This is a genomic window from Pseudomonas bananamidigenes, from assembly GCF_001679645.1.
GTDB classification, from domain to species: Bacteria; Pseudomonadota; Gammaproteobacteria; order Pseudomonadales; family Pseudomonadaceae; genus Aquipseudomonas; species Aquipseudomonas bananamidigenes.
In genome coordinates this window covers 1-111,179 of the sequence record NZ_LRUN01000050.1, presented here as the reverse complement: position 1 = coordinate 111,179, position 111,179 = coordinate 1, and the positions used below count along the sequence as shown (strand labels likewise).

General features: G+C 61.5%; 109 protein-coding genes and 5 pseudogenes (1 of these 114 running past the window's edge). 54 read left to right on the top strand and 60 right to left on the bottom strand.

Annotated elements, in window-relative coordinates; all coding sequences use genetic code 11:
* The 4 genes in view from BBF94_RS18320 to BBF94_RS18305 are tightly spaced (at most 2 nt apart) and all read right to left on the bottom strand, a layout consistent with a single transcriptional unit that may run on beyond the window.
* On the bottom strand, window positions 1–342 hold the 5' portion of the coding sequence (locus BBF94_RS18320; protein WP_065260397.1) for an N-formylglutamate amidohydrolase. The gene continues 411 nt to the left of window position 1, outside the view; only the first 342 of its 753 coding nucleotides appear in the window; it begins with the start codon at window positions 340–342; its stop codon lies off the left edge, out of view.
* Entirely contained in the window at window positions 326–1,657 is a 1,332-nt protein-coding gene (locus BBF94_RS18315; RefSeq protein WP_065260396.1) for a type I glutamate--ammonia ligase, read from the bottom strand. Before BBF94_RS18315 ends, BBF94_RS18320 begins: the two co-directional genes overlap by 17 nt.
* Window positions 1,654–2,298, bottom strand: a complete 645-nt coding sequence (locus BBF94_RS18310) for an isochorismatase family cysteine hydrolase (protein WP_065260395.1) — start codon at window positions 2,296–2,298, stop codon at window positions 1,654–1,656. The genes BBF94_RS18315 and BBF94_RS18310 overlap by 4 nt, the downstream gene beginning before the upstream one ends.
* A gap of 2 nt (window positions 2,299–2,300) precedes the next feature.
* Complete coding sequence (locus BBF94_RS18305; protein ID WP_065260394.1) at window positions 2,301–3,155, bottom strand: MurR/RpiR family transcriptional regulator; 855 nt, start codon at window positions 3,153–3,155, stop codon at window positions 2,301–2,303.
* Window positions 3,156–3,474: 319 nt separating this feature from the next.
* Here BBF94_RS18305 and BBF94_RS18300 point away from each other — a divergent pair, with 319 nt between their 5' ends.
* Window positions 3,475–4,047 (top strand): histidine phosphatase family protein, encoded by a 573-nt coding sequence (locus BBF94_RS18300; protein WP_065260393.1) that lies wholly within the window; start codon window positions 3,475–3,477, stop codon window positions 4,045–4,047.
* A complete protein-coding gene (cobF, locus tag BBF94_RS18295) occupies window positions 4,044–4,799 on the top strand; it encodes a precorrin-6A synthase (deacetylating) (RefSeq protein WP_065260392.1) in 756 nt (251 codons plus the stop codon). The genes BBF94_RS18300 and cobF overlap by 4 nt, the downstream gene beginning before the upstream one ends.
* A 107-nt stretch (window positions 4,800–4,906) precedes the next feature.
* On the opposite strand, the gene ftrA is transcribed toward cobF, so the two are convergent.
* Window positions 4,907–5,881: a transcriptional regulator FtrA gene (ftrA, locus tag BBF94_RS18290; protein WP_065260391.1), complete on the bottom strand. Its 975-nt coding sequence runs from the start codon at window positions 5,879–5,881 to the stop codon at window positions 4,907–4,909.
* Window positions 5,882–5,983: 102 nt separating this feature from the next.
* Here ftrA and BBF94_RS18285 point away from each other — a divergent pair, with 102 nt between their 5' ends.
* The 4 genes from BBF94_RS18285 (at window position 5,984) to BBF94_RS18270 (ending at window position 9,474) form a co-directional block, all read left to right on the top strand.
* On the top strand, window positions 5,984–6,418 hold the full coding sequence (locus tag BBF94_RS18285; protein WP_065260390.1) for a rhodanese-like domain-containing protein: 435 nt from the start codon (window positions 5,984–5,986) through the stop codon (window positions 6,416–6,418).
* Between the two features lie 256 nt (window positions 6,419–6,674).
* Window positions 6,675–7,454 carry an ABC transporter substrate-binding protein gene (locus tag BBF94_RS18280; protein ID WP_065260389.1) on the top strand — a complete coding sequence of 260 codons (780 nt, stop codon included), beginning with the start codon at window positions 6,675–6,677 and terminating at the stop codon, window positions 7,452–7,454.
* A 126-nt stretch (window positions 7,455–7,580) separates the two neighbouring features.
* A complete protein-coding gene (locus tag BBF94_RS18275; RefSeq protein ID WP_065260388.1) occupies window positions 7,581–8,693 on the top strand; it encodes a succinylglutamate desuccinylase/aspartoacylase family protein in 1,113 nt (370 codons plus the stop codon).
* A gap of 64 nt (window positions 8,694–8,757) precedes the next feature.
* Complete coding sequence (locus BBF94_RS18270) at window positions 8,758–9,474, top strand: alpha/beta hydrolase (RefSeq protein ID WP_065260387.1); 717 nt, start codon at window positions 8,758–8,760, stop codon at window positions 9,472–9,474.
* A gap of 3 nt (window positions 9,475–9,477) precedes the next feature.
* Here BBF94_RS18270 and BBF94_RS18265 read toward each other — a convergent pair whose 3' ends face one another.
* Window positions 9,478–10,044: a DcrB/PsbP domain-containing protein gene (locus BBF94_RS18265; protein WP_065260386.1), complete on the bottom strand. Its 567-nt coding sequence runs from the start codon at window positions 10,042–10,044 to the stop codon at window positions 9,478–9,480.
* Window positions 10,045–10,130: 86 nt separating this feature from the next.
* The gene (locus BBF94_RS18260; RefSeq protein ID WP_065260385.1) at window positions 10,131–10,904 is read right to left on the bottom strand and encodes a hypothetical protein; all 774 of its coding nucleotides are present in this window, start codon (window positions 10,902–10,904) and stop codon (window positions 10,131–10,133) included.
* 146 nt (window positions 10,905–11,050) lie between these two features.
* Here BBF94_RS18260 and BBF94_RS18255 point away from each other — a divergent pair, with 146 nt between their 5' ends.
* On the top strand, window positions 11,051–11,590 hold the full coding sequence (locus BBF94_RS18255; protein ID WP_065260384.1) for a chalcone isomerase family protein: 540 nt from the start codon (window positions 11,051–11,053) through the stop codon (window positions 11,588–11,590).
* A gap of 127 nt (window positions 11,591–11,717) precedes the next feature.
* The gene (locus tag BBF94_RS18250) at window positions 11,718–12,986 is read left to right on the top strand and encodes an Nramp family divalent metal transporter (protein WP_404820956.1); all 1,269 of its coding nucleotides are present in this window, start codon (window positions 11,718–11,720) and stop codon (window positions 12,984–12,986) included.
* Between the two features lie 113 nt (window positions 12,987–13,099).
* Here BBF94_RS18250 and BBF94_RS18245 read toward each other — a convergent pair whose 3' ends face one another.
* The 3 genes and pseudogenes from BBF94_RS18245 to BBF94_RS18235 all read right to left on the bottom strand — a co-directional run bounded on the left by BBF94_RS18245 (window position 13,100) and on the right by BBF94_RS18235 (window position 15,680).
* Window positions 13,100–14,281 (bottom strand): acetyl-CoA C-acetyltransferase, encoded by a 1,182-nt coding sequence (locus BBF94_RS18245; protein ID WP_065260382.1) that lies wholly within the window; start codon window positions 14,279–14,281, stop codon window positions 13,100–13,102.
* Window positions 14,282–14,292: 11 nt separating this feature from the next.
* Window positions 14,293–14,958: a CoA transferase subunit B gene (locus BBF94_RS18240; RefSeq protein ID WP_065260381.1), complete on the bottom strand. Its 666-nt coding sequence runs from the start codon at window positions 14,956–14,958 to the stop codon at window positions 14,293–14,295.
* Between the two features lie 24 nt (window positions 14,959–14,982).
* Window positions 14,983–15,680: pseudogene (locus BBF94_RS18235) on the bottom strand (CoA transferase subunit A).
* 274 nt (window positions 15,681–15,954) lie between these two features.
* Between BBF94_RS18235 and BBF94_RS18230 the strand changes: the two are divergent.
* Window positions 15,955–16,833, top strand: coding sequence for a LysR family transcriptional regulator (locus BBF94_RS18230; protein WP_065260380.1), 879 nt, complete (start codon window positions 15,955–15,957; stop codon window positions 16,831–16,833).
* Here BBF94_RS18230 and BBF94_RS18225 read toward each other — a convergent pair.
* Window positions 16,817–17,665: an NAD-dependent protein deacetylase gene (locus tag BBF94_RS18225; protein ID WP_065260379.1), complete on the bottom strand. Its 849-nt coding sequence runs from the start codon at window positions 17,663–17,665 to the stop codon at window positions 16,817–16,819. The two genes, BBF94_RS18230 and BBF94_RS18225, sit on opposite strands and share 17 nt — an antisense overlap.
* A gap of 79 nt (window positions 17,666–17,744) precedes the next feature.
* Window positions 17,745–18,791 carry a class I SAM-dependent methyltransferase gene (locus BBF94_RS18220; RefSeq protein ID WP_065260378.1) on the bottom strand — a complete coding sequence of 349 codons (1,047 nt, stop codon included), beginning with the start codon at window positions 18,789–18,791 and terminating at the stop codon, window positions 17,745–17,747.
* A gap of 297 nt (window positions 18,792–19,088) precedes the next feature.
* Between BBF94_RS18220 and BBF94_RS18215 the strand changes: the two genes are divergently transcribed.
* A complete protein-coding gene (locus BBF94_RS18215) occupies window positions 19,089–19,928 on the top strand; it encodes an HvfB family MNIO-type RiPP peptide maturase (protein ID WP_065260377.1) in 840 nt (279 codons plus the stop codon).
* On the top strand, window positions 19,921–20,670 hold the full coding sequence (locus tag BBF94_RS18210) for an HvfC family RiPP maturation protein (RefSeq protein WP_065260376.1): 750 nt from the start codon (window positions 19,921–19,923) through the stop codon (window positions 20,668–20,670). Before BBF94_RS18215 ends, BBF94_RS18210 begins: the two co-directional genes overlap by 8 nt.
* Before the next feature lie 126 nt (window positions 20,671–20,796).
* Here the strand turns inward: BBF94_RS18210 and BBF94_RS18205 are convergent, their stop codons facing one another.
* Together BBF94_RS18205 and BBF94_RS18200 are read right to left on the bottom strand one after the other, a co-directional pair.
* Window positions 20,797–22,104 (bottom strand): ATP-binding protein, encoded by a 1,308-nt coding sequence (locus BBF94_RS18205; protein ID WP_065260375.1) that lies wholly within the window; start codon window positions 22,102–22,104, stop codon window positions 20,797–20,799.
* On the bottom strand, window positions 22,101–22,841 hold the full coding sequence (locus BBF94_RS18200) for a response regulator (protein ID WP_065260374.1): 741 nt from the start codon (window positions 22,839–22,841) through the stop codon (window positions 22,101–22,103). Before BBF94_RS18200 ends, BBF94_RS18205 begins: the two co-directional genes overlap by 4 nt.
* A 307-nt stretch (window positions 22,842–23,148) precedes the next feature.
* On the opposite strand from BBF94_RS18200, the gene BBF94_RS18195 reads away from it, so the two are divergent.
* The 5 genes from BBF94_RS18195 to BBF94_RS18175 all read left to right on the top strand — a co-directional run bounded on the left by BBF94_RS18195 (window position 23,149) and on the right by BBF94_RS18175 (window position 26,376).
* Entirely contained in the window at window positions 23,149–23,409 is a 261-nt protein-coding gene (locus BBF94_RS18195) for a DUF2790 domain-containing protein (protein WP_065260373.1), read from the top strand.
* A gap of 28 nt (window positions 23,410–23,437) precedes the next feature.
* A complete protein-coding gene (locus tag BBF94_RS18190; RefSeq protein ID WP_065260372.1) occupies window positions 23,438–23,776 on the top strand; it encodes a hypothetical protein in 339 nt (112 codons plus the stop codon).
* Window positions 23,777–23,853: 77 nt separating this feature from the next.
* Entirely contained in the window at window positions 23,854–25,068 is a 1,215-nt protein-coding gene (locus BBF94_RS18185; RefSeq protein ID WP_065260371.1) for a cytochrome c biogenesis protein DipZ, read from the top strand.
* A 217-nt stretch (window positions 25,069–25,285) separates the two neighbouring features.
* Window positions 25,286–25,558, top strand: a complete 273-nt coding sequence (locus tag BBF94_RS18180; protein ID WP_065260370.1) for a DUF4242 domain-containing protein — start codon at window positions 25,286–25,288, stop codon at window positions 25,556–25,558.
* A gap of 5 nt (window positions 25,559–25,563) precedes the next feature.
* On the top strand, window positions 25,564–26,376 hold the full coding sequence (locus tag BBF94_RS18175; RefSeq protein WP_065260369.1) for a class I SAM-dependent methyltransferase: 813 nt from the start codon (window positions 25,564–25,566) through the stop codon (window positions 26,374–26,376).
* Between the two features lie 108 nt (window positions 26,377–26,484).
* Here BBF94_RS18175 and pcsA read toward each other — a convergent pair whose 3' ends face one another.
* Window positions 26,485–27,207, bottom strand: a complete 723-nt coding sequence (pcsA, locus tag BBF94_RS18170) for a phosphatidylcholine synthase (protein WP_065260411.1) — start codon at window positions 27,205–27,207, stop codon at window positions 26,485–26,487.
* Window positions 27,208–27,458: 251 nt separating this feature from the next.
* Here pcsA and BBF94_RS18165 point away from each other — a divergent pair, with 251 nt between their 5' ends.
* Complete coding sequence (locus tag BBF94_RS18165) at window positions 27,459–28,178, top strand: tellurite resistance TerB family protein (RefSeq protein ID WP_065260368.1); 720 nt, start codon at window positions 27,459–27,461, stop codon at window positions 28,176–28,178.
* Window positions 28,179–28,300: 122 nt separating this feature from the next.
* Window positions 28,301–30,865 (top strand): DNA ligase D, encoded by a 2,565-nt coding sequence (ligD, locus tag BBF94_RS18160; protein WP_065260367.1) that lies wholly within the window; start codon window positions 28,301–28,303, stop codon window positions 30,863–30,865.
* Here the strand turns inward: ligD and BBF94_RS18155 are convergent, their stop codons facing one another.
* The gene (locus BBF94_RS18155) at window positions 30,866–31,267 is read right to left on the bottom strand and encodes a hypothetical protein (protein ID WP_065260366.1); all 402 of its coding nucleotides are present in this window, start codon (window positions 31,265–31,267) and stop codon (window positions 30,866–30,868) included. It lies immediately after the preceding gene.
* Window positions 31,268–31,381: 114 nt separating this feature from the next.
* Window positions 31,382–31,696: a DUF2388 domain-containing protein gene (locus BBF94_RS18150; protein ID WP_065260365.1), complete on the bottom strand. Its 315-nt coding sequence runs from the start codon at window positions 31,694–31,696 to the stop codon at window positions 31,382–31,384.
* Between the two features lie 247 nt (window positions 31,697–31,943).
* Here BBF94_RS18150 and BBF94_RS28455 point away from each other — a divergent pair.
* Both BBF94_RS28455 and BBF94_RS28450 read left to right on the top strand, forming a co-directional pair.
* Window positions 31,944–32,702 (top strand): annotated as a pseudogene (locus BBF94_RS28455) (MCP four helix bundle domain-containing protein); the annotation flags it as partial.
* Entirely contained in the window at window positions 32,694–33,557 is an 864-nt protein-coding gene (locus BBF94_RS28450) for a methyl-accepting chemotaxis protein (RefSeq protein WP_404820955.1), read from the top strand. The pseudogene BBF94_RS28455 and the gene BBF94_RS28450, both read left to right, overlap by 9 nt.
* A 42-nt stretch (window positions 33,558–33,599) precedes the next feature.
* Here BBF94_RS28450 and BBF94_RS18140 read toward each other — a convergent pair whose 3' ends face one another.
* The 3 genes and pseudogenes from BBF94_RS18140 to BBF94_RS18130 form a co-directional block, all read right to left on the bottom strand.
* A complete protein-coding gene (locus BBF94_RS18140) occupies window positions 33,600–34,109 on the bottom strand; it encodes a hypothetical protein (RefSeq protein ID WP_065260363.1) in 510 nt (169 codons plus the stop codon).
* On the bottom strand, window positions 34,106–35,341 hold the full coding sequence (locus tag BBF94_RS18135; protein WP_065260362.1) for an ATP-binding protein: 1,236 nt from the start codon (window positions 35,339–35,341) through the stop codon (window positions 34,106–34,108). The genes BBF94_RS18140 and BBF94_RS18135 overlap by 4 nt, the downstream gene beginning before the upstream one ends.
* A gap of 163 nt (window positions 35,342–35,504) precedes the next feature.
* Window positions 35,505–35,929, bottom strand: a pseudogene (locus BBF94_RS18130) (nuclear transport factor 2 family protein).
* 433 nt (window positions 35,930–36,362) lie between these two features.
* Between BBF94_RS18130 and mqo the strand changes: the two are divergent.
* Window positions 36,363–38,012, top strand: coding sequence for a malate dehydrogenase (quinone) (gene mqo / locus BBF94_RS18125; RefSeq protein WP_065260361.1), 1,650 nt, complete (start codon window positions 36,363–36,365; stop codon window positions 38,010–38,012).
* A 67-nt stretch (window positions 38,013–38,079) separates the two neighbouring features.
* Here the strand turns inward: mqo and BBF94_RS18120 are convergent, their stop codons facing one another.
* Complete coding sequence (locus tag BBF94_RS18120) at window positions 38,080–38,508, bottom strand: nuclear transport factor 2 family protein (protein ID WP_065260360.1); 429 nt, start codon at window positions 38,506–38,508, stop codon at window positions 38,080–38,082.
* A 452-nt stretch (window positions 38,509–38,960) separates the two neighbouring features.
* Here BBF94_RS18120 and BBF94_RS18110 point away from each other — a divergent pair, with 452 nt between their 5' ends.
* Together BBF94_RS18110 and BBF94_RS18105 are read left to right on the top strand one after the other, a co-directional pair.
* A complete protein-coding gene (locus BBF94_RS18110; protein WP_065260359.1) occupies window positions 38,961–40,172 on the top strand; it encodes a helix-turn-helix domain-containing protein in 1,212 nt (403 codons plus the stop codon).
* Window positions 40,173–40,204: 32 nt separating this feature from the next.
* A complete protein-coding gene (locus BBF94_RS18105) occupies window positions 40,205–40,837 on the top strand; it encodes a Vgb family protein (RefSeq protein ID WP_065260358.1) in 633 nt (210 codons plus the stop codon).
* A 4-nt stretch (window positions 40,838–40,841) separates the two neighbouring features.
* Here BBF94_RS18105 and BBF94_RS18100 read toward each other — a convergent pair whose 3' ends face one another.
* Window positions 40,842–41,708, bottom strand: a complete 867-nt coding sequence (locus tag BBF94_RS18100; protein ID WP_065260357.1) for a CAP domain-containing protein — start codon at window positions 41,706–41,708, stop codon at window positions 40,842–40,844.
* 139 nt (window positions 41,709–41,847) lie between these two features.
* Window positions 41,848–42,618 (bottom strand): alpha/beta hydrolase, encoded by a 771-nt coding sequence (locus tag BBF94_RS18095; protein WP_065260356.1) that lies wholly within the window; start codon window positions 42,616–42,618, stop codon window positions 41,848–41,850.
* A gap of 102 nt (window positions 42,619–42,720) precedes the next feature.
* Between BBF94_RS18095 and BBF94_RS18090 the strand changes: the two genes are divergently transcribed.
* On the top strand, window positions 42,721–43,665 hold the full coding sequence (locus BBF94_RS18090) for an aldo/keto reductase (RefSeq protein ID WP_176704471.1): 945 nt from the start codon (window positions 42,721–42,723) through the stop codon (window positions 43,663–43,665).
* Between the two features lie 18 nt (window positions 43,666–43,683).
* On the opposite strand, the gene paoC is transcribed toward BBF94_RS18090, so the two are convergent.
* From paoC to paoA, 3 genes are read right to left on the bottom strand one after another with little or no spacing between them, the layout of a single operon-like run.
* A complete protein-coding gene (paoC, locus tag BBF94_RS18085; RefSeq protein ID WP_065260354.1) occupies window positions 43,684–45,882 on the bottom strand; it encodes an aldehyde oxidoreductase molybdenum-binding subunit PaoC in 2,199 nt (732 codons plus the stop codon).
* Window positions 45,879–46,832 (bottom strand): FAD binding domain-containing protein, encoded by a 954-nt coding sequence (locus BBF94_RS18080; protein ID WP_065260353.1) that lies wholly within the window; start codon window positions 46,830–46,832, stop codon window positions 45,879–45,881. The genes paoC and BBF94_RS18080 overlap by 4 nt, the downstream gene beginning before the upstream one ends.
* Window positions 46,829–47,470: an aldehyde dehydrogenase iron-sulfur subunit PaoA gene (gene paoA / locus BBF94_RS18075; protein WP_065260352.1), complete on the bottom strand. Its 642-nt coding sequence runs from the start codon at window positions 47,468–47,470 to the stop codon at window positions 46,829–46,831. Before paoA ends, BBF94_RS18080 begins: the two co-directional genes overlap by 4 nt.
* Window positions 47,471–47,741: 271 nt before the next feature.
* Between paoA and BBF94_RS18070 the strand changes: the two genes are divergently transcribed.
* Window positions 47,742–47,951, top strand: a complete 210-nt coding sequence (locus BBF94_RS18070; protein WP_065260351.1) for a hypothetical protein — start codon at window positions 47,742–47,744, stop codon at window positions 47,949–47,951.
* Between the two features lie 42 nt (window positions 47,952–47,993).
* Here the strand turns inward: BBF94_RS18070 and BBF94_RS18065 are convergent, their stop codons facing one another.
* On the bottom strand, window positions 47,994–48,266 hold the full coding sequence (locus BBF94_RS18065) for a hypothetical protein (protein ID WP_065260350.1): 273 nt from the start codon (window positions 48,264–48,266) through the stop codon (window positions 47,994–47,996).
* Window positions 48,267–48,496: 230 nt separating this feature from the next.
* Between BBF94_RS18065 and BBF94_RS18060 the strand changes: the two genes are divergently transcribed.
* Both BBF94_RS18060 and BBF94_RS18055 read left to right on the top strand, forming a co-directional pair.
* Window positions 48,497–49,561, top strand: coding sequence for a hypothetical protein (locus tag BBF94_RS18060; RefSeq protein WP_065260349.1), 1,065 nt, complete (start codon window positions 48,497–48,499; stop codon window positions 49,559–49,561).
* 18 nt (window positions 49,562–49,579) lie between these two features.
* Entirely contained in the window at window positions 49,580–49,933 is a 354-nt protein-coding gene (locus BBF94_RS18055) for a DUF1428 domain-containing protein (protein WP_065260348.1), read from the top strand.
* Window positions 49,934–49,948: 15 nt separating this feature from the next.
* On the opposite strand, the gene BBF94_RS18050 is transcribed toward BBF94_RS18055, so the two are convergent.
* Complete coding sequence (locus BBF94_RS18050; protein WP_065260347.1) at window positions 49,949–50,143, bottom strand: hypothetical protein; 195 nt, start codon at window positions 50,141–50,143, stop codon at window positions 49,949–49,951.
* A gap of 107 nt (window positions 50,144–50,250) precedes the next feature.
* Between BBF94_RS18050 and thpR the strand changes: the two genes are divergently transcribed.
* The gene (thpR, locus tag BBF94_RS18045; protein WP_065260346.1) at window positions 50,251–50,790 is read left to right on the top strand and encodes an RNA 2',3'-cyclic phosphodiesterase; all 540 of its coding nucleotides are present in this window, start codon (window positions 50,251–50,253) and stop codon (window positions 50,788–50,790) included.
* 240 nt (window positions 50,791–51,030) lie between these two features.
* On the opposite strand, the gene BBF94_RS18040 is transcribed toward thpR, so the two are convergent.
* The 5 genes from BBF94_RS18040 to BBF94_RS18020 form a co-directional block, all read right to left on the bottom strand.
* Window positions 51,031–52,128, bottom strand: coding sequence for a polyamine ABC transporter substrate-binding protein (locus BBF94_RS18040; RefSeq protein ID WP_065260345.1), 1,098 nt, complete (start codon window positions 52,126–52,128; stop codon window positions 51,031–51,033).
* A gap of 157 nt (window positions 52,129–52,285) precedes the next feature.
* Entirely contained in the window at window positions 52,286–53,161 is an 876-nt protein-coding gene (locus BBF94_RS18035; protein WP_065260344.1) for an ABC transporter permease subunit, read from the bottom strand.
* Entirely contained in the window at window positions 53,158–54,039 is an 882-nt protein-coding gene (locus BBF94_RS18030) for an ABC transporter permease subunit (RefSeq protein WP_176704472.1), read from the bottom strand. Before BBF94_RS18030 ends, BBF94_RS18035 begins: the two co-directional genes overlap by 4 nt.
* Window positions 54,040–54,068: 29 nt before the next feature.
* A complete protein-coding gene (locus BBF94_RS18025; protein WP_065260342.1) occupies window positions 54,069–55,211 on the bottom strand; it encodes an ABC transporter ATP-binding protein in 1,143 nt (380 codons plus the stop codon).
* A gap of 375 nt (window positions 55,212–55,586) precedes the next feature.
* Complete coding sequence (locus tag BBF94_RS18020; protein WP_065260341.1) at window positions 55,587–56,348, bottom strand: gamma-glutamyl-gamma-aminobutyrate hydrolase family protein; 762 nt, start codon at window positions 56,346–56,348, stop codon at window positions 55,587–55,589.
* Between the two features lie 282 nt (window positions 56,349–56,630).
* Between BBF94_RS18020 and BBF94_RS18015 the strand changes: the two genes are divergently transcribed.
* The 5 genes from BBF94_RS18015 (at window position 56,631) to BBF94_RS17995 (ending at window position 62,677) form a co-directional block, all read left to right on the top strand.
* Window positions 56,631–58,007, top strand: a complete 1,377-nt coding sequence (locus BBF94_RS18015) for a glutamine synthetase family protein (protein WP_065260340.1) — start codon at window positions 56,631–56,633, stop codon at window positions 58,005–58,007.
* A 252-nt stretch (window positions 58,008–58,259) separates the two neighbouring features.
* The gene (locus tag BBF94_RS18010; RefSeq protein WP_065260339.1) at window positions 58,260–59,750 is read left to right on the top strand and encodes an aldehyde dehydrogenase; all 1,491 of its coding nucleotides are present in this window, start codon (window positions 58,260–58,262) and stop codon (window positions 59,748–59,750) included.
* Between the two features lie 52 nt (window positions 59,751–59,802).
* Entirely contained in the window at window positions 59,803–61,086 is a 1,284-nt protein-coding gene (locus BBF94_RS18005; protein WP_065260338.1) for an NAD(P)/FAD-dependent oxidoreductase, read from the top strand.
* 359 nt (window positions 61,087–61,445) lie between these two features.
* A complete protein-coding gene (locus BBF94_RS18000; RefSeq protein ID WP_065260337.1) occupies window positions 61,446–61,994 on the top strand; it encodes a cupin domain-containing protein in 549 nt (182 codons plus the stop codon).
* Window positions 61,995–62,263: 269 nt separating this feature from the next.
* On the top strand, window positions 62,264–62,677 hold the full coding sequence (locus BBF94_RS17995) for a hypothetical protein (RefSeq protein WP_065260336.1): 414 nt from the start codon (window positions 62,264–62,266) through the stop codon (window positions 62,675–62,677).
* Between the two features lie 69 nt (window positions 62,678–62,746).
* Here the strand turns inward: BBF94_RS17995 and BBF94_RS17990 are convergent, their stop codons facing one another.
* Window positions 62,747–63,178 carry a hypothetical protein gene (locus BBF94_RS17990; protein WP_065260335.1) on the bottom strand — a complete coding sequence of 144 codons (432 nt, stop codon included), beginning with the start codon at window positions 63,176–63,178 and terminating at the stop codon, window positions 62,747–62,749.
* A 161-nt stretch (window positions 63,179–63,339) separates the two neighbouring features.
* Between BBF94_RS17990 and BBF94_RS17985 the strand changes: the two genes are divergently transcribed.
* The 4 genes from BBF94_RS17985 to BBF94_RS17970 all read left to right on the top strand — a co-directional run bounded on the left by BBF94_RS17985 (window position 63,340) and on the right by BBF94_RS17970 (window position 66,249).
* Complete coding sequence (locus BBF94_RS17985; RefSeq protein WP_065260334.1) at window positions 63,340–63,729, top strand: hypothetical protein; 390 nt, start codon at window positions 63,340–63,342, stop codon at window positions 63,727–63,729.
* 15 nt (window positions 63,730–63,744) lie between these two features.
* Window positions 63,745–64,167 (top strand): HD domain-containing protein, encoded by a 423-nt coding sequence (locus BBF94_RS17980; RefSeq protein ID WP_065260333.1) that lies wholly within the window; start codon window positions 63,745–63,747, stop codon window positions 64,165–64,167.
* A 28-nt stretch (window positions 64,168–64,195) separates the two neighbouring features.
* Window positions 64,196–65,215 (top strand): AbrB family transcriptional regulator, encoded by a 1,020-nt coding sequence (locus BBF94_RS17975; RefSeq protein WP_065260332.1) that lies wholly within the window; start codon window positions 64,196–64,198, stop codon window positions 65,213–65,215.
* A gap of 248 nt (window positions 65,216–65,463) precedes the next feature.
* On the top strand, window positions 65,464–66,249 hold the full coding sequence (locus BBF94_RS17970) for a DeoR/GlpR family DNA-binding transcription regulator (protein WP_065260331.1): 786 nt from the start codon (window positions 65,464–65,466) through the stop codon (window positions 66,247–66,249).
* A gap of 51 nt (window positions 66,250–66,300) precedes the next feature.
* On the opposite strand, the gene BBF94_RS17965 is transcribed toward BBF94_RS17970, so the two are convergent.
* The 7 genes and pseudogenes from BBF94_RS17965 to BBF94_RS17935 form a co-directional block, all read right to left on the bottom strand.
* Complete coding sequence (locus BBF94_RS17965) at window positions 66,301–67,584, bottom strand: NAD(P)/FAD-dependent oxidoreductase (protein ID WP_065260330.1); 1,284 nt, start codon at window positions 67,582–67,584, stop codon at window positions 66,301–66,303.
* 144 nt (window positions 67,585–67,728) lie between these two features.
* Window positions 67,729–69,092, bottom strand: a pseudogene (locus tag BBF94_RS17960) (glutamine synthetase family protein).
* Window positions 69,093–69,593: 501 nt separating this feature from the next.
* The gene (moaE, locus tag BBF94_RS17955) at window positions 69,594–70,055 is read right to left on the bottom strand and encodes a molybdopterin synthase catalytic subunit MoaE (protein WP_065260329.1); all 462 of its coding nucleotides are present in this window, start codon (window positions 70,053–70,055) and stop codon (window positions 69,594–69,596) included.
* 3 nt (window positions 70,056–70,058) lie between these two features.
* Window positions 70,059–70,310 carry a MoaD/ThiS family protein gene (locus tag BBF94_RS17950; RefSeq protein ID WP_065260328.1) on the bottom strand — a complete coding sequence of 84 codons (252 nt, stop codon included), beginning with the start codon at window positions 70,308–70,310 and terminating at the stop codon, window positions 70,059–70,061.
* On the bottom strand, window positions 70,307–70,792 hold the full coding sequence (gene moaC, locus BBF94_RS17945; RefSeq protein WP_065260327.1) for a cyclic pyranopterin monophosphate synthase MoaC: 486 nt from the start codon (window positions 70,790–70,792) through the stop codon (window positions 70,307–70,309). The genes BBF94_RS17950 and moaC overlap by 4 nt, the downstream gene beginning before the upstream one ends.
* A complete protein-coding gene (gene fdhD / locus BBF94_RS17940; RefSeq protein WP_065260326.1) occupies window positions 70,789–71,631 on the bottom strand; it encodes a formate dehydrogenase accessory sulfurtransferase FdhD in 843 nt (280 codons plus the stop codon). The genes moaC and fdhD overlap by 4 nt, the downstream gene beginning before the upstream one ends.
* Window positions 71,632–71,868: 237 nt before the next feature.
* Entirely contained in the window at window positions 71,869–72,768 is a 900-nt protein-coding gene (locus BBF94_RS17935) for a LysR family transcriptional regulator (RefSeq protein ID WP_065260325.1), read from the bottom strand.
* A gap of 298 nt (window positions 72,769–73,066) precedes the next feature.
* On the opposite strand from BBF94_RS17935, the gene moaB reads away from it, so the two are divergent.
* Window positions 73,067–73,606 carry a molybdenum cofactor biosynthesis protein B gene (gene moaB / locus BBF94_RS17930; RefSeq protein WP_065260324.1) on the top strand — a complete coding sequence of 180 codons (540 nt, stop codon included), beginning with the start codon at window positions 73,067–73,069 and terminating at the stop codon, window positions 73,604–73,606.
* Window positions 73,603–74,808 (top strand): molybdopterin molybdotransferase MoeA, encoded by a 1,206-nt coding sequence (locus BBF94_RS17925; protein ID WP_065260323.1) that lies wholly within the window; start codon window positions 73,603–73,605, stop codon window positions 74,806–74,808. Before moaB ends, BBF94_RS17925 begins: the two co-directional genes overlap by 4 nt.
* 6 nt (window positions 74,809–74,814) lie before the next feature.
* On the opposite strand, the gene BBF94_RS17920 is transcribed toward BBF94_RS17925, so the two are convergent.
* Together BBF94_RS17920 and BBF94_RS17915 are read right to left on the bottom strand one after the other, a co-directional pair.
* Complete coding sequence (locus BBF94_RS17920) at window positions 74,815–75,612, bottom strand: MipA/OmpV family protein (protein ID WP_065260322.1); 798 nt, start codon at window positions 75,610–75,612, stop codon at window positions 74,815–74,817.
* A gap of 100 nt (window positions 75,613–75,712) precedes the next feature.
* On the bottom strand, window positions 75,713–76,201 hold the full coding sequence (locus BBF94_RS17915) for a GFA family protein (RefSeq protein WP_065260321.1): 489 nt from the start codon (window positions 76,199–76,201) through the stop codon (window positions 75,713–75,715).
* A gap of 234 nt (window positions 76,202–76,435) precedes the next feature.
* On the opposite strand from BBF94_RS17915, the gene BBF94_RS17910 reads away from it, so the two are divergent.
* The 3 genes from BBF94_RS17910 to BBF94_RS17900 all read left to right on the top strand — a co-directional run bounded on the left by BBF94_RS17910 (window position 76,436) and on the right by BBF94_RS17900 (window position 79,635).
* Window positions 76,436–77,320, top strand: a complete 885-nt coding sequence (locus tag BBF94_RS17910) for a LysR substrate-binding domain-containing protein (protein WP_065260320.1) — start codon at window positions 76,436–76,438, stop codon at window positions 77,318–77,320.
* Between the two features lie 99 nt (window positions 77,321–77,419).
* The gene (gene aguA / locus BBF94_RS17905) at window positions 77,420–78,535 is read left to right on the top strand and encodes an agmatine deiminase (RefSeq protein WP_065260319.1); all 1,116 of its coding nucleotides are present in this window, start codon (window positions 77,420–77,422) and stop codon (window positions 78,533–78,535) included.
* 2 nt (window positions 78,536–78,537) lie between these two features.
* Window positions 78,538–79,635, top strand: a complete 1,098-nt coding sequence (locus tag BBF94_RS17900) for an extracellular solute-binding protein (protein ID WP_065260318.1) — start codon at window positions 78,538–78,540, stop codon at window positions 79,633–79,635.
* Window positions 79,636–79,740: 105 nt separating this feature from the next.
* Here BBF94_RS17900 and BBF94_RS17895 read toward each other — a convergent pair whose 3' ends face one another.
* Both BBF94_RS17895 and BBF94_RS17890 read right to left on the bottom strand, forming a co-directional pair.
* On the bottom strand, window positions 79,741–80,358 hold the full coding sequence (locus tag BBF94_RS17895) for a DNA-3-methyladenine glycosylase family protein (RefSeq protein ID WP_065260317.1): 618 nt from the start codon (window positions 80,356–80,358) through the stop codon (window positions 79,741–79,743).
* Between the two features lie 16 nt (window positions 80,359–80,374).
* Entirely contained in the window at window positions 80,375–81,457 is a 1,083-nt protein-coding gene (locus tag BBF94_RS17890) for a bifunctional transcriptional activator/DNA repair enzyme AdaA (protein WP_065260316.1), read from the bottom strand.
* 109 nt (window positions 81,458–81,566) lie between these two features.
* Between BBF94_RS17890 and BBF94_RS17885 the strand changes: the two are divergent.
* Window positions 81,567–81,979 (top strand): annotated as a pseudogene (locus BBF94_RS17885) (VOC family protein).
* On the opposite strand, the gene BBF94_RS17880 reads toward BBF94_RS17885, so the two are convergent.
* Window positions 81,976–82,596, bottom strand: a complete 621-nt coding sequence (locus BBF94_RS17880) for a LysE family translocator (RefSeq protein ID WP_065260315.1) — start codon at window positions 82,594–82,596, stop codon at window positions 81,976–81,978. The pseudogene BBF94_RS17885 and the gene BBF94_RS17880 sit on opposite strands and share 4 nt — an antisense overlap.
* 259 nt (window positions 82,597–82,855) lie before the next feature.
* Here BBF94_RS17880 and BBF94_RS17875 point away from each other — a divergent pair, with 259 nt between their 5' ends.
* The gene (locus BBF94_RS17875) at window positions 82,856–83,461 is read left to right on the top strand and encodes a biliverdin-producing heme oxygenase (protein ID WP_065260314.1); all 606 of its coding nucleotides are present in this window, start codon (window positions 82,856–82,858) and stop codon (window positions 83,459–83,461) included.
* Window positions 83,458–85,695, top strand: a complete 2,238-nt coding sequence (locus BBF94_RS17870) for an ATP-binding protein (RefSeq protein ID WP_065260313.1) — start codon at window positions 83,458–83,460, stop codon at window positions 85,693–85,695. The genes BBF94_RS17875 and BBF94_RS17870 overlap by 4 nt, the downstream gene beginning before the upstream one ends.
* On the opposite strand, the gene BBF94_RS17865 is transcribed toward BBF94_RS17870, so the two are convergent.
* Window positions 85,673–86,458: a type 1 glutamine amidotransferase domain-containing protein gene (locus BBF94_RS17865; protein WP_065260312.1), complete on the bottom strand. Its 786-nt coding sequence runs from the start codon at window positions 86,456–86,458 to the stop codon at window positions 85,673–85,675. The two genes, BBF94_RS17870 and BBF94_RS17865, sit on opposite strands and share 23 nt — an antisense overlap.
* Before the next feature lie 140 nt (window positions 86,459–86,598).
* Between BBF94_RS17865 and BBF94_RS17860 the strand changes: the two genes are divergently transcribed.
* The 3 genes from BBF94_RS17860 (at window position 86,599) to BBF94_RS17850 (ending at window position 90,191) form a co-directional block, all read left to right on the top strand.
* Entirely contained in the window at window positions 86,599–87,186 is a 588-nt protein-coding gene (locus BBF94_RS17860; RefSeq protein ID WP_065260311.1) for a LysE family translocator, read from the top strand.
* Window positions 87,187–87,543: 357 nt separating this feature from the next.
* Complete coding sequence (locus tag BBF94_RS17855) at window positions 87,544–87,915, top strand: DUF6124 family protein (RefSeq protein ID WP_065260310.1); 372 nt, start codon at window positions 87,544–87,546, stop codon at window positions 87,913–87,915.
* A gap of 290 nt (window positions 87,916–88,205) precedes the next feature.
* The gene (locus BBF94_RS17850; RefSeq protein ID WP_065260309.1) at window positions 88,206–90,191 is read left to right on the top strand and encodes a hypothetical protein; all 1,986 of its coding nucleotides are present in this window, start codon (window positions 88,206–88,208) and stop codon (window positions 90,189–90,191) included.
* 103 nt (window positions 90,192–90,294) lie between these two features.
* Here the strand turns inward: BBF94_RS17850 and BBF94_RS17845 are convergent, their stop codons facing one another.
* The 4 genes from BBF94_RS17845 to BBF94_RS17830 form a co-directional block, all read right to left on the bottom strand.
* Window positions 90,295–91,128, bottom strand: a complete 834-nt coding sequence (locus BBF94_RS17845) for a helix-turn-helix transcriptional regulator (RefSeq protein ID WP_065260308.1) — start codon at window positions 91,126–91,128, stop codon at window positions 90,295–90,297.
* A gap of 35 nt (window positions 91,129–91,163) precedes the next feature.
* On the bottom strand, window positions 91,164–91,667 hold the full coding sequence (locus BBF94_RS17840) for a VOC family protein (protein ID WP_065260307.1): 504 nt from the start codon (window positions 91,665–91,667) through the stop codon (window positions 91,164–91,166).
* 80 nt (window positions 91,668–91,747) lie between these two features.
* Complete coding sequence (locus BBF94_RS17835) at window positions 91,748–92,443, bottom strand: class I SAM-dependent methyltransferase (protein WP_065260306.1); 696 nt, start codon at window positions 92,441–92,443, stop codon at window positions 91,748–91,750.
* Window positions 92,444–92,481: 38 nt separating this feature from the next.
* Complete coding sequence (locus BBF94_RS17830) at window positions 92,482–93,630, bottom strand: GGDEF domain-containing protein (RefSeq protein ID WP_065260305.1); 1,149 nt, start codon at window positions 93,628–93,630, stop codon at window positions 92,482–92,484.
* Window positions 93,631–93,740: 110 nt separating this feature from the next.
* Between BBF94_RS17830 and BBF94_RS17825 the strand changes: the two genes are divergently transcribed.
* Window positions 93,741–94,133, top strand: coding sequence for a GFA family protein (locus tag BBF94_RS17825; RefSeq protein WP_065260304.1), 393 nt, complete (start codon window positions 93,741–93,743; stop codon window positions 94,131–94,133).
* 36 nt (window positions 94,134–94,169) lie between these two features.
* Here the strand turns inward: BBF94_RS17825 and BBF94_RS17820 are convergent, their stop codons facing one another.
* Window positions 94,170–95,000, bottom strand: coding sequence for an alpha/beta fold hydrolase (locus BBF94_RS17820; RefSeq protein WP_065260303.1), 831 nt, complete (start codon window positions 94,998–95,000; stop codon window positions 94,170–94,172).
* Window positions 95,001–95,224: 224 nt separating this feature from the next.
* Here BBF94_RS17820 and BBF94_RS17815 point away from each other — a divergent pair, with 224 nt between their 5' ends.
* The 5 genes from BBF94_RS17815 to BBF94_RS17795 all read left to right on the top strand — a co-directional run bounded on the left by BBF94_RS17815 (window position 95,225) and on the right by BBF94_RS17795 (window position 100,498).
* A complete protein-coding gene (locus BBF94_RS17815) occupies window positions 95,225–96,124 on the top strand; it encodes an acetoacetate decarboxylase family protein (RefSeq protein WP_065260302.1) in 900 nt (299 codons plus the stop codon).
* Between the two features lie 128 nt (window positions 96,125–96,252).
* Window positions 96,253–96,708 (top strand): (2Fe-2S)-binding protein, encoded by a 456-nt coding sequence (locus BBF94_RS17810; protein WP_065260301.1) that lies wholly within the window; start codon window positions 96,253–96,255, stop codon window positions 96,706–96,708.
* A gap of 17 nt (window positions 96,709–96,725) precedes the next feature.
* A complete protein-coding gene (locus BBF94_RS17805) occupies window positions 96,726–98,888 on the top strand; it encodes a xanthine dehydrogenase family protein molybdopterin-binding subunit (RefSeq protein WP_065260300.1) in 2,163 nt (720 codons plus the stop codon).
* A 1-nt stretch (window position 98,889) separates the two neighbouring features.
* Window positions 98,890–99,468, top strand: a complete 579-nt coding sequence (locus BBF94_RS17800) for a hypothetical protein (RefSeq protein WP_065260299.1) — start codon at window positions 98,890–98,892, stop codon at window positions 99,466–99,468.
* 61 nt (window positions 99,469–99,529) lie between these two features.
* A complete protein-coding gene (locus BBF94_RS17795; RefSeq protein WP_065260298.1) occupies window positions 99,530–100,498 on the top strand; it encodes a sensor domain-containing diguanylate cyclase in 969 nt (322 codons plus the stop codon).
* A gap of 89 nt (window positions 100,499–100,587) precedes the next feature.
* Here BBF94_RS17795 and fabI read toward each other — a convergent pair whose 3' ends face one another.
* The 8 genes from fabI to gloB form a co-directional block, all read right to left on the bottom strand.
* Window positions 100,588–101,382 (bottom strand): enoyl-ACP reductase FabI, encoded by a 795-nt coding sequence (gene fabI, locus BBF94_RS17790; RefSeq protein ID WP_065260297.1) that lies wholly within the window; start codon window positions 101,380–101,382, stop codon window positions 100,588–100,590.
* A gap of 19 nt (window positions 101,383–101,401) precedes the next feature.
* On the bottom strand, window positions 101,402–103,012 hold the full coding sequence (locus BBF94_RS17785; protein WP_065260296.1) for an ABC transporter ATP-binding protein: 1,611 nt from the start codon (window positions 103,010–103,012) through the stop codon (window positions 101,402–101,404).
* Between the two features lies 1 nt (window position 103,013).
* A complete protein-coding gene (locus BBF94_RS17780; protein ID WP_065260295.1) occupies window positions 103,014–104,033 on the bottom strand; it encodes an ABC transporter permease in 1,020 nt (339 codons plus the stop codon).
* 1 nt (window position 104,034) lies between these two features.
* Entirely contained in the window at window positions 104,035–105,108 is a 1,074-nt protein-coding gene (locus tag BBF94_RS17775; RefSeq protein ID WP_065260294.1) for a microcin C ABC transporter permease YejB, read from the bottom strand.
* Between the two features lie 4 nt (window positions 105,109–105,112).
* The gene (locus tag BBF94_RS17770; protein WP_065260293.1) at window positions 105,113–106,954 is read right to left on the bottom strand and encodes an extracellular solute-binding protein; all 1,842 of its coding nucleotides are present in this window, start codon (window positions 106,952–106,954) and stop codon (window positions 105,113–105,115) included.
* Entirely contained in the window at window positions 106,951–108,783 is a 1,833-nt protein-coding gene (locus BBF94_RS17765; RefSeq protein WP_065260292.1) for an extracellular solute-binding protein, read from the bottom strand. Before BBF94_RS17765 ends, BBF94_RS17770 begins: the two co-directional genes overlap by 4 nt.
* Before the next feature lie 165 nt (window positions 108,784–108,948).
* Complete coding sequence (locus tag BBF94_RS17760) at window positions 108,949–110,415, bottom strand: transglycosylase SLT domain-containing protein (protein WP_065260291.1); 1,467 nt, start codon at window positions 110,413–110,415, stop codon at window positions 108,949–108,951.
* 99 nt (window positions 110,416–110,514) lie between these two features.
* Window positions 110,515–111,179 (bottom strand): hydroxyacylglutathione hydrolase (gene gloB / locus BBF94_RS17755; RefSeq protein WP_065260290.1); only part of this gene is annotated, 665 nt, incomplete at its 5' end.

Below are 111,179 nucleotides of genomic sequence, written 5' to 3'. Positions count from 1 at the left end.
GCGATTGCCGGGCACCTGATAGATCTCGCTCTGCGCCGGAATGCTGTCCGGGGCATGGCGGGGCCGGTTGAGATCGATCAGCAACCGGGAATAGTTGGCGCTCAGCAGCGTGGCGCCGATCTCTTCCGACAGTCGCTCGGCCAGCTCCAGCGCACCGATGTCCCAGGCGATGTGTTCACGCGCCGCCGCGTCATCCAGACCCAGGTTGTTCAGGGCGTCGGGGATGTAGCGGCTGGCGTGCTCGCACACCAGAATCAGCGGGTGCGTCGAATCTTCGCGGATCAGGTTGTAGACCGGTCGGGTGTACAACCCAAGCTCGGTGGATTCAGTACAGGCGTGCATAGTGCTCACACAGGTCAGCGGGCGAGAGCTGTTCCGTCAGCGCCAGTTCCTCGGTTTTAAGGGCGAAATAGGTGTCGAGCAACGGTGCCGGCAGCGCTGCCGTCAGCGCTTCGCTGTGACGCAGGCAATCCAGCGCCTGAGCCAGTGAGGCGGGCAGGGCAACGATGCCCCGGGCCGCCCGTTGTTCCTGGTTGAGTGAATCGGGGATTTCATCGGTGATCGCGTTCAGCGCCAGACGCTGTTCGATGCCCAGACGCCCGGCGATCAGCAGCGCGGCCATCGCCAGGTGCGGCGAGGCGGTGGCGTCCATGGCGCGGAACTCCAGGTTGTATTGCCTGGCGACGGGTTTGTTGCCCAGGCTCACGGTCGGGCAGATGCGCAGCGCCGCTTCGCGGTTCTGCTGGCCCAGGCAGGCGTAGGACGCGCTCCAGTGGTGCGGCTGCAAGCGCTCGTAGGACACCGGCGTCGGCGCAGTGAACGCACACAGCGCCGGCAAATAATGCAGCACGCCTGCCGCCCAGTGCTGGCCGAGGGTCGACAGGCCGTTGCTGGTGCCGGCGTCATAGAGCATCGGCTGGCCCGCGAGGTCCAGCAGGCTGACGTGCAGGTGTACACCGTTGCACACCGCATCGGCGGCGGTCTTGGGCGCGAAGCTCAGGTCAAGGCCCATTTGCCGGGCGATCTCGCGAGTGATCTCGCGCACGTTCACTGCACGATCCGCCGCCGCCACGCCGAGGGTCGGGCGGCAGGTGATTTCGTATTGATGCTTGCCGTATTCGGGCAGGAACATTTCCGGCTCGACACCGCCGGCGCGCAGGGCGCTGAGCAGCCAGCCGCCGAACTCCGCGCCCTGGCGCTGGGACTCCAGCGAAAAGGCCAGGTGTTCGGCGAAGCCGGCGTGCAGGTTGAATTCGTGTTCGAACGCGGCGTTGACCTGCAAGCCGAGCTGATCGCGATAACGCTCGACCTCATCGCTCAGCAGGGTGCGCGGGCAGGCGCCCCACGGGCGTCCGTCGGTCTCGCGGATGTCGCCGTGGATGAAATCCAGCGCCGGGGCGGCGGCGTCCGGGCCGTTGCCGACGGTGACGCGGCTGGCCAGGTCGGGAATCAGCCGCAGATCGCCGTAAGCGCCCCATGGGTTGGTCGAGGCAATGATGTCCTGCGGGGTCAGTGCGCTGTTGGCCGGCACCCAGCCGCAACCGGCCGCCTGATAGTGTTCCAGTTCATCGCTGGGAAACGAGCGGCCACGGGTGATGCCGATCAGATCGGTGGTGACGATGGTGGTCATCGGCAGTGGCGACAGGCGCTCGCTCATGGCGTCATCTCCCGCAGACGAACGAGCACGGTGTCGGTGTCGGTGATCCAGCAGTAGCCCTTGATCGCGTTCAGGCAGGCGTCATGGCGTGCTTCGGTGTAGGTCGCGCAGGCGTCCGCCACCAGCGTCACCAGATAGCCCCGGTCGGCGGCGTCGCGCACGGCCATGTCCACGCACTGGTCGGTGACGATGCCGGCGATGATCAGGTGACGGGTTTGCAGATTGCGCAGCACGTAGTCGATGTTGGTCGAGTTGAAGACCCCGGAAGAGGTCTTGGGCAGCACGATTTCATTTTCTGTCGGAGTCAGTTCAGCGATGACCTGTGCCTGCGGGCTGCCCTTGGGCAGGTGCATGTCCGACAGTTTGTGATCCAGCGAGCGGTCACGACCATCGGCGGTCAGGCTTTCGATCAGGGTGTGCAGTACGTTCTGCCGTGCATCGCGGAAGGCGTTGAGCAGGCGCACCTGATTGGGCACCACCCGCGAGCGTGTGCGATGGAGGAAGTAAGCGGCGTCCGGGCCTTCGAGGTGCGGGTCGAACTGCGGCTCGAGCCAGGCACGCTGCATGTCCACCAGCAACAGCGCGGTGTGATCGGTGACAAACGGCAGGTCCCGTGGCGAGCGATGGGGAAGGCTGAACATCCTTATTTATCCTCCAGCAAATGGGTGTCGAAGTCGTTGCGCAAGGCATCGATGCCTTCCAGGCGGTCCGCCAGGTCCGGGCTGCGCAGGGTCAGGCAGGCGATCAGCGCTTCGACCTGGGCCAGCGCCGGGACCATGGTGTCGAATGGCGACGCCGACTCCACCGGGGCGCTGATGATCATGTCGGCCAGTTCCCGCAGTGGCGAGGCGTAGATGTCGGTGAACAACACGACCCGCGCATTGTTGTGCTTCGCCGCCGTGGCCACGCGCAGGGCCTGGGTCTGGTAGCGGCGATAGTCGAACACCAGCACCACGTCCTGACGTTGCAGGTCGAACAGGCGATCGGGCAGTTGCGCGTTGTCTTCCAGGGCAAAACAACCGGGGCGCAGCAGTCGCAAGTGATTGAGCAGGTAGGTGGCCATCAGGCTGCTGAAGCGCCCGCCGAAGCAGTAGACCTGGTGACGGGTGTCCAGCAGCCATTGCGACAGGATCCGCACGTCTTCGGGTTGAGTCAGAGCCTGGGTTTCCGCCAGCAGGCTGTGGCTGTGGGCCAGATAGTGGCTCCAGGCATCGTCCCGGTTCAGGTTCGAACGGGGTTGCAGCAGCGTGCGTGGCGATCGCAGGCGATGGTCCATGTCGCTGAGCAGGGCGTCCTGAAACTCGGCATAACCGCCAAAGCCGAGTTTTTTGACCAGACGCACGATGGTCGGATCGCTGACACCGGCGTGCTCTGCCAGACGCGCCATCGGGCCAAGCCCGTTGCGCGGGTACTGATCGAGCAAGGCCCGGACGACTTTGCGCTCTGACGGCGTAAGGTCCAGGCCGGGATCGGTAATCAGGTCTCTGAGAGGGGGCATCCGGGCTCCTGCTGGATGGGGGGTGTTGAATTCGCTTCACAATCCGTTAAAACAGTATTTATGTAACTGACGTTACATGTCTAGTGAATTTTCCGCGGCGTCGGTGAAGCCCCAAAATGGGGCGAAATGCCCGTGTAGCAAGGGCTACATGGATATCCATGGGTCTTGTAGTCCATTGCCCATTGTTGTGTCAGAAATTACCGCTTTGTTATGAGGGAGCGATTTCGGGGCTGTCACCAAGGAGCCCGGTTTACGGCACAATTACGACTCTGTCGGCGCTTTGCCGGATGTTTTTTACTTTCTGACCGAGTGACTCAGCGTGCAAGCCACCCGTTTGACCTTGATTTGCCACGCCAGAACCGTCTCACAAAAATTGGCGCGCTTTCCTACGGACGAGCCCGTTGAAAAAAGGGTCGTTGCATCTGACTCCCTGGCCACCCGGTTCGAGTTACCGCGTCGTTTGATCTGCGGTCCGGAACTGCGCACGCGCCAGACCGCCGCATGGTTCGGTGCAGACGCGCAGGTTGATGAAGCCTTGCGCGATTGCGACTGGGGCCGTTGGCAGGGGCAGGCGATCAAGGACCTGCAGCGAGATGAACCGCAAGCCTTGCAAGCCTGGCTCGAAGACCCCGGCGTGGCGCTACCCGGCGGTGAGTCGGTGGTCCAGCTCTGTGAGCGGGTGGCCATGTGGCTGGCGGCCCTGCAAACCACGCCCGGTCATGTGGTGGCCGTGACCCATCCGTTCGTTATCCGGGCAGCGCTGATGCAGGTCCTGCAGGGCGAGGCGTTCAACCGGATCGATGTCGAGCCGATGGCGGCCGTCGAGTTGCGTTTCTTCGGGCGCTGGCGACTACGCTTGCCCGGCATCGACCTTGAAGGAGACTGCTCATGAAGCGATTGCTGGTGATCGGCATAGGCGCCGGCAACCCCGACTACATCACGATGCAGGCCGTGAACGCGTTGAATCAGGTGGACGTGTTTTTCCTCATGGACAAGGGCCGGAGCAAGGAAAAGTTGATCGACCTGCGTCGCGAAATCTGCGAACGCTACATCACCGATCGTACCTACCGCTTCGCCGAAGCCCGCAGTCCGGAGCGGGAGCGCGGGGACGTGGATTACGGGGTCAGCGTTGATGATTTGAACCGGGCCAGGCAGCAAACCTTCGAACACCTGATCAATGACGAATTGTCTGACGGTCAGTGCGGTGGTTTTCTGGTGTGGGGCGATCCGGCGCTTTACGACAGCACTATTCGTATCCTGCAGGCGATTCTGGCCTCGGGGCGATGTGCGTTCGAGTTCGACGTGATCCCCGGTATCACCAGCGTTCAGGCCCTGGCGGCGCAACACAAGGTGCCGTTGAACAGCATCGGTCGCTCGATTGAAATCACCACCGGTCGACGTCTGGCGGCGGGGCAGGTGAGCGATACCGACAGCCTGGTGGTGATGCTCGACGCCGAAGATTCCTACCATCGGGTGGCTGATCAGGAGACAGAGATCTACTGGGGGGCCTACCTCGGCACGCCGGATGAAATCCTCATCAGCGGCAAGCTCAAGGATGTCGCCGATGACATCGAGCGGGTGCGCAAGGCGGCACGGGCCGGGCACGGCTGGATCATGGACACCTATTTGTTGCGCAAGCCTTGAGTCACATGTTGTCTGAAATGGCCCATTCGCGAGCAAGCTCGCTCCCACAGAAGTAGGTGGTTATCTGTGGGAGCGAGCTTGCTCGCGAAGAGGGCTGTGAGGTCAACTCATGAAGTGGATCTGATCTCACGCCCAAAGCGTTCGCGATACACCGAGGGCGGCACGCCGACCACGCTGCGAAACGCCACGCGAAAGCTCTCCACCGAACGATAGCCACAGCGCTGGGCGATCTGTTCGGTGTTCTGCGGTGTGCTTTCCAGCAACTCCCGGGCCCGGGCCAGGCGTTCGTGTTGCAGCCAGGCTTTGGGCGACTGACCGCTGGCCTGGGTGAACTTGCGCAGGAAGGTGCGTTCGCTCATCGCCGCCTCGCTGGCCAGATCGCGCACTTCCAGTGGTTCATGCAGGCGCTCGCGGGCCCACTGCATTACACGCGACAGATCGCTGCGCGGCGTCGGGCTGACCGGTGTCGGAATGAACTGCGCCTGACCGCCGGTGCGTTGCGGCGACATCACCAGCCGACGCGCCACTGAATTGGCGACCTGAGTACCGAAGTCCCGCGCCACCAGATGCAGGCAGGCGTCGATCCCCGCCGCGCTGCCGGCCGAAGTGATCAACTGACCTGAATCGACATAAAGCACATCCGGATCGACATCGATGGCCGGGAAGCGCTCGGCCAGCTCCGCGGTGTAGCGCCAATGGGTGGTGGCGCCGTGTCCGTCGAGAAGTCCGCTGGCCGCCAGCACAAAGACGCCGGAACAGATCGACAGCAGCCGGGCACCGCGCGAGTGCGCATCACGCAATGCTTCGAGCAATGCTTGCGGGACCGGCGCGTTGCGGTCACGCCAGCCGGGAATGATGATGGTGCGCGCCTGTGCCAACAGTTCCAGACCGCCATCGGCCAAAACCTGAATCCCGCCCATGGCGCGCATCGGGCCCTGATCGACGGCGGCGATGCAGTGCGTGTACCACGGGAATTCGAATTCCGGTCGGGCCAGGCCGAAGATCTCCACGGCGATGCCGAACTCGAACGTACAGAGGCCGTCGTAGGCCAGGATCGCGACCAATCCAGGTGAATCAGGCATTTGGCGGAAAGTTCCCGGTGAGTGTCTTGTGCGCCACTTTAGCGGCAAGCGACGGCTCGATAAAGTCTGTTCATCCCTTCACAGACGTAGGAGCAACACAACATGCCCAGCCTGGTTCGCCAAATTCCTGCAGCCCCGTCGGCCATTGCCCTGATGCACTTCAGCAACCGTCTGACCTTCGAGACCGACTGTTCCGACGTCTTCAGCAGCCAGGAGGCCGGCGAGGTCGACTTCGTGCTGGTGGACGTGCGCGGGCCGCTGGCCTTCGAGCGCGGTCATGTACCGGGTGCGATCAATATTCCGGGGCGCCTGATGACGGCCGAAGCGCTGGCGGACTACCCGGGCTCCACGCTGTTCGTGGTCTACTGCGCCGGGCCACACTGCAATGGTGCGAACAAGGCTGCGGTGAAACTGGCGGCGCTGGGTTACCCGGTCAAGGAGATGATCGGCGGGGTGACCGGCTGGCTCGATGAGGGTTTCGAATTGAGTGTCCCGGCAACCCGCAGCGTGACGCCTGCGATTGCCTGCGATTGCTGATAACCCGTCGAGTTGCCGCTCTCGGCGGCAACTTTTAATGGCTTTGTCCTACAGCCCTTGCACCGCTCTGGCGCACACTTTTCCTGCGCGACGACAATCGCCGATTTTCTGTAAGTATTTGTCGCTTAAACACAATTTGCCCCGTGCGCGGCGCCATAGACTGCCGGCCACTTCGGTTTCTTTGCGCTCACCAGCCCGAGACCGGACCTGACAATCGAAAGCTGCCAATAAAAGCCTCCGCACACGGGAGTAATAAATGAAAAAGCTGGTTATGTTCGGTGCCCTGGCACTGTCGATGTTGTCCCTGACCGCCGTGGCCGAAGACGCCAAACCGATCCGTATCGGTATCGAAGCCGGTTACCCGCCATTCTCGATGAAAACCCCTGACGGCAAACTGGCCGGTTTCGACGTGGACATCGGCGACGCGCTGTGTGAGCAGATGAAAGTCAAATGCACCTGGGTCGAGCAAGAATTCGACGGTCTGATCCCGGCGCTGAAAGTGAAGAAGATCGACGCGATCCTGTCCTCGATGACCATCACTGACGATCGCAAGAAAAACGTCGATTTCACCATCAAGTACTACCACACCCCGGCGCGCTTCGTGATGAAGCAAGGCTCCGGCGTGAAAGACCCGCTGGTCGAGCTCAAGGGCAAGAAAGTCGGCGTGTTGCGCGCCAGTACCCACGACCGCTACGCCACCGAAGTGCTGGTACCGGCCGGGATCGAACTGGTGCGTTACGGCTCGCAGCAGGAAGCCAACCTGGACATGGTGTCCGGTCGTATCGACGCGATGCTGGCCGACTCGGTCAACCTGAGCGACGGCTTCCTGAAAACCGACGCCGGCAAAGGCTTCGAATTCGTCGGCCCGACCTACGAAGACGCCAAGTACTTCGGCGGCGGCGCCGGTATTGCCGTGCGTAAAGGCGATACCGAGCTGGCGGAGAAATTCAACACCGCCATCAATGAAATCCGCGCCAACGGCAAGTACAAGCAAGTGCAGGACAAGTACTTCGACTTTGACGTGTACGGCCATTAATACGCCTTGGAAAAAGTGGCCCCGTTGATGCGGTGGCCACTTTTTTTTCGCCTGTGATTTATCCTGTCAGCACATTTTCAATGCAGTCACTGTGCAGCAGCGACTGCAGAATTTCCGGAGTTCCCCATGCAACGCATCGATCATGTTCTGCCCTGGAGCCACTTGGGCAGCGAGCGCTCTCTCAGCGTCTTTCGTTATGGCACCGGCCCGCGCAAGGTCTACATTCAGGCCAGCCTGCACGCCGATGAGTTGCCGGGCATGCGCACCGCGTGGGAACTGAAACAGCGCCTGAGTGAACTGGAACAGCAAGGCCGGCTGCAAGGTGTGATCGAACTGGTGCCGGTGGCCAATCCCATCGGTCTCGACCAGCACCTGCAAGGCAGTCACATGGGCCGTTTCGAACTGGCGAGCGGCAAGAACTTCAACCGCTCCTTCGTCGAACTCAGCGCCCCGGTGGCCGCGCGCGTCGGCGATCAGTTGGGCAGCGATGCCGAGGCCAACATCGCCCTTATCCGCCAGACCATGGGCCAGGTGCTCGACGACCTGCCGGCCCCGACCTCGCAACTGGAAGCGCTGCATCGTCTGTTGCTGCGCCATGCCTGCGACGCCGACATCACGCTGGACCTGCACTGCGATTTCGAGGCGGCGATTCACCTTTACGCGCTGCCGCAACACTGGCCGCAATGGCAATCCCTGGCCGCTCGCCTGAAAGCCGGCGTGGCGCTGTTGTGTGAAGACTCTGGCGGCAGTTCGTTCGACGAGTCGTGCTCCACGCCCTGGTTGCGTCTGGCACGGCTGTTTCCGAGCGCGGCGATTCCCCCCGCCAACCTCGCCACCACGCTGGAGCTGGGTAGCATGGGCGATACCCGGGTCGAACAGGCACAGGCCAATTGCGAAGCGATCCTGGGCTTTCTGGCAGAGCAGGGCTTCATCAGCGGCGAATGGCCGCAAGCGCTGCAAGCGTGCTGCGAGGGCATGCCGTTCGAAGGCACCGAATACCTGTTCGCCCCGCACCACGGTGTGGTCAGCTTTCTGCGCGACGCCGGTGAATGGGTCGAGCGCGGTGATCCCCTGTTTGAAGTGGTCGATCCGTTGAAGGATCGCGTCACCACCGTGTGCGCCGGCACCAGCGGCGTGCTCTTCGCCATCGACCGTGGGCGTTACACCCAGCCGGGCATCTGGCAGGCGAAAGTGGCGGGGCGCGAGCCGATCAGGGCGGGCAAGCTGATCAACGACTGACCCCTTCGGCCGAACCACAGTGTTAGGCTCTGCCCCGAACCCTGCACTGTGTGAAGGAAGGCTTATGTTGAAAGTGTTTGCGCTGCTGACGCTGCTCGCGTCCACCGCCGTTCAGGCTCAGACCTCGCTGCAGAACGATCTGCCGCTCAACTACCTGGCCCAGGTTCACCCGGACGCCGAACAGCGTCCGCTGGTGATTTTCCTGCATGGCTATGGCAGCAACGAAGCCGACCTGATCGGCATGAAATTTCAATTGCCCGCGCAATACAACTACCTGTCGGTACAGGCGCCGATGGCGTTGGGCGAAGGACGATTCCAGTGGTTTCGCAAGAAGGGCGAAGGAGCCTACAACGGCGAGACCGATGATCTGAAGGCTGCCAGCCAGAAGCTGCGAGCCTTTGTCACCGCCGCCGCGCAGAAATATCACGCCCGACCGGACAAGGTGTACCTGATCGGTTTCAGCCAGGGCGCCATGATGACCTACGAAGTGGGGTTGCGGCAGCCGGCAGCGGTGGGTGGCATTGCGGCGTTGAGCGGGCGGGTGTTGCCGGTGCTCAGGAATGAGTTGGAGTCAGCGCAGCAGCATCCGCCGCTGGCAATCTTCATCGGCCATGGCACGGCGGATGACCGGGTGCCTTACAGTGGCGCCACGTCGGCCAAAACGCTGCTGGAGAAGCTGGATTACACACCGGAATTTCATGCCTATCCCGGCGTCGGCCACAGCATCAGTGCGGCCGAGCTTCGGGATTTGAACGGCTGGTTGCAGCGACTCAATCCGTGACGATCATTTTTCGCTGAGGATGGCTTTCACCAGCGCGTCGTGACCGCTCTTGTCGCTGGCCCGGGAAATCACCTGAACCAGCGCCATGCGGGTGCCGGAGCCGGCCATCAGCGTGGTGTTGAGCGTCTGGCCACCGCCCTGGGTTGCGGTGCTGTCCACCTGACGCAGTCCCAGGCCATTGCTTTTGCGGGTCAGGCTCTTCTCGCTGAGCTTGTTGAAGTCCGGCAGTGCCTTGCGCTGGCCTTCGATGAAGTCGGAGACGGTGCTGTCGAGAAATGCACTGTCGTTGTCCTTGACGTTGTTGCCTTCTGGAATCTGGTTCTCGGCGGTGATGACCACGGTTTTGCTGGTCTGGTTGGTGTACATCGTGCCCTTGGCACCGGTCGGGCCAGCCGGCAGCGGGTCACCGACGAAGCCCTTGGGCAGGACAAAACTGAACTTGCCGTCGAGCATCGAGACTTTCTCGGTGACAGCCTTCTCTTTGGCCTTGGCCGCCTGGGCACCGACGGCGCCGAAACCGGCCACCGCCGCCAGCAGCAGGACGACGGCTTTCTTGCTAAGCAATGACATTCGAATCTCCGAGGGATGGTCGCGCTTGGGCGGCGATCATCCCACGGAGCACACCCGGCACTCCAGAGCGGTTTGTCCGGGCGGATTCAATGGGCCGACGGTGTCGGTGCCGGTCTGGCCAGCAACTGCCGGGTGACCCCGAGCATCGCCACCGAAACGGCCACCGCCACGACGAAGCCGCCATAACCCATACTTGGCACCGTCAGGGCCAACACCAGGCAAAACGCCGAAAACGAATACATCCCCGTGGCCGTCGCCCGCAACAGCGCGGCGGTGAATGCCGGCCCGCGCGTCTGCTGGGAAAACACCGCCATCACGCTGCCCAGCACCGGGAACACCGCGAGCAATCCGCTCCAGCGCTCGCCGACCGTGCTGGCCAGCATCGTCACTACCAGCGTCAACGCCGCGCCGGCAATCATCCGCCAGACCAGTTTGTCCGACTTCGGCGCCGGCCCGCTGGTCACCGGTTGTACCTTGGGAAACAGATTGGGCGCTGCAAGGAGGGCGGTCGCAGCGGCGACGACGGAGAAGGGCAGCGACGCCGGAATCAGCGACAGGATCAGCGCCAACACGGCCCAGACCGAAAGAGAAACCACCAGCGCCAAGGGCCAGTTCGCCCGCTGCGCCACCTGCGCATAAGTGACGCAAAACGCGATCATCGCAAACATGGCCGACAGCGCCGCGACCGCCGATTGCGCGGCAAACGCCGGGCCTTGTTCGATGGCGAGGAAAAAAAGGATCGGCCCGACCACCACCGGCAACCCCGAAAGCCACCCGGCCACACTGGGACCCCAACGTTTGCCCGCCAGGGAAATCAGCAAAAGAAAACCGGGGATCAGCAGCAGTTTGAGGATCAGCACGCGGGTGACTCCGTGGGTGAGAGACGGCCACGGTAGCATTGCCGGTGATGGATTGCTGTAAATGCATGCAATAAATGTATACAAAGTGCCGGGAAGGATCGCCGACTATGCTCTGGTAATCAGGGTTTACCGGAGTCGATGCCGCGATGAGCAGAACACCGAAGGTGTTGCGTGGATGCTGCGGAGTCGGCTTGTGGGCATTGTTGCTGACACCGACCTGGGCCAGTTGGCAGGACGCTGTGCCCGGCGCGCAGATCATCGGCACCGGTGACTTCAGCGTGTTCGGTTTCGACATATATAACGCCCGGTTGTGGAGTGCCGCACGACCATTGGCCGATGGTCAGCCTTTCGCCCTGGAATTGATCTACCGGCGCAACGTGTCCCGCGATGATCTGGTCAAGGCCAGCGTCGACGAAATCAAACGCCTGGCCGGTTCGTCCATCAGCCCTGCGCAATTGGCGGTGTGGCAAGCGCAGATGCAGCAATCGTTCGTCGACGTCCAGGCCGGCACGCGGATTACCGGTGTGTATCTGCCGGGGCAGGGCGCACGCTTCTTTGTCGGCCAACAATTGCAACATGAGATCGACGATCCTCTGTTCGCCCAGGCGTTTTTCAATATCTGGCTGGACCCACGCACGCGCAGTCCCGAATTGCGCCGGCAATTGCTCGGCACTGCCAGACCCTGAGCGCAGCACATCGGCGCTTGGGTGCGCCGACTGAAACGTCTAAGCTGCGCCTTTCGACTTGTTTCTGGATGTGTGCGTGAAATTCAGCCTGCCCAAAATCGCCACTGCGCCGTTCTGCCCGCCGGAAGTGGCCGGCAGCGTCTCGGTTGATCCGAATGCCTCGTTTTTCAAACGCGTTCTGCGTTTTGCCGGCCCCGGTCTGTTGGTGTCCATCGGCTACATGGACCCGGGCAACTGGGCGACGGCCATCGAGGCTGGTTCGCACTTTGGTTACAGCCTGTTGTTCGTGGTGCTGCTCGCGAGCCTGGCGGGAATGGCTGTGCAATGCCTGTGTTCGCGGTTGGGCATCGCCACCGGACGCGATCTGGCGCAACTGTCCCGCGAACGCTACAGCACCGCGACGGCGCGGCTGCAATGGGTGCTGGCGGAAATCTCGATCATTGCCACCGACCTTGCAGAAGTGCTGGGCTGCGCGCTGGCATTTCACTTGTTGCTCGGTTGTTCTCTGAGCTTCGGCATTGCCCTGACCGCATTCGACACCTTGCTGGTGCTGGCCCTGCAAAACCGCGGTTTCCGGCGACTGGAAGCAATCATGCTGGTGTTGGTCGCGACCATTGGCGTGTGCTTCTTCGTTGAGCTGCTGCTGATCAAACCGTACTGGCCGGACGTCGCCCAAGGCTTCAAACCGTCGCTGTCGGCCATCAGTGATGCGGCGCCGCTGTACCTGGCCATCGGCATCCTCGGCGCCACCGTCATGCCGCACAACTTGTACCTGCACACGTCGATCGTACAGACGCGGCTGATCGGCCAGGATCTGGCCAGCAAGCAGGACGCAGTAAAACTGGCGCGCATTGACACCATCGGCTCGTTGGCGCTGGCGTTGCTGGTCAACGCGGCGATCCTGATTCTCGCGGCGGCAGCCTTCCATCAAACCGGCCATTCCGATGTGGTGGACATTCAGGACGCCTACCACTTGCTCGACCCGCTGGTGGGCGGCGCGCTGGCCAGTGTGCTGTTCGGCGTGGCGCTGCTGGCGTCGGGGCAGAGTTCGACCTTCACCGGCACCATCGCCGGCCAGGTGATCATGGAAGGCTATCTGAACCTGCGCATTCCCTGCTGGCAGCGACGCCTGATCACCCGGGGGCTGGCGCTGATCCCGGCGTTCATCGGCGTGTGGCTGATGGGCGATGGTGCGGTGGGCAAATTGCTGGTGCTGAGCCAGGTGGTGTTGAGCCTGCAATTGCCGTTTGCGCTGTATCCGCTGATTCGCATGACCAACGACAAACAGCTGATGGGGCCGTTTGTGAATCGATTGCCGACAAGGATTCTGGCGTGGGGCCTGTTTGGGGTGATCAGCGGTGCCAATGCCTGGCTGATTCTGCAACTGGCGGCGTGATTTTCCGCACGACGGGCAAAAAAACACCCGGTGCGACGTGAGTCGTACCGGGCTTGTTGCCAACGGGCAATGGATGTCGTGGATCCGCCGCCCGCTGTTGAACGCCTTTGTGCTTAAGCGCGTTCCAGCGCCAGAGCCACGCCCTGACCGCCGCCGATGCACAGGGTCGCCAGACCCTTTTTCGCATCACGCTTGATCATTTCGTGCAGCAGGGTCACCAGTACCCGGCAGCCCGATGCACCGATCGGGTGACCGAGGGCGATGGCGCCGCCGTTGACGTTGACCTTGTCCAGATCCCATTGCAGGTCTTTGGCTACTGCCAGGGATTGTGCGGCGAAGGCTTCGTTGGCTTCGATCAGGTCGAGCTGGCCGATGTTCCAGCCGGCCTTGTCCAGGCAGCGACGAGTGGCCGACACCGGGCCGATGCCCATGATCGCCGGGTCCACGCCCGCGTTGGCATAGGCGGCGATTTTCGCCAGCACCGGCAGGCCAAGGGCCTTGGCTTTTTCCGCGCTCATCAGAATGACCGCCGCCGCGCCGTCGTTCAGCGACGAAGCGTTGCCGGCAGTGACGCTGCCGTCCTTCTTGAACGCCGGGCGCAGTTTGGCCAAGGATTCGGCGGTGGTGTCGCCCCGTGGCTGCTCGTCGACCTTGAACGCCACCGGGTCGCCTTTGCGCTGCGGAATCAGGATCGGGGTGATTTCATCGACAAAGCGCCCGGCCTCGATGGCGGCAGCGGCTTTCTGCTGCGACGCGGCAGCGAAGGCGTCCTGCTGCTCGCGGCTGATCTGGTATTTCTCGACCAGATTTTCGGCGGTGATGCCCATGTGGTAATCGTTGAACGCATCCCACAGACCATCGCTGATCATGGTGTCGACGATTTGCGCATGACCCATACGCAAACCGGTGCGCGCGCCCGGCATCACATAGTTGGCCAGGCTCATGTTTTCCTGGCCGCCGGCGATGATCACGTCGGCGTCGCCGCAACGGATCGCCTGGGCGCCGAGGTGCAGGGCCTTGAGGCCCGAGCCGCAGACCTTGTTCAGGGTCATGGCCGGCACGGCGTGGGGCAGGCCGGCCTTGATCGCCGCCTGGCGCGCCGGGTTCTGGCCGGCGCCGGCGGTCAGAACCTGGCCCATGATCACTTCATCGACCTGGGCACCGTCCAGACCGGTCTGCTCCAGCAACTGACGGATGACCGCCGCGCCCAGATCCACGGCGGAAACGGTGGCCAGCGATCCCTGGAAACTGCCGATCGCGGTGCGCGTGGCGGCAACAATGACGACGTCTTGCATTTTCGAATTCCTCACTCGGCAGCGAACTGCATTTCCGGTACGTGATCCGGGACGACAAGTTTACCAGCGGTTTTGGCGACGATTTCCTCGACGCTGACGCCAGGTGCGCGTTCCTTGAGGACAAAAGCGCCATTTTCGATTTCCAGGTACGCAAGGTCGGTCAGGACGCGCTTGATGCAACCGGCGCCGGTCAGCGGCAGGCTGCACTGGCTCAGCAACTTGGACTCGCCGTCCTTGGACGCGTGGGTCATGATGACGATGATGTTGTCGGCGCCGGCCACCAGGTCCATCGCGCCGCCCATGCCCTTGACCAGTTTGCCCGGTATCATCCACGAGGCGATGTTGCCTTGTACGTCCACTTCGAAGGCGCCCAGCACGGTCAGATCGACGTGACCGCCACGGATCATCGCGAAGGATTCGGCAGAGTTGAAGATCGATGCGCCGATGCGCGCGGTCACGGTCTGTTTGCCGGCGTTGATCATGTCGGCGTCGATGGTGTCTTCGGTCGGGAACGGGCCCATGCCGAGCAGGCCGTTTTCCGATTGCAGCATGACTTCCATGCCTTCGGGGATGTAGTTGGCGACCAGGGTCGGAATGCCGATGCCCAGGTTCACGTAGAAGCCGTCCTGCATTTCGCGGGCGACGCGTTGAGCCATTTGTTCGCGGGTAAGTGCCATGTTCTTGTTCTCCGTCAGCCTGGATTATTTGCGGATGGTGCGTTGTTCGATGCGTTTTTCGAACGTGCCGCAAATGACCCGGTCGACGTAGATGCCGGGGGTGTGGATCTGCGACGGATCCAGTTCGCCGGGTTCGACGATTTCTTCGACTTCGACCACGGTGATCTTGCCGGCAGTGGCGGCCAGCGGGTTGAAGTTCTGCGCGGTGTGGCGGTAGATGACGTTGCCGAAGTGGTCGGCTTTCCAGCCTTTGACGATGGCGAAGTCGCCGGTGATGGATTCTTCCATCAGGTATTTGCGACCGTGGAACTCACGCACTTCCTTGCCTTCGGCGACCGGCGTGCCGACGCCGGTGGCGGTGAAGAAGGCCGGGATGCCGGCGCCGCCTGCGCGCATTTTTTCGGCGAGGGTGCCTTGCGGGGTCAGAACGACTTCGATGTCGCCCTTGAGCAGTTGCTCTTCGAACAGCTTGTTTTCGCCGACGTAGGAGCGACCACCTTGCGGATCTGGCGGTCGGTCAGCAGCACGCCGAGACCGAAGCCATCGACGCCGCAGTTGTTGGAAACGACGGTGAGGTCGCGGGTGCCCTTGCGTTTGATCTCGGCGATCAGGTTCTCCGGAATGCCGCACAGGCCGAAGCCCCCGGCGATCACGGTCATGCCGTCTTCAAGGCCCGCCATGGCTTCCTCGTAGGAATACACGCGTTTGTCGAAACCTGCCATATGCACCTCTTTTATTGTTTGTCGGGCGGCTGGCTAGCCGAATGACTGGAGTGTCTCGCTGCTGGATATATTTGTTAAGTTGATTTTTAAGGTGGATTGATTGATAAATCTCAATAGTCGGCCTCGTTGATCGTTCCCATGCTCCGCGTGGGAATGCCTCCGGGGACGCTCCGCGTCCCAGTGACGCGGAGCGTCACGGGCTGCGTTACCCCGCAGACGGTTCGACGCCTCGACTTGGGAACGATCAAAACTCTGATACGGAAGCATAGCGTTCATGACCATCAAGCAGATCCGCGCCTTTCTCGCCGTGGCCCAGAGCCTGAGTTTTGCCGTGGCCTGCGAGCGCCTGCACCTGTCGCAATCGGCGCTGAGCCTGACCATCAAGGCGCTGGAGGAGGGACTGGGCGGGCGCCTGTTCAGCCGCAACACGCGCAACGTGGCGCTGACGCCGGAAGGCGAATCGCTGCTGCCCCTGGCCCGGCGCCTGATTGCCGATTGGGACAACGCCGAAGATGAAATGCGCCAGCGCTTCAGCCTGCAACGCGGGCGAGTCACGCTGGCGGCAATGCCGTCGTTCGCCGGCAACCTGCTGCCGCCGATCCTCAAGACTTTCCGTGCGCGCTACCCGAACGTCAACGTCACGGTCAACGACGTGATCAACGAGCAGGTACTGGAAATGGTCCGTGATCGCCAGGTCGAACTCGGCGTGGCGTTCGAGCCGTTGCAGAACACCTCGTTGACCTTCACACCGCTTTACCGGGATCGCTTCGTCGCCGTGGTGCCCCGGGATTCACCGTTGGCCCGGCGTACCGATGTCGACTGGCCGACCTTGCTCGAAGAACCCTTCATCACTCTGCAGCGACCTTCGACAGTGCGGGTGATGCTTGAGGAACACTTGCACGCCCGAGGGATGGAATTGCCGGTGGAGTTTGAAAGCCATCAACTGGCGACCGTCGGGCGGATGGTGGCCAGCGGACTGGGTGTCAGCGCGGTGCCGGCCCTGTGCGCGGAGCAGATGCGCGAGCTGGGAGCGCACTGCCTGACCCTGCATGAGCCCGTGGTGGAGCGGGCGATTGGCGTGTTGACTGATTCCGGGAATGAATTGTCGACGGCGGCGCAGGCGCTTTTTGACATTCTCAAGGCTGGGCACTGAGGCGTTGAGCCAATGACGGCAGAATGTGTTCGCAGGACGCCTCGATCTTCAAATCCAGCAGATCATCCGCCCGGGTCTTGCCCAGATTGATCGCGATCAACGGCTTGCCCCGATCCGCAATCACCCGGCACAGGCGAAACGCCGAATACGCCATCAGCGACGAGCCGACCACCAGCATTCCCCCCGCATTCTCCACTGCCGCCATGGCACGTGCCGCTGTTGGTTGGGCCACGTTCTCGCCAAAAAACACCACATCCGGCTTCATCCGTTCGCTTTCACAATACGGACAGTGCGGCACCTGGAAACGTGCCTCGAAAGCCCGATCGAGCAGGGTGTCGCCGTCCGGCGCCTGCACCGCATCGACGCCCGCCAGATACGGATTCTGCGTTTCCATCACGCGCTGGATCGAATCCCGCTCGCTGCGCCGGCCACAATCCAGGCACAGCACCCGGTGCAGGCTGCCGTGCAGCTCGATGACATCGTGACTGCCGGCCTGATCGTGCAAGGTATCCACGTTCTGGGTGATCAATCCACCGATACGGCCCTGGCTTTGCAGGCTGGCCAGTGCCTCGTGGGCCGCATTCGGTTGAGCCTGGCGTACACGTGGCCAGCCGAGCATGGCCCGGGCCCAGTAGCGACGGCGCGACTCGGGCGCCGACAGAAACTCCTGATACATCATCGGCTGACGCCCCCGGCGCACGCCGTTGGTGTCGCGGTAGTCGGGGATGCCCGACGCCGTGCTGATGCCGGCGCCGGTCAGCACCACGAAATCGCCGTCGGCCATGATCCGTTGCAGATAATCGAGATATTCGTCAGAAGGGTGGTCGAGCATGTTCGGTGTTCCGCAGGCTGCGAGTGCCTTGCAGGTTAGCACCGCCGGGCGCCTCTTGCGGGGCGCCCGGTGCCGACATTTATTTGCGTGCCTCCAGAATCAGGTTGAACGGCGTCTGTGTCGCCCGCCGGAACTGCTTGAACCCGGCCTCATTGAACACCTTGCGCAAGCGCAGCTCACCGGCCTGTGCCCCGAGCCCCAGACCCACTTCCTGGGACAGCGAGTTCGGCGTGCAGATGAACGTCGATGCCGCATAGAACAGGCGCCCGACCGGGTTGATGTTGTCGTCCAGGGTGTCGTTGGCAAACGGCTCCACCAACAGCACGGTGCCGTCGTCTTTCAGGCAATCGTAGGCATGCCGTGCTGCGCCGACCGGGTCGCCCATGTCGTGCAGGCAGTCGAAGTAGCAGATCAAGTCATAGTCATCGCCAGGAAAGCTTTTCGCCGTGCCCTGAAAAAACTTCGCCCGGCTGCTGACGCCGCCTTCTTCGGCGCGTTGGGTGGCGACACTTACCGAGGGCGCGTGATAGTCGAAACCGACGAAACGCGAGTTGGGATAGGCCTGGGCCATGATCACCGTGGAGGCGCCATGACCGCAGCCGACATCGGCGACCTTGGCGCCGTCTTCGAGTTTGGCCACCACGCCGTCCAGCGCCGGCAGCCATTCTGCAATCAAATGCCCTTTGTAGCCGGGGCGGAAGAACCGCTCGGTGCCGGTGAACATGCACGGATGGTGATCGCCCCAGGGCAAGGCACCATTGCCGCGCATGGCTTTGACCAGTTTGTCCTTGTCGTGGAAAAACGACGCCACCACACCGAGCCCGCCGGCCACGTAGACCGGCGATTCGTCCTTGGCCAGGGCCATGGCCTGTTCTTCCGGCAAACGGAATTTGCCGTCCAGGTGTTCCATGTAGCCGGACGCCGCATGGGCGCTGAGCCATTCGCGCACCAGGCGGGTGTTGCAGGCGGTTTTTTCGGCGAGGGTTTCCGGGGAGATCGGCTGGCTGTCGGCCATGGCCTTATACAAGCCAAGTTCTTCACCGACGATGACATTGGCCAGCATCGCTGCGCCGCCCATGTCGTTGACCAGTTTGCCCATGAACTCGTTGAGTCTGGCCTCGTCCATGTCATGTGCTCCTGTCAGGGATCACAGTCCGGTGATGATGAGGGTCGAGGCATTCACCACCGGGCGGTGGTCGTGGAAACGGGCAGGGCGCCGATGGCGTCTGCGGCCCCCTCGACTGGGTACTGATTGAGTCTAGTCGGTGTTGGGCGGCTCTTTGTATCTGCATGTATCAAAAGTGGCCGGGGATACACAGCCCTGCAAATGCCAGGGCGGGGGAACACAGCCGTGATACAGCGTGCGCATTCACTGGTCCTCTGGTCGCCACTGTCGGCGGCTCATTTACAGAGGTCTTGCCCCATGCAGATTCCCCACCCCACCTTGCAGGCCAGCGTCGGGCTCGGCCTGCGTCGCGGCCTGATGAAGGATCTAAAAGCCGCCCGCACCGGCGATTTCGACTTCCTCGAAGTCGCACCGGAAAACTGGATCGGCGTTGGCGGTGCCCACGGTGCCGCGCTGCGTGAACTGGCCGAGCGTTACCCGCTGTCCTGTCACGGCCTGTCGCTTTCGCTTGGCGGATCGGCGCCGCTGGACGTCGATTTCCTTCGGGAAGTCCGGGTGTTTCTCGATCATTACAACGTGCCGCTGTACAGCGAACACTTGAGCTATTGCAGCGATGACGGTCACCTATACGATCTGCTGCCATTACCGTTCACCGAAGAGGCGGTGCACCACGTGGCTGCGCGGATCCGGCAAGCCCAGGACATCCTCGGTCGGCGACTGGCAGTGGAAAACGTTTCCTATTACGCCGCCCCCCGGCAGGACATGGACGAGGTGGCCTTTACCAACGCCGTGCTGCGCGAGGCTGATTGCGACTTGTTGCTGGATGTCAACAACGTCTACGTCAACTCGATCAACCACGGGTTCGACCCGCAGACGTTTCTGGCCGGGATCGAACCGGGCCGGGTGGTCGGGATGCACGTGGCGGGACATTTCGACGAGTCCGACACACTGAAAATCGACACCCACGGCGCGTCTGTGAAACCGGTGGTCTGGTCGTTGCTGGCAGATGCCTATTCGCGATTTGGTGCCCAGCCGACATTGCTTGAACGCGATTTCAACTTCCCGGCCTTCTCCGAGCTGGTGGCGGAGTTGCAGACCATTCGCCGCTTGCAGATTCAGGGAGGTCAGCGTGGATAACCTTGAGCAGCAACAACGGGCCCTGACGCGCTACCTGCGCGACCCCGAAAACCAGACGCCCCCGGCCGACATGAATGCGGCACGGGTCAATGTCTATCGCGATCTGGTGTTCAACAATGTCTCGCAACTTCTGGGCGGGACCTTTCCGGTGCTGATCCGGATCATCGGTCAGGAGCGCTGGTGCACATTGATTCGCGGCTTTCTGCGGGACTACCGCGCGCAGACGCCGAAATTCGGTGAGATCGCCGAAGAGTTTGTCGGTTACCTCGCCTCGGAGCCCGCAGCGTTGAGCGCCGGCGAGTGGCCGGCGTTTCTGGTGGAACTGGCGCATTACGAATGGGTGGAAATGGTGTTGCAGCAGTCCGACGCCGAACCACTGCCACAAAGTGATCCCGCGTTGTTGCTGGAGCGGCCATTGCAGGTTTCGGCGCTGGCCTGGCCATTGGCGTATACGTGGCCGGTACAAATTCTCAGCCCTGAATATCAGCCGCCTACGCCACCGGCCCAGCCAACCTTGTTGCTGGTGCGGCGTGCGGCGGATTTCAGTGTGAAGTTTTCCGAGCTGAGCCCGTTGGCGTGGCGGTTGCTGCAGCGGGTTGGGGAGCTACCGCTGCTGAGCGGTCATGAGCAACTGGAGGGTTTGGCGATGGAGGCGGGTTTGCCGGGAACTGCGTCGTTCATGGACAGCGGACTGGTGTTGTTGCAGCAGATGCATGCAGACGGTGTGATCGGAATCAACTGATCCCACAAACACCGCAAGTCCTGTGGGAGCGAGCCTGCTCGCGAAGAGGCCGGTACAGTCAATAGATTCATCGACTGAACGGACGCCTTCGCGGGCAAGCCCGCTCCCACAGTTTTTGTGTTTGGTTCAGGTGTGCAGAGGCAACTTGAGTTCAGCACACAACCCGCCCCCTTCACGGTTGCTCAGATTCAGCGACCCCCCCAGCGCCATCGCCAGTTGCTGGGCAATCGCCAGCCCCAGCCCGGTTCCGCCGGTACTGCGGTTGCGCGAGTTTTCCACGCGGTAGAACGGCTCCATCACCTGGGCCAGTTCTTCTTCGGCGATGCCCGGTCCGCGATCCATGACCTTGATCGAAAGGCCGGTCTTCTCTCGCTGGATCAGCAGCTCTGCGGCACCGGCAAATTTCAGCGCATTGTCGGTCAGGTTCACAAGCACCCGGCGCAGGGCGTGGGGGCGGGTGTCGATGACCGCTTCGCTCTTGCCGCTCAACTGCACTTGCTTGCCCATGTCCTGATAGTCGAACACCAGACTGTCGAGGAACGAATCGAGGTTGGTGCGCCGGCTTTCTTCGGTCGCGCCATGGATGCTGCGGGCGTAGGCCACGCCTTCTCGCACCAGATGCTCCATCTCGCCGAGGTCGTTCCACAGTTTGTCCTTTTCCGCCGAATCGTCCATGAACTCCGCGCGCAGCTTCATTCGGGTGATCGGGGTTTGCAGGTCATGGGAGATGGCCGCCAGCAACTGCATGCGCTCCTTCAGGTACGCGGCGATGCGCGCCTGCATGGTGTTGAACGCACGGGCGGCGTAGACCACTTCGTTCGGACCCTGTTCATCCAGATTGATCGGATGGGCGTTGGGGTCGAGGGTTTCCACCGCATTGGCCAGCCGGGTCAGCGGGCGGATGGCGATACGCACCGCCAGCCAGGTACAGGCAATCATCAGCGCCAGTTGCCCGAGCAGCACCACCGGTAGCCAGGGTGACAGCGGCACCATCGACGGTCGTACATCGATGGTCACCGGGCTGCCGTCGCTCAGGCGCAGATGGCCCTGAAAGTGCTTTTTCGGCCCGGGAATGTCGGTGAAGGTCAGCGGATAGTTTTCGCCGATGGCGTCGGTGATCGAGGTGACCGCAATCGGCACTTCGCCCGCATTGATCGGCGTACCCGGTTCGCCTTCGCCCAGCAGGTAGCCGTAGTTGGGCCGGGCCAGGCGTTCGAGCCATTGCGGGCGCTCGGCTGCGGGCAGGCGGTCGAGGATCGCGATCGAGGTCGACACGTCGGTTTCCAGGTTGCCCAGCATGGTGTTCTTCGCGCTTTCATAGCGCTCGTAATACTGAGCACCGAATGAAAGCGCCTGGGCGAGGATCAGGCCGATCAGGAAAATCAGCGACAGCCGCGAGGCGAGGGTGCGCGGCCAGTGCAGCGCGATCTTCATGCCGGGGCTCCGAGGATTTCCACCGGCAGCGAAAACACGTAACCCTCGCTGCGCACGGTCTTGATGTAGGCCGGTTCGCGGGCGTCATCGAGCAGTCGCTGGCGCAGCCGGCTGACCAGCAGGTCGATGGAGCGGTCGAACAGATCGGCGTCGCGGCCCTGGGTCAGGTTGAGCAACTGATCGCGGCTCAACACCCGCTGCGGATGATCGAGGAATACCCGCAACAGGCGGTATTCCGCACCGCTCAGGGCGACCATGGTGCCATCGCTGTCCAGCAGGTGCCGGGCCGAAGTGTCGAGCTGCCAGCGACCGAAGGCCAGCAAGCGGCCGCTTTCGGTGACCACCAGATTGGGCGGCAGCATTCGCGTGCGGCGCAGCACGGCATTGATCCGTGCCAGCAGTTCGCGGGCGGCGAAGGGTTTGGTCAGGTAATCGTCGGCGCCCATTTCCAGGCCGATGATGCGATCGGTCTCATCGTTGCGTGCGGTGAGCATCAAGACCGGCGTGGCCTTGTGTTTACCGGCGCGCAATTCGCGGCACAGCAGCAGGCCGTCATCGCCGGGCATCATGATGTCGAGCACGATCAGGTCGACGGTGTTGGCTTCCAGAAAACTGCGCATCTGCCGGCCATCGGCGACCACGGTGGTGCGCAGGCCATTCTTTTTCAGGTAGTTGCCAACCAGTTCGCGAATCTCGCGGTCGTCATCGACGATGAGAATGTGATCGACATGATCCATGGAGCCAAACCTCTATCAAGTGGGGGAATGTCTCGCAGTCTATAGAGCCCGTACCGGCTCGCCTGCCTGCCTTTGTATTGCAGTGTATCTGCCGCGATGGCTGATACATGTGGACGCAAAATCACGATTTTTTCCGGGTTTTGTATCGCTGTGTATCCCCCGGCGGGCGAGATACGTAGCGATTTATACCGGCCGTTTTCCGACACAGACGGGATACCTCGCGAGCTTTAAATGAGCTCCATCGAGGCACACCACAGCGCCTCGGCTCAAACAACCGACTACACATTGAAGCCTTGAGGAAAACGCCATGACTCACAAATCCGCAATCGCCGCCTGCCTGTTTGCCGCTCTGAACATCTGCACCCTGTCGGCCCGCGCCGAAGCAGCTGCCCCGCAAACCTACACCTACGGCACGCATCTGGATATCCAGAAAGTGATCTCGATGAAAGAAGACAAATCGATGACCTGCGGCATCGTCGACGCCCGCATGACCTATCTCGATTCGGCCGGTCAGACCCGCGTGCTTGATTACAGCAAATTCGCCGACGGCTGCAACAACGAAAACTGATTGCCACTTCTATCAAAGGACTCTCGCCATGATCAACGTAACTCGCTTTCTGACGGCTGTTGCTTTCTCCTTCGCCGGCGTCGCCGCCCATGCCAACGCCGCCGTCGAACAGAACACCTGTGGCAGCAGCACTTGCTTTCAACTGGCCCCGGTGGCCAAGCCGGGCCACGATGGCCTGATAGCCTCCGACGGCTCCAGCCGTACGCCGCAAGGACAAATGGTGGCTGCCGATGGTGCCAGCCACACGCCACAAGGGCAGATGGTCGCGGCAGACGGCTCAAGCCATACACCGCAAGGCCAGATGGTTGCCGAAAATGGCGCCAGCCGGACCCCGCAGAGCCAATGGCTGGACAGCCAGACGGCTTGAACCGCAAAGGTGTCTGCCGGTGAACGGCAGACACCTCTTTGATCGGCAGACCGCCCACATTTCAAAAGGTGAACCCCATGTTCCTCATCGCTTTCCTGGGCGGTCTGTTGACTGTCCTCAGTCCCTGCATCCTGCCGGTGGTGCCGTTTCTGTTTGCCGGCGCCGACCGCTCGCGTTCCTCGATCCTGCTGACCCTCGGCGGCATGGCCCTGACCTTCGCCCTGATCTCCAGTCTCGCCGTGGTCAGCAGCGAGTGGGTGATTCAGGCCAACAATACTGGCCGTCATGTCGCGCTGATTGTGATGGTGCTGTTTGCGCTGTCGCTGATCTCCGCCCGTATCGGTGACTGGCTGGCACGTCCGTTCGTGTTGCTCGGCAATCGCCTGGGCCCGGACACCCGCAAGAAGGCCGGCCCCATGGCTCCGGTCATGATCGGCGTGGCCACCGGTCTGTTGTGGGCGCCCTGCGCCGGGCCGATTCTCGGGGTGATCCTCACCGGTGCAATGTTGCAGGGCGCCAGCGCCCAGACCAGTCTGCTGTTGCTGGCTTACGGCGCGGGCAGTGCGCTGTCGCTCGGGACGCTCATTTTTGCCGGTCGCGGCCTGGTCAACCGGTTGAAACCGTCGATTCCTTTCACCGGCTGGTTCCGCCGTGGCGCAGGTGTCGCCGTGCTGGCGGCGGCAGTGGTGATTTCCACCGGGGCCGATCGGACCCTGCTGGCCGGCACATCGTCCGAAGGCGTCGCCAGTGTCGAGAAAAACGTGCTGGAAAACGCGCCGAAAGTGATCGACTACTTCATCAGCAAAGTGCGGGCGGACTCGACTTCGGACGAGCAGGGTAAAGGCGCGATGCCGTCGCTGGCCGGCGCGGTGCAATGGCTGAACTCACCGGAGCTGAACGCCGAATCCCTGCGCGGCAAAGTGGTGCTGGTGGACTTCTGGACCTACGACTGCATCAACTGCCAGCACACGCTGCCCTATGTGAAAGCGTGGGAAAAGAAATACGGCAAGGACGGCTTCGTGGTGATTGGCGTCCACACCCCGGAATACGGCTACGAGCGCATCATCGACAACGTCAAGGATCAGGTGAAGAAGCTCGGCATTACCTATCCGGTGGCCATCGACAACAACTACGCGATCTGGCGTAACTTCGACAACCAGTACTGGCCGGCGCATTACCTGATCGATGCCAAGGGGCAAGTGCGCTACACCCACTTCGGCGAGGGGCGCTACGACGCTCAGGAGCAGATGATTCAGCAGTTGCTGAAGGAGGCCAAGGCACCTTCTGCGTGAACCTGATCGATGACGGCCCGGCGACGAATGTCCCGGGCCTTTTTCGTTTGCCGGGAATCTGTTTCGAGTGCTTTACAAAATCCCGCCACTCATCGGCGAAGTCCCGGTTTACGGGGCTCTCCAGACGATTGGCAGGGACGGCGCACAGTCTCGGGACGATAGTGAAAGGGCAGGGCCGTATCCGCCCTGTCACTGATAAAAAGAAAGCGAGGTTGCCATGCCGAAATTCGTGATTGAACGCGAGATTCCAGGAGCCGGAAACCTTTCGGAGCAAGAACTCAAGGCGGTATCGCAAACGTCCTGTCAGGTGTTGCGCGAACTCGGACCACAGGTGCAGTGGCTGCAGAGTTACGTCACCGCCGACAAGATCTACTGCGTGTACATCGCCCCTGATGAGGAGCAGGTGCGCGAGCACGCGCGGCTGGGCGGGTTTCCGGCCAACAGCGTATCCCGGGTGATGAGCGTCATCGACCCGACGACCGCCGAGTGACGCCCATGAGCACCCCCATCGATCTCAATGCCCTCAAGGAACGCCAGAAGGTCGCCTGGGCCAGCGGCGACTACGCGGTGATCGGCACCACCTTGCAGATTGTCGGTGAGAACCTCGCCGAAGCCTGCGATTTGCGCTGCGATGAAGAAGTGCTGGACGTGGCGGCCGGCAATGGCAATGCCACGCTGGCGGCGGCGCGTCGGGGTTGTCGGGTGTTGTCCACCGATTATGTCGCGGCGCTGCTGGAGCGCGGTCAGGACCGGGCGCGGGCCGAACATCTGGACGTGACCTTCCAGGTGGCCGACGCCGAAGCGCTGCCGTTCGACGACGCCAGTTTCGATGCGGTGCTGTCGACCTTCGGTGTGATGTTCGCCCCGGATCAGGCCAGGGCGGCGCAGGAACTGGCCAGGGTCTGTCGCCCCGGCGGGCGGATCGGGCTGGCCAACTGGACACCGGAAGGTTTCGTCGGCCAGATGTTCAAGACCCTTGGCCGCCACCTGCCGCCGCCACCCGGTGCGCAGCCGCCGTCGAACTGGGGCGCGCAAGCGTGGCTGCATTCGCAGTTCGATGATCGCCAGTTCCGGTTACAGGTGACTCGCCGCCACTTCAATTTTCGTTATCGCTCGGCGGCACACTTCATTGACATTTTTCGCCACTGGTACGGACCGGTGCACAAGGCGTTCGCCGTGTTGCCACCGGAAACCGGGCAGGCACTGGAAAGGGATCTGACGCAACTGATCGACGGGCTGAACCGGGCTGGGCCGGAGTCGATGGTGGTGCCGAGCGAGTATCTGGAGGTAGTAATAACCAAGCGTTGAGCGCAAACCCCTGTGGGAGCGAGCTTGCTCGCGAATGCAGACTGACATTCAACATGTTTGTTGACTGACACACAGCATTCGCGAGAAAGCTCGCTCCCACAGGTTTTTCTATTTCAGATGGGCACCGTCAAACCATTCAAGCGCCGTGCGCCAGAAGCAGATGCCGAGGAAATAAGCCGATGCCAGCAGCCACAAGCCCATCACCAGCGGGTTGATCACCGGGTGATTGAGCACCAGCGACAGGCTGCATAACAGCCAGATTGCCGTCACCGCAATATTGATCGGCATGAAGCGGCGCACGCGAAACGGGTGCAGGAATTTCATCCGGGTCACGGTCAGCAGTGCCAGACCGATCACGGTCAGGAAGGTGATCCACGGACCGGGTTCGATGATGTACAGACACAGCGCGACCACGTTCCACGCAGCAGGGAAACCGACGAAGTAGTTGTCCTTGCTCTTCATGTTGACGTTACAGAAGCAGAACAGCGACGACACCAGAATCAGCGACACGGTCAGCAAAAGGGTGTAGTCGGGCAGGGGAATGTAGCGATAGATGAACAGCGCCGGAATGAACACGTAGGTCAGGTAATCGATCACCAGATCGAGGATCGAGCCGTCGAAACTTGGCAACACCGATTGCACGTTGACCTTGCGCGCCAGCGCCCCGTCGAGGCCGTCGACGATCAGCGCCACGCCCAACCACATCAGGCAGTGGGTCGCCTGGTTTTCCAGCAGGGCGAGTGTGGCGAGGAAGGCGGTGACCACGCCGGTCGCGGTGAAACCATGGGCGCCCCAGGCCTTGAGCCTGGCGATGTGAACGGTCGATATCACGGAGGCGGTCTCCAGAAAGTGAAGCAGGCCGGGAACCAGCAACAGGCATGCGGCCAACCGGGTCGGGTTGCAGCTATCGACCGGCCGGGCCGGGATAAGGTTCACCCACTCATGAATGTTAGCTGGCAACGGGATTTTTTCGACGCACAAATCGCCTGCCCGCCCCGGTGTCGGCCAAACGGTGCTGGCACAAGCCGCAGGCGGGTCTATCGTTGCCTGACGCTGTTATGCCTTTGCTTGAGGATGACGTCATGAACACCAGTGATCTGCTCGAACAACTGCTGCGAGGCCGGGCCTCGGCGGGACAACAAAGTGGCGCCTCGGCCGGCGACGGTCCGGGCGGGCTCGGCGGTCTGCTGGGCGGGCTGCTCGGTGGCGGTGGCAGCAGCGGTGGTGGTGCGCCTGCCGGCGGACTGGGTGGCTTGCTCGGTGGCTTGCTCGGCGGCGCAGGACTGGGCGGTGGTACGCAAGGTCGTTCCGGGGGGACCAACTACGCGGCACTGGCTTCGCTGGGGATGATGGCGTTCCAGGCTTACCAGGCCTGGCAACGCAATCAGGCGTCAGCGACCCCGCAACAGACACCGCAGACTGCGGACCTGCTGGCCGGTCCGCAAGTCGAGGAACACAGCCATGCGGTGTTGCGCGCATTGATTGCGGCGGCCAAGGCCGATGGACGAATCGACGAGACGGAAAAACGCTTGATCGGCAGTGAAATCGGCCGCCACACCGATGACCCGAATCTTCAGCAATGGCTGGACGCCGAAGTCGCCAAACCTCTCGATGCCCGCGAAGTTGCGCAGGCGGCGAACAGCGATCCGGCCGTGGCTGCCGAAATGTATATCGCCAGTGTGATGCTGGTGGACGATCAGCAGGACGCCGAACGCAATTACCTGGATGAGCTGGCAGCGGCGCTGCAGATCGATCCCGAATTACAGGTGCATCTGGAGCAGCAGGCCAAAGGTACAGCGTGAAATGGGTCATCACCCGGGCCCCGGACGTTTCCATCCGTCCGGGGCTTTTTTACACCGATTGAATTTTTCCGTGCCGGCGTCGCTCTTCTGCATAACAGCAGCCGATTGCAGCCGGAGCCGCCATGAACAGGAACCTCGACGACTACAACCGCATGCGCGACTTCTCGGCAACCTCGGAGCCGGCAGCGGTCAAGCGTCGGGGCCGGAAGGCCGGGACCGACCACGCGTTACAGTTCTGCATTCAGAAGCACGATGCCTCGCACCTGCATTACGACTTTCGCCTGGAGCTCGACGGTGCGCTCAAAAGCTGGGCGGTGCCCAAAGGCCCGTCGCTCGATCCCAAGGTCAAGCGTCTGGCGATCCACGTCGAAGACCATCCGCTGGATTACGCCACTTTCGAAGGCAACATTCCCGAAGGGCACTACGGCGCAGGGGATGTGATCGTCTGGGATCGCGGCGTGTGGATTCCGCTGGAGGATCCGCAAAAGGCCTACGCCGGGGGCAAGCTCAAGTTCGAGTTGCAGGGTGAAAAACTCGCAGGCGTGTGGAATCTGGTTCGTACCCATATGCCGGGCAAGAAGGAACAGTGGTTCCTGATCAAACATCAGGACGGCGCCGCCCGGTCGCAAGACGAATACGACGTACTGGACGCCGAACCGGACAGCGTGCTCAGCGAGCGCACGCTGGTCGACAAACCGAAGCTCGACGCTAGGCAAGTCAAACCGCTGAAGCCGGCACCGCGCAAGTCCGCGTCGGGCAAGCTTGTCGGCGCGCACAAGGCACGGCTCCCCGCACTGTTGAAGCCACAACTGGCCACGCTGGTAGACAGTGCGCCCCAAGGGGAATGGAGCTACGAAATCAAGTTCGATGGCTACCGGATCATGGCGCGCATCGATCGTGAGAAGGTGCAGTTGTTCACCCGTAACGGCCATGACTGGACGCATAAACTGCCGGAACATGCCCGGGCGCTCGCCGCCCTGGGACTGGAGTCGGCATGGCTTGACGGTGAAGTGGTGGTCGCCAACGAAAACGGCGTCCCGGATTTTCAGGCGCTGCAGAACGCCTTCGACGCCAACCGCAGTGCCGACATCCTTTATTACCTGTTCGACCTGCCTTACCTCAACGGCGTCGACCTGCGCGAAGTTCCGGTGCAAGAGCGCCGGGCTGCGCTGGCCACGGTATTGAAGGCGCACGAGCAGCCGTTGCTGCGTTTCTCCGAAGCCTTCGACGAAACCCCGCAGGCGTTGCTCAACAGCGCCTGCCAGATGCAGATGGAAGGCCTGATCGGCAAACGTCTCGGCTCACCCTATGTGTCCCGGCGCAGCAGTGACTGGATCAAGCTCAAGTGCAAGCATCGCCAGGAGTTCGTGATCGTTGGCTACACCGATCCGAGAGGGGCGCGCAGTGCCTTTGGTGCGCTGCTGCTCGGCCTGCATGACCGCGACAGCGGCGAGCTGCGTTATGCCGGCAAGGTCGGCACCGGCTTCAATGAGGTCACCCTGAAAACACTGCTGGCCCGGCTCAAGCCGTTGCGGGCAAAAAAGACTGCACTGGCCAACCCGCCCACTGGTTTCGAGGCCAAGGGAGTGCACTGGCTCAAGCCGCAGCTGCTGGCGGAGGTGGCGTTTGCCGAAATGACCCGGGAAGGTTCGGTTCGCCATGCCGTGTTCCATGGTCTGCGCGACGACAAACCGGCGGCGCAAATTACCGAGGAGCGAGCAAAGCCAATGACAACTTCAGCCACCAGGACCTCCGCGAAAAAACCTGCGACCACCGCCAGGGCAGCGTCGCAAACCGGACTGGTCAGCGGCAAGGTCAGAATCACCCACCCGGACCGGGTGATCGACGCCACCAGCGGCACCACCAAGCTGCAACTGGCCGAGTATTACGCCAGCGTCGCCGACTGGATTCTGCCGCAGCTCAAGGATCGGCCCGTGGCGCTGGTGCGGGCGCCGGATGGCATCGCCGGCGAACTGTTCTTCCAGAAAAACGCCGAACACCTGGCGATCCCCGGTATCCGCACCCTGGACAAGCATGTCACCGGGCAACCGGTGATGTTGATCAACAACGCCGAAGCGCTGATCGGCGCGGTGCAGATGAGCACCGTCGAACTGCACACCTGGAATGCCACCACGGTAGACCTGGAGAAACCCGACCGCTTCGTTCTCGACCTCGACCCGGATCCGGCGCTGCCGTGGAAGAGCATGGTGGAAGCCACAGCGCTGACCTTGAGCGTGCTGGACGAACTGGGTCTCAAGGCTTTTCTCAAGACCAGCGGCGGCAAGGGCATTCACTTGGTGGTGCCGTTGACCCGCAAGCATGGCTGGGACGAAGTGAAGGATTTCAGCCATGCCATCGTCAGCCATATGGCCCGCTTGCTGCCCGAGCGATTCTCGGCGGTGTCGGGGCCGAAAAATCGCGTGGGACGGATTTTCATCGATTACCTGCGCAACGGTCTGGGCGCCACGACCATTTGCGCCTACGCCGCCCGTACCCGGGAAGGGCTGCCGGTCTCGGTGCCGCTGTTTCGGGAGGAAGTCGGCGAAATCAAGGGCGCTGATCACTGGAATGTGCGCAATGTTCATGAGCGGCTGGCGGATGTCGGCGACGAGCCCTGGGCCGACATGACGAAAACCCGTCAGAGCATCACTGTCGAGATGCGCAAACGGGTTGGTATGAAAAAATGATCAGGCATCACGCAACAAGTCGTGGGCGTTGAGCAGTTCGAAGGCGATTTCCGGGTGCTTTTCCAGGCCTCGGCGAATGGCGGCCGGGATCGCCTGGCGAGTCTTGCGGCACATGCCCGGCAGTTCGTCGATTTCGATGGCGATGCCGCGCATGGTTCGTACTTCATTGAAGCCTGGAGCGATGTCCAGGCGAATTCCCAACTGCTCGAACATCCGTTGTTGCAGGCGTTCGAGATCGGCCAGGCTTTGCAGGTTTTCCAGACGCTCGAGCAGACGCTTTTCCTCCTGGCGCGTCAGCAACAGGATGCGCAGATCCGCGCCGGGCATTTCCAGCAACGGATCACGCCCGCAGATGCAGGCGCCGGGCGGGCAGGGGGAGCGGATCGGGGCGGAAATCGTCATGGCCTCCATCATAGAGGCCGTTCGACGATTTTGCCCATGGTCGCCCGGCTGCCGTCCATCGGCAGAGCGCGGAGGTGGCAAATCCGTCCGCCACCGTCGTCGAGCATGGGGCTGTTACTGCGACAGGCCTTCGTAATGGGCCAGGATCGCATTGGCCAGCTCTTCGTCACTGGCGTTCAGTCCCGGGTTGGCCTGACGAACCTGTTGCAGCGCCGACTCCAGGTACGCGCCACGGATCGCTCCGCCGCTGGCGACAAACGCGGACAGGTCGTCACGGGCCGGAATCACCATTTTGTGATCCTTGAAGGTGGAATACAGCGATGCGGAAACACCTGCCGAAGTAGCGACATCTCCCGCATCCACGCGGGCGAAGGCCGAGCCGAATGGCAGGCAGAGCACAAGAGACGAAACAAGTAATAAACGACGCATGACGGTGTTCCTCCAGCAGCGTAAAGCGAAAAGGAATTACCACATAATGTGAGAGGTGCCTCATGGCTCGGGAGTTCCATGCGCTGGAACAAGTTCTCGGGGCTGTAAACCGATAACTGCCGCACAGTATTCTTTTTTACCGGATGTGACGACACACGTTGCGACGCTCTAACCCGGCGGGTTCGCGGAAATAGGCTTAACTGAAGCTTTGAAAGCGCTGTGCGGCGCGACCAGGGAGGAAATCACCGTGTCGATCAAACTGCGTTTGGTGTTGCTGATTGCGACCAGTCTGCTGACGGCGCTGATCGTGAGTCTGGTCAGTTATGTCGGTAATCAGCGGATGGCGTCGGCGGTCAGTGACAACGCGGTCAGCATGAGCGCACTGCGCAATCACATGGAAGCCGACATGATGCATGACGCCCTGCGTGCCGACGTCTATTCGGCCATGCTGGTGGGGCTGGGCAAAGGCGCCGGCACGGCGGACGAGGTGCGCCGCTCCGTCGAAGAGCATGCCGCGCATTTTCGCGAAGTCCTCGGCGAAAACCTCAAACTGCCTCTGGACGCCTCGATCCGTACGGCGCTGGAACATATCCGGCCGAGTCTCGATACTTACATCAACGCCGGCGAGCGGATTGTCGGGCTGGCGCTGGACAACCCGGACACGGCGCAGCAGGAACTCGGTACGTTCAGTGCCGCGTTCAGCCAGCTCGAAGAACAGATGGCCTCCTTGAGCGAACTGATCGAAAGCAATACCCGGCAGACCAGCCAGGGCACCGAAGCCGCGATCCGCAATGCCAACATGGCCCTTGGCATTGTGCTGATCGCCAGCCTGTTGCTGCTGGCGGTTCAGGGGCGCTGGGTGATCCTGAGCATCACCGGTCCGTTGAAAACCGCCAGCCGCATTGCCGAAAGCATCGCCCATGGCAACCTCGGCGAGCCCATCGCCGAGCCATCGGGCAAGGACGAGGCCAGCGCGCTGATCCGTACGCTGGCAACCATGCAGCGGGATCTGCGCGAGATGATCGACGTGGTACGGCGCAATGCCCACGGCGTCAGTGGCATGAGCGAGCAACTGAGCCACGGTTGCCATCGGGTGGCCGACAGCAGCCAGCAGCAAAGCGCCGCGGCAGGCACCATGGCCGCCGCCGCGAGCCAGATGACCGCCAGCATCGAAGAAATCACCCGGCATGCCGAGCGGGCCCTGAGCATGGCCAGTCAGGCCGAGGCGCTGGCCAAGAATGGCGGGCAGGTCATTCATCAGGTGGTCAGCGACATGGATGACATCGCCCGTTCCGCCCAGCAGTCGGCGCAGGTGATTCGCACCCTGGATCATGAGTCCGAGGGCATTTTCAACATCATCCAGGTGATCAAGAGCATCGCCGACCAGACCAACCTGCTGGCGCTCAACGCGGCCATCGAAGCCGCACGGGCGGGGGAGCAGGGCAGAGGGTTTGCGGTGGTCGCCGACGAGGTGCGCAGCCTGGCTGCCCGTACCAGCGCCTCCACTCAGGAAATCGCCGCGATGGTCGCCCGCATCCAGAACAGCACCCGCGAAGCGGTCAGCAGCATGGAGGCGGGCGTGGCCCAGGTCGACAAAGGCATGGCCGTCACCGCCGATGTCGAGCGCGCCATCCGTGAAATCCTCGATGCCACCCTCAACACCACACAACTGGTCAACGACATCACCCGCACCATCGGTGAGCAAAGTCAGGCCAGCAACGAAATCGCCCATCAGGTGGAAATGATCGCCGGCATGTCGGAAGGCAACAGCAAGGTGATCGGCGAAACGGCGAATACGACGGATGAACTGTCCAGTCTGGCGGGGCGGCTGGCGCAGTCGGTGGATCGGTTTCGGTTGTGAGGGGAATACAGTTTTTTGTTCAAGGTGGGCTCAGTAAGCGGATCACTGATCCGCTTTTCGCCGCACGTTGATAGTAGCCTCAACCTTTAGTCTGAAATTGTACCTTGAGTTGAAACGATTCTTGGCGTTGAGTTCTGGTTTAACGAAGGGGGACTTTTTGTTGCAGACGTAGGCGATTTTTGGGTGGTAGTTAGCCAGGAATTGCTCGCCGTGTGCATCAATCAAAAATTGAATTGTCGACTCCAACTGTTTGATCCCTTGTCCTTGCCAGCCCCCTCCATCTCGGTCTTTCAACTCAACGAGGTACAGCGCGTCATCAGTCCTCAGCATGCAGTCACATCGATCCCGACCTTTTTCTTCACCGTCTTTGATCACGCATTTGTCAATCGCGGTAAATACAATCGACTTTTGAAGGGGATTCAATACCGAGGCTATCCATTCTTTCCGGTTTCCTGTGTCGATATAAGCCACTGGAAACTCTTGATCGTCACGTAGCCAAAATTCGGCATCAGTAAACGGACCTGTCTGACAGCGGATATCAAGAAAATTCATCCTTTCAGCTCATCCTCGATATCAAGGAGCGCATCAAATAAATCATTGCCTTCTTGCAAGGATCTGTTCAGAAAATTGTCATCGGAAGGAATGCCATCAACCATTGGCAGCTTCTTGATAGATCCGGTTTTTTCGTCGGCTTGGTAAATCGCCAACTCATTGATGTCCACTAGCGCATGCAAGGGGATAACCGCTGCGAGTTTAGGGAGCAGCTCCTTACCGCGTTTTTCCTTGAGAATGTTGTCCTGCAGGTGTTTGCCTTGTACGGCAATCGTCAGGTAATTCACCACATACGGGCTATGAGTTGTCATCACCAGGCGGTTGTTCTGTCCGTGATTAAATTGCAAGAGGCTCTGCAAAACACTCCATTGCGACTGTGGGTACAGATTCTGCTCGGGCTCTTCGACGATATTGATAAACGCTGATTTGTTGAATCTGGAAGACAATGTGGAGAGCGCGATACGTCTTTGCTCTTCAGTCAGCGAATCAATGGAAAAGATCTGTTTAACCTCTTTTCTGAACCGATCCAGTTCATCAGCACTCATGGTCTCTTGTCGCTCTTCGCTGCGTTCTTGAACCGCGTTGGACAGGTAGTGGCTCACCAGATGCAATGGCACGGCAGACTGAAAACCACTGGAAGCGTCTGCCAGCCTGAGTTTGTAGTTTGATTCACGAATATTGAGGATATCGTTCAGTTTGTCATATTCGAGTTCTGCCTGATTGATAGGCAGCAGCAGAGCGCCTTTCATATTGGCTTTGGCTGCATCGAATTCGGTCAGGAATTCCTTGAGGGAATCCGAGGACAGTTTCAGCTCGCGAGGGTGCCTGACATAGGAAATGAAATTGCGCTCGGCAGGTACGTACATGATCTGAGGCAGATGGTAGCTACCACCTTTTGATTCAGAGATATGCAACTGTCCCCGCAGAAAATGGATCGAGTAGGCCTCGCCCTCGTATTCGATCTCTGTTGCATCAGTGAGGTAGTGCTCCAGCCTGTGATAAGTCAAAAAAGGCTTGATGAACTTGTTCTTTCTCTCGAACCATTTTTTTTCGTAATCACCCCGAACCAACGCCTTTTCGATCCAAGAAAAGGTCGAGTAGAGCTTGGCCAGTGTACTTTTGCCGGAGCCCTGGTTGCCCACGAATACGGTCACGCGTTTGAACTCTATCCAGTCGTCGTTCTTCACACCATCGCGGATAGGGCCAAAATGCTTGACGCGTAGTCGGGTCATTGATCACTCCATAAGGACGAGCTTTTGCGGTATAGCTGTGCAGCATATCAGGGCGGGGAATAAACGGGAGTGTCAAATCGGAACGAAAAGTACAGATACGGACAGGTTTTTTTGAAAACATAAAGGCTCTGGCGAAGCAATGGCCAGAGCCTTTATGTTTTCATCAGAACTTGTAAGCCTGTCGCCCAACCAGCAGCCACTTGCCATCCTGCTTCTGCCAGATCTGGAAGTTCTCGATTTCGGTTGTTACGATCTCGATCCCTTTGATGGCCTGCCCGAAAAATGGTGGCGAACCAGCGCGGTGTCACCGGCAAGGGTGATGGTCTGTTTCTGCATTTCCAGTGTATTGAATGCGCTCTTGCCGCTTTCGATATCGGCAATGAAATCCTTTTTGTCCTGAATCTTGCCGCTGGAATGGCCGTAGGTGAGGTTGTCAGCAGTCAGGGCGTTCAGTGCGGCAATATCCTTGTGCAGCATCGCCTGGGTAAGGTGGTCAACTGCCTGGGCGACCTCTTGCTCCGCCGGCGCAGCGGCGACATAACCACTGAAGAGGCAGAACAGACCGAGCAGCATTTTGGTTTTGTTCATGGTTTTTCCTTTTTGTTGTAGATCATCGAAGTGGCTGAATGATTTATCAGTCGTCGTACAACCTGGCGGGATTGTTGCCGCGGTTGAAAGTGCCTCTGGAGCCCATCGAAAACTATCCGGTCGCGAACAGACGCGCGGGTTTGCCCTGACGTGATATTCTTCGCGCCACTTGGTTTGACCCCATTCAGTCTGGCGCGCTTTTCGGCGGGCCGACCGAACCCCTGTCGCTCAAGTAGCTGAAGCCAATAATGATAAAAAGTCAGTTCAGAAGGGACATATAACTGAGGTCGACGCAGCCTGTCGGCCTTGTGTGCCCACCCGTCAAAATTGAAGTGTGCCGGACTCCGCGATGCTGGCCTGAGTGTCGCGAGAACAGGGGAACGCATACGCACAACAGCGGCGGGCGGAAGACGTTTTATCATAGGTGCAACAGATGTTTAAAAAAGTGAACACAGCCCTGCTGGGGCTGGCTTTGGCGATGGGGATGTCGTCCGCCAATGCCGAAGAAGCAAAGAAAGTCGACGTCCTGCTGATCGGCGGCGGCATCATGAGCACCACCCTGGGTGTGTGGATCAATGAGCTGGAGCCGAGCTGGTCGATGGAAATGGTCGAGCGCCTCGACGGCGTCGCCCTGGAAAGCTCCAACGGCTGGAACAACGCCGGTACCGGTCACTCCGCCCTGGCCGAGCTGAACTACACCCCGGAAGACGATAAAGGCAACGTCACGATCCCGAAAGCCGTCGAGATCAACGAAGCGTTCCAGGTCTCCCGTCAGTTCTGGGCCTGGCAGGTTCAGCAAGGCGTTCTGAAGAACCCTCGCTCGTTCATCAACACCACGCCGCACATGAGCTTCGTGTGGGGCGATGACAACATCAAGTTCCTGAAAAAGCGCTACGAAGCCCTGCAGGCGAGCCCGCTGTTCGCCGGCATGCAGTACTCCGAAGACCCGGAAGTGATCAAGAAGTGGGTCCCGCTGATGATGGAAGGGCGTGACCCGAACCAGAAGATTGCGGCCACCTGGAGCCCGCTGGGCACCGACATGAACTTCGGCGAAATCACCCGCCAGTTCGCCGGTTACCTGCAGACCAAGCCTAACTTCGACCTGAAACTGTCGAGCGAAGTACAGGACATCACCAAGAACGCCGACGGCACCTGGCGTGTCAGCTACAAGAACCTGAAAGACGGCACCAAGACCGAAACCGACGCCAAGTTCGTGTTCATCGGCGCCGGCGGCGGTGCCCTGCACCTGCTGCAGAAGTCCGGTATCGAAGAAGCCAGGGAATACGCCGGCTTCCCGGTAGGCGGCTCGTTCCTGGTGACCGATAACCCGGCCATCGCCGAGCAGCACCTGGCCAAGGCCTACGGTAAAGCATCGGTCGGCGCACCGCCGATGTCCGTTCCGCACCTGGACACCCGTGTTCTGGACGGCAAGCGCGTCATCCTGTTTGGCCCGTTCGCGACCTTCAGCACCAAGTTCCTGAAGGAAGGTTCGTACCTGGACCTGCTGACCAGCACCACCACCCACAACATCTGGCCCATGACCAAGGTCGGCATCAAGGAATACCCGCTGGTCGAGTACCTGGCCGGTCAACTGATGCTGTCGGATGAAGACCGCCTGAACGCGCTGAAGGAATACTTCCCGAACGCGAAAGCCGAAGACTGGCGCCTGTGGCAAGCCGGCCAGCGCGTGCAGATCATCAAGCGTGATGAAGCCGCTGGCGGCGTGCTGAAACTGGGCACCGAAATCGTTGCTTCGAAAGACGGCTCCATCGCCGGTCTGCTGGGCGCATCCCCAGGCGCATCGACCGCTGCACCGATCATGCTGAGCGTGCTGCAGAAAGTCTTCAAGGACAAGGTCGCTACCCCTGAGTGGCAAGCCAAGCTGCACCAGATCGTTCCAAGCTACGGCACCCAGCTGAACAACGATCCAGCCAAAGTGGCCGAAGAGTGGGCCTACACCGCCAAAATCCTGCAACTGCCAACTCCACCGGTGATTGGCCAGGCTGCACCTGCGGCGGCACCTGCTTCGGCTGAAAAGCCACAGGCTCCGAAAGAAAGCGCTGCACGTGACATGGCGCTGTAATTCAGACGCCTGACACACTAAGCCCACTGAACCGATAACGGTCAGTGGGCTTTTTTGTGCCCGGAGTTCAGGCCTTGGCGTTGGCCAGATAAGCCCCAAGCCGCCGCCCCATCTCTTCCCCCAACGCCTGCAACCCGCTCAACGGCCGCACCATCACCTCGAACTCGACGATCTTGCCCTGTTCATCGAAGCGGATCATGTCGATGCCTTTCAGCTCTCTGGTCCCGACCTTGGCGCTGAATTCCAGCACCACGTTCAAGCCGTCCGCCGTCGCCAGTTCACGGTGGTATTTGAAGTCTTCGAATACGTTGGACACGGTGTTGAGGATCATCGAGACCACTGGCGCGCCGGGGTAAGGCGTGTGGGCCATCGGCGAGCGGAACACGGCTTGCGGATCGAGCAGGTCGGGCAGGGCCTTCAGGTTGCCGGTACGGATCATGTCGTGCCAGCGGTTCAGGGATTCGGCGGCGTTGGGATGCAGGTTCAGTTCGGACATGGTTTCACTCCTGTATTTTTGTTGTTCTTGGCCTGGCGCCAATGACTCTAGATCAAAGCGGCGCAAGGGAAACCAACCGTACCGATCTGAATATCGCAACATGCACGGGTCAGATCCATCTGATCCGCTTTTTCCTGTTGAATCTGCATCTGTAACCGTCTCAGCCAGGCGCCCAGAATAGCCCTGCGGTTCGGCCACACAGCACGCGCTTCATTCCGAAGCGCCCGGTGCGCCGGACATTCAGTATTCAGGAGGCCTGTATGGCTAAGATGGCGATTTTCCTCGGCGGCTTTCTCGTGTTGACCATTATGATCGGTGTTCTGGCCACGATTTCACCGGTCTGAGCCATTCCGTGCCAGTCGGTCTTGCGCGGGCCGTGACTGGTATCTGCGCAGAATCTGGTCTAAACCGGGGTATCCCTTCACTGGAGTACCCACCGTGGCGCCTATGTCATGGACTCGCTGATCAACGCCGCAGGCCACGCCCTGGCGGTGGGTGATCCGTTGGCGGCGCTGAATTTCGTGGCCCTGCGCGAAGATCCGCCCGCCCTGGCTCTGCGCGGAATCGCCATGGCCCAGCTCGGCGACATGGCGCGGGCCAAGGCCTTGCTGCAACGGGCGGTAAAAGCGTTCGGTGCCAACGAGCCGTTGTCCCGGGTGCGCTGCGTGGTGGCCGAGGCAGAAGTGGCGCTGGCGGCGCGGGATCTGGGCTGGCCGGTGAAGGCGCTGGAAGCAGCGCAGCAGACACTGCACGATCACGGCGACCGGCTCAATGCAGCGCACGCGCGCTATCTGCAGATCCGTCGGTTGCTGTTGATCGGGCAGTTGAATGAGGCTGATGCGCTGCTCGATGAACAGGATTCTGCGCCCTGGCCCCCGGCCTTGCGCGCCGCCCATGAACTGATGTCAGCCGGGATTGCGCTGCGGCGAGTGCAGGCGCACAAGGCGCAAGCGGCGCTGGAGCGTGCGCAACGGGCGGCGCAGCTGGCCGACATTCCGGCGCTGCTGGCGGAGATCGAACACGCCCGGCAAACCCTCGACGCTCCCGCCGCCCGATTGCGCATTGCCGGTGACGTGAAAACGGTGACGCTCGCACAGGTCGAAGCCTTGTTTGCGTCTGCGACGCTGGTGGTGGATGCCTGTCGCTACAGCGTGCGCGGCGCCGGCATGACGGTGGCGCTGGCTACACGACCGGTGCTGTTCAATCTGCTGCAACTGCTCGCTGAAGCCTGGCCGGGGGATGTTCCCCGAGAGACGCTGATCGCCAAGGCCTTTCGTTTGAAACTGGATGATGAATCCCACCGCGTCCGATTGCGGGTCGAGATCGGACGGCTGCGCGCCGCACTTAAGCCGTTGGCCGGAATCACGGCGACGTCCCGTGGCTATGCGCTGGTCGCGCAAGACGTGGCGCTGCTGACATTGCCGCTCGAAGACAGACACGCCGCACTGTTGGCCCTGCTCGCCGACGGCGAGGCGTGGTCGAGTTCGGCGCTGGCGCTGGCCTTGGGCGGCAGTCAGCGTCAGGTACAACGGGCGCTGGAAACGTTGGCCGGGCAAGACAAGGTCCAGGCGTTCGGTGTCGGCCGGGCACGACGCTGGCTGACGCCGCCGGTGCCGGGTTTCGCGACGATCTTGTTACTCCCGGTGTCGTTGGGCAATGGCTAGGCTGGACTCACCCACTCAACGAGGTAGTCAGCATGAAACAGGCAAACGCAGAAATCCTTCGGGAATACGGCCCGTTTGAAGGCATCCATGGCGTCCATGGTGTGACCTTCGACGGCCAGCAGGTCTGGTTCGCCAGCGACGGCCAGCTCAATGCACTGGACCCGGCCAGCGGCGAAACGGTGCGCACGATCAAGGTCGGCGCCGATGGTGGCACGGCGTTCGATGGCAAGCATCTGTATCAGATTGCCGACCGCCGTATCCTCAAGATCGATCCGGCCTCCGGCAAGGTGCTCCATACCATCGCGGCGCCCGGCGGTGGAGGCGATTCGGGCATGGCCTGGGCGGAGGGCACGTTGTGGGTCGGGCAGTATCGCGAGCGCAAGATCCATCAGATCGACCCGGAAACCGGCAAGATCCTTCGCACGCTGGAGTCGAACCGCTTTGTCACCGGCGTGACCTGGGTCGACGGTGCGCTGTGGCACGGGACGTGGGAGGGCGACGAGAGCGAGATCCGGCGCATCGATCCGGGCAACGGCGAAGTGCTCGAAAGCCTTGCGTTGCCGGTCGGCATCGGTGTCTCGGGACTGGAAGCCGATGGCGGTGAGCGTTTCTACTGTGGCGGTGGGAACACCAGCAGTGTGAAGGCGGTGCGCCGGCCCAAGTGAAACCTCACGGCGCGCCGAACAGCATCGTCCAGTACACGCCGTTGTCACTGCGGGCGTCACTGGCAAAACCGGCGCCGACCTGGGTGAACATCGGGTTCATCAGGTTGGCGCAATGCCCGGGGCTGGCGAGCCAGCCGGCCATTGCACTGCTCGGCGAACTTTGCCCGGCGGCGATGTTCTCGCCGATCTGCCGGCCACGGTAGCCGGCGGCGCGGGCCCGGTCGGCCGGCATATCGCCGTCCGGGTCCTGATGGGCGAAATAGTTGCCGTAGGCCATGGCCTTGCTGTGGCCCTGGGCAGCGGCGCCGAGGGAAGGGTTCCAGCTCAAGGGCCGGGCAGCGGCGAAACGCTGGCGTCCGCACAGGCGCGGCCGGGCGCGGGCAGCGTTGACTTGTGCCAGCAGGGCCTTGCCGACACTGCGGTTGTCGCCCATGTGACTGTCAATGACTGGCCGCGCCAGTACTACCTGCCATTCGTTGCGGGCGCGGCTGATGCCGATGTCGGCGTACTGCGCATCGACCAGTGCGCTGCAATGTTCGTCCTGCAACTGATCGAACGCCTCTTCGGCATCCTCGGCCCCGACAATGCGGATGCTGCGCACGGCCACCGCCGAATAACCGGAAGCCTTCAACTGCTCGCGCAATCCACCGCCGTAGCCATAGCCGATGGGCAACGCAATATTCTGTTTGAGCGCCAGGGGTGCCAGACGTTGTGCCGCACGCCGGTCACAGCGTTGCGGATGGGCGCGCAGGTCATTGATGGCGGCCGCCAGTTGGCGTTCCGCGCCGGCATGGGCAGAGGAGGCGAGCAAAGGAGAGAGGATCAACAGGCACAGCGAAACGAAGCGAGACGAACGAACGGCGTGGCGCATGGGACGCAAGACTCTGAAAAAAGACAGCGCTGACAGGGAGTTAACCGCGAATGCGCGCGGGTAGGACTGGCCTTTTTGTGCTTGGTTCACGAAGAGGCGGGGGCTTTCGCCGGCTGCCGACGAAGTGCACAAATGCCGTTCAGCGATTCAGCATTTCCTTCATCGATTGCAGGTATTGCGGCCGCTCGGAAATCGAGTTGTGCGCCGAATCCTTCACGGCTTCGAGCGTCGCCACACCGTCGGGAAAGCTGTGCAGCAGGCGCTCCGTGCTGGCCCGGGGGACGACCTCGTCATCGCTCGCTGCCAACAGCAGCGTCGGCACACGGATGTGCGCCGCATATCTGCCCGACTCGAAACGCTCCTTCAGCAGCCACTTCACCGGCACCCACGGGTAATGCTCGACGGCGAGTTCTACAAGGCCGTTGAACGGCGTGACCAGAACCAGCCGCGTCACCGGTCGTTGGCTGGCCAGCCGTACCGCAACGCCGGAGCCCAGGCTGCGCCCGATCAGGGCGACCTGCGGATGCCTGGCAAACACCTGATCGAACAACGCGAGGGCATCCCGGGCAATCGCTTCTTCGGATGGGGAACCGCCACTGCCACCGAAGCCGCGATAATGCAGCAGGTAGATCGCGTAGTCGGGAAACGCCTCGGCAAAGGCCGGCAGATTGCGCGAGACGTCCTCGGCATTGCCACCGAAATAGATCAACGCCCGCGCCCCTGAATGCTCGCGGACACTGACGCGAATGTCTGCATCGGGCATTGTCAGGGTCATCCGCGATTGCGCCGAATCCACTGAGCCCGCCTGCGGAAAATAGATCAGCGAGCGCTGGAACACGAACAGCGCTGCACACAGGATCAGGTACAGCGCCAGCAGCAAAGCGACGAGTGACATCAGGATTCTGGACATTCGACTAACTTTAACGGGACGTGAAGGTTCGCCCATGCAGTGTAGTTGAGCCTTCCCTGGCGACCGCCGCCGCACACAAGGTGCAACAACAGAGAGGCGAGCATGAGCCACACTGAGGGTTGTTCACGTCGCCGTCTGCTCAAACTGGCAGCCGGTGTTACCGCACTTATCACCGTTGACCGGGCGTTGGCTGCCGCCACGTCGTCGAGTGCCCCCGGAGGCCTGAGCATGCAGACCCGCGCCATCCCTTCCAGCTCCGAGCTGCTGCCTGTGGTAGGGCTGGGCACCTATCGCGGCTTCGACGTCGCGCCGGGCGAGCCGGCCTATAGACAATTGCCGGCGGTACTCGACGAGTTGTTCAGAAAGGGCGGCACGCTGATCGACAGTTCACCGATGTATGGCCGCGCCGAAGAAACCACCGGCGAGCTGCTGTCGATTCACGAACCGCGTTCACCGGCGTTTCTGGCGACCAAGGTGTGGACCCGCGGGCGCGAGGAGGGCATCGCGCAGATGGAAAACTCCTTTCGCCTGCTGCGTACCGAGCGTATCGACCTGATGCAGATCCACAATCTGCTGGACTGGCAGACTCACCTGCCGACCCTGCGTGAATGGAAGGAGCAGAGTCGCATCCGCTACATCGGCATCACCCATTACACGCCCTCGGCCTATGACGAAGTGGAAGCGGTGCTGAAGGCCGAACCGTTCGACTTCCTGCAGATCAACTACGCCCTGGACGACCGTGGCGTGGAAAAACGCATTCTGCCGTTGTGCCGCGAACGGGGTGTGGCGGTGATCTGCAACCGGCCGTTTGGCGGTGGCGGGCTGCTGGCCCGGCTCAAGGGTAAACCGTTGCCGGGCTGGGTGTCGGACGTGCAGGTCAACAGCTGGCCGCAACTGGCGCTGAAGTTTTTGTTGTCGAACACGGCAGTGACTTGCGTGATCCCCGGCACCGGCAACCCGCGTTACATGGCCGACAATGCCGGCGCCGGGTTCGGGCCGATGCTGACCGATGCACAGCGCCAGCAATTGATTGCACTGGTCGGGTAATTTCCATCGCGAGCGGATTCAGATCATCGGTGGCAGCGAGTCCAGAATTTTGTCCAGGGTAATCGGATACTCCCGCACTCGTGCCCCGGTGGCGTTGTAGATGGCATTCGCCACCGCCGCACTGACCCCGCAGATGCCCAGTTCGCCCACGCCCTTGGCCTTCATCGGCGAAGAAATCGGGTCGGTTTCATCGAGGAAGATCACCTCCTGATGCGGGATGTCGGCATGCACCGGCACTTCGTAACCGGCCAGATCGTGATTGACGAAAAAGCCCAGGCGTTTGTCCACCGCCAGCTCTTCCATCAGTGCTGCACCGACCCCCATGGTCATGGCACCGATCACCTGGCTGCGGGCGGTTTTCGGGTTGAGGATCCGCCCCGCAGAGCAGACCGCGAGCATGCGCCGCACGCGCACTTCCCCGGTAAAGGCATCGACCGCGACTTCGACGAAATGCGCACCGAAGGTCGACTGCTGATACTGCTTGGCGAGGTCGGCGAACTCGATGCTGTCCTCGGCTTCGATCGCGCCGTTTTGCGCGGCATTACGCAATGGCACCTGTCGGCTGCCGAGCTGCACGTGACCCTCGGCGAACACCGCTTCGCCTTCGGTCATGCCCAGTTTCTTCGTCACCGCTTCGCGCAGTTTCATGCACGCAGCGTAGACCCCTGCAGTCGAGCAATTGGCGCCGAACTGACCGCCGGAGCCGGACGACACCGGAAAATTCGAATCCCCCAGATGCACTGTCACGTCCGCCAGTTCCACGCCCATCATTTCGGCTGCGGTCTGCGCGATGATCGTGTAGCTGCCGGTGCCGATATCGGTCATGTCGGTTTCCACTGTGATCTTGCCGTCACGCTCCAGCCGCACCTTGGCGCCGGATTTCACCAGCAGGTTATTGCGAATCGCTGCCGCCACGCCCATGCCGATCAGCCAGCGACCTTCGCGACGGGTGCCGGGTGTTGCGTTGCGCTTGTCCCAGCCGAAGTGTTCGGCGCCGGTTTGCAGGCATTCGATCAGGCGTCGTCGGGAGAACGGTCGCTCGGTTTTCACCGGATCGACCTGGGTGTCGTTGAGGATGCGGAACTGGATCGGGTCGAGTTTGAGCTTTTCCGCCATCTCGTCCATGGCGATTTCCAGCACCATCAGGCCGGGGGCTTCGCCGGGGGCGCGCATGGCATTGCCTTCCGGCAGGTCCAGCGGCGCGAGACGCATGCTCACCAGACGATTTTCCCCGGCGTAGAGCAACTGGCTCGGTTGCGCGGCCAGTTCGACCTTGCCCTCGGCCAGGTTGCCCGACCAGCCTTCGTGGGCGATGGCGGTGAGTTTGCCGTCCGTCGTGGCCCCCAAACGAATACGCTGGAGGGTGGCCGGGCGGTGCGTGGTGTTGTTGGCCATCTGTGGACGGGCGAGGGCGACCTTCACCGGGCGGCTGGCCAGACGTGCGCCGAGGGCGGCCAGGATCGCGTCGGCGCGGATGAACAGCTTGCCGCCGAAACCGCCGCCAATATAGGGCGAAATCAACCGCACCTTGTCTTTGGGCAGGCCCAGTGTGGCGGCGATGTCACCGACGCTCCAGGCGATCATCTGGTTCGAGGTCCACAGGGTCAGATGATCGCCTTGCCAGGCGGCGAGGGTTGCGTGGGGCTCCATCATGGCGTGGGACTGGTCCGGGGTGCTGTAGGTCTGGTCGAACTGCACCGCAGCGGCGGCGAAGGCCGTGTCGAAGTCGCCGTGCCTCACGTCCGGCAACTCGTCCTTCGGCTCTACGCCTTGATCGCGCACGGCGGCCAGATCGAACCGGCCTTTGTCGACGCTGTACTCGACATGGACCAACTGCGCCGCAGCGCGGGCCTGTTCGAAGGTTTCGGCAACCACCAGCGCCACGGCCTGGTGATAATGCTGCACCTCGGGGCCGGCCAGCAGATGCGCGGCGTTGTACTTGCCCTTGCCGAGCTTGCCGGCATTGGCCGCCGTGACGATGGCCAGCACGCCGGGTGCGGCGCGAGCCTGATCCAGGTCCATGCGCGTGATGCGGCCCTTGGCGATGGCGGAGCCGACCATGAAACCGTAGGCCTGATGCTGCGCGGCTTCATGCTGCTCGTAAGCGTAGGGCGCCTGGCCGCAGGTTTTCAGCGGGCCTTCGATGCGGTCGGTGGGCTGGCCGATGACCTTCAATCGGTCAATGGGGTTGGTGGTGGCGGGTGTGTCGAATTTCATGCTTCGTCCCTCGCTTGGGCCAGCACCGAGGCGAGCGTGCGCTCCACCAGCGTTACCTTGAACCGGTTGTCAGGGGTGGGGGTGGCACCGTCGAGCAGGCGCGCACTGACGGCTTTCGCGCCCTGCGGCAACAGCGTTTCGGCGGCTTCTACCCGCCAGGGTTTCGGCGCGATGCCACCGACGGCGACGCGGCCGCTGCCATCCTTTTGCAGGATCAGACCGACGGACACCAACGCGAAGGCATAGGACGAGCGATCCCGCACCTTGTGATAAATGTGAGTGCCGCCAATCGGCGCGGGCAGGGTGACGCCGGTGATCAATTCGCCGGGCGTGAGCGCGGTTTCGATATGCGGCGTACTGCCGGGCAACGAATGAAAATCGGCCATGGCGATGCGCCGGGTGTTGCCATCGGGGTTGAGGGTTTCGATCTGCGCATCCAGCGCCCGCAGGGCAATCGCCATGTCGCTCGGGTGCGTGGCAATGCACGCGTCGCTGACGCCGATGATGCCCAGTTGCCGAGTGACGCCACCCATCGCCGCGCAGCCACTGCCGGGAGTGCGTTTGTTGCAGGCCTGATTAGTGTCGTAGAAGTACGGGCAACGGGTGCGTTGCAACAGGTTGCCGGCGGTGGTTGCCATGTTGCGCAACTGCCCCGAGGCCCCGGCCAGCAAGGCCCGGGAGAGCAGGGCGTAGTCCTTGCGTACACGCGGGTCGGCGGCCAGGTCGGTGTTGCGCACCAGCGCGCCGATGCGCAGACCGCCCTCGGGGGTGGCCTCGGTCTGGTCGAGGCCCAAGTGATTGATGTCGATCAACTGCTGCGGCGTTTCGATGCCGAGCTTCATCAAGTCCAGCAGGTTGGTGCCGCCGGCGATGAACCGCGTACCTTGTGCTAGCGCCGCTTGCGCAGCGGCGGCGGGAGAGTCGGCTCGACTGTAATTGAACGCTCTCATGCCGAGACCTCCGCGACTTCGCTGATGGCTTCGATGATGTTGGAGTACGCACCACAACGGCAGATGTTGCCGCTCATGCGTTCCTGCAACTCGCTGGTGATCAGTTGCGGCGGCTCGGTCAGGCTGGGGCTGGCGTGACTGGGTATGCCGTCGCGAATTTCCTTGAGCGCCGCCACCGCCGAGCAGATTTGCCCGGGCGTGCAATAGCCGCATTGATAACCATCATGTTTGATGAACGCGGCCTGCATCGGATGCAGCCGGTCCGGCAAGCCGAGGCCTTCGACGGTGGTGACTTTGGCGCCGTCCTGCATCACGGCCAGGGTCAGGCAGGAATTGATTCGCCGGCCATCGACGATCACCGTGCAGGCGCCGCACTGGCCGTGGTCGCAGCCCTTTTTGCTGCCGGTCAGGTGCAGGTGTTCGCGCAGGGCGTCGAGCAATGTGGTGCGGTTATCGACTTCAAGGGCCTGGGGTTTGCCGTTGACCTCAAACGTTACGTTGGCCATGGCCGGTTGCTCCAGATGGGCCGCATAGGCCTTGAGACTGATGAAGGGTGGCAACGCAAACGCGGTGGCGGTCACGGCGCCGAGAATCAGAAACCGGCGTCGGGACAGCCCCGAGGGCGGATGATCGTTCATGGCTGGTAGTCCTCTGATCAGGTCGGGCGGGCGACAAATGACCCGCGCGTGAACGCCGGCGTGGTGGCCAGTCTTGGTCTGTTCTAGGAGTGACCGCAGGGGGGAGGAAAAGGTTTTGTCGGATTTTGGCCCCGGCGCCAGGCTTGAAAACGGGGCGATCAACGGTCATGGACCGTCAGTGAATCATCGGCGTTTTCCTCGGTCGAAGTCGCGGCTGCGCACCGCGCTGACCATTTCCGTCGTCAAGACCCAGGTTTTAGGGAAATTCCGAATGATGCGTGCAACAACCCTGCTGCTGACTGTTTCCGCTGCCGTTTTGCTCGGCGGCTGTGTGGCGGACTTTGATGATGACTATCGCCATGGCCGGCATTACGACCGCGATCATGGCCGTTACTACGATCATGACCGGCGTTGGGATGATCGCGACTATGACCGTCGCGACGGGCGTCGCTATCATCGTGGTGATAACGACGACCAGTAATGAGCAAAAAGGGGCGCTCCCGCACGGGAACGCCCTTTGGCATTAAAAATGAGCGTTCGCCCGGACGCTGGATCGCGCAGGCACGGAGGCCTCGATGTCCAGCAAATGGGTGGCGAGTATGTCGCTCAGAAAGCGGAACTGATCGTTGAGGCCCACCACTTCATTGCTGAAATGATTGCTCGCGGCGGGCATCAGCAGATCTTCGAAATCTTCGTTGAACACCAAGGCCTGTGTCTTCAGCGACACCGGATGCTGGTCGTAATAGTTGTTGCCGAAGACCGGGAAGCTCACGGCGAGGGTGACGGTATGACTCATGATGTGAACTCCTCGTGGTGTGTGTCTCGGATGGGTGAATCCTGCGCCGGACGCGTCTGATGCGGAAGGCAATCGTCGTAATGGTGATCATCGACGTCAGTGATGGTTGGAACAAAAGCTGAAATCCCGCGCCCGGATCGAGGATCGATACAACCGGACAAACGGCTGAAACCCACACCTATACTCAAGTCGTTACCTCCAGATCTGACCCACCAAAGGACACCGCCACCGTGAACCTGCGTGCGCTGATCGTCGCCGCACTGATGTTGCTGGCCGGTTGCGCAACCACGGCGCGGGGCCCGGCGAGCGCGCCGGCGGTGGTGGTATCGCCGGCCACCTGGCAGCAGATCGACCGGGACATCGTTGCAGCGTCCCGGCAGTCCACCGAGCAGGTCAAGGCTTTCGCCCGTGGTTCGATGGAACATTGGCGCATTCGGGTCTACGAGCAAACTGAAGAAAAATTCATCCCGTGGTTCAGCAGCTACTGGACCCAGGAATGGCTGTCGATGAAGGTCAGCTGGTACACCCTCAGCGCCGGTGGCGAGCAGGATGCCTCTTCAAAACGTCTGGCCGCGTATTTGCTGGAGCAATATCAGGAGCGGGTGCTGGCGCCGGTGGCGCTGGAGATTGACCCGGACGCGATCCTCGCCCAATCCACCGCGTTCTACGCGCAACTGATGGCACAGCAGATGCCGGTCATCGCCCAGCGCTATGGCGTGCCTGTCGCCCAGCTCAACGGCCACTTGCAGAAAATCCCCGCCATTGCCCTCGGCCCGCCGCCGGCCCGGGATGCCTCGCTGTACCAGGTGCTCAGCACCGAGCCGCTGAACACCTTGCCGGCCTATGCCGCGTTGATCGACAAGATCCACACCGAAGGCGGAGCCAGGGGCATCGCTTCGACCGATGCCGGCATGGCTCCGGTGGCCAGGCGTGCCAGCCAGCGCATGGAAGCGGAAATGGCCCCCCGTGGGGCCGCCAGTGCAGTGGCAGCAGCGGCAGGCAAGCTTGTCGGCGGGCTGATTTCGGCGGGCGTGGCAGGCATCCGCGCCATCCTTCAGGCCAATGATCGCCCGGACAGCGAAGCGCTGATCCGCAGCAGCCTGGGCAACACGTTCGACAAGAGCTGGCTGAAACTGCTGCAGAACCCGACGACCGGTGTGATGGCCGGCACGCTGCACATGGCGGCGCAGGTGGAGGGAAGTCTGGGCAGGTCGGACGAACCGTCGGTCGGATCGGGTGCAACACCCGTCGAATGGCACCCGCCCGAGTCGACTATCCAGCAGATGGATCCCTAAACCCGCAGGAGAACGACCATGGCTTACATCGATGTTTTTGTCGCACCCATCCCGAATGCCAATCGCGACCAGTACAGGAAACACTGCGAAATCGCCGCCAAGCTGTTCAAGGAGTACGGCGCACTGGAGGTGGTTCAAGGCTGGGGTGATGACGTGCCGGACGGCAAGGTCACCTCATTTCCGATGGCCGTGAAACTCAAGGACGGAGAAACCGTGTCGGCCGGCTGGCTGGTCTGGCCGGACAAGGCCACCCGCGACGCCGGCATGGGCAAAATGATGGAAGACCCGCGCATGCAACCGGACGTCAATCCGATGCCGTTCGATGGGCAGCGAATGATCTTCGGCGGCTTCAAGGACATTCTCGAGTCTTGATGCAGCGCTGCCGGATCACTCCGCCGACGGGGTGATCCGGCAGCCTTTTCGATTGCGGATCTGCTCGTCCGTCGGCCGCTCGCGGACAAATTCGAAACGCGGTTCTCCCTCGCTGTAATGCACCAGCCAGCCCCATTCCAGTTCCTTCTCATCCTGTCCGGGATTCGGTGGCCGGGCCCACCAGGGTTCTTTGCTGAGGACCTCGCGCATGGCGTTCTCCAATTGACGGCAATCGTTGAACTATAAACCCCAGGCCGAGAGTCGCCAGAAACGGGCGTGTAGAATCCAGAGATCTCGACGAACGAAGGAGCGTGGCCATGACGGACGAAACACGCGAGGATCAACCGTTCAAGCGGCTGTTCTTCGCCCTCGACTGCCCACCGGCACAACGCAAGGCGATTGCCCAGTGGCGCAGCGAGCTGGGCTTGCGTACCGGCAAACCGGTGCCGGCGGACAATTTTCACCTGACGCTGCTGTTTCTCGGCGCGGTGCCGTTGGCACAGATTGGTGAAGTCTGTGAGGCAGCGTCCAAAGTGAGTACTCCGGGCGAGGTGCTGAGGATTTCGCTGGATCGCTTGCAGGTGTGGCGGCGTGCCGGGGTGTTGTCGTTGGCGCCGGAGCAGGCACCGGCAGGCTTGTTGCGGCTGGTTTACGGACTGGAGCAGGCGATGTTGCCGTTCGGGTTTGAAGAGGCGACGCGAGAGTATCGTCCGCACCTGACACTGGTCCGGGACTATCGGGCGCCGGAGCCGGAATCCGCCACGCCACCGGAGTTCTTCCTGCGGGCTGAACGCTTTGCGCTGTTCGAATCCCACAAGGGCCGTTATCGAATTGTTCAGGATTGGCCGCTGACCTGAGCTCACAAAAAAAGGCGCCCGAGGGCGCCTGAATCACCTGAACCGAGGGAGGCCAGGTGAGGCCGTTCAGAGCGAGGGTGCAGCGGTGGTAAGGCGCTGCGTGAACGGAAAACATAGATTTCGGTGGGGCATGCTGACCTTGTGGGAGCGAGCTTGCTCGCGAAGTCGGTCTTCCAGTAAAGGATATGTTGACTGACATACCCTCTTCGCGAGCAAGCTCGCTCCCACAGGTTTATCCAGTTACTTGCCGAGTTTCACGCGAGTCCAGCCCCGGGTCATGATCCGTTGCGTGGCAATCGGTTGATCTGGCACCGCATACAGCGTGGCCATCACTTCCTGCGACGGGTACGAGCCCGGATCGTTGCGGATCGCTTCGTCCACCAGCGGCGTCGCTGCCGCGTTGGCATTGCTGTAGCCGTTGCTGTTGGTGATCTCGGCGATGATGTCCGGCCGCATCAGGAAGTCCATGAACAGGTAAGCGTTCTCGACGTTCGCCGCATCGCGCGGGATGGCGACCATGTCGTAGAAACTGCCGGCACCTTCCTTGGGAATGCTGTAGTCGATCACCACCTTGTTGCCCGATTCCACTGCGCGGGCCTTGGCCTGCAATACGTCACCGGAATAACCGACCGCCACGCAGATGTTGCCGTTGGCCAGATCCGAGATGTACTTCGAAGAGTGGAAGTACGCCACGTTCGGGCGAATCTTCATGAACAGCGCCTCGGCTTCCTTGATGTGCGCGGTGTCCTTGTCGTTCACCGGATAGCCCAGGTAGTGCAGGGCCGCCGGGATCATTTCGGTCGGCGAGTCGAGGAAACTGATGCCGCAAGCCTTGAGCTTCTCGGCGTTCTCCGGTTTGAACAGCAGGTCCCAGGAGTTGGTCGGCGCATTCTGGCCGAGCACTTCCCTGACTTTGGCCGGGTTGAACCCGATGCCGATCGAGCCCCACATGTACGGGAACGCATGGGCGTTGCCCGGATCACTGGCAGAGGCGTTTTTCAGCAGCACCGGGTTGAGATTCTTCCAGTTCGGCAGTTTCGATTTGTCCAGGGTCTGGTAGACCCCGGCCTTGATCTGCTTGGCCAGGAAACTGTTGGACGGCACCACGATGTCGTAGCCGGACTTGCCCGCGAGCAAACGCGCTTCGAGGGTTTCGTTGCTGTCGAACACATCGTAGGTCACGCGGATGCCGGTCTCGTCCTCGAACTTCTTGACGGTGTCCGGGGCGATGTAGTCCGACCAGTTGTAAACGCGCAGCACCTTGTCGTTGGCCTGGACGCCCGTGGCGATTGCGCCCATTAAGGACAGTGTCAGCAGAGTCCTGCCAAACATTTTCATCGGTACAACTCCATTCTTTTTATTCAAAACATTGGTGCACGTAAAACCCTGTGGCGAGGGAGCTTGCTCCCGCTTGAGTGCGCAGCACTCACAAGTTTCCGGGGCTGCTGCGCAGCCCGGCGGGAGCAAGCTCCCTCGCCACAAAAGCGGTAACTCTTCAAGCAGTGGCGGCGCGTTGCGGTTGCTGCCACGATTCGTTGGCGGTCTGATCCATCGCTTCCTGAATCGCACGCTTGCGGTTGGCTTCTGCCTTGCGACCGAAGTACCAGACCAGGAAGGTCACCAGCGACACCGCCAGCAGAATCAGGCTGGCCACGGCGTTGATCTCGGGCTTCACGCCCAGACGAACGGCCGAGAACACTTCCATCGGCAGAGTCGTCGAACCGGGGCCGGAGACGAAGCTCGCCAGCACCAGATCGTCCAGCGACAGAGCGAACGACATCATGCCGCCCGCTGCCAGCGACGGCGCGATCATCGGGATGGTGATCAGGAAAAACACCTTGAACGGTTTTGCGCCCAGATCCATCGCCGCTTCTTCGATCGACAGGTCCAGTTCACGCAGGCGGGCGGAGACTACCACCGCCACATAAGCGGCACAAAACGTGGTGTGGGCGATCCAGATCGTGACGATGCCACGCTCCTGCGGCCAGCCGATCAATTGCGCCATGGCCACGAACAGCAGCAACAGCGACAGACCGGTGATCACCTCGGGCATAACGAGCGGCGCGGTCACCAGGCCGCCGAACAGCGTACGGCCCTTGAAGCGCGTGACGCGGGTCAGCACGAACGCGGCGAGGGTGCCCAGTGCCACTGCCGCGACGGCGGTGTAGCAGGCGATCTCCAGCGAGCGCACCACCGAGCCCATCAGTTGTGTGTTGTCGAGCAGACCGACGTACCACTTCACCGACCAGCCGCCCCAGACCGTCACCAGTTTCGAGGCGTTGAACGAATAGATCACCAGAATCAGCATCGGCAGGTAGATGAACAGCAGGCCGAAGATCAGCATGAACTTTGAAAATCCGAAGCGTTTCATCCCCGTCCCTCCATCTCTTTGGCCTGGCTGCGGTTGAACAGCAGGATCGGCACAATCAGGATCAACAGCATCACCACCGCCAGGGCGGACGCCACCGGCCAGTCGCGGTTATTGAAGAACTCTTGCCACAGCACGCGACCGATCATCAGGGTCTCCGGGCCGCCCAGCAGTTCCGGAATCACGAACTCGCCCACCACCGGAATGAACACCAGCATGCAGCCGGCGATGATGCCGTTCTTGGCCAGCGGCACGGTGATTTTCCAGAAGTTGTTGAAGTTGCTCGAACCCAGATCCTGCGCGGCTTCCAGCAGGCTGCCATCATGCTTCACCAGGTTGGCGTAGAGCGGCAGCACCATGAACGGCAGATACGCGTAGACCACGCCGATATACACGGCGGTGTTGGTGTTGAGGATCTCGATCGGGTGATCGGTGAGCCCGGTCCACATCAGGAACGCGTTGAGCAGACCGTTGTTGCTGAGGATGCCCATCCACGCATACACGCGGATCAGGATCGCGGTCCAGGTCGGCATCATGATCAACAGCAGCAGGACGTTCTGCGCTTCCTTGCTGGCCTTGGTGATCGCGTAAGCCATCGGAAAGCCGATCACCAGGCACATCAGCGTGCTCAGTGCCGCGACCTTCAGCGAACCGAGGTAGGCCGACAGGTACAGCTCGTCTTCGCCGAGCATGGTGTAGTTGCCGAGGTTCAGGAACAGCTGAAATTTCTGTTCGGCGTAGGTGTAGATCTCCGAGTACGGCGGGATCGACAGCGCGGCTTCCGAGAAACTGATCTTCATCACCAGAAAGAACGGCAGCATGAAGAACAGGAACAGCCAGATGAACGGGATGCCGATGACGAACTTTCGCCCGCTGGGCACCAGACGCAGGCATTGCTGATTGAAGGTTCTCATGAGCGCAGTACCACGCCGCTGTCGTCTTCCCACCAGACGTAGACCTTGTCGTCCCAGGTCGGACGCGCGCCACGGCGTTCGGCGTTGGCCATGAACGACTGGACGATCTTGCCGCTCGGCAACTCGACGTAGAACACCGAGTGGCCGCCGAGGTAGGCGATGTCATGCACCTTGCCTTCGGACCAGTTGTAGCGGGTCTCGGGCTTGAGGGTGCTGACCAGCATTTTTTCCGGGCGGATCGCGTAGGTGATGGATTTGTCCTGCACCGAGGTGCTGACGCCATGACCGACGTAGATCTTTTGCTGCAGGTCCGGGCTGTGAATGATCGCGTGACCTTCGAGGTCCTCGACCACGGTGCCGTCGAAGGCGTTCACGTTGCCGATGAATTCGCAGACCATGCGGTTGACCGGCGCCTCGTAAATGTCGACCGGGCTGCCGACCTGAGCGATCCAGCCCAGGTGCATGATCGCGATGCGCTCGGCCATGGTCATGGCTTCTTCCTGATCGTGGGTCACCATCACGCAGGTCACGCCGACGCGCTCGATGATCTCCACCAGCTCAAGCTGCATCTGCGAGCGCAGCTTTTTATCCAGCGCGCCCATCGGTTCGTCGAGCAGCAACAGCTTCGGACGCTTGGCCAGGGAGCGGGCGAGGGCCACGCGCTGACGCTGACCACCGGACAGTTGATGCGGGCGGCGTTTGGCGTATTGGGTCATGTGTACCAGACGCAGCATCTCTTCGACGCGGGCATCGATTTCGCTGGCCGGCAAACGGTCCTGCTTGAGGCCGAAGGCGATGTTCTGCGCCACCGTCATGTGCGGGAACAGGGCGTAGGACTGGAACATCATGTTGATCGGGCGCTCGTACGGCGGCATGTCGGTGATGTCGACACCGTCGAGCAGAATGCGTCCTTCAGTCGGCCGTTCGAAACCGGCGAGCATGCGCAGCAGGGTCGATTTGCCCGAGCCGGAGCCGCCGAGCAGGGCGAAAATCTCGCCCTGATGGATCTCCAGGGACACATCGTCCACCGCAGTGGTTTCGTCGAACTTCTTGGTGACTCGATCGACTTTCACCAGAACCTTTTTCGGTTGCTGATGACCTTCAAGAGCCTTCCTGTAAGTGCTGGAGGCGTTTGCCATGTGAAACTCCCAACAGGTTTCAGTCGCCGGGCCAACGCGGCCTGGCTTAAGAGTGGATTGCAGAGCTGTGCGAGATGTCCGTCAGTTATGGCGCAGAACCTGTGGGAGCGAGCCTGCTCGCGAAAGCGGAGTGTCAGTCGACATCGTTGTTTGCTGATACACCGCTTTCGCGAGCAGGCTCGCTCCCACAAGGGGAATGCGTTTACCTGGCTGGCATTGCCCGCACCGATCCGGCTTGGTCGGCGCCGCCGTCCTGGCTGCCTGGGTAGTACTTGTTGTTATTACGGTTTGTTGTTTTCACGGATGACGGATGCGCAAGCGCGCAGCCGCCGACCCCGCGGGGGCAGTAAATGGTTTTGCAATCGTTGGGTGGCGTCAGCGCAGGTTGCGTCGCGCCGCACGCTGGCGGCAGGCCTCGCCGAACGCCTGGAAAATCCGCAGGTAGTTCGGGTTGTCCAGCACCTGCCATTCCGGGTGCCATTGCACGCCGAGGGCGAAGGTCGGGCTGTGCTCCACCGAGACCGCCTCGATCAGGCCGTCCGGCGCCACGGCTTCGGCGCGCAGGCCGGGAGCGAGGCGGTCGATGCCCTGACTGTGAATCGAGTTGACCTGGAATTCGTCCGGCAGCTCCAGCGCTTCGAATACGCCGCCCGGCAGTACCGACACAGCGTGGGCCGGGGCGTATTGCACGGCGACATCCGGGCTGTCGGCCTCGCGGTGATCGAGCATGCCCGGCAGTTCATGCACCTTCTGGTGCAGGCTGCCGCCGAACGCCACGTTCATTTCCTGGAAACCCCGGCAAATGCCGAGTACCGGAACGCCCGCCGCGATGGCTGCACGCAATAGAGGAAGGGTAGTGGCATCCCGCGCCGGATCGTGATCCGTACCGGGAGCGCTGGCCGGGCCCTGATAGTGGAAAGGCTCCACATTGGACGGCGAGCCGGTCAGCAGCAGACCGTCGAGCTGACCCAGCAGGTCGTCGATTTCAGTCAGTTTGCCAAGGGAAGGAATGACGACAGGCAACCCCAGCGCCGCAACGCTGACAGCGCGAACGTACTTGTCGCCGCTGATGTGATAGGGGTGCAGGCCAATCTGTTTGACGCACGCAGTAACGCCGATCAATGGCTTGAATGCCATTTTTATTCACCTCGAAGTTTGACACTTGAACGAGCTTTTCCGGAGCTTAGCCTCGTTGATTTTAATTAACAACTCCCATGTAAAAAATTCTAAACGCCGTTCATCAAATCGTCATCAAGGCCGGGGCTCTGGCGCCTGCTTTGGCACGAGAGTGTTAAAAAAAGCCTGAAAAATAAACGCTGAACGGCCCTGTGTTCGCTATTGACTTCACTTTGCCGTTCGGGTTGACTGGCTCCGCGAAACAGCAGTGAACATAATAATTAACAGCTAAATAGGTGCATCATGTCGGTCCCTCTGCGTGCCGTTCAACTCAACGAAGCAAACGCATTCCTTAAGAAACATCCTGAGGTTTTGTACGTCGACCTTCTGATTGCAGACATGAACGGTGTGGTGCGCGGCAAGCGCATCGAGCGCACCAGTCTTCACAAGGTTTACGAGAAAGGCATCAACCTGCCGGCCTCGCTCTTTGCCCTCGACATCAACGGCTCCACGGTGGAAAGCACCGGCCTGGGCCTGGACATCGGCGACGCCGACCGCATCTGCTACCCGATCCCCGGCACCCTGAGCATCGAACCCTGGCAGAAGCGCCCGACCGCTCAACTGCTGATGACCATGCACGAACTGGAAGGCGAGCCGTTCTTCGCCGACCCGCGTGAAGTGCTGGCCAACGTGGTGCGCAAATTCGACGAACTGGGCCTGACCATCTGCGCCGCGTTCGAACTCGAGTTCTACCTGATCGACCAGGACAACGTGAACGGCCGTCCGCAATCGCCGCGTTCACCGGTGTCGGGCAAGCGTCCGGTGTCGACCCAGGTTTACCTGATCGATGACCTCGACGAATACGTCGACTGCCTGCAGGACATCCTCGAAGGCGCGAAAGAGCAGGGCATTCCGGCTGACGCCATCGTCAAGGAAAGCGCCCCGGCGCAGTTCGAAGTCAACCTGCACCACGTGTCCGACCCGATCAAGGCCTGCGAATACGCGATCCTGCTCAAGCGTCTGGTGAAAAACATCGCCTACGACCACGAGATGGACACCACCTTCATGGCCAAGCCGTATCCGGGCCAGGCGGGCAACGGTCTGCACGTACACATTTCGATTCTGGACAAGGAAGGCAACAACATCTTCGCCAGTGAGGATCCCGAGCAGAACGTCGCGCTGCGTCACGCGATCGGCGGTGTGCTGGAGACCCTGCCGGCGCAAATGGCTTTCCTGTGCCCCAACGTCAACTCCTACCGTCGTTTCGGTGCGCAGTTCTATGTGCCGAATTCGCCGAGCTGGGGCATCGACAACCGCACCGTGGCCGTGCGCGTACCGACCGGTTCGCCGGATGCCGTGCGCATCGAGCACCGCGTGGCCGGTGCCGACGCCAACCCGTACCTGCTGATGGCATCGGTGCTGGCGGGCGTGCATCACGGCCTGACCAACAAGATCGAGCCGCCGGCCCCGACCGAAGGCAACTCTTACGAACAGAACGAGCAGAGCCTGCCGAACAACCTGCGTGACGCCCTGCGTGTGCTGGACGACAGCGAAGTCATGGCGAAATACATCGACCCGATGTACATCGACGTCTTCGTCGCGTGCAAGGAAAGCGAGCTGGCGGAGTTCGAAAATTCGATCTCTGACCTTGAGTACAACTGGTATCTGCATACGGTGTGAGGCCTTCAAAAGCCCCTCACCCTAACCCTCTCCCGAAGGGAGAGGGGACTGACCGAGTTGTCTCGGGATTTCCGGCGACCTGACCGATCCAGTCGATTATGGATTCGGCAAAGATTTTTCAGGTCGGCGGAGCTCTCCAGCATCCCCCGGTCGGTCCCCTCTCCCCCCGGGAGAGGGCTAGGGTGAGGGCAGCCCTCTCAAGCCGAACACAGACCCTGACACCCCCAAATTCCCCCGCGTCGAGCCACCCCCATGACCATGACCCGCAACGACTGGGAACAACGCTTCCAGTCCCTGACCATTGAATCCCGCGCCTTCATCAACGGCGAATACCGCCCGGCCATCAGCGGCGCCACCTTCGAGTGCCTGAGCCCCGTCGACGGCCGTTTCCTGGCCTCCGTGGCCAGCACCGATGAAGCCGATGCCAACCTCGCCGTCGAAGTCGCGCGCCAGTCCTTCAATTCCGGCGTGTGGGCCAACAAGGCCCCGGCCGAGCGCAAGCGCATCCTGATCCGCTTTGCCGACCTGATCCTGCAACACCAGGAAGAACTGGCGCTGCTCGAAACCCTCGACATGGGCAAACCGATCAGCGATTCGATGAGCATCGACATCCCGGCGACCGCCAACGCGATCCGCTGGAGCGCCGAGGCCATCGACAAGATCTACGACGAAGTCGCCGCCACCCCGCACGATCAGCTCGGTCTGGTGACCCGCGAGCCGTCCGGCGTGGTCGCGGCCATCGTGCCGTGGAACTTCCCGCTGATCATGGCCAGCTGGAAATTCGCCCCGGCGCTGGCGGCAGGCAACTCGTTCATCCTCAAGCCTTCGGAAAAATCCCCGTTGACCGCGATCCGCATCGCGCAACTGGCGCTGGATGCCGGCATTCCGAAAGGCGTGTTCAACGTCCTGCCAGGCTTCGGTCATACCGTCGGCAAGGCGTTGGCGCTGCACATGGACGTCGACGTGCTGGCCTTCACCGGCTCCACGGCAATTGCCAAGCAACTGATGATTTATGCCGGCCAAAGCAACATGAAACGCGTCTGGCTCGAAGCCGGGGGCAAGAGCCCGAACGTGGTGTTCGCCGATGCACCGGACTTGCGCGCGGCAGCACAAGCGGCGGCTGGCGCCATTGCATTCAACCAGGGTGAAGTCTGCACCGCCGGCTCGCGCCTGCTGGTGGAGCGCTCGATTCGCGAGCAATTCATCCCGCTGCTGGTGGAAGCACTGCAAGCTTGGAAGCCGGGCCACGCCCTCGATCCGGCAACCAATGTCGGCGCCGTGGTCGATCAGCGTCAACTGGACAACGTGCTGCGCTACATCAGCATTGGCCGGGAGCAGGGCGCCGAACTGATCGCCGGTGGCCGACGCGCCCTCGAAGAGACCGGTGGCACCTACGTCGAGCCGACGATTTTCGACGGCGTGACCAATGCCATGACCATCGCCAAGGAAGAAATCTTCGGCCCCGTGCTGTCGCTGATCACCTTCGACACTGTCGAGGAAGCGCTGCAGATCGCCAACGACAGTATCTTCGGCCTCGCCGCCGGGGTCTGGACCAGCAACCTGAGCAAGGCCCACACCTTCGCCCGTGGCCTGCGCGCCGGCAGCGTGTGGGTCAACCAGTACGACGGCGGCGACATGACCGCGCCGTTCGGTGGTTTCAAACAGTCGGGCAACGGGCGCGACAAATCGCTGCACGCGTTCGACAAGTACACCGAGCTGAAAGCGACCTGGATCAAGCTCTGACTCTTTTACAACGGTGGCCGCCTGCAACCGGCGGCCTTCGGAGAATAAAAAAATGAAGCAACAACACGTGAACAGCTACTACGCCGCCACCCGCAACGAAGTGATCGATTTCCCGGTCCTCGAAGAGTCGGTGGAGTGCGACGTCTGCATCATCGGCGCCGGCTACACCGGCCTGTCCTCGGCGCTGTTCCTGAGCGAAGCCGGCTATAAAGTGACGGTGCTGGAAGCGGCGAAAGTCGGCTACGGCGCCAGCGGTCGCAATGGCGGTCAACTGGTCAACTCCTACAGCCGCGATGTCGACGTGATCGAAGAGCGCTACGGCGACAAGACCGCCGAAATCCTCGGCAGCATGATCTTCGAAGGCGCCGACATCATCCGTTCGCGCATCAAGGAATACGACATCAAGTGCGACTACCGCCCGGGCGGTATCTTCGCCGCGATGAACAAGAAACAGCTCAATGGTCTGGCCGAGCAGAAACGCAACTGGGAGCGGTACGGCAACCGTAATCTGAAGCTGCTCGACGCGGCGGACATCCGTCGCGAAGTCGGTTCCGACGCCTATGTCGGCGGGCTGCTGGACATGCAGGGCGGCCACATTCACCCGCTGAACCTGGCCCTCGGTGAGGCCGCGGCCATCGTGCGTCTGGGTGGCAAGATCTACGAGCAATCCGCTGCGGTGGAAATCAAGTACGGTGAGCCGAACGTCGTGCGCACCGCCAAAGGCCAGGTCCGCGCCAAGTACCTGCTGATCGCCGGCAACGCCTACCTGCCGCAAGGCCTCGATAACCGCGTGACCGCCAAGAGCATGCCGTGCGGCTCGCAGATCTGCGTCACCGAACCGCTGACCGAAAAGCAGGCCCGCAGCCTGATCACCAATAACTACTGCGTCGAAGATTGCAACTACCTGCTCGACTACTACCGTCTGACCGCCGACAACCGTCTGCTTTACGGCGGCGGTGTGGTGTATGGCGCCCGTGAACCGGACGACATCGAAACCCTGATCCGTCCGAAAATGCTCAAGACCTTCCCGCAGCTCAAGGACGTGAAAATCGACTACCGCTGGACCGGCAACTTCCTGCTGACCATGTCGCGCATGCCGCAATTCGGCCGTATCGAGAAAAATGCCTACTACATGCAGGGCTACAGCGGCCACGGCGTCACCTGTTCGCACCTGGCCGGCAAACTGATCTCGGAAATGATCCGCGGCGACGCCGAACGCTTCGATGCTTTCGCCTCGCTTCCGCACATGCCGATGATCGGCGGTCGCACGTTCTCCGCGCCGCTGACCGCCCTTGGCGCGGTGTATTACTCGCTGCGTGACCGTTTCGGCATCTGATTTACCTCCCCGGCGGTGGCCCCGCACAGGCGCCGCCGGTTTTTTACTTGGCAAGCAACACCACAAACCCTGTGGGAGCGAGCTTGCTCGCGAAAGCGGTCTATCAGCAAAAGGGATGTTGAATGTGCCGCCCAATCGCGAGCAAGCTCGCTCCCACAGGTCTTGTGCCTGACCCGCAATTACCAGCAGCAGGCTCTTTTCACCCACCGTCCATCGAACCTGCTGAGCAACACCGACAAACGTGATTTAATAGCCGCCTTTCACGGTTCCGGGACACGGGAGCAACGTGATCCGCGCGCCTTGCGCGGCACCCGCCACCCACCCCCATTACCCTTAAGTCGTTCTCACATAAGGCTGTCATGGATACGGGTTCTCGACTCAAACTAGTACGCGAAAGCTACAAACTCTCCCAGCGCGAGCTGGCCCGGCGTAGCGGCGTGACCAATGCCACCATCTCCCTGATCGAACAGAATCGTGTCAGTCCTTCCGTCAGCTCCCTGAAAAAGCTGCTCGAAGGCATTCCGATGTCCCTGGCCGACTTCTTCACCTTCGACCAGCCGCCGCGCGAACACCAATACGTCTTCCGCGCCAACGAACAACCCGACCTCGGCCGCCACGGCCTGCGCCTGCTGCTCATCGGCGCCTCGGTGCCCAGCCGCCAGATGCGCCTGCTGCGCGAGCAATACGCGCCGGGCGCGAGCTCCGGGGAAGAGCCGATTGTTCACACCGAGGGTGAGGAGTGCGGACTGGTGACCCGTGGCACGGTCGAGTTGACGGTGGACGGGCAGGTGAGCGTGTTGAGTGCGGGGGACGGGTATTACTTTCCGACGACGCTGCCGCACAAGTTCCGGAATATCGGGGCGGATGAGGCGGAAATTATCAGTGCGAATACGCCGGCGAATTTTTGATTCGGATAATTCGTCAACGCAAAATGCGATGCCCAGTAGAAACCGCAGAGATGCGGTTTCTCTTTTTCATATGCAGGCCTGCTTCGCAGTCCAGCGGGAGCAAGCTCCCTCGCCACGGGTACAAGGCTTTCAGATCGCGAAACTCGGTACTTCACTCGTCTCGGAACTTTCCTCAAAACTGATGTCAATTTGATGGCGTGTCGCGACGCCCATTTTGAACGAGTCAACCAGTGCCAGGCTGTTTCCCGGCAAGCCCAAGGAAGTGTGAGATGAAACTGATTCTTGCGATGTTGTTGCTGTTCAGCGGTTACGTTTGCGCCAGTTGTTCCAGCATCAGTGATCACGACAAGCGCAGTTATTGTGAGGCCACGCAGGAAGGCAGCAGTTGTTCTTCCATCGGCGACCATGACATGCGTTCAGCCTGTGAAGCGGAGAAAGGCAGTTCCTGCTCAAGCATCGGCGATCATGACCAGCGCGCCTATTGCGAGGCCAGAAAAGGCAGCAGTTGTTCGTCCATCGGTGATCACGACATGCGTGCAGCCTGCGAAGCGGAGAAAGGCAGTTCCTGTTCAAGCATCGGCGATCACGACCAGCGCGCCTTTTGTGAGGCGAAGAAGGGCAGCAGTTGTTCGTCCATCGGCGATCATGACCTGCGCAACCAGTGCGAAGCCATGAAACGCTGAATCCACGCGCAATTCAGAGCAGAAAGGGACACCCGTCGGTGTCCCTTTTTCATGGGCGCATAATCGCCGTTATTTCGCCTTCCAATGCCCACCCCCGTTCTCACAATCGATCCGCGCCTGCGCCAGATGCTCCATGTCGTAGTAATACGTGGTCACTTGCGCGCTGTCCGGGATGTTCAGGGCTTTGGCGTTGTTGTCCTTGCTGGTGGAGTGCGGGTTCGCCAGGGATTCCTGTGTGAGGGTGGCGATACACGACGCCTGATAATGGTCGGCGCAGTGTTTGACCCTGGTTTTGCTGCTGTTGAGCATGTCCTTGCTTTCGTTGCTGCATGACCAGTCGATCGCGTTGACCGGCATGCCTTCGTATTCGTAGCAGCTGTGCGTCTCCACGGCGGGCACCGAGGGGCTGGAGGAGCGGGTCCTGACGTCGCAGCCCTCGGCCATGACGCACGTGGGAATGACGCCGAAAGTGGCGATCAGGAGCAACAGTCGGATGTTCATCGCGGAACTCTCCCATGGCGCCTTATTTGATCGTGAGTGGGGGCGCTTATGGTTTCGAGATTGGGCGGGTACGGGAGGTTCCATCAGGATTTTGATTTGCGCGGCGTGTACAGAGTGAGAAACAATCGAACGTACTTAGCGCCCAAGGATTGGAACCGCCCATGATTCAGATCGGTCACCGCAACAACGCCCCCACGCCGCAGCACAAGACCCATGACATCTACATCTTCAGCATCGACCTGTCCCGACCGGCGACGCCGTTCTGTTTCGAGCAATCGATTGGCGGCGGGCATGTCGAGCAGGGTGGTGCGCGGTGGCTGGCGCTGGATGAGCTGGATGGCTGGCCCGGTGAATGGCGTGAGCATTTGAAGAAGGCCAATTGCCCCTGGGTGGCCGAGTTGCTGGATGCGCACCCGGGCAAAAGACAGGAGGAGCTGGTTTCGCTGATTCTTCAGCGCTATGCAGACCCTGCGCAGCCAACCGGGCGTTTGCAGGCGATCGGGCGCTGGTTCAAGCGTCATTTTTATATTGGCGGCCGGTATGGCGTCTGACCCGAGGAAACGCCCATGACTCAGACTCTGGAACGCGCCATCGCCATTGCCGCCACGGCCCACGCCGGGCAGATGGACAAGGGCGGGGCGCCGTACATTTTGCATCCGCTGAAAGTCATGCTGCGCATGAGCAGCCTGGAAGAACGCATCGTCGCGGTGCTGCACGATGTGGTCGAGGATTGCGGCATCAGCCTTGAAGATTTGCGCAAGGAAGGTTTCAGCGAAGAGGTGCTGTCCGCCATCGAATCGGTGACCAAATTGCCCGGCGAGTCCTACGAGGATTTCGTCGAGCGTGCGGCGCAGAACCCCATCGGCAGGGTGGTGAAACTGGCGGATCTGGAAGAGAACAGCGACCTGTCGCGGATCGCCTCGCCAAGTTGGGAGGATCTGGAGCGGATCGAAAAGTATCGGCGGGCGATCGGACGGTTGCGCGCCTGACGTCATTTGAATAGCCAGGAAGGCGACCATGAAATCCATTCTGTGTCTGTTGATCGCTGCCGGATTCGGCGCGCTGTTGCAGTTCGAAGGCGTGCCCCACGGCTTGCTGCTGGGCTCGATCCTTGTCACCGCGCTTGCGGCCACTCGATTCGGCTTCGCGCCCAGGACTCCTTATGGCCTGGGTTACATCCAGGTCACCCTGGGCATCGCCACCGGGCTGATGTTCGAAGCCTGGGACAGTGCGACCGTCTCGACAATGTTGCCAAGCCTCGGCGTGTTGCTGCTGTGCCTGGCGCTGCAAGTGATGTTGTCGGCCTGGTGGCTGGCGCGCGGAGCCGGATGGAACCGCACGGATGCGTTGCTGGCGGTGTATCCCGGGGCGCTGGCGGCGGTGTTCGATTTACTGGAATCGCATCAGGCGTCGAGCAAGGTCATCATCGTGCATCTGATGCGTTTGCTGCTGATCACGGTGCTGGTGAGTCTGCTGATTCCCGGTCAGGCAACGGTCGCGGTGGCCGATGTCGATCCGCTGTCCACGGGCATGGCGTTGACCGTATTCGGGCTGATCCTGTTGAGTGTGATCGTCGGGCGTTTGCTGCTGGCCATAGGCGTGCCGGCGCCGTTCATGTTGACGGCGATTATCCTGACCGCCGTGTTCCTGAAGTCGGGATGGCTGCACGGTTTTCACATGCCGGACTGGAGCCTCGATCTGGCGGCCGTGATTCTCGGGGCGCGCATCGGCTCACGTTTCCAGGGCCTCGGTCTTGCGGAGCTGGCACGGCATGGGCGAGCGGCGCTGGTGTCGGTGGGGTTGATGATTCTGGTCGCGGCGGGATTCGCCGAAGTGGCGGCGCGATTGCTGGGCAGTGATGCGTTGTCGCTGTGGCTGGCCTACATGCCGGGTGCAATCGAAACCATTGCCATCGTGGCATTCGGTGGCGGGTTGAACGTGGTGTTTATCCTCACTCACCATCTGGTGCGGATGGTGGTGTTGCACTTTACGCCGGCGTTGCTGGTGCAGTTACGCAGAGCCCCCAAGCCAGACTGAATCACGCATGCCCCAACGCAATCGCGAACGACACGACGATCATGCAAGCAAACGCAAAATTCAGATTCATGAGCTGTTCATCCTGAGCCTTGTTGAAGTGGTGCCATTGTGAACAGGCTGAAAGCAAAGAAAAAATTCGGCTTCATGATTTCAAAGATCGAAACAATTGATACCTGCCGGTTTGTGTTTGGCAAAGGCTTTGGTTAGGCTCGCCAAACCTGCAACTACAAGCACAAACAGGCAAAACCATGCACGATCATTCCGCTTCCGAGCTGCCCTCCCTGCGTCGGCAGAAAATCCTGCTGATCCTCGAACGAGACGGCAAGGTCATGGCCTCCGAGTTGAGCCAGCATTTTTCGGTGTCCGAAGACACTATTCGCCGGGATCTGGCGGAACTGGACAATGCCGGGCTGGTGCAGCGGGTGCACGGCGGGGCGCTGCCGCGGCCGAAGGACACTGGCAAGGATTACTTCACGCGGATCAGTGAGACCGACGAGGTGAAAACCAGCCTCGCGCAGCTCGCGGCCGCAAGGGTGAAAGACGGGCAGATCGTGTTGTTCGATTCCGGCACCACCACATTGCAGATCGCCCGTTCGTTGCCCCCGGAGATCTCGATCACCGCCGTGACCACGTCACCGATGACGGCGATCACCCTGGCCGAATACAAGGGGATCAAGGTGATTCTGGCGGGCGGGCAACTGAATCTGGCGACGATGTCGGTCAGTGGCCACGAAACGGTACGACTGCTGCAAAGCATCAAGGCTGACGTGTTGTTTACCGGGGTGTGCGCGATTCATCCGGAGGTGGGGCTGAGTTCGCTGTATTTCGATGAAGTGCCGGTGAAACAGGCGTTGTTCGACAGTGCGGCGCAGGTGATTGCCGTGACCACGGCGGACAAGCTGGGGGCGGTGGAGCCGTTTGTGGTGGCGCCGTGCAGCCGGGTGCATACGTTGATTACCGAGCGGCATCTGGCATCGGGGAGTGCCGAGGATTATCGGCGGTTGGGGATTGAGGTTGAACAGTTGCAGGACTGACGTTTTGCAGCGAGTCGAAAGGCCCCACCGCAAGCGATGGGGCCCGTTCAATCAGCGCAACTTTTCCAGCATCTGGTAGTACCACATCCCCGCCGCCAGCATCGGATTCCCCAGCAGATCCCCCATCGGCACGCGAATGTGCGAGCACGCGGCAAACGTGTCGAACTGCTGCATCTGCCCGGTGATCGCCCGGCTCATGATTTCACCCATGATGTGGGTCGTGGCGATGCCGTGGCCGGAGTAGCCCTGGCAATACCAGACGTTGTCCGAGAGCTTGCCCAGTTGCGGGATGCGGTTGATGACGATGCCCATCGCACAGCTCCATTGGTAGTCGATCTTCACCCCTTTGAGCGCCGGGAAGGTCTGTTCGATGCACGGGCGCAGTTCGCCGGCGATGTCCCTTGAGTCCTTGCCGCTGTAGTTGGCGCCGCCGCCGAACAACAGGCGACCGTCGGCGGTGAGGCGGTAGTAGTCGAGGACGAAACGGCAGTCGTAAACGGCCAGGTCTTCGGGGTTGATCTGCCGGGCCAGCGCCCCCAGCGGCTCGGTGGTGACGATGCCGCCCATGGCCGGGAAGATCTTGCCCTTGAGCTGGCCCGGTTCGAGTCTGTGATAGACATCGCCGGCGAGCAGCACCTGATTGGCGTCGATCCGGCCATGGGCCGTGCGAACGCCCGGGCTATCGCCGTGGATGATCTCCAGCACTTCGCTGTTTTCGAAGATCAGCGCGCCAAGGCTTTCTGCCGCCCGCGCCTCGCCGATGCACAGGTTGAGCGGGTGCAGATGCATGTTGCGGGTATTCTTGATTGCGCCGTGATAGAGGTCGCTTTGCAGCAGATCGCGCACCTGGCTGCGGTCCAGCAGGCTGACGTCATCACCCATCCCGCGTCGCACGGCCTCTTCGTAATCGCTGCGCAAACCGGCCATATGGCTCGGCTTGTAGGCGGCGTGCAGGTGCCCGTGCTTGAGGTCGCACTCGATGCCGTATTTCTCGACGCGCTGCTTGATGATTTCGTGGCCGCGCCAGCGCAAGTGCCAGATGAAGTCGTCGACGTCGTCGCCCAATGTGTTGCGCATCTGTTTGCGCATTGCGCCGTCGCCGGACAGGCTGCCGGTGACCTGGCCGCCATTGCGCCCGGTGGCGCCCCAGCCGATCTTGTGGCTTTCGACGATGGCGACTTTCAGGCCTTTTTCCGCCAGTTCCACGGCGGTGGCGACCCCGGTGAAGCCGCCGCCGATGATTACCACATCGACCTTGTGCCGGCCTTGCAGCGTCGGGTAGTCGGTGTCGCGGTTGAGGGTGGCGGTGTAATAGGAATTGCTGCGTTCAGTCATGTCAGTGTCCAGATTCGGGAGTCGGTGCACGGACCCTGTGGGAGCGAGCTTGCTCGCGAAAAGCGTTGTGTCAGTCACCTGAAATGTTGAATGTGACGACGCTTTCGCGAGCAAGCTCGCTCCCACAAGGGGCGGAGTGATTAATCAGGCTTCGGTCAGATACCAGCGCCAGTCCTGCTCACCCACTTCGGCCATGAACTGCCGGTATTCCGCACGCTTCACCGCCAGATAAACCCCGAGAAATTCCTGCCCCAGCGCCTCCCGTGCCCACGCCGATTTTTCCAGCGCCGTGAGCGAAGTCAGCCAATCGGTCGGTAGCAACTCCTTCGCCTGCGCATAGCCGTTGCCTTGCACCGGTTCGCCCGGATCGATGTCTTCTTTTATCCCGCGATGAATGCCCGCCAGGATCGCCGCAGCCGCCAGATACGGGTTGGCATCGGCACCACAGATACGGTGTTCAATGTGCCGGGTATTGGCCGGACCGCCGGGCACGCGCAGGCTGACGGTGCGGTTGTCGACGCCCCAGGTCGGCGCCAGCGGCGCATAGCTGTTGGCCTGGAAGCGACGGTAGGAGTTGGCGTTGGGGCAGAACAGAAGCAACGAGTCCAGCAACGACGCGAGCATCCCGCCAATCGCCGTGCGCAACAGCGGCGTGCCCGCCGGGTCTTCGGAAGCAAACAGATTGCGCCCCTCGGCATCGGCGAGGCTGACGTGCATGTGCATGCCGGTGCCCGCCAGGTGATCGAACGGCTTGGCCATGAACGTCGCCTGCATCCCGTGCTTGTGCGCTACGGCTTTGACCAGCCGTTTGTAGCGCACGGCCTGATCCATCGCCTCCAGCGCATCGCCGTGTTCGAGGGTGATTTCCACCTGGCCCGGCGCGTATTCCGAGATCGCGGTACGAGCCGGAATGCCGTGCAGTTTACAGGCGCTGTAGAGGTCGGCGAGGAAAGGCTCGATCTGCTCCAGCTCACGCAAACCGTAGACTTGCGTGTGTCGCGGTCGACCACCGTCGGCATCCAGCGCCGGTTGTGGGCGACCGTTGTGATCGCGTCTGGCGTCGAGCAGGTAGAACTCCAGTTCGCAGGCCATCACCGGGTGATAACCCTCGGCCTTGAGGGCGTCGATGACCTTGATCAGCAGGTGACGCGGGTCGCGATGCTCGCCGGCAGGCCTTGTTCCGGGTGCATGCTGACCTGCACCGCAGCGGTGGGAATCTGCCGCCACGGCAGGCGCACCAGACTGCCCTCCAGCGGGTAGGCACGGCAGTCGATGTCGCCGACATCCCACACCAGACCGGAGTTTTCCACGTCTTCGCCGTGCACGGTCAGACCAAGGATGGTACTCGGCAGCGGGCGGCCGCTTTCGTACACGGCGAGCAGTTCTTCGCGGTGCAACAGCTTGCCGCGTGGCACGCCGTTGGCGTCGAGGATGAACAGCTCGATCATGTCGATGTCGGGGTTCTGTTCGAGAAAGCGACGGGCGTCTTCAATGGCTGCGAATTTCATGATCAATCACTCACGATGGCGCCGCACAGGCGCGCAGATTCTGGCCGGACGCAGCTCGGCAAAAGGCGCGGGCGTCCTGGCAGGGATATCGAAAAAGAATTCAGGCTTGTGGCGAGGGAGCTTGCTCCCGCTGGACTGCGCAGCAGTCATTTCTGTTCTGGGGACACTGCGTATCCCGGCGGGAGCAAGCTCCCTCGCCACAGGATCAGCGGATATCCGGCGGGCGTGCGGAGTGACGCAGCTTGGAACGGCTCAGGGCCATGGGGAGATTGACGATGCGATTCATGCGCGGCCCCTGTGAAGGAGGGCGCACAGTGCAGAGACGTTCAACGGTTCTGATTGTTGTAGTGACGTGCTCATGACGCGTGTTTCCGTTGGCGGAAAACGTCGGCGGCGGGTGTGTCCCGCCATGCCGGTGTGGCTGGATAGTAAGGGGGAAGTCCGGCACAAGTAAACGCCTGATTCCGATGTCAGGCTTTTGTTGCCGTCGATAGTGCCGTGTCAGGCGTGCGCCAGGCTCCAGCGAAACGCCGCATTCCGATCACTGTCCCGCGCCTCGACCCAATGCGAACCCTCTGGCGTCGTCTCACGCTTCCAGAACGGCGCACGGGTCTTCAGTACATCCATGATGAAGGCACAGGCTTCGAACGCTGCATGCCGGTGTTTGCTGCTGACGCCGACGAATACGATCGGCTCGGCCACCGACAGCGCACCGACCCGATGCACGATCTCCACCGCCAGCAGCGGCCAGCGCTCACGAGCCTGTTCGGCGATCTGCTCCAGGGCCTTTTCGGTCATGCCCGGATAGTGCTCCAGAAACAGCTCGGTCACCGACTGCCCGACGTTCAGATCCCGCACATAACCAATGAAATTCACCACCGCACCCACCCGTGGGTTGCGCGCATGCAGATCGGCAATCAATTGACCGGCATCGAAACTTTTACGCTGGACTCGAACACCCATGACTCAACCCCCCGTGACCGGTGGGAAAAAAGCGATCTCGTCGAAATCCTCGATGGCCTGGTCCGGCTGGCACAACTCCTGATTCACCGCACACATCAGGTTGCCGGCCCCCAATACTTCACGCCACAGATCGCCCCGGGCCATGAGCATTTGCCGCACGTCCTCGACACAGGTGAGGTCGGCGGTTGCGGGAATCTTTTCCCCGCCCAGATTGAGCCGGTCACGGTAGCTGGCGAAATAATTGATCAGAATCACTGCGGGTTCTCCCATTGAAAATGGCCGGAGCGGCCGCCCTGTTTGCTCAGCAGACGGATGTCGCCGATGACCATCGCCCGGTCCACCGCTTTGCACATGTCATAGATCGTCAGCGCGGCGACGCTGGCGGCGGTCAGGGCTTCGAGTTCGACCCCGGTCTGGCCGGTGAGGCGGCAGGTGCTGGTGATCTGTACGCGGTCCGGTTCGCAGGCCTTGAGTTCGACGTGGATCGAACTGAGCAACAGCGCATGACACAACGGAATCAGTTCGTGAGTGCGCTTGGCCGCCTGAATCCCGGCGATCCGCGCCACGGCGAACACGTCGCCCTTGGGGTGACCGTTGGCCTGGATCATTTGCAGCGTTTGCGGACGCATTTGTACCCAGGCCTGTGCGGTGGCTTCGCGGCGGGTGGCGGCTTTATCGCCGACATCGACCATGTTGGCGCGGCCCTGATCGTCGAGGTGGGTGAGGGTGTCGCTCATGGGGTTGGCTCCTGGATCGGGCTGTAGATTCGCGGGGCGTTGCGGTGCGGAACATGGATCAGGTTCAAGCGGTGCTTGAGGGCCCAGCGCACCGTCAGCGCAGTAGGGGCGGACAGACTGACGAGCGTGCCGAGGCGGGCACGCACGGCTTTGTGAATCAGTTCGAGGCTGCAGCGGCTGGTGACCACGACGAAGCCCTGACGCGCATCGAGGCGTTCGAATTGCAGGGCGCCGATCAGCTTGTCGAGGGCGTTGTGGCGGCCGATGTCTTCGCGGCACAGCAGCGCTTCGCCGTCGGCGTCGAAATACAACGCCGCGTGCAGGGCGCCGCTGCTGCGGGCCAGTTGCTGGGCCTGTTCGATGCGTTGGCGAATGCCGTCGAAGTGCGTGGCGGGCGGCAACGGTGCCGGCGTCAGGATTTCCAGTGGCGGCAGCGCCTGCTCAAGGGCTTCCACACCGCAAAGGCCGCATCCGCTGGTGCCCGCCATCTGCCGACGATGGTCCTTCAGGGTCCAGAACGCCCGGCTGGAAATCTGCACCTCGGCCTGACAGGCCTGATCGAAATGGGTCAGGCGGATGTCATGGATATCGTCAAGGCTGCCGACGATGGCATTGCTCAGGCTGAAGCCGCGAATGAAATCTTCGATGTTGCCCGGCGAAACCATCATCACGGCCTGGTTCAGGCCGTTGTAGCTGATGGCCAGCGCGATCTCCGCTGCCAGCGCCGCGTGGGATACCGGCGCATCGTCGAGGTATTCGCGATAAGCCACTTGCGCCGGTTGTGGCGCGGGGGCGTTCGCATCGCCCGTTTCGATGGGTGGTTCAACCTGGCACAGCATCTTGAAAATCCCCGAAGCGCTGAAGTGGGTTCAGGCTACGGGGCGGGGAAAAGTGCGTCCAATCGCTTGTTCCGATGCCGTGATTGGATTGGTCGATCACCGTTCCGGCCCTTTCGCGAGCAAGCTCGCTCCCACAGGTATCGAGTCGCGCCACATATCTGTGAGCGCCACGAAACAATGTGGGAGCGAGCTTGCTCCGGGCGGCGATCCGACGAAGGCAGACTGAAGCGCAATGATTTAAACGGCAGGCGCCTCGATCCCGAACATCTTGCGCGCCTCGGCAAAACACTTTTCGGCAATCGCCGAGCGTGGTTCGGTCTTGCGCATCACCAGCCCCAGGGGCGCGAGTACGCTGGCGTCCGGCAGGTTGATGAAAGCCAGGTGCTCGATCGGTTCTTCAAGGCCGCTGTCCAGCGGCATGATCGAGCAGCAGAAACCCTGGTGAATCGCCTGCAACAGCTGATAGGTCGAATCGCTTTCCATGATCGGCTGCGGGTTGAGACCGCGACTTCGGAAACTCAGGTCGATGGATTTTCGGTAATGCATGCCGGAGGTGATCATCCCCAGCGGCAGTTCGGCGGCCTCTTCCCAGCTCATTTCCGGGCCCTCGAAATGGAAATGACGGGTGTCGTAGAGCAGGCCGACGCGGGTTTCGCCGATCTCGAAAAACTCGAAATAGTTCGGGTTGACGTGGTCCAGATAACACACGCCAAGGTCCAGCTGATTGTTGCCCAGCCCTTCGATGATCTCGTCCGAACTGAGCGACGACAGGCTGTATTTCAGCTCGGGAAATATCCCCGACAAACCCTGAATGTAATTCACCGCATTGAAGTTGCTCAGCGGCACCAGCCCCAGACGCAGGCTGCCGACCAGTTGCCCGCGGCAGGCGGCAGCTTCGGCGAACAGTCCGTCGTGGGCTGCCAGCAGGGTGCGGGCCCAGGCCAGAACCCGTTCCCCGGCCTGGGTGAAACCTTCGAAACGCTGACCGCGATTGACCAGCACCAGATCCAGCTCGTCTTCCAGATTGCGCAGGCGCATCGACAGGGTCGGCTGGGTGATGTGGCAGCGCGCGGCGGCCTGGCCGAAGTGGCGGGTTTCGTCCAGCGCGATCAGGAACTTGAGTTGTTTGATGTCCACGATGGCACCTGCTCGAATGGGAAATTTGATTGAGTATTGACGCAGATGCGTACGACGCACGAAAAGCGCAGGCGGCGACGATCCCACTGATCGGCGTTTTCGTCCAATCGGAAGCGTTGAAGAGATTATCGAGGGATTCAATCATGGCCGGTTTCATTGGCTGGAACTGTGTTTTCGGTCCACTGAAAAAACGCCGATAGAGCGGGTCGATAACGTGGTTGGTGAGAGTGATTAGACAGTCTCGACAGGTGGCACTTAGGCTCTGGCCCAATTGAATTGGCGAAGGCCGGAGAGTGCCATGAGTGTGAAAGCGGATGCCCTGTTTGTTCCCTTGAATATTGCCGTGCTGACGGTCAGCGATACCCGTGATTACGCCAGCGATACCTCCGGCCAGTTGCTGGTCAGCCGTCTGCTCGAAGCGGGTCACACCTTGAGTGAACGCAACCTGCTCAAGGACGACTTGTACAAGATCCGCGCCCAGGTCGCGCACTGGATCGCCGACGACAACATTCAGGTCGTGCTGATCACCGGCGGTACCGGTTTCACCGGACGCGACAGCACCCCGGAAGCGGTGGCCTGCCTGCTGGACAAGCAGATCGACGGCTTTGGCGAACTGTTTCGCGCCATCTCGATTCTCGACATCGGCACCTCCACTGTTCAAAGCCGCGCACTGGCGGGGCTGTCCAACGGCACGCTGGTGTGCTGCCTGCCGGGCTCCACCGGCGCATGCCGCACCGCATGGGAAGGCATCCTCGCCGAGCAACTGGATAACCGTCACCGCCCGTGCAACTTCGTCCCGCACCTCAAACCGGTGCAAGCCTGCGGGCCACGCGGATGAACAAGCCGGGGTTGATGCCGGTCGAGGACGCACTCGACCAGTTGCTGGCGATGGCCAACGAACAACGCCTGCCGGACAGTGAATCGGTGCCGCTCAATGAGGCGCGCGGTCGAGTGCTGGCCAGCGATCTGGTCGCCACCCTCGATCTGCCGCCATGGCCGAACAGCGCCATGGACGGTTACGCCTTGAACCTGGCCGATCTGCATCGACAGCCGTTGAGGGTGTCGCAGCGCGTCTACGCCGGGCTGGCGCCGGACGCCTTGCTGCCCGGCACCTGCGCGCGGATCTTCACCGGCGCGCTGTTGCCACTGGGGGCCAACTGTGTGGAGATGCAGGAAAACACCGAAGTGCTGGAGGACGGTCGCGTGCGTTTTTTGCAACCGCTGAAAGTGGGTCAGAACATCCGCGCCCAGGGCCAGGAGAACCGCGTCGGCGATACACTGCTGCGCGCCGGCAAACGCCTCGGTCCGTTCGAACTGGCAGTGGCCGCCGGGCAGGGCATGACTCACCTGCCGGTGGTGCGTCGTCCGCGGGTGGCGTTGCTGTCGACCGGTGACGAACTGGTGGAACCGGGCCAGCCGTTGCGTCCCGGCAGCATCTACAACAGTAACCGCACCTTGCTCGATCATTGGCTGCGCGAACTGGGTTGCGAGGTGATCGACGCCGGAATTCTTCCGGATCGCCCGGCGCAAACCCGGCTCAAGCTCGAGCAGTTGCAGGTGGCCGCCGACCTGATTCTGACCACCGGCGGCGTCTCTGCCGGTGACGCAGACTGCCTTGGCCAGGTGCTGCGTGACAACGGCAAACCGCTGCTGTGGAAGCTCGCGATCAAACCCGGCAAACCATTGACGGTCGGCCATTTCGGCACGGTGCCGGTGATCGGCCTGCCAGGTAACCCGACCTCGGCGCTGGTGACCTTCGGCCTGCTGGCGCGCCCGTACCTGCTGCGCATTCAAGGCGTGGAAGAGGTGCTGCCGCTGAGCTTCACCGTCAACGCCGGGTTCGACTGGCCGAAACCCGGCAGCCGACGCGAATACCTGCGAGTGCGTCTGGAGGGCGGGCAGGCAGCGCTGTATCCGAATCAGAGTTCCGGCGTGCTGCTCGGCGCGACCTGGGCCGACGGGCTGGTGGAAATCCCGCAGAACAGCACGTTGCGAATGGGCGATCCGCTGCGCTTCATTCCGTTCAGCGAGCTGTTCTGAGCGGGATCAAAAGGAGTAGATCACTTGCCCGGCAAGAGAGGTCTGCATCCTGCGCTCGACAATCGGGCTGTCGCCCGCCTCGTGGTTCAGGTATTGCACTGCCAGCACTGTCGAGACGCTCCATTGTTTGTCCAGCGGCAATGACCACGTCAGGTCTGCGCCACGGCTGATCAACCCGGCCCGGGCCTTGTAGGCGTGGAACTGGCTGCGGGAGGCCTGGGCATCGCTGACGCCGTACCAGGTGCGCATGAAGTTGCTGTCGCCGAACTGGCTGTTGAGGCCACCGGTCACCTTGCCGAACCGTCCTTCGTAGAGCGACGCGCTGATGCTCAGCTTGAGGCGGTTCCAGGATGAGCCGGTGTCGTGGTCATCGTCGTCCTTTTCCAGCGCATGTTCGAAACTGGCGCCGAGAATGAGTGGGCCCAGGTGATACGTCCCGTCGAGCCCGATTATCGGGCGCGACTTGATCGAGCCCATGCCGTTGAGTTTGTCCGAGCCTTTGTAACCGGTCTTGCGATCCTTGCGCACATCGCTGGCGCCGATGTAGACGCTGAGGCCGAAATCCTCTTCATCGAAACCCCAGCCCAGGCCTCGGCCAGTGTCGAGAAACACGCCGTAGGGGCTGACGATTTCAACACCTGCCAATGGCGCTATCGACCGCTCGTCACTGCCGCTGTAGCGCGGAGCACTGGTGGCCCCGGCACGTAATGTGGTGTGCCAGTCCTCGGCACGCAGAGTGACGCCCGGCAGCAGCAGGCAAAGGGAGGTCAGGGACAGCGATAATGTACGTAGCGAAACCGGCATGGGGCACCCGATGAGGAATATGGATGCGCCATGCTAGGCGGGTACTCTCCGGCAATCTTTGGCAGCTTTGTCGGGAAACTGTCAAAGACTGTGAAGGCGGCTATCGGGTCAATTTCAGCCGTTCGTGCCATTGCGCGATGGACTCTTCGGGGTAAACCTCGAATTGTTGATCCTTCGCGCTCGCCTGTACCTCGACCCACGGCGCTTTCGAGCCGAGCATCAGGTGAGTGTGTTCCGGGGGCACCGGCAGCGGTGTGTCGATGGCCGAGGCGAACGGGTGGATCAGTTCCGGCCATTGCGGGCTGAACAGCCACAGACCGCTGCCGCACAACGAGCAGAAGTGCCGCTCGGCGCTGCTGCGGTGGGCACGTTTGTCGCCATCGTCTTTCATTTTCGCGTGGTAGATCGTGATGTGTTTGCGCCCGCGCACCTTGAGGCTGGCCGCGTTGCCGCCAAGGTTGATCGCGTAGCCGCCACCGCCCTGGGTCTTGCGGCAGATCGAGCAGTAGCAGCGCTGATAAGGGTAGGGGTGGGCGCTGTCGAGGGTGAATGAAACCGCGCCGCAGTGGCAGGAGCCTTCGAGATGCATGGTGGCCTCCGGTTTGGCGTTGTCGATGCGGTTCAGCCTAGAAGAGATGTTGCGCCTGTGCCGCCGCTATCGCGAGCAAGCTCGCTCCCACAGGTTTTGCGGTGTGCCCTCAATCTTTCAAACTCCGAATAGCCTTGTGGGAGCGAGCTTGCTCCCGAAGAACGATAACGCGGTGCAACTGGACGCCCGCGAAAAGCCCGGTCAGCATGTCCGCAAAAAAAGGGACCCAAACCCATGCGCCGACTACCTTCCCTGGCCGCCCTGCGAACCTTCGAATGCGCCGCCCGCCATGCGCATTTCGGTCGGGCCGCCGCCGAGCTGTGCGTCACCGACAGTGCTGTCAGCCATCAGATCCGCCAGCTCGAAGAGCAACTGGGCGTGTCGCTGTTCATCCGCGAGGGCCGGCAGATCCGCCCGACCATCGCCGCCGGGCGCCTGATGCAGAGCCTGCAACAGGCTTTCGAACTGATCGGCGATGCCTGCGATGAATTACGCGATCCATCCTCGCTCGCCGTGCTGCGGCTGGCGGTCACGGCGGAGTTGGCGCAGAAGTGGCTGATGAACCGTCTCACCGATTTCTACGCGCGTTATCCGCACATCACCTTGCACCTCTACGAGCAACCGATCGACGCCACGGCGCCCGGCGAAGACATCGATCTGGCGATCACCTACGGCACCGGCCCGGTGGACAGCAGCGCGTATTTCGTCCGCCCGTTGCCGGCGCTGCAGTTCTTCCCGGTGTGCAGCCCCGGCCTGTTCAACCAGGGCAACCTGAAAACCCCGAAGGACCTGGCCCGGCATTGCCTGCTGCACGACGATCAGGACGGCAAGACCTGGACCGCCTGGCTGACCAGCCATGCCGGCGACTTGCGCCCGGAACGTCAATTGTATTTCGCTCACGCCGGCCTGGCGCTGGAAGCGGCGGCGCAAGGGCAGGGCGTGGCGATGGGCGATAACCTCACCGCGCAGGAGGATTTACAGAGCGGGCGTCTGGTACGGCCATTCACCTCCAGCATGACCGCGCTGGGCCAATACGCGCTGGTCTGCGAGCGGATGCGGCTGGAGCGTCCGGCGGTGACGCAGATGCTGGAATGGTTCAACGATCAATTGGCGGATTGATGAGTTGAATTCAACTGTTCCGAAATAATCATCGTTGGCCGGCTGACTGCCCGCGACCGTAGCCTGAGGTCATTCCCATCCCGATGACGAGGTTTGACCATGGCACGTTTGCTCGACTCCACCCCGAAACACGACGGCTTCCGCCTGCCCGGCGAATTCGAAGCCAAGTCCGGTTGCTGGCTCGGCTGGCCGGAGCGCACCGACGTCTGGCGCAACGGTGCCAAGCCTGCGCAGAAAGTCTGGGTGCAAATCGTCACCGCGATTTCCCAGAGCGAACCGGTGACGGTCTGCGCTTCGGCGGCCCAGTTCGCCACTGCCCGTCGCCAGTTGCCGCCGCAAGTGCGCGTGGTCGAGATGACCTGCAACGACACCTGGTTCCGCGACAGCGGCCCGTGCTTCGTGGTCAACGACCAGAGCGGTGAAGTGCGTGGCGTCGACTTCGAATTCAACGCCTACGGCGGCCTCGATGGCGGGCTCTACTACCCATGGGACAAGGACGATCAGATCGCCAGCAAGATCCTCGAAATCGAACGTTTCGACCGCTATCGCGCGCCGTTGATCGCCGAACTCGGCGGCATCCAGAGTGACGGCCAGGGCAGCATCCTCACCACCGAGCAATGCCTGCTCAACCGCAATCGCAACCAGCACCTGGGCAAGGACGAAGTCACTCGGCGGCTGACCGATTACCTCGGCGCCGAGCAAGCGATCTGGTTGCCGCGCGGTTGCAAGTTCGACGAAACCGATGGCCATGTCGACGACCTCGCGTGCTTCGTGCGCCCCGGCGAAGTGGTGCTGCAATGGACCGACAACCGTGACGACCCGCAGTGGGAAATCTATCAGGAGGCCTACGACATTCTGCGCAGCACCCGCGACAGCCGTGGCCGCGAACTGATCGTGCACAAGCTGCCGCAACCGGATGTGCTGGAGTGGACCGCCGAAGAAGCCGAAGGCCTTGATCAGCAGGACAGCACCCACACCCGCCAGGCCGGCACCAAAATCTGCGCCTCGTACATCAACTACTACGCCGGCAACAGCTCGATCGTGGTGCCGCTGTTCGGTGATCGCAACGATCAGGTGGCGCTGGCGACCCTCGCCGAACTGTTCCCGCAGCACAAGATCGTCGGTATCGAAAACTCCCGGGAAATCCTGCTCGGTGGCGGCAACGTCGCGTGCATCACCATGCCGCAATACGCCGGCCAGAAAAAAGGAGCCTGACCATGGGCCTGCACAAACTGAGTAAAGCGTTATTGCTGGTGCTTGCACCCCTGTGTGTGCAGGCCGCCGAGACGGCGAAACCGGTGGTCAATCTGTATATCTGGGGCGAGTACCTGGCCCCGGACACCCTGAAGAATTTCGAGGCGAAAACCGGGATTCAGGTGGTCGCCGATCACTTCGATTCACTGGAAACCGTCGAAACCAAACTACTCACCGGTCGCAGCGGCTACGACCTGGTGCTGACCGCTGGCCAGCACCTGTCGCGGGCCATCGAGAGCGGCGCGATCCAGACGCTGAACAAGCAGCAGCTCCCGCACTTTGCCGGAGTCGGTGAAGAGTTCCGTCAGCACATGGCGGTGTTCGATCCGGGCAACCGCTACGCCGGGATTTACGCCTGGGGCACCACCGGCGTCGGCTATCAGGAGGAGGCCGTGAGGCAGCGCCTGCCGGAGGCGCCACGGGGCAGTTGGGCGATGCTGTTCGATCCGGCAGTGGTGTCGAAATTCGCCGATTGCGGGGTGAGCCTGCTTAACGATCCGAACGAAGTGTTCGCGGCGGTCATGAAGTACATGGGCCTGGACATCAACCGCCAGAGCCTGGATGACCTGAAACTTGCCGAGCAGCAACTGGCGAAGATCCGCCCGTACATCCGCTACCTCGACAACGACCTGAACATCAGCGACCTGGCTAACGGCAACACCTGCGTGGCGATGTCGTGGAACGGCAACGTCGCCATCGCTGCGGGGCAGGCCGAAGCGGCCCACAAGCCGTTCAAGTTGAATTACCGGATTCCGAAGGAGGGCACGCTGATCTGGTTCGATGCGATGGTCATTCCCAAGGATGCACCGCACCCCGAGGCCGGACTGGCATTGATGGATTATTTGATGACGCCTGAAGTGATTGCGCCAATCACCGACACGATTCACTACGCCAATGCGATCACGGCGGCGGATAGTTTGATCGATCCGGCGATTCGCAATGATCCGGGGACTTATCCGCCGCAGACGGTGAGGGCTTCGTTGTATAGCAAGAACGATAATGGCAAGGCGTTCAACCGGGCTTTGATTCGGGCGTTCAGTCGGTTGAAGTCAGGCCTTTGATGCAACATTGAACAGTCTGACGCAATCGCGAGCAAGCTCGCTCCCACACTTGAAATGCGATCCAACTGTGGGAGCGAGCTTGCTCGCGATGAACGATAACGCGGCCTACGGCTTGGCTACTCGCCACAAATACCACGCCGCCACGGTGCGAAACGGACTCCACCCCAGCCCGATCTCAATCATCTGCTTGCGCGTAGGCTGCACCTCCAGCCCCTTCAACCGCCGATACCCCTCGCGCACGCCAAAATCATCCGCCGGCAGGATGTCCGGGCGCTCCAGGCTGTAGATCAACAGCATCTCCACTGTCCAGCGCCCGACGCCGCGCAGGCTGACCAGGCGCTCGATCAGCGCTTCATCCTCCATCGCCTGCGCAGTCGAGTAATCCGGCACCACGCCGTCCAGAGTGGCCCGGGCAATCCCCTGAATCGTCGCAATCTTGCTCGCTGAAAAGCCGCAACTGCGCAAGCGGTCGAAATCCGTCGCCAGAATCTGTTCGGGGCGCGGAAACGATTGTTGGGGAAACAACCTCACCAGTCGCCCGACAATCGCATCGCCTGCCCTGGCGTGCAGTTGCTGATAGGCAATCGCCCGTACCAGCGATTCATAAGGATCCCGCGCCGGATGCGGTTGATGCAGACATGGGCCGACCGCCGCGATGTGGCGCTGCCAGTCGGCGTCGAGGCTGGCCAGAAACTCGCTGGCCGGTTGATATGGATCAGGCATGTTTATGGTCGGTTTGTCAGAAAGCCAGCGGTTGCGTGAGCTGCACGGCGGCATTTTCCAGCCTGAGCAAAAACGCCTTGCGCGGTTGCCCGCCACCATAGCCGGTCAGCGAGCCGTCTGCACCGATCACCCGATGGCATGGCACCACGATCGCCAGCCGATTTTGCCCGTTGGCCAGCCCCACCGCGCGACTGGCGCCGGGTTTGCCCAGCCGTGCAGCGATGCTGCCATAGGTGCTGGTGTGGCCGTAGGGTATTTGCTGCAGTTCGGCCCAGACCTGACGGGCAAATTCGCTGCCGGGCAGGTGCAACGGCACGCTGAATTCGCTCAGCTGGCCGGCGAAGTACAGTGCCAGTTCGTGTTCAATTTGCTGCAAATGCGCGTTGTGTCCCGGTGCAACGACATAGTGGTAACGGCTTTGCAACTCTTCGACTTCCCGGGTCAACGCCGGGCGGTCGAGAAACTCCAGCAACACCAGGCCGCGTCGCTCGGCCATGGCAATCATCGGTCCCAGCGGCGTGGTCAGGCGGGTGAACAGCAGCGGTTCGCTGGTCGCTGCGCGTCCCGGTGTGATGTGGAAGGACTTCTGGAATGCATCGCGAAAACCGCTGAGGGATTCATAACCGGAATCGAACGCCGCATGGTCGATGGACGTGCCTTGCTTGATCCCGCCCAACGCCACGCCAAGCCGGCGAGTGCGCAGCCACGCATGGAAAGTCATGCCGAAATGCTGTTTGAACCAGCGCCGCAGCTTCAGGGGTTCGATACCCTCGGCGAGCAATTGCGCGTCGCTCCATCGCAGCTCGGGATCGGCGTCCACGGCCTTGAGCAGCCGCTGCACCCAGTCCGGGGCGATGGCGGCAGCGTCCAGCGGCTTGCAGCGCAGGCAGGCGCGGTAGCCGGCGGACAGGCAGTCGTCGGCGTGGGCGAAGAACTCGACGTTTTCCGGTTTCGGCTTGCGCGCCGTGCAGGTCGGGCGGCAAAAGATCCCGGTGGTTTTCACGGCCGTGAAGAACACGCCTTCATAGGCAGTGTCGCTGGCGAGCATGGCGCGAACCATTTCGGCGTGAGGGGGCAGGAGAGCGGGCTGTATGTTCATGGGCCGAGGATAAAACCAGTTATTCGATGGCTCCACCGAAAAATCGACAGTGAATTTTCCGGACGCTGCACTACAGTGACCGGGTCGCTACAACTCGGGAATTGCCTGTATGCCACCGTTCACGATTCACCACATCGATCACATCGTGCTGCGTGTTGCCGACCTGCAACGCAGCATCGATTTCTACGACCGGGTCTCGGCGCCGAAGTGGTCAAGCACAACGAAAAACTGGGCCTGGTGCACCTGCGGGCCGGTACGTCGATGATCGACCTGGTCGATCTTGACGGGGAAATCGGTCGCAAGGGCGGCGCCGCTGCCGGCAGCGAGCGGCGCAATGTCGATCACTTCTGCCTGCGCATCGAGCCGTTCGATGAAGCGGCGCTGATCAGCCATTTGCAATCCTGCGGCCTGAGCGTGGAAAAGGCCGAGACCCGTTTCGGCGCCGAGGGCAACGGCCTGTCGCTGTACTGCTTCGACCCCGACGGCAATCAGGTCGAACTCAAAGGCCCGTCCGAGGCCTAGGCCCGTTTGGCCATCAGCAACACTGAAGCCGCCGCTGACAGCAGCCCCGCGCAGCAGCGATTGAAAATCCGCTTGCCGCGCGGCTCGGCGAACCAGCGACGCATGTGCAGCCCCATGTAGGCGTACGCGCTGATGGCGATCCATTCCAGCAGCAGGAACAGCACCCCCAGCAACATGAACTGCGGGGTGATGGCGCGGTTCGGGTCGACGAACTGCGGCAGGAAGGCAGTGAAGATGAGGATTGCCTTGGGATTTCCTGCGGCCACTAAAAACTCCTGACGTGCCAAGGCCAGAAGTCCACTGGCCGGCGCGGTAACGGTGTCTTCTGCAGCAGGGTTGGCCCGCCACAGCTGCCACGCCAGATACAGCAGGTACCCCGCGCCGACAATCTTGATCCCGTAAAACAGCAACTCGGATGTCTGCAGTACCACTGCCAGCCCTGCCGCCGCGAGGGCGATCATCCCGGCGAACGCCAGCAACCGTCCGATCCCCGCCAGGCAGGCGCACCGATAGCCATAACGGGTGGCGTTGCTGACCGACAGCAGGTTGTTCGGGCCGGGCGCCATGTTCAAGGCGAAACAGGCGGGCAGAAACAGCGAGAGGGTGGCGAGATCCATGGCGCGGGCTCCGGTGGCGGGAGCGTCATTTTTATCATGGGATCATGCGGGCCGGACCGTACAGTCGTGTTGCAGAGTCACAGTACAGCGCTGCGGGAGGGGAAATGACTTCGAACTTTCTCCCGTTGCGTCAACTCTCAACTTCTTGCAGGGAGGCGGAATCGGCTGAAAACCGAATCAATCGGTCAGAAAGCGTCATAGCCGTGTAAGCTTGTTTCCATTCCCCATGGCCCCGACGGCCCACTGCACGAGCGACTACATGCAAGCAAAGGCCCGCGAGGTTCATGTACCACCAGTGTTGCAGGATCTGCGCGCCGGCACGGCCGAACTGCACATTGCACTGGAAAAGCGTCTTCCTTTCTTCTCCGACACCCTTGATCTGCGCGCTTTCGAGCGATTGATGCGCGCCTATCACGGCTTTTATCACCCTCTTGAAGCCGCGTTACGGGACAGCGGTGCGCTCCCTGCCGATTTCGATCTGGATACGCGCCTCAAGGCACCGACCCTGCAACGGGATCTGCAAGCGCTGGGCGCCAACGGTACGGACTTCTCCGACTGCCGGCAGTTACCCGTCATCGACTCCGCCGCCGCAGCGCTGGGCGTTTTATATGTGCTGGAGGGCGCGACCCTCGGCGGGCAAATCCTGCGCCGGGAAATCGCCGCACGACTGGGCCTTGGCGCAGACAACGGCGCAGCGTTCCTGGACATCTACGGTGCTGCCACCGGCCGACGCTGGCGCGACTTCATCGAATACCTGGGCAGCCGCCCGATGGACACCGACGAGCGTGAAGCCGTCGTGGCGGCTGCCCACACCACATTCAGCTGTTTCGAGCGCTGGCTCGAGAGCCAGGAGGTTCTGGTATGACACCGCAAGACAAAGAAGCCTTTGAAGAGTTGCTGGCCAACTGTGCCGACGAGCCGATCCGTTTTCCCGGCGCGATCCAGCCCCACGGTCTGCTGTTGACCCTGAGCGAGCCGGACCTTTCGATCATCCAGATCAGCGCCAACGTCGAGACCTTGCTCGCACGCCCGGCTCAGGAACTGATCGGCCAGCCGCTGCAAAGCCTGATCGGCGATGCCCACGCGGTGCAGGTTCGCGAGGCCTTGCAGCAGCCGATCCTGACCGACGCGCCGCCGCTGCATTTTCGCCTCAACGGCACGGCGTTCGAAGGTTTGCTGCACCGGCATCAGGATGTGTTGATCCTGGAGCTGGAAATCCACGTCGAAAACTTCCAGCCGCGCAACGTCGCCGGTACCGAAACCCACCTGGGGCGGATGCTCGCGCGCCTGCAAAAGGCCCAGAGCCTGCAGGCGCTGTACGACATCAGCGTCAAGGAAATCCAGGCCATGACCGGTTACGACCGGGTGCTGATCTATCGCTTCGAAGAAGAGGGTCATGGCCAGGTCATCGCCGAAGCGTCCGACCCGTCGATGGAAGTGTTCAACGGCTTGTTCTTCCCGGCGTCCGATATCCCCGAGCAGGCCCGGGAGCTGTACCGCACCAACTGGTTGCGGATCATTCCGAACGCCGACTACCAGCCGGTTCCGCTGATGCCCAAGCTGCGCCCGGACACCCAGACCCCGCTGGACCTGAGTTTCGCCACCTTGCGCAGTGTGTCGCCGATTCACTGTCAGTACATGAAGAACATGGGCGTGTTGTCGTCGATGAGCATTTCCCTGCTCAAGGGCGACAAGCTTTGGGGCCTGATCAGTTGCGGCAACCGCCAGCCGCTGCACGTGCCGCACGAATTGCGCACGGCGTGCCAGACCATCGGCCAGGTGCTGTCGTTGCAGATCAGCGCGATGGAAGCGCTGGAAGTCAGCCGCCAGCGTGAGGAAAAGGTCGAAGCGCTGGCACTGCTCAATCAGGCAATGATCGACTCACCGCAAAACGTCTTCGATGGCCTGGCCAACCAGCCACAGGTGCTGATGGCGCTGACCAACGCCGGCGGTATCGCGATCATCGAGGACAAGCAATTGCATCGTTACGGCAATTGCCCGGAGCCGGAGGAGATTCGTGCCCTGCACAAGTGGTTGCAGGAGCGTGGCGAGCCGGTGTTCGCCAGCCATCACCTGGCCAGCGTTTATCCGCCAGCCGCGCAGTATCAGCAGGTCGCCAGCGGTGTGCTCGCCATGAGCCTGCCCAAACCGGTGGACAACGGCGTGCTGTGGTTCCGCCCCGAAGTCAAAGAGAACATCAACTGGAGTGGCGATCCGCGCAAGCCGCTGGATCTGGAGAACTCCGACGCCGGCCTGCGCCTGCGTCCGCGTACCTCGTTCGAGATCTGGAAGGTCGAGATGGCCGGGATTTCCACCAAGTGGAGCCACGGCGACCTGTTTGCCGCCAACGACCTGCGCCGCTCGGCACTGGAAAACGACCTGGCCCGCCAGGTGCGCCGCGAGCAGGAAGCGGTGCGGGCCCGCGATGAGCTGGTGGCGGTGGTTTCCCATGACCTGCGCAACCCGATGACCGTCATTTCGATGCTGTGCGGCATGATGCAGAAGGCCTTCAGCTCCGACGGCCCGCATACCTCGCGACGCATTTCCACCGCCATCGACACCATGCAGCAAGCCGCCGGGCGCATGAACACGTTGCTGGAAGACTTGCTCGACACTTCGAAAATCGACGCCGGGCGCTACACCATCGCGCCACAGAAACTCGATGTCGCGCAGATGTTCGAAGAGGCGCAATCTCTGCTGGCGCCGCTGGCGCTGGACAAGGACATCAGCATCTCGTTCGAGGCCGACCCCGATCTGAGCATCCATGCCGACCCCGAGCGGCTGTTTCAGGTGCTGTCGAATCTGGTCGGCAATGCGATCAAGTTTACGCCGCGCCTGGGCACGGTCGATGTGGTGGCCAAATCGGTCGGCGACGACATCGTCTTCACCGTGCGTGACAGCGGTGAAGGCATTCCCAAGGACCACTTGCCGCACGTTTTTGATCGCTACTGGACGGTGAAGGAAGGCAACCCGAACGGCACCGGGCTTGGCCTGTACATCACGCAGGGTATCGTCGAAGCCCATGGCGGGCGGATCGTGGCCGAGAGCGAGCCGGGGCAGGGCAGCGAGTTCCGCTTTACCGTGCCACGTCTGGACTGAGCAGCGGATCGCGCCGGGTGGCTTGCAACATGGCCACCCATTCGGCGGCGAAGCGATGGCAGTCGCCGGGCCAGCGGGCCGTCAGCAATTGGCCGTCGCGCACCGCAAATCCGGCTTGGGGTTTCTGCGCGCAATCGCGTTTGGCGATCAGCGGCCCGCGTACAAAATCGGCCTTGCTGGCCAGTGCGGTTTTCACTTCTGCCTCGACCGTCTGTTTGTAGGTGCGGTAGTAGCGTCCCAGCCACGCAGCGGTCATCAGCCACGCCGGCAATTCCATGGTTGCCGCGAGCAACGTCGTGACTTTGCGCCCGAACAACACCGAACGCCCGGTGTTCGGATCGAGGGTGCGGGCCAGCAACAGCACGCCGTGACACACCGCCGCCACGGGTTTTCCGGCCTTGAAAAATTGCAGGGCGATCTGCCGGGCCTGCGTGGACTCCAGCAGCGTGCGCATCCCCTTGGCATGGCCGCCGGGAATCAGCAGACCCTCGAACTGGCTCGTGTCGACATCGGCGTAGGCAAGGGGTTGCTTGAACGCTTCGGACTCGATCATCCGGGTGTAACTATCCAGATCGGCCTTGCGCGTCATCAGCATCGAACTGAGCAGGCCGAAGCCGATATCCACCAATCGTGGATCGGCGTGGGCGGGCAAGCCCTGCGGCGTGGCAAAGCGCACTTCGATGCCCGCATTGCGCATCGCCTGCCAGGGCACGCTGCTTTCGGTGGGATCGTAATCGGCGGCTGGCAACAGCATCAGAATCATGGAGGCGACGTCCTGGTCGAGAGTGGTCACTGAGGTAGAGCGTAGTGGGTCTGCGGGCGCGGGGGTAATTTCGTTCAATACCGTTCGCTGGGTGCTGGCTAATGTGTGCGCCTTGTTCCTCGATTTGAAGCAGGTGTGCGATGAGTCTGATTGTGTCGATGGCGGCGTTTGCCCTGGCCGCGTCCATTACCCCGGGGCCGGTGAATATCGTGGCGTTGAGTTCGGGGGCGCAGTTCGGCTTTCGCGCCAGCCAGCGGCATGTGGCCGGGGCGACGCTGGGGTTTGTGTTGTTGCTGGTGTTGATGGGACTCGGTCTTCACGAAGTGTTGAAACTGTGGCCGGCGCTGACCCGCGTGGTGCAACTGGCCGGGGTGGCGTTTCTGCTGTTCATGGCCTGGAAACTGGCCACCGATAATGGTCAGCTGAATACAGGAGAGTCGGGCAGGGCGCCGTCGATGCTCTATGGCGCGGTGATGCAATGGCTCAACCCCAAGGCCTGGCTGGCCTGCGTGGCGGGGATGGGCGCGTTTGTCGCCGATGGCGAGGCGCGGCTGGTGTGGCAGTTTGCGGCGGTGTATCTGGTGATCTGTTATCTGTCGGTCGGGTGCTGGGTGTATGCCGGGACGTTTCTTCGCGGCTATCTCGGCAACCCGGCGGGGATGCGCTTGTTCAACCGGGTGATGGCGGGGTTGCTGGCGGTGAGTGCGGTGTATCTGTTGCTGCCGTAAGCATGACGGGCCTTGGGTTTAAAAGTGTTTAAGGATGCTTCCGGCAAGCCACAACTTCTTGCGCCTTTGCCTACGCATCCGCCAGAATCCGCCTGCTTGTGGGCCTTGGGGGCGGGTTTTATCGTGTGCCGGTCGCTGACGAATCAGCGATCGGGTTTCGCAGCCCGGATCAATCAAGGCGCCCAGAGCGTCGTTTCCGTTCAGTTTTTTTGGCTGATCGCGTAATGGCGGTTGTGCGCGGGATACCCTCGGGTATGCCGGGTTCCTTGATTCCCGGTCTGCGAACCCGCGTACAGCTGCCACCTCCATTCGTTTCGCAGCGAACCGTGGCAGCTCCATCAATCAGGGAGCTTCACAATGATCAAACCAACGCCAAACCCGCCCGAAACCGATACCACCTCGCCCTACGAAACCCTCGATTCCAAGAAATTCCACGAAGCCGCCGAGCGCGCCCTCGATCACTACCTCAATCCGTTCCACCCCAGAAAACCGCTGCTCAAACCCGGCACCCGCTACCTAATCGCCCCTGGCATCGCGAACGAAGAACTGCTGGCCGACGCCTGCGAGACCCTGACCTCGGCCAAAACCATGGCCAGCGATTTCGCCGGGATGATCGATGCGCCCCAGCGGCATGTGCTGCTGGGCATCGGGCAACTGATCATGCTGGGGGAACTGGCGGTGAATCGGGTGCTGGATAATCTGGAACTGAAGGCTGATTCAAACCTGTAGCCAGGGAGCGATTGTGGCGAGGGAGCTTGCTCCCGCCGGGGTGCGAAGCAGCCCCCGAAAAGTATTGCGAGCGCTTCGCACTCGAGCGGGAGCGAGCTCCCTCGCCACAGATTTCGCCAGACAAAAATTGCCGACAGGGCCTTTTGGTGTCTGCAGATAAATCCTTCACCGAACACCATTCGTCTTTTTATCGGGCTCACCTGTCAGATCTGACAGGTGACGATGCTCTGCTTTCACGGTGTCATGAACCCTCCCGCAGAGGGGTTCTCAGCGCACGCCAGGAGAGCAACATGAGCATCAACGTCAACTCGGTAGAGATCACCAGATTGCTACAGCTGTTTCCGATGGCCATTCCGGGAGCAGAACAAAACGTGCTCCCGCCCGGGGTCTATCATTTCGGCATTCCCCTGAGCATCCATTCACCGTCCATCCCGCTGTTCATGGTGATCGATCCGATCACGACACTGGCCACCACACTGGCGGTGGGGGATTCCGTCAGGCTGTGGGTCAACGGTCAGGCGACTTCCGTGATCAAGCCTATCAAGCCGGGTGAAGAGAACAACCGCATTTTGATGGAGTTGCTTTGGGGAGTGTTGAAGGATGGCCTCAATACGCTGTACTACGAAGTCACCCGGGTCAGCGGTAATAAAGATCAATCCACGCCGATACTCAACGTGCTGTTCAACAACCCGGCCTCCGGCATTACGGTCAGCCATCCGGCCAGCATCGGCTCGGGCCAGCCGGCCACGTTCACCTTTACCCGCAGCTATCCGCGCGAATATGACGTGGTGACGCTGGCTGTGGGGACGTGGAGCAAAACCATTCCCTACGTCCATCCTGCCAACCCGATCACCTACACCCTGACGACTGCTGACCTTCAGCAGATCGGTGACGGAACCCATCCGGTCAGTGCCACGGTGGTCGATCAGTTGAGCAACCGCAATGTGTCGCCAACAACGCCCATCACCATTTCCGCCAATCAGAAAATCTACAACCCGCCGATCATCGTGGAGGCAGAACCGGGCAAGATTCTCGACGTCGCAGCACTGAACGGCAGAGACGCCACGATTCACGGCCGGACGTGGACGGGAATCTCGGCGGGGCAGCAGGTCTGGCTCAAGCTCACCGGGCGCAAACCCGATGGCTCGACCGTCACCTTGCAGATCTGGGATGGTGGTGCCAGTCAGGTCAATGCGATCTGGGTCAGCCAGGGCTTCTGGCCCAAACCATTGCCCGGCACTTTTCTGTCCCAGTTGGTGGATGGCTCCAGTTTGCTGATGGAGTTCTGGGTGTCGGAGGACAGGAGCAACAACTTTGCGACGGCGACGAAGTTTGCGGATCAGGTGTATTCCGTTGCTGCTGTGACATGGGTAGATCCGACAATTATTTCGGTAAAGGCCGGTACCGCCGCCGGGCCGGATATTCCAAACGGAGGGTTCACTACAGAAACCACACTTGTTTTCAATGGAAGAGGAACCGCAAGTCAACAACTTGATTTGCTCGACAACGGTACACGGATCGATACGATCACGGTGAGTGCGACGAGTGGTTATTCACATACCCTGACGGGGCAAGTGCCGGGTAAGCACAATTACACTGTTAGGGATCGCCGCGGGATAGAGTCGGACACACACAATTTAACAATCGTTGGTGAATTGATAGTCGATCAAAGCCCGGCATTTATATTGGGGCGAAATGTCTATTTGGCAACAAGTGCCAAAAATTACTGGGCTGCAACGGAATATCGGATGATCGGTCCTGAAAATACGACTTATATACGCACCCCTGTATCAGGCCTTCCACCTTATTCCTATCGTTCTGGAAATGTTCTTGTTGCAACGGTTGACTCAAATTCTGGCCTTGTAAGCAGTACAGGCAACGGCACCACTGAAATCACTGTCACCGACGCCTTGCAGCGCACACAAACATATCCAATTACCTGTGGAAATGTTCAGTTCGTCCACACCAGTCCCGGAAGGTACTCTTTATCACCAACAGCTTCGAGCACTGAACTGGATAAATGGATTGATGGAAAGTTTTTGACATTCAATGATCAGGAATTGAAATCCATACTGGATAATCGATATTTTTTTGGCGATTCTGATTGGGAACAATACGCGATTATCGGTAAAGGGAAACCCGAGCCTGCCTTTCCTGGCTACTATTACTGGCGTACCCTCCATGCGGGAGCCGACAGAAAACTTTACTTCGCGCAAAGGTACGGCGGTCGTGTCGAAGGTTATCCGGCGATCAAGATCACCTCAGAAAGAAATTAGAAGTAAAGGATTAAAGGGGACGCATCCATTTACTTGCGACAAAGTCGTGACTGACAACTTTGCCGATTCCCCCACGCCCGCAGCAACGCGGGCCGTTTTGTTGTTATCCCCGATACTGCCCCGGCGTAGCCGCCAGATGCTGCTTGAACGCCCGCTGGAAATGCGCCTGATCAGCAAACCCTGCCTCCAGTGCCACATCCGCGATCAACTGCCCACGTCGCAGACACTCGCGGGCAAACTGAATGCGCTGGTTGACCAAAAACGCATGAGGCGTCATGCCGAAGTGGTGTTTGAAGGCGCGAATCAGGTACGACGGTGACAATTCGGCAGCGGCGCAGATGTCGTCGAGGCTGAGCAGTTCCGTGCAGTGCTGGCGAATGAAATCGGCGGCGCGTTCGAGTTTGAAGTTGGGTTCGCGCAACGGGTATTTGATGGGGTTCAGGCGCCGTTGCAGGTCGCTGAAGAATTCTACGGCGGCGCTCTGTTTGCGCAGCAGGTCTTGCTGCTCGTCGACCAATACCGCGTATAGCGCATTCAAGTCGCGAAACAGGCGAACGTCATGCAAATGGGTATCGGAAAACCGTCGAAACTCAAGTTCCGCATTGAAGCCCAACTGATGCTGCAGATCGGTCAGCCACGGCGTTTCCACGTATAGCATCAGATAAGACCACGGCTGATCATCGATGGGGTTGCACGCGTGGACATCCCCCGGATTCATCAGCACCACGGTGCCGGCCGCCACTTCAAACGAGGATTGCTCATGCACGTAAGTGCTGCGCCCGGCGGTGATCGCACCGATTGAAAAGTGCGCGTGGGAATGTCGGGAATAACAGACCTCACGCCCATCGGCGATGGCCCGCGCTTCGATGAAGGGCAGGGCGTCGTCGCGCCAGAAGCGTGGGGCTTGTTCGGTTTTTTTGGCGGCAGCGTGTTTCATCGTTATGGTTCTCGGCAGGCCAGTGCCCGAGTGTATTAGCTCTGGCCGGCGAAGGCTCGCTCGAGTTCTGCGATGTCGAGTTTTTTCATCCCGAGCATGGCCTGCATCGCCCGTTGGGCCTTGGTCTGGTCGGCGTCGGTCATCATGTGCATGAAGGCAACCGGCACGATCTGCCACGACACGCCGAACTTGTCCTTGAGCCAGCCGCATTGCTGCGCTTGCACCGGCCCGCCGGCGCTTAGGTTGCCCCAGAAATGGTCGACTTCCTCTTGGTTCTGGCAGTTGACCTGAAACGACACCGCCTCATTGAACGTGAACACCGGCCCGCCATTGAGGCCGGTGAAGGTTTGACCGTCGAGTTCAAAACTGACGGTCATCACCGAGCCTTCCGGGCGGCCGTGAAACTCCTGGCCGGCCTTGCCGTAGTGGGTGACGGCGGTGATTTTCGAGTGGTCGAAGATCGAGCAGTAGAACTTCGCCGCTGCTTCGGCCTGATCGTCGAACCACAGGCACGGTGTGATTTTCTGGAAACGTTGCATGGCAGTCATCCTCGGCAGGTTGGACACGCTGGATTGACAGTCTAGTCCGCTTGGCAGCTGCGGGATGGCGGTTGCCGTGTTCAGCTCAGGCCCGGGGCCGACGATGGGTCTCTTCGCTCGGCCACCAGCAACAAGGATTGCGGTGCAGGGCTTTGCGGATGTTGTGGTTCCCGCAGGCTGGTCAACTGAAACCCGGCCATGTCCAGCGCATTCAGCCAGCTGGACAAGGTGCGGAAATACCACGGCATCGGCTGCCACTGGCCCTTGAAGCCGTCGAAGGTTTCCTCCCGCCAGCCATCCTGATAATCACCGGCGGCCACCGACCACGGATGCAGCGTCTGGATCACCAGCGCACCGCCAGGCACGAGCAGGGCGTGCATGGCGGCAAGCAGCGGGATGATGTCCTGATGCAGCAGAGAAAAATTGGCGCAAATCAGGTCGTAATCGCGGCCGATGTCGACTTTCGCTTCTGCCAGCTCTTCATAGCTGGCGACGTACACGGGAGACGATCCCGCCGCTTGCGCTGCCTCGACCAGTGTGGCATCACCGTCCACGCCGATTGCTTCGATTCCCCGTTCCGCCAGTGCCCGCAACAGCCAGCCTTCGCCGCATCCCAGATCGAGTACACGTTCAGGTTGGCGCCCCATCACCGCCAACAGAATCGCCTGATCGGTGACTTGTTGACGGCTTTCGATGGCACCGCTGCGGATGGCTTGCGTCCAGGCCTGAGCGTTGTGGCTCCAGCTCTGGAGGAGGGTGGATTCAGGCGAAGACATGACGAACTCCGGCGTATCGGGATGCAGGCAAGGATAGGTCAGGTGCAGTCCACCAGACGAATCCGGTTGCGTCCGCCGCGCTTGGATTCGTAGAGCGCACTGTCACCCTGTTCGATCAACGCCGCGAGGCTCACCGGCGGCTGATCGAACACCTTGGCGCCAATGCTCAGGGTGACGGCTTCAGGCGTGATGTAGGCCTGCGCAGTCATTTCCTGAAACTGCACACGCAGCTCGCTGCCCAGCACCATGATCTGTTCGTGAGCGGCATCGCCCAGCAACATGACGAATTCGTCACCGCCCAGCCTTGCCGCCAGCGCGCCCTGGGGCAGCTGTGAGCGGATCATTTCGCTGAGCGAGATCAGCAGGCGGTCGCCGGCGGTGTGGCCATACAGATCGTTGATCAGTTTGAAGTTGTCGATGTCGATCAACAGCAGGGCGCCGGGGTGATCGCTGGACACTTGATCGAACAGGCGCGGGGCGCGGACTTCGAGGGCGCGGCGGTTGTACAGCGCGGTCAGCGGGTCCCGGGCGGCCAGTTCGGCGATCTGTTTTTCCCGGCGGTAGCGCTCGGTCCCGGTCATCGACAGCGCGATCAGCATGATTGCCATCGCGCCTTCGACCAGGGAAATCTGGATGATCGTGCCGCGAAACGCCGCCAGGTCGATCAGCGTGCCGGGAATCACGGCGATGATCGCCTTGCTGAAATAAAACAGGCCGTGAATCAGCAAGACGTAACGCAGTTGCACCGCGCCGATGCTCAGCGACTTGCCATGCGGGCGCAGCAACAGGCTGGCTCGCACCATCAACAAGGCCACCAGCAGCGAGTTGGCCATCAGCATGATCTTCGACCACGACGGGTCATCCGGTAACAGCAGCAACGCCAGCCAGAGCAGGAACATCAAGTACCAGGCTCGCGTTAACGAGCGCTGGGTAAACCGCGCAACACCCAGCAGGAACAACCAGTGAGCGACCACCAGCAAGCCGTTGGCGAACCAGATACCGAGCAGCGGAAAACCGTTGGCGCGCAAGAGGGCCAGGCTCGAGCCGACGGTGATGGTGGCGAAACCGGCGCTCCAGAACAGCAACGAGGATTCGCGGATGCTGCGCCATTCGACCGCGAGATACAGGGCGGCTGCCGCTGCCAGGGCGACGGAAAGGGTGAGCAGCGTAAGGGGGTCGAGCGCCATGAAGGAAAGGGTCTGTCTGAGTAGTGTTAATGGTCCACGATTGTAAGCGTTCCCCCGGAGGGCTGCTATTTTCACTCACCGGATATTCCATTTTCAGACGAGGTGTCCCAATGGACCGATTGACCGGCGGTTGTCTGTGCGGCGAGGTGCGTATCGAGGCGTCAGGAGAACCCTGGCGGGTTGGTGTCTGTCACTGTCTTGATTGCCGCAAACACCATGGCGCGCTGTTTGCATCGGCGGCGATTTTTCCGGCGGCTGCGGTGACCATCACTGGCGAAACCCGAGACTATGCCGGACGGTTTTTCTGCCCGCGTTGTGGTTCGTCGGTGTTCGGCCGCAGTGGCGATGAAATCGAGATCAGTCTGGGCGCGCTGGATGCGCCCGATCAATTGCAGCCGACTTATGAACTCTGGACGGTGCGTCGCGAGTCGTGGCTGCCAGCCTTTCCCGTGGCCAGACATTACCTGCGTGATCGTGAAGGTACCGGGCGAACCGAAGAATAGCCGGGGCCAGAGAACGCCTGACCCCGGCCAACGGGATCAGCCGCGAATGAAGGCCAGCAGATCCGCGTTGATGGTGGGGGCCTCGGTGGTCGGCATGCCGTGGGGGAAGCCCGGGTAGATTTTCAGCGTGCTGTTTTTCAGCAATTTGGCCGACAGCACGCCGGCGTTTTCGTACGGCACGATCTGATCGTCGTCACCGTGCATCACCAGCACCGGAATCGAAATGCCTTTCAGGTCTTCGGTGAAGTCGGTCTGCGAGAAGGCGACGATGCCGTCATAGTGCGCCTTGGCGCCGCCCATCATGCCCTGACGCCACCAGTTGAGCACGACGGGTTCCGAAGGCTTGGCCCCGGGCCGGTTGTAGCCATAGAACGGGCCAGCCGGGACATCGTGATAGAACTGCGCACGATTGGCCGCCAATTGGGCTTGAAGATCGTCAAACACCGACTTCGGCAGACCACCCGGATTGCTTTCGGTTTTCACCATCAGCGGCGGTACGGCGCTGATGATCGCGGCTTTGGAGACCCGATCCTCACCATGTCGCGCAATGTAATGGATGACTTCACCGCCACCGGTGGAGTGGCCGACGTGCACGGCTTTCTGCGTCCCCAGATGATTGACCACTGCCGCCACGTCGTCGGCGTAGTGATCCATGTCGTGGCCGTCCCAGACCTGGCTCGAACGCCCGTGACCGCGTCGGTCGTGGGCCACCACCCGGAAGCCCTGAGCGAGGAAGAACAGCATCTGCGCATCCCAGTCGTCCGCGCTCAGCGGCCAGCCGTGGTGGAAGTGGATCACCGGGGCGTCTTTCGGGCCCCAGTCCTTGTAGAAGATTTCGACGCCGTCTTTCGTTGTGACATAGCCCATGTTTGCTTCTCCTGAAAATGCGGAACGAAAACGTGAAGGGTGAAGACAAGCGCTATGAACTCTAGGATTGAAGTGAGCTTGAAGGTCAAGCAAGTTCCGAACGGTCATCGCTGGCGTGAATGGTGCGCCATAGCCGTGGTGCGCTTGACCTTGAAGTTCGGTTGAACCTTAGAGTCTTGTTCACCGGCCATCCGCCGGGGCATTCAGCGAGAAGGTCAGCGGACATGAACAAGCGCTTTACAGAGGTGGAATTCGGATCGCACAAGGTCGAGGTGCTGGAGGGCGGTTATTACGACCGTTTCCGCATGAACCCCAACCTCGACGAAGTGGCCCGGGACAAGGCTGCCGGCAACATTGATTTCTTCCGGCGCATTCCCAAGCAGCAGGTGGTGTCCAGAGTCGGACCGACCTGGGCGCCAAACTTCTATTACCGTTCCGGCAGCGTGCAGTTGTTGTTTCTCGCACCGCTGGACCGCTTGCGCGCCACGTTGCCGGCACCGCTTGAGCCGCTGCGGGCGTTTCCCGGTTATGGGCTGGTGGCGCTGACGTTTTTCTCCTATTCGGTCTGCGACAACGACCCGTACGACGAAGTCTCCGTGGCGATTGTCGTGCGTCGCCCCGGCGCCCGAGGCTCCCACGCGCTGGAGCTGATGGACGCCATGCGCCGGCGCAACTTCACCGCCCATGTGCTGGCGCTGCCGGTGAACACGGACATCGCCCGGGTGCGCGGCGTGCACGGCTATCAACTGCCCAAGTGGCGCGCCGATATCAACGTGAACATCGGCAACAGCATCAGCGCCCGCATTGATGGGCCCAAGGGCCTGCCGGATCTGATCCTGAAAGCGCCGCTGCCGACCCTGAAAAACGTCACACCGCAATCACGCATGAGCACCGCGACCATGATTCATCTGGTCGATGGTCTGTGGCATCAGAGCGTGGTGCAGAGCAACACATTGTCCTTTGCCCATCGTCTGTTTCCGCGCGATGTGCAGCTGGATCGCAACGGTGGCCCGCTGAGCCAGTTGCTCGACGGCCTCGGAGCTACGCGAATCTTGCGTCTGGACGTGATCAAGGACGCCCAGATCGTGCTTCATCTGCCGGTACCGCTGACGACGCAGCCATGACCGGTGGTCGCAGCGGCTGGTCGTTGGATGAAAATGCGCTTAGCTGAAAGGGATAAGCCGAGGCAGGCACAGCATTGACGGCTGTAGCCGCGCCCCTTCAGAACACCGTGAGTCTGAGGAAATCCCCGATGCTGACCTTGAACATCAATGGCAAGGATCAGGAGCTCGATGTCCCTGCGGACATGCCGTTGCTCTGGGTTCTGCGCGATGTCGCGCACCTGACCGGCACCAAGTTCGGTTGCGGCATGGCCCAGTGCGGGGCCTGCACCGTGCACGTCGATGGTGCCCCGTTGCGATCCTGCATCACGCCGGCAACCGCTGTTGCCAATGGCCAGAAAATTCTCACTATCGAAGGTCTCTCGAGCGATGGTTCGCACCCGGTGCAACAGGCCTGGGCCGAGCTGGACGTGGTGCAGTGCGGCTACTGCCAGTCCGGGCAGATCATGTCCGCCGCCGCGTTGCTGGCGAAGATCCCCAAACCCACCGACAGCGACATCGATCAGGCGCTCTCCGGCAATATCTGCCGCTGCGGCACGTATCCAAGAATCCGCGCCGCGGTCAAACGTGCCGCCGACATCGGCTGAGCGAGGGGAGGTGAGCGATGAACAGTCCTGTATCCCGTCGCGGATTTCTCAAGGGCAGCGCCGTGCTGGGCGGTGGTCTTGTCGTGGCCTTCATGGTGCCCGGTGCCAACCGGTTTGCCACGGCGGCGGAAAATGAAGGCAAGGCCTTTGCGCCGAACGCGTTTCTGCGGATTGCGGCGGACAACAGCGTCACCGTGCTGCTCGGGCATTCGGAAATGGGCCAGGGCATCTGGACCGGCCTGACCATGCTGATTGCCGAAGAACTGGACGCCGACTGGTCGAAGATCCGTGTCGAGCATTCACCGGCCTCGGCTGCCGACTACGGCATGCCGGCGTTTGGCGGAATGCAGATCACCGGCGGTTCGACCTCGACCTGGATGGAATTCGACCGCTACCGACTCGCGGGCGCCACCGCACGGCAGATGTTGATCGAGGCGGCGGCGAAGCGTTTCAACGTGGCACCTTCGACGATCCGCACCGAATCCGGCGTGGTGATTGCCGGTGACAAGCGCGCCACCTACGGCGAATTGGCGGACGCCGCCGGGCAACTGCCGGTGCCGGATCCGAAGTCGATCACCTTCAAACAGGCCAAGGACTGGAAAGTCATCGGCAAACCCACCAGGCGCCTCGATACCCCGGAGAAAATCACCGGCCGTGCCAGGTTCGGCATGGACGTGCAGTTCGACGGCTTGATGACGGCCATGGTCGCCCGGGCGACGGTGTTCGGGGCCAGCGTCAAATCCTTCGAAGGCGCGCAGGCGCTGGCCATTCCCGGCGTGCGCAAAGTGGTGCAGGTGCCGACCGGGGTGGCGGTGATCGCCGATCATTACTGGGCGGCGAAACTGGGGCGTGATGCGCTGAAAGTCGATTGGGATCTGGGGCCGCACGCGGATCTGAGCAGCGAAAAACTGTTGGAGAGTTTCCGCAAACTCGCCGCGACACCGGGCATTTCCGCCAGTCAGGCGGGCGATGCCAAGGGCCGCTTTGGCAAAGCGGCGAAGAAAATCGATGTCGAGTACAGCGTGCCTTATCTGGCCCACGCGCCGATGGAGCCGCTCAACTGCACGGTGAAAATCACCGCCGACAAATGCGAGATCTGGACTGGCACGCAGTTCCAGACGCTGGATCAGATGATCGCCGGCAAGATCACCGGGCTGAAACCGGAGCAGGTGGAGATCCACACCGAATTCCTCGGCGGCGGCTTCGGGCGCAGGGCCAACCCGACTTCGGATTTCGTCGCCGAAGCGGTGCAAGTGGCGAAGGCTGCTGCGATGCCGGTGAAAACCGTATGGTCGCGGGAGGATGACATTCGCGGCGGTTACTACCGCTCGATGTTCCTGCATCAGGCGCGGATCGGTCTCGGCACCGACGGCATGCCGCTGGCGTGGCAGCACGTGCTGGTCGGGCAATCGATCATGGCCGGCACCATGCTGGAACAAACCATGGTCAAGAACGGCGTCGACCAGACTTCGGTCGAGGGCGTGGCGGACAGCCCATACATTCAGGGGCTGGCCGACCATCAGGTCGAACTGCATTCGCCGGCCACCGGCATCAACGTGCTGTGGCTGCGTTCGGTGGGCCATAGCCACAGCGCGTTTGTCATGGAGTCGTTGATCGATGAAATGGCTGCGGCGGCGGGCAAGGATCCGGTGGAGTACCGTCGAACGCTGCTCAAGGATCATGCCCGGCACCTCGGCGTGTTGAACCTGGCGGTGGAGAAGGCCGACTGGAAAGCGCCGTTGCCGGATGGGCATGCGCTGGGCGTGGCGGTACACGAATCTTTTGGCAGCTACGTGGCGCAAGTGGCCGAGGTATCCCAGGACAATCTGAAGATCCGTGTGCACCGGGTGGTGTGCGCGGTGGATTGCGGGATCGCGGTCAATCCGCAGAGCATCGCGGCGCAGATGGAGTCGTGCATCACTTTCGGTCTGGGCATGGCGCTGCACAGCAAACTGACGCTCAAGGATGGTCAGGTCGTGCAGTCCAACTATCACGACTATCAAGTATTGCGGCTGAACGAGATGCCGGTGGTCGAGGTGCATATCGTGCCGAGCACCGACAAGCCCGGCGGCATCGGCGAGGCCGGTGTGCCGCCCACGGCGCCGGCGGTGGCCAACGCAGTGTTCGCCCTGACCGGGCAGCGTCTGCGGGAACTGCCGCTGCAACTGTCGGGGGTGTGAGATGAAACGTCATTTGCTGTTGGGCACCGTGATCCTGGTCGGTCTGGGCGGTTACGCCTCGGATCTGTTCGCTGACGATCAGGAAGCCTTGAAAGCCTTCGGCACCGTGCAAAAGGTCTTCCAGAGCCCGCGTTGCCAGAACTGCCACATTCCCGGCGATTCACCGTTGCAGTTCGACGCCGGCACGCCTCACGGGATGAACGTGGTGCGTGGTATGGACGGCAAGGGCGCCGCCGGTTTGCCATGCGCCACCTGCCACGCCGAGAGCAATCCGCCGGCCAGCTACGGCCCCCATGCACCGCCCGGTGCGCCGCACTGGAGCCTGCCGCCGGCCTCGCACAAGATGGCCTGGATCGGCCTGCCGCCGGATCGCCTGTGCGCGATGATCAAGGACCGCAGCAGTAACGGAGACCGGGATTTCGCCGCGCTGATCAAGCACGTCAGCGAGGACAAACTGGTGCTCTGGGGCTGGAACCCCGGTGCAGGGCGACAACCGGTGCCGGTGCCCCACGATATCTTCGTGACCCAGTTCAAGCTTTGGGCGGATGCGGGCGGCCCATGCCCGGTCGCGGGGGGATGAGGGTTTGAGTCGCCGTGGAATCGAGCTACGCTGAAGGTCTCTGACAACAAGGGAAACTGTGATGCTGGTCCCAGGCAAACCCGTTAATGAAGCAGCACGTATACAGGCGTTGCACGGATTGAATCTTCTGGACACCGCCCCCGAAGAGCGTTTCGATCGCCTGACCCGTCTGGCCAGGCGCCTGTTCAATGTACCGATCGCGCTGGTCACGCTGGTGGACAAGGAGCGGCAATGGTTCAAGTCCTGCGTGGGCCTGGACACCACCGAAACACCGCGCTCGGTTTCATTCTGCGGCCACGCGATCCTCAAGGATGAACTCCTGCTGGTGCCTGACGCCCGAGAGGACGAGCGTTTTCATGACAACCCGCTGGTGACGGGGGAGCCGAAGATCCGTTTCTATGCCGGTTACCCGCTGACCGTTCCCGACGGCAACAAGATGGGCACCTTGTGCCTGATCGACACCAAACCCCGCGATCTTGACGATGAAGAACGCGCCTTGTTGCGCGATCTGGCCGGCATGGCCGAGCAGGAACTGATGGCCGTGCAGATGGCGAGCATGGACGAACTGACGCTGCTGTCCAACCGGCGCGGCTTCAAGATGCTCGCCCAGCACGCACTGGACGCCTGTGCACGCATGGAAAAACCGGCGACGCTGCTGTTTTTCGATCTGAATGATTTCAAGCAGATCAACGATCTTTATGGGCATGCCGAGGGCGACAGTGCGCTCAAGACGTTCGCCGATGTGCTGCGCATTGCCTTTCGCGAGAGCGATGTGGTGGGGCGGCTGGGTGGCGATGAGTTCGTGGCGTTGCTGACCGGCTCAAGTCACGTGGAAACCACCCGAATCATGGTGCGACTCAAGGAAATTCTCGAAGAGCGCAATGCCACGTTGCACCGGGGTTACGCGATCCGCTTCAGTGTCGGACAGATCGAATACGACCCGCGACGGCATGCAACGGTGGACAAACTGCTGGTGGATGCGGATGCGGCGATGTATGAGCACAAACAGGCCTTGAAGCGTTGTCAATGATCCAGCGAGCAGCAAATGCAGGCTCAATGAAATCGCAGGCATGAAAAAGCCCGCCGGTTCTGGCGGGCTTTTTATCGGCAGTCCGAAGATTACTCTTCGATGTTGCCCATGGCGGTGGTGTTGAAGCCGCCGTCCACGTAGGTGATTTCACCGCTGATGCCGGACGCCAGGTCCGAGCACAGGAAGGCGCCGACGTTGCCGACTTCTTCGATGGTGACGTTGCGACGCAGCGGGGTCTGCGCTTCGTTGGCGGCCAGCATCTTGCGGAAGCTCTTGATGCCGGAAGCGGCCAGGGTGCGGATCGGGCCGGCCGATACGCAGTTGACGCGGGTGCCTTCCGGGCCCAGGGAGCCGGCCAGGTAACGTACGCCGGCTTCCAGCGAAGCCTTGGCCATGCCCATGACGTTGTAGTTCGGCATGGTGCGCTCGGCGCCCAGGTAGGACAGGGTCAGCAGGCTGCCGTTGCGGCCCTTCATCATTTCGCGACCGGCCTTGGCCAGGGCGACGAAGCTGTAGGCGCTGATGTCGTGGGAGATGCGGTAGCCTTCACGGGTGGTGACTTCGGTGAAGTCGCCGTCCAGCTGGTCGCCCGGGGCAAAGCCGACGGAATGCACGATGCAGTCCAGGCCGTCCCACTTCTTGCTCAGTTCTTCGAAGACCTTGGCGATTTCCGCATCGCTGGCCACGTCGCACGGGAAGCACAGTTCAGCGCTGGAGCCCCAGCCTGCTGCGAACTCTTCGACGCGACCTTTCAGTTTTTCGTTCTGATAAGTGAAGGCAAGCTCAGCGCCCTCGCGATGCATGGCGGCAGCGATGCCGGATGCGATGGACAGCTTGCTGGCGACACCGACGATCAGTACGCGCTTACCGGCGAGAAAACCCATGTGTTGCTCCTCTTTCAGGTTATTGCGCAGTGGCTGGTGCCAGAAAAGCGGCTTCCAGCAACTGCTGTGTATACGGATGTTGGGGGGCGGCAAAGATACTTTGCGCGTCTCCCTGTTCGACCACTTGGCCATGCTTGACCACCATCAACTGGTGGCTCAGCGCTTTGACGACAGCCAGGTCATGGCTGATGAACAAATACGTCAGGTTGTACTTGGCTTGCAGTGAACGCAACAGCTCCACCACTTGCCGCTGCACCGTCCGGTCGAGGGCCGAAGTCGGCTCGTCCAGCAGGATCAGCGCCGGCTTGAGCACCAGGGCCCGGGCAATGGCGATACGCTGCCGCTGCCCACCGGAAAATTCGTGGGGGTAGCGGTGTCGGGTTTCCGGATCCAGACCTACCTCCTTCAATGCCGCAATGATTGCCGCTTCCTGCTCGGCGGCGGTGCCCATCCTGTGGATCCGCAAACCTTCGCCAACGATGTCGCTCACGCACATCCGCGGGCTCAGGCTGCCGAACGGGTCCTGAAACACCACCTGCATCTCCCGACGCAACGGGCGAACCTCGTTCTGCGTCAGGCAGTCTAGCTGCTTGCCTTCAAAACGGATCGCGCCCTGGCTGCCGATCAGCCGCAAAATGGCCAGACCGAGGGTGGACTTGCCCGAACCGCTTTCTCCTACGATGCCCAGAGTCTGACCCTGAGGCAGGCTGAAGTTGATGCCGTCCACGGCCTTGACGTGATCCACCGTGCGCTTGAACAGGCCTTTCTTGATCGGGAACCAGACTTTCAAATCCTCGACCTGCAACAGCGGCGCGCCGATTTCATTGCTCGCCGGGCCTCCGCTAGGCTCCGCCGCCAGCAGCTCCCGGGTGTACGGATGCTGCGGAGAACGGAACAGTTCTGCGCACGATGCCTGTTCGACGATGCAACCGCGCTGCATGACACATACGCGATGCGCAATTCTTCGCACCAGGTTCAAATCGTGGCTGATCAGTAGCAGCGCCATGCCCAATCGGGCCTGCAATTGCTTGAGCAGGTCGAGGATTTTCAGCTGAACGGTCACGTCCAGCGCGGTGGTCGGTTCGTCGGCGATCAGCAGTTCCGGCTCGTTGGCCAGCGCCATGGCGATCATCACCCGTTGGCGCTGGCCGCCGGACAACTCGTGGGGCAGGGCCTTGAGCCGTTTGTGCGGCTCGGGGATGCCGACCATTTCCAGCAGCTCCAGCGTGCGTTTGGTCGCGACCTTGCCGGTCAGGCCTTTGTGGATGCCGAGCACTTCATTGATCTGTTTTTCGATCGAGTGCAGCGGGTTGAGCGAGGTCATCGGCTCCTGGAAGATCATCGCGATCCGGTTGCCGCGGATGTGACGAATGGTCTTTTCGCTCAGCTCCAGCAGGTTCTGCCCGGAGTAGGAGATGCTGCCGGCAGGGTGGCGAGCCAGCGGGTAGGGCAGCAGACGCAGGATCGAGTGCGCCGTCACCGATTTGCCCGAGCCGGACTCGCCCACCAGCGCCAGGGTCTCGCCACGCTTGATGTCGAAACTCACACCCTCGACCACCCGGTGCGTGCGGTCACCCGTACCGAACTCGACGGCGAGATTGCGGACTTCGATCAGATTGTCCTGATTCATTTCACTTCCTCGGGTCGAAGGCATCGCGAGCGGACTCGCCGATAAACACCAGCAGGCTCAGCATCAGCGCCAGCACCGCAAACGCGCTCATGCCCAGCCACGGCGCCTGCAGGTTGGATTTGCCCTGGGCCACCAGTTCACCCAGCGACGGACTGCCGGCCGGCAGGCCGAAACCGAGGAAATCCAGGGCGGTGAGGGTGCCGATGGCGCCGGTCAGGATGAACGGCATGAAGGTCATGGTCGAGACCATGGCGTTGGGCAGAATGTGGCGGAACATGATCGCGCCGTTCTGCATCCCCAGCGCCCGGGCCGCCCGCACGTATTCAAGGTTACGCCCGCGCAGGAACTCGGCGCGCACCACGTCCACCAGGCTCATCCACGAGAACAGCAGCATGATCCCCAGCAGCCACCAGAAATTCGGCTGGACAAAGCTGGCGAGGATGATCAGCAGGTACAGCACCGGCAGACCCGACCAGATCTCCAGAAAGCGCTGGCCGGCCAGGTCGACCCAGCCGCCATAGAAGCCCTGCAAGGCGCCGGCGATCACGCCGATGATCGAGCTGAGTACGGTCAGCGTCAGGGCGAACAGCACGGAAATCCGGAAACCGTAGATCACCCGTGCCAGCACATCGCGGCCCTGATCGTCGGTGCCCAGCAGGTTGACCGACGAGGGCGGGGCGGGGGCCGGGACTTTCAAATCGTAGTTGATGCTCTGGTAACTGAATGGAATCGGCGCCCACAGCACCCACGCGTCTTTGACCTTGAGCAGTTCCTGGATGTACGGGCTCTTGTAGTTGGCTTCCAACGGGAATTCGCCGCCGAAGGTGGTTTCCGGGTAGCGCTTGATCGCCGGGAAGTACCAGTTGTTGTCGTAGTGCACCACCAGCGGCTTGTCGTTGGCGATCAGCTCGGCGCCGAGGCTCAGGCCGAACAGAATCAGGAACAGCCACAGCGACCACCAGCCACGCTTGTTGGCCTTGAACAGTTCGAAGCGCCGGCGGTTGAGAGGGGACAGGTTCATCTCAATGCTCCCGGCTGGCGAAGTCGATGCGCGGATCGACGAGGGTATAGGTGAGGTCGCCGATCAGTTTCACCACCAGACCCAGCAGGGTGAAGATGAACAGTGTGCCGAACACCACCGGGTAATCGCGGTTGATCGCCGCTTCGAAACTCATCAGGCCGAGACCGTCGAGGGAGAAGATCACTTCCACCAGCAGGGAGCCGGTGAAGAAGATGCCGATGAATGCCGACGGGAAACCGGCGATCACCAGCAGCATCGCGTTGCGGAACACGTGGCCATAGAGCACGCGGTTACGGGTCAGGCCCTTGGCCTTGGCGGTGACCACGTACTGTTTGTTGATTTCGTCGAGGAAGCTGTTTTTGGTCAGCAGGGTCATGGTGGCGAAGTTGCCGATCACCAGCGCCGTCACCGGCAGCGCCAGGTGCCAGAAGTAATCGAGGACCTTGCCGCCCAGGCTCAGCTCATCGAAGTTGTTGGAGGTCAGGCCGCGCAGCGGGAACCAGTCCAGATAACTGCCGCCGGCAAACACCACGATCAACAGGATGGCGAACAGGAACGCCGGGATCGCGTAGCCGACGATGATCGCCGAACTGGTCCAGACGTCGAAGTGACTGCCGTGCCGCGTGGCCTTGGCGATTCCCAGCGGGATCGACACCAGATACATGATCAGCGTGCTCCACAACCCCAGCGAGATCGACACCGGCATCTTTTCCTTGATCAGGTCGATGACCTTGGCGTCGCGGAAAAAGCTGTCGCCGAAATCCAGCCGGGCGTAGTTCTTGACCATGATCCACAGCCGTTCGGGCGCCGACTTGTCGAAGCCGTACATGTGCTCGATTTCCTTGATCAGCGCCGGGTCCAGACCTTGCGCGCCGCGATAGGCGGAGCCGGCCACCGACACTTCGGCACCGCCGCCGGCAATGCGGCTGGTGGCGCCTTCGAAGCCTTCGAGCTTGGCGATCATCTGTTCCACCGGCCCGCCGGGGGCGGCCTGGATGATCACGAAGTTGATCAGCAGAATGCCGAACAGGGTCGGGATGATCAGCAACAGTCGTCGCAGGATATACGCCAGCATCTGATTACTCCGTGCCCACAGGGTCGGCTTGCAGTTGGGTTTGCACTTCTACCGCCGGCTTCGTGTCGGGTTTGACCCACCAGGTATTAATGCCGATGTCGTATTTTGGGGAGACTTTCGGATGGCCGATGTGGTTCCAGTACGCCACGCGCCAGCTCTTGATGTGCCAGTTGGGGATCACGTAGTAACCCCATTGCAGCACACGGTCCAGCGCCCGGGCGTGGGCCACCAGGCTTTTGCGTGAATCGGCGTTGATCAGGCTCTCCACCAGGTGATCGACGATCGGGTCTTTCAGGCCCATGGAGTTGCGGCTGCTGGGCTTGTCGGCTGCTGCGCTCATCCAGAACTCCCGTTGTTCGTTACCCGGTGAGTTGGACTGCGGAAAGCTGCCGACGATCATGTCGAAATCCCGCGAACGCACACGGTTGACGTATTGCGAGACGTCGACGCGGCGGATCACCAGATCGATGCCCAGATCGGCGAGGTTGCGCTTGAACGGCAGCAACACCCGCTCGAATTCGGTCTGGGCCAGCAGAAACTCGATGACCACCGGTTTGCCGCGGGTGTCGACCATTTTGTCGTCGACGATCTTCCAGCCGGCCTCTTGCAGCAGCTGATATGCCTCGCGTTGCTGCAGGCGGATCATGCCGCTGGCGTCGGTTTTCGGGTTTTCGAAGGCTTCGCTGAACACCTGCGCCGGGAGCTGGCGACGGAACGGGTCGAGGATCGCCAGTTGATCGGCGTCCGGCAGGCCGGTGGCGGCCATTTCCGAGTTTTCGAAATAACTGCGGGTGCGCACGTAAGCGCTGTTGAACAATTGCTTGTTGGTCCATTCGAAGTCGAGCAACAGGCCCAGTGCCTGACGCACCCGGACGTCCTGGAACACCGGGCGGCGCAGGTTGAAGACGAACCCCTGCATGCCGGTCGGGTTGCCGTTGGGGATCAGTTCCTTGACCAGACGGCCCTCGGTGACGGCCGGAATGTTGTAGGCGTTGGCCCAGTTCTTCGCGGTCATTTCCAGCCAGTAGTCGAACTGCCCGGCCTTCAGCGCTTCCAGCGCGACGGTGTTGTCGCGGAAGTAGTCGGTGGTCATCACGTCGAAATTGTAGAACCCGCGATTGACCGGCAGGTCCTTGCCCCAGTAATCCTTGACCCGCTCGTAACGCACCGATCGCCCGGCCTTCACTTCGGCGACCCTGTACGGGCCGCTGCCCAGCGGGATTTCCAGATTGCCCTTGTTGAAATCGCGGCTGGCCCACCAGTGCTTCGGCAGCACCGGCAACTGGCCGAGAATCAGCGGCAGTTCGCGATTGTTGTTGTGCTTGAACTTGAACAGCACCGTCAGCGGATCTTCGGCGACGGCTTCCTCGACATCGCTGTAGTAGCCGCGAAACATCGGTGAGCCTTCTTTCGTCAGGGTCTCGAAGCTGAACACCACGTCTTCGGCGCGCACCGGGTGGCCGTCATGGAAGCGTGCCTCCGGGCGCAGGTAGAAACGCACCCAGCTGTTGTCCGGAGCCTTTTCGATCCTGCCGGCGATCAGGCCGTATTCGGTGAACGGCTCATCGAGGCTGTGCCGGGTCAGGGTGTCGTAGATCTGCCCGACATCGTCGGCCGGCACGCCCTTGCTGATGAACGGATTGAGACTGTCGAAGCCGCCGAAACCGGCTTGACGGAAGATCCCGCCCTTGGGGGCGTCGGGGTCGACGTAATCGAAATGCTTGAAGTCCGCCGGGTATTTCGGTGGCTCGTTGTACAGCGTCACGGCGTGCTGCGGGGCGGCGCAGGCCAGCCCGGCGAACAACAGGCCGCAAGCCTGCACGAGCAGGGTACGGATGGCGTTCATTGATCTTTCTCCGAAGATTTCAGCCACCACGCGCTCAGGCCCAGGGTATAGGGCGGCGTAGTGACGAAAGCGAACCGGTTGCGGTACGCCAGACGGTGATAATTGAGGTACCAGTTGGGAATGCTGTAGTGCTGCCAGAGCAGTACGCGGTCCAGGGCCTTGCCCGCGGCGACTTGTTCATCGCGGGTGCGGGCGGCGAGCAACTGCTCGAGCAGGTGGTCGACCACCGGGTTGGCGATACCCGCGTAATTCTTGCTGCCCTTGACCCCGGCCTGACTGGAGTGGAAGTACTGCCACTGCTCCAGTCCCGGGCTGAGGGTCTGGTTGAGGGTCATCAGGATCATGTCGAAATCGAACTGATCCAGGCGTTGCTTGTACTGGGCGCGATCCACCGTGCGCAGGCGCGCGTCGATGCCGATGCTGTTGAGGTTCTCGATGTATGGCTGGAGGATGCGCTCCAGGTTCGGGTTGACCAGCAGCAGTTCGAAACTCAGCGGCTGGCCGGCAGCGTTCTGCAGGCGCTGACCATTGAGCTTCCAGCCGGCCTCGGCCAGCAGCGCCAGAGCCCTGCGCATGGTCTCCCGGGGGATGCCGCGCCCGTCGGTCTTCGGCAACGTGAACGGCTCGGTGAACAGGCGGGCCGGCAGTTGATCCTTGTAGGGTTTGAGCATCAGCCATTCGTGGCCGACGGGCAGGCCGCCGGCGCTGAATTCGCTGTTCGGGTAGTAGCTGGTGGTGCGCTGGTAGGCGTCGCTGAACAGCGCGCGGTTGGTCCACTCGAAGTCGAACATCAGGCCCAGGGCTTCACGGGTCTTGACGTCCGCGAAGGTGGCTCGCCGGGTGTTCATGAACAGGCCCTGGCTCTGGGTCGGGATCTGATGCGGGATCTGCGCCTTGATCACATCGCCACGGCGTACCGCAGGAAAGTTGTAACCGTTGGCCCAGTTCTTCGCCTGATGCTCGATATAGATGTCGAACTCGCCGGCCTTGAACGCTTCGAAGGCCACGTCGCTGTCGCGGTAGAACTCGACTTCCATGCGATCGAAGTTGTACTTGCCGCGATTGACCGGCAAGTCCTTGCCCCAGTAATCCTTGACCCGCTCGAAAATCAGCTGGCGCCCCGGCGTCACCGAGGTGATGCGGTACGGCCCGCTGCCCAGCGGCGGTTCGAAGGTGGTGGCCTTGAAGTCGCGACCCTTCCAGTAATGCTGGGGCAGCACCGGCAACTCGCCCAGGCGCAGGATCAGCAACGGATTGCCTGAACGCTTCATGATGAAACGGATGCGCTGCGGGTTGAGGATGTCGACCCGAGACACTTCCTGCAGCGCCGTGCGGTACAGCGGATGACCTTCCTTGAGCAGCGTTCGATAGGAGAACGCTACGTCATAAGCGGTGATCGGCGTGCCATCGTGGAAGCGTGCTTCCGGACGCAGGTTGAACACCACCCAGCTGCGATCTTCGCTGTATTCCACCGATTGCGCGATCAGGCCATAGCTCGACGCCGGCTCATCGCCGGACGGCGAGTACTGGCCGGTTCCGACCATCAGCGGTTCGTTCAGCTCGTTGATGCCGTACTGCAGGAAATTCGGGGTGGTGACCGGGCTGGTGCCCTTGAAGGTGTAGGGGTTGAGCGTATCGAAGGTGCCAAACGCCATCACCCGCAATGTGCCGCCCTTGGGCGCTTGCGGGTTGACCCAGTCGAAGTGGGTAAATCTGGCCGGGTACTTGAGCGTGCCGAACTGCGCATAACCGTGGCTTTCGGTGATCGTCGCGCTGACGGGGGAGCTCAAGGCCAGGCTGATCAGGAGCAGGAGGAGGGGACGCTTCAAGTCAGATCCGATCCAGGCGGCTTGGGCTTTGTGGGCCGTACAGTAACAGCTTGTATGGACAGGAAAAAGACAGGTGCCTGATGCGCGGTTGATTGTGGAAGTCGCCTGCCTCGACAGCAAAAAATGACAGACGAAAAAAAGCCCCTGAAATTCAGGGGCTCCGGGTCAGTGCGGCTGGTAGACGGTGAGCATCTGCCCAGGCTTGAGCGCCTTGCCGGCGCCCGGGTTCCAGCGCTTGAGATGCTGCATCTCGACGTTGAAGCGCTTGGCCACCACGTACAGCGTATCGCCGCGCTGGACCTTGTACTGGGTCTGCTGCTTGCTGTCGTCCTTGCCTTTGGCCTTGGTGTTGGCCGCGATCACGGTGTTGATGCGACCGCCGGTCTTGCGCGCCGGGGTGCGTTTGGTGGTGTCCTGCATGACCAGGGTCTGGCCGACCTTGAGGTGCTTGCCGTTCAGCTTGTTCCAGCGTTGCAGGTCCTTGACCTCGACCTTGTTGGCCTTGGCGATGGAACCGAGGTTGTCGCCACGCTTGACCCGGTAGGCACGCTTGAGCTGGGCGACTTCGGTCGGGTCTGCGCCTTCGAACACCGGCTTCAGCGAGCGGGGACTGATCAGCTCTTCAGGACGCATGGTCTGCAGGCTGGCAGTCAGCAGTTGCGCCTTCGAGGTCGGCACCAGCAGATGCTGCGGGCCGTCGATGGTGGTGCGCTGCTTGAACGCCGGATTGAGCTGGAACAGCTCGTCTTCGTCGATGTTGGCCACCGCCGCGACCTTGGACAGGTCCATGCGCTGGTTGATTTCGACGACCTGGAAGTAAGGTTCGTTGGCGATCGGGTTGAGGTTGACCCCGTAGGCCTCAGGCGCCAGCACCACTTGCGACAGCGCCAGCAGTTTCGGCACATAGGCCTGGGTTTCCGCCGGCAGCGGCAGGTTCCAGTAGTCGGTCGGCAAGCCTAGACGTTCGTTGCGTTCGATGGCGCGGCTTACCGTGCCTTCGCCGGCGTTGTAAGCGGCCAGGGCCAGCAGCCAGTCGCCGTTGAACATGTCGTGCAGGCGGGTCAGGTAGTCCATCGCCGCGGTGGTCGAGGCGGTAATGTCGCGACGGCCATCGTAGAACCGGGTCTGACGCAGATTGAAAGAACGCCCGGTAGACGGGATGAACTGCCAAAGGCCCACCGCATCGGCGCGGGAATAGGCCATCGGGTTGTAGGCGCTCTCGATGACCGGCAGCAGCGCCAGTTCCAGCGGCATGTTGCGTTCTTCGAGGCGCTCGACGATGTAATGAATGTAGAGACTGCCGCGTTCGCCGGCGTTTTCGAGAAAGGATGGATTACTGGCGAACCACAGGCGCTGTTGCTCGATGCGCGGGTTCACGCCCAGACCTTCCTGCAGTTGGAAACCGTTGCGCATGCGCGCCCAGATGTCCTGAGGCACCTGCGGGCTGGGCTTTTCGGACAACCAGATGGGTTTCTGCTTGGCTCGCGCAGCAATGTTCGGCGTATGGGTCGCTTCAGTCTGCGGTGCATGGCTTGAGCAGCCCGCCAGCGTGGCGGACACAGCCACCGCGATGGCTTGCGCCAGGCGGGTCAATGCGTCTGAATTGACGGACTTACGTATGGATGACGACATTGGCTGGAAGTAAGTTCCGGGCAAAAATGTCGGGCGATTCTAGAAAGCGCACCCCCTGCGGTCAACCGTTCAAGGTTTTTGTACCAGGCAGTGAACGGCTTAGAACTTATCTTTCCAGGCCCGCAGCGCCGCAAAAACCTCACTTGGCGCCCGGTTTTGAGCGCCGTTCCGTTCGTCCACTTTTTGTGTAACTAATGTTTCACCGGTACGCAGGAACGGGTTTGTGAGTTTTTCCAGGGCAATGGTCGAGGGCAGGGTCATGACGCCGTTCTGCCGCTGATGACTGACTTTTTCCAGACGGGCGGCAATGTCCGGGTTGCCCGGCTCCACGGCGGCAGCGAATTTCAGGTTGCTCAGGGTGTACTCGTGAGTGCAGTAGACCAGCGTGTCTTCCGGCAGGGCTGCCAGGCGACCGAGCGAGCGGTGCATTTGCTCCGGCGTGCCTTCGAACAAGCGGCCACAGCCGGCGGCGAACAGGGTGTCGCCGCAGAACAGCAGCCCGTGATGGTAATAGGCAATGTGCCCCAGGGTATGGCCGGGAACGGCGTAGACGTCGAAATCCCAGCCGAGCACGCGGACCTTGTCGTTGTCCTTGAGCGCCACGTCCCGCCCCGGGATGCTTTCACTGGCCGGCCCGTAGACCGTCGCTCCCGTGGCTTTCTTGAGCGCCTCGACGCCGCCGACATGGTCGTGATGATGATGGGTGATCAGGATGTCGCCCAGCACCCAGCCCGGATGCGCGGTGAGCCACGCCTGCACGGGGG

Excerpts from the sequence above, each read along its gene's own strand:
- BBF94_RS18055 (WP_065260348.1), top strand. The coding sequence starts at position 49,580 with ATGGCTTACATCGATGTTTTTGTCGCACCCATCCCGAATGCCAATCGC.
- BBF94_RS18025 (WP_065260342.1), bottom strand. The coding sequence starts at position 55,211 with ATGGCAAACGCCTCCAGCACTTACAGGAAGGCTCTTGAAGGTCATCAG.
- BBF94_RS18100 (WP_065260357.1), bottom strand. The coding sequence starts at position 41,708 with ATGCGCCACGCCGTTCGTTCGTCTCGCTTCGTTTCGCTGTGCCTGTTG.
- BBF94_RS18180 (WP_065260370.1), top strand. The coding sequence starts at position 25,286 with ATGCCGAAATTCGTGATTGAACGCGAGATTCCAGGAGCCGGAAACCTT.
- BBF94_RS17780 (WP_065260295.1), bottom strand. The coding sequence starts at position 104,033 with ATGAACCTGTCCCCTCTCAACCGCCGGCGCTTCGAACTGTTCAAGGCC.
- BBF94_RS17870 (WP_065260313.1), top strand. The coding sequence starts at position 83,458 with ATGACACCGCAAGACAAAGAAGCCTTTGAAGAGTTGCTGGCCAACTGT.
- BBF94_RS18080 (WP_065260353.1), bottom strand. The coding sequence starts at position 46,832 with ATGAGAGCGTTCAATTACAGTCGAGCCGACTCTCCCGCCGCCGCTGCG.
- BBF94_RS18285 (WP_065260390.1), top strand. The coding sequence starts at position 5,984 with ATGCCCAGCCTGGTTCGCCAAATTCCTGCAGCCCCGTCGGCCATTGCC.
- BBF94_RS17875 (WP_065260314.1), top strand. The coding sequence starts at position 82,856 with ATGCAAGCAAAGGCCCGCGAGGTTCATGTACCACCAGTGTTGCAGGAT.
- BBF94_RS18230 (WP_065260380.1), top strand. The coding sequence starts at position 15,955 with ATGACCATCAAGCAGATCCGCGCCTTTCTCGCCGTGGCCCAGAGCCTG.
- BBF94_RS18255 (WP_065260384.1), top strand. The coding sequence starts at position 11,051 with ATGAGCAGAACACCGAAGGTGTTGCGTGGATGCTGCGGAGTCGGCTTG.
- BBF94_RS18070 (WP_065260351.1), top strand. The coding sequence starts at position 47,742 with ATGATGCGTGCAACAACCCTGCTGCTGACTGTTTCCGCTGCCGTTTTG.
- BBF94_RS17975 (WP_065260332.1), top strand. The coding sequence starts at position 64,196 with ATGAAATCCATTCTGTGTCTGTTGATCGCTGCCGGATTCGGCGCGCTG.
- BBF94_RS17820 (WP_065260303.1), bottom strand. The coding sequence starts at position 95,000 with ATGGGCTATGTCACAACGAAAGACGGCGTCGAAATCTTCTACAAGGAC.
- BBF94_RS18000 (WP_065260337.1), top strand. The coding sequence starts at position 61,446 with ATGGATACGGGTTCTCGACTCAAACTAGTACGCGAAAGCTACAAACTC.
- BBF94_RS17985 (WP_065260334.1), top strand. The coding sequence starts at position 63,340 with ATGATTCAGATCGGTCACCGCAACAACGCCCCCACGCCGCAGCACAAG.
- BBF94_RS17800 (WP_065260299.1), top strand. The coding sequence starts at position 98,890 with ATGAAACGTCATTTGCTGTTGGGCACCGTGATCCTGGTCGGTCTGGGC.
- BBF94_RS18165 (WP_065260368.1), top strand. The coding sequence starts at position 27,459 with ATGAACACCAGTGATCTGCTCGAACAACTGCTGCGAGGCCGGGCCTCG.
- BBF94_RS18270 (WP_065260387.1), top strand. The coding sequence starts at position 8,758 with ATGTTGAAAGTGTTTGCGCTGCTGACGCTGCTCGCGTCCACCGCCGTT.
- mqo (WP_065260361.1), top strand. The coding sequence starts at position 36,363 with ATGTTTAAAAAAGTGAACACAGCCCTGCTGGGGCTGGCTTTGGCGATG.
- BBF94_RS18190 (WP_065260372.1), top strand. The coding sequence starts at position 23,438 with ATGATCAACGTAACTCGCTTTCTGACGGCTGTTGCTTTCTCCTTCGCC.
- BBF94_RS18200 (WP_065260374.1), bottom strand. The coding sequence starts at position 22,841 with ATGGATCATGTCGATCACATTCTCATCGTCGATGACGACCGCGAGATT.
- BBF94_RS18065 (WP_065260350.1), bottom strand. The coding sequence starts at position 48,266 with ATGAGTCATACCGTCACCCTCGCCGTGAGCTTCCCGGTCTTCGGCAAC.
- moaB (WP_065260324.1), top strand. The coding sequence starts at position 73,067 with ATGAGTGTGAAAGCGGATGCCCTGTTTGTTCCCTTGAATATTGCCGTG.
- BBF94_RS17810 (WP_065260301.1), top strand. The coding sequence starts at position 96,253 with ATGCTGACCTTGAACATCAATGGCAAGGATCAGGAGCTCGATGTCCCT.
- BBF94_RS18195 (WP_065260373.1), top strand. The coding sequence starts at position 23,149 with ATGACTCACAAATCCGCAATCGCCGCCTGCCTGTTTGCCGCTCTGAAC.
- BBF94_RS17895 (WP_065260317.1), bottom strand. The coding sequence starts at position 80,358 with ATGCCTGATCCATATCAACCGGCCAGCGAGTTTCTGGCCAGCCTCGAC.
- moaC (WP_065260327.1), bottom strand. The coding sequence starts at position 70,792 with ATGAGCGACACCCTCACCCACCTCGACGATCAGGGCCGCGCCAACATG.
- BBF94_RS17980 (WP_065260333.1), top strand. The coding sequence starts at position 63,745 with ATGACTCAGACTCTGGAACGCGCCATCGCCATTGCCGCCACGGCCCAC.
- BBF94_RS18215 (WP_065260377.1), top strand. The coding sequence starts at position 19,089 with ATGCAGATTCCCCACCCCACCTTGCAGGCCAGCGTCGGGCTCGGCCTG.
- BBF94_RS17770 (WP_065260293.1), bottom strand. The coding sequence starts at position 106,954 with ATGAACGCCATCCGTACCCTGCTCGTGCAGGCTTGCGGCCTGTTGTTC.
- BBF94_RS18185 (WP_065260371.1), top strand. The coding sequence starts at position 23,854 with ATGTTCCTCATCGCTTTCCTGGGCGGTCTGTTGACTGTCCTCAGTCCC.
- BBF94_RS18135 (WP_065260362.1), bottom strand. The coding sequence starts at position 35,341 with ATGACCCGACTACGCGTCAAGCATTTTGGCCCTATCCGCGATGGTGTG.
- BBF94_RS17840 (WP_065260307.1), bottom strand. The coding sequence starts at position 91,667 with ATGCAACGTTTCCAGAAAATCACACCGTGCCTGTGGTTCGACGATCAG.
- BBF94_RS17990 (WP_065260335.1), bottom strand. The coding sequence starts at position 63,178 with ATGAACATCCGACTGTTGCTCCTGATCGCCACTTTCGGCGTCATTCCC.
- BBF94_RS18015 (WP_065260340.1), top strand. The coding sequence starts at position 56,631 with ATGTCGGTCCCTCTGCGTGCCGTTCAACTCAACGAAGCAAACGCATTC.
- BBF94_RS17805 (WP_065260300.1), top strand. The coding sequence starts at position 96,726 with ATGAACAGTCCTGTATCCCGTCGCGGATTTCTCAAGGGCAGCGCCGTG.
- fdhD (WP_065260326.1), bottom strand. The coding sequence starts at position 71,631 with ATGCTGTGCCAGGTTGAACCACCCATCGAAACGGGCGATGCGAACGCC.
- BBF94_RS18150 (WP_065260365.1), bottom strand. The coding sequence starts at position 31,696 with ATGCGTCGTTTATTACTTGTTTCGTCTCTTGTGCTCTGCCTGCCATTC.
- BBF94_RS17880 (WP_065260315.1), bottom strand. The coding sequence starts at position 82,596 with ATGGATCTCGCCACCCTCTCGCTGTTTCTGCCCGCCTGTTTCGCCTTG.
- BBF94_RS18050 (WP_065260347.1), bottom strand. The coding sequence starts at position 50,143 with ATGCGCGAGGTCCTCAGCAAAGAACCCTGGTGGGCCCGGCCACCGAAT.
- aguA (WP_065260319.1), top strand. The coding sequence starts at position 77,420 with ATGGCACGTTTGCTCGACTCCACCCCGAAACACGACGGCTTCCGCCTG.
- paoC (WP_065260354.1), bottom strand. The coding sequence starts at position 45,882 with ATGAAATTCGACACACCCGCCACCACCAACCCCATTGACCGATTGAAG.
- BBF94_RS17890 (WP_065260316.1), bottom strand. The coding sequence starts at position 81,457 with ATGAACATACAGCCCGCTCTCCTGCCCCCTCACGCCGAAATGGTTCGC.
- BBF94_RS18095 (WP_065260356.1), bottom strand. The coding sequence starts at position 42,618 with ATGTCCAGAATCCTGATGTCACTCGTCGCTTTGCTGCTGGCGCTGTAC.
- BBF94_RS18275 (WP_065260388.1), top strand. The coding sequence starts at position 7,581 with ATGCAACGCATCGATCATGTTCTGCCCTGGAGCCACTTGGGCAGCGAG.
- BBF94_RS18205 (WP_065260375.1), bottom strand. The coding sequence starts at position 22,104 with ATGAAGATCGCGCTGCACTGGCCGCGCACCCTCGCCTCGCGGCTGTCG.
- moaE (WP_065260329.1), bottom strand. The coding sequence starts at position 70,055 with ATGGGTGTTCGAGTCCAGCGTAAAAGTTTCGATGCCGGTCAATTGATT.
- BBF94_RS17965 (WP_065260330.1), bottom strand. The coding sequence starts at position 67,584 with ATGACTGAACGCAGCAATTCCTATTACACCGCCACCCTCAACCGCGAC.
- BBF94_RS18310 (WP_065260395.1), bottom strand. The coding sequence starts at position 2,298 with ATGTTCAGCCTTCCCCATCGCTCGCCACGGGACCTGCCGTTTGTCACC.
- BBF94_RS17925 (WP_065260323.1), top strand. The coding sequence starts at position 73,603 with ATGAACAAGCCGGGGTTGATGCCGGTCGAGGACGCACTCGACCAGTTG.
- BBF94_RS18315 (WP_065260396.1), bottom strand. The coding sequence starts at position 1,657 with ATGAGCGAGCGCCTGTCGCCACTGCCGATGACCACCATCGTCACCACC.
- BBF94_RS18220 (WP_065260378.1), bottom strand. The coding sequence starts at position 18,791 with ATGGACGAGGCCAGACTCAACGAGTTCATGGGCAAACTGGTCAACGAC.
- BBF94_RS17815 (WP_065260302.1), top strand. The coding sequence starts at position 95,225 with ATGAACAAGCGCTTTACAGAGGTGGAATTCGGATCGCACAAGGTCGAG.
- BBF94_RS17825 (WP_065260304.1), top strand. The coding sequence starts at position 93,741 with ATGGACCGATTGACCGGCGGTTGTCTGTGCGGCGAGGTGCGTATCGAG.
- thpR (WP_065260346.1), top strand. The coding sequence starts at position 50,251 with ATGACGGACGAAACACGCGAGGATCAACCGTTCAAGCGGCTGTTCTTC.
- BBF94_RS18105 (WP_065260358.1), top strand. The coding sequence starts at position 40,205 with ATGAAACAGGCAAACGCAGAAATCCTTCGGGAATACGGCCCGTTTGAA.
- BBF94_RS18005 (WP_065260338.1), top strand. The coding sequence starts at position 59,803 with ATGAAGCAACAACACGTGAACAGCTACTACGCCGCCACCCGCAACGAA.
- BBF94_RS17860 (WP_065260311.1), top strand. The coding sequence starts at position 86,599 with ATGAGTCTGATTGTGTCGATGGCGGCGTTTGCCCTGGCCGCGTCCATT.
- BBF94_RS17865 (WP_065260312.1), bottom strand. The coding sequence starts at position 86,458 with ATGATTCTGATGCTGTTGCCAGCCGCCGATTACGATCCCACCGAAAGC.
- BBF94_RS18020 (WP_065260341.1), bottom strand. The coding sequence starts at position 56,348 with ATGGCATTCAAGCCATTGATCGGCGTTACTGCGTGCGTCAAACAGATT.
- BBF94_RS18035 (WP_065260344.1), bottom strand. The coding sequence starts at position 53,161 with ATGAAACGCTTCGGATTTTCAAAGTTCATGCTGATCTTCGGCCTGCTG.
- BBF94_RS18240 (WP_065260381.1), bottom strand. The coding sequence starts at position 14,958 with ATGGCACTTACCCGCGAACAAATGGCTCAACGCGTCGCCCGCGAAATG.
- BBF94_RS18155 (WP_065260366.1), bottom strand. The coding sequence starts at position 31,267 with ATGACGATTTCCGCCCCGATCCGCTCCCCCTGCCCGCCCGGCGCCTGC.
- BBF94_RS17850 (WP_065260309.1), top strand. The coding sequence starts at position 88,206 with ATGAGCATCAACGTCAACTCGGTAGAGATCACCAGATTGCTACAGCTG.
- BBF94_RS17795 (WP_065260298.1), top strand. The coding sequence starts at position 99,530 with ATGCTGGTCCCAGGCAAACCCGTTAATGAAGCAGCACGTATACAGGCG.
- BBF94_RS18110 (WP_065260359.1), top strand. The coding sequence starts at position 38,961 with ATGGACTCGCTGATCAACGCCGCAGGCCACGCCCTGGCGGTGGGTGAT.
- BBF94_RS17920 (WP_065260322.1), bottom strand. The coding sequence starts at position 75,612 with ATGCCGGTTTCGCTACGTACATTATCGCTGTCCCTGACCTCCCTTTGC.
- BBF94_RS17910 (WP_065260320.1), top strand. The coding sequence starts at position 76,436 with ATGCGCCGACTACCTTCCCTGGCCGCCCTGCGAACCTTCGAATGCGCC.
- BBF94_RS18245 (WP_065260382.1), bottom strand. The coding sequence starts at position 14,281 with ATGCAAGACGTCGTCATTGTTGCCGCCACGCGCACCGCGATCGGCAGT.
- BBF94_RS18090 (WP_176704471.1), top strand. The coding sequence starts at position 42,721 with ATGAGCCACACTGAGGGTTGTTCACGTCGCCGTCTGCTCAAACTGGCA.
- paoA (WP_065260352.1), bottom strand. The coding sequence starts at position 47,470 with ATGAACGATCATCCGCCCTCGGGGCTGTCCCGACGCCGGTTTCTGATT.
- BBF94_RS17915 (WP_065260321.1), bottom strand. The coding sequence starts at position 76,201 with ATGCATCTCGAAGGCTCCTGCCACTGCGGCGCGGTTTCATTCACCCTC.
- BBF94_RS18120 (WP_065260360.1), bottom strand. The coding sequence starts at position 38,508 with ATGTCCGAACTGAACCTGCATCCCAACGCCGCCGAATCCCTGAACCGC.
- fabI (WP_065260297.1), bottom strand. The coding sequence starts at position 101,382 with ATGGGTTTTCTCGCCGGTAAGCGCGTACTGATCGTCGGTGTCGCCAGC.
- BBF94_RS17835 (WP_065260306.1), bottom strand. The coding sequence starts at position 92,443 with ATGTCTTCGCCTGAATCCACCCTCCTCCAGAGCTGGAGCCACAACGCT.
- BBF94_RS18225 (WP_065260379.1), bottom strand. The coding sequence starts at position 17,665 with ATGCTCGACCACCCTTCTGACGAATATCTCGATTATCTGCAACGGATC.
- BBF94_RS17775 (WP_065260294.1), bottom strand. The coding sequence starts at position 105,108 with ATGCTGGCGTATATCCTGCGACGACTGTTGCTGATCATCCCGACCCTG.
- BBF94_RS18280 (WP_065260389.1), top strand. The coding sequence starts at position 6,675 with ATGAAAAAGCTGGTTATGTTCGGTGCCCTGGCACTGTCGATGTTGTCC.
- ligD (WP_065260367.1), top strand. The coding sequence starts at position 28,301 with ATGAACAGGAACCTCGACGACTACAACCGCATGCGCGACTTCTCGGCA.
- BBF94_RS17995 (WP_065260336.1), top strand. The coding sequence starts at position 62,264 with ATGAAACTGATTCTTGCGATGTTGTTGCTGTTCAGCGGTTACGTTTGC.
- BBF94_RS18305 (WP_065260394.1), bottom strand. The coding sequence starts at position 3,155 with ATGCCCCCTCTCAGAGACCTGATTACCGATCCCGGCCTGGACCTTACG.
- cobF (WP_065260392.1), top strand. The coding sequence starts at position 4,044 with ATGAAGCGATTGCTGGTGATCGGCATAGGCGCCGGCAACCCCGACTAC.
- BBF94_RS18040 (WP_065260345.1), bottom strand. The coding sequence starts at position 52,128 with ATGAAAATGTTTGGCAGGACTCTGCTGACACTGTCCTTAATGGGCGCA.
- ftrA (WP_065260391.1), bottom strand. The coding sequence starts at position 5,881 with ATGCCTGATTCACCTGGATTGGTCGCGATCCTGGCCTACGACGGCCTC.
- BBF94_RS17855 (WP_065260310.1), top strand. The coding sequence starts at position 87,544 with ATGATCAAACCAACGCCAAACCCGCCCGAAACCGATACCACCTCGCCC.
- BBF94_RS18265 (WP_065260386.1), bottom strand. The coding sequence starts at position 10,044 with ATGTCATTGCTTAGCAAGAAAGCCGTCGTCCTGCTGCTGGCGGCGGTG.
- BBF94_RS17970 (WP_065260331.1), top strand. The coding sequence starts at position 65,464 with ATGCACGATCATTCCGCTTCCGAGCTGCCCTCCCTGCGTCGGCAGAAA.
- BBF94_RS17845 (WP_065260308.1), bottom strand. The coding sequence starts at position 91,128 with ATGAAACACGCTGCCGCCAAAAAAACCGAACAAGCCCCACGCTTCTGG.
- BBF94_RS18140 (WP_065260363.1), bottom strand. The coding sequence starts at position 34,109 with ATGAATTTTCTTGATATCCGCTGTCAGACAGGTCCGTTTACTGATGCC.
- BBF94_RS17785 (WP_065260296.1), bottom strand. The coding sequence starts at position 103,012 with ATGAATCAGGACAATCTGATCGAAGTCCGCAATCTCGCCGTCGAGTTC.
- BBF94_RS18010 (WP_065260339.1), top strand. The coding sequence starts at position 58,260 with ATGACCATGACCCGCAACGACTGGGAACAACGCTTCCAGTCCCTGACC.
- BBF94_RS28450 (WP_404820955.1), top strand. The coding sequence starts at position 32,694 with ATGCAGCGGGATCTGCGCGAGATGATCGACGTGGTACGGCGCAATGCC.
- BBF94_RS17900 (WP_065260318.1), top strand. The coding sequence starts at position 78,538 with ATGGGCCTGCACAAACTGAGTAAAGCGTTATTGCTGGTGCTTGCACCC.
- BBF94_RS18175 (WP_065260369.1), top strand. The coding sequence starts at position 25,564 with ATGAGCACCCCCATCGATCTCAATGCCCTCAAGGAACGCCAGAAGGTC.
- BBF94_RS17760 (WP_065260291.1), bottom strand. The coding sequence starts at position 110,415 with ATGTCGTCATCCATACGTAAGTCCGTCAATTCAGACGCATTGACCCGC.
- BBF94_RS17830 (WP_065260305.1), bottom strand. The coding sequence starts at position 93,630 with ATGGCGCTCGACCCCCTTACGCTGCTCACCCTTTCCGTCGCCCTGGCA.